101 protein-coding genes and 1 pseudogene (1 of these 102 running past the window's edge) are annotated in these 115,343 nt (G+C 71.7%); 45 read left to right on the top strand and 57 right to left on the bottom strand.

Features of this window, described 5'->3' with window-relative positions:
- A protein-coding gene (locus ASD62_RS16800) for a biotin-dependent carboxyltransferase family protein (RefSeq protein WP_056916947.1) crosses the window boundary here: on the top strand, positions 1-244 show its 3' portion. The gene continues 665 nt to the left of window position 1, outside the view; only the last 244 of its 909 coding nucleotides appear in the window; the start codon falls outside the window, past its left edge; the stop codon is at positions 242-244.
- 64 nt (positions 245-308) lie between these two features.
- On the top strand, positions 309-800 hold the full coding sequence (locus ASD62_RS16795; protein ID WP_056916946.1) for a DUF2505 domain-containing protein: 492 nt from the start codon (positions 309-311) through the stop codon (positions 798-800).
- An 84-nt stretch (positions 801-884) separates the two neighbouring features.
- Here the strand turns inward: ASD62_RS16795 and pruA are convergent, their stop codons facing one another.
- Positions 885-2,513: an L-glutamate gamma-semialdehyde dehydrogenase gene (gene pruA / locus ASD62_RS16790; RefSeq protein WP_056916945.1), complete on the bottom strand. Its 1,629-nt coding sequence runs from the start codon at positions 2,511-2,513 to the stop codon at positions 885-887.
- 71 nt (positions 2,514-2,584) lie between these two features.
- On the opposite strand from pruA, the gene ASD62_RS16785 reads away from it, so the two are divergent.
- Positions 2,585-3,415 (top strand): alpha/beta fold hydrolase, encoded by an 831-nt coding sequence (locus tag ASD62_RS16785; RefSeq protein WP_056916944.1) that lies wholly within the window; start codon positions 2,585-2,587, stop codon positions 3,413-3,415.
- 32 nt (positions 3,416-3,447) lie between these two features.
- On the opposite strand, the gene ASD62_RS16780 is transcribed toward ASD62_RS16785, so the two are convergent.
- From ASD62_RS16780 to ASD62_RS16770, 3 genes are read right to left on the bottom strand one after another with little or no spacing between them, the layout of a single operon-like run.
- Positions 3,448-3,867, bottom strand: a complete 420-nt coding sequence (locus tag ASD62_RS16780; RefSeq protein WP_056916943.1) for a hypothetical protein — start codon at positions 3,865-3,867, stop codon at positions 3,448-3,450.
- A 17-nt stretch (positions 3,868-3,884) separates the two neighbouring features.
- Positions 3,885-4,883, bottom strand: coding sequence for a patatin-like phospholipase family protein (locus tag ASD62_RS16775; protein ID WP_082580902.1), 999 nt, complete (start codon positions 4,881-4,883; stop codon positions 3,885-3,887).
- The gene (locus tag ASD62_RS16770) at positions 4,880-6,304 is read right to left on the bottom strand and encodes a wax ester/triacylglycerol synthase family O-acyltransferase (protein ID WP_056916941.1); all 1,425 of its coding nucleotides are present in this window, start codon (positions 6,302-6,304) and stop codon (positions 4,880-4,882) included. The genes ASD62_RS16775 and ASD62_RS16770 overlap by 4 nt, the downstream gene beginning before the upstream one ends.
- 49 nt (positions 6,305-6,353) lie before the next feature.
- Here ASD62_RS16770 and ASD62_RS16765 point away from each other — a divergent pair, with 49 nt between their 5' ends.
- Positions 6,354-6,836: a cupredoxin domain-containing protein gene (locus ASD62_RS16765; RefSeq protein ID WP_082581033.1), complete on the top strand. Its 483-nt coding sequence runs from the start codon at positions 6,354-6,356 to the stop codon at positions 6,834-6,836.
- The gene (locus ASD62_RS16760; protein ID WP_056916939.1) at positions 6,833-8,152 is read left to right on the top strand and encodes a hypothetical protein; all 1,320 of its coding nucleotides are present in this window, start codon (positions 6,833-6,835) and stop codon (positions 8,150-8,152) included. Before ASD62_RS16765 ends, ASD62_RS16760 begins: the two co-directional genes overlap by 4 nt.
- A 6-nt stretch (positions 8,153-8,158) precedes the next feature.
- On the opposite strand, the gene ASD62_RS16755 is transcribed toward ASD62_RS16760, so the two are convergent.
- A complete protein-coding gene (locus tag ASD62_RS16755) occupies positions 8,159-9,451 on the bottom strand; it encodes a hypothetical protein (RefSeq protein ID WP_056916938.1) in 1,293 nt (430 codons plus the stop codon).
- A complete protein-coding gene (locus tag ASD62_RS16750; RefSeq protein WP_056916937.1) occupies positions 9,448-10,053 on the bottom strand; it encodes a hypothetical protein in 606 nt (201 codons plus the stop codon). The genes ASD62_RS16755 and ASD62_RS16750 overlap by 4 nt, the downstream gene beginning before the upstream one ends.
- 321 nt (positions 10,054-10,374) lie before the next feature.
- On the opposite strand from ASD62_RS16750, the gene ASD62_RS16745 reads away from it, so the two are divergent.
- Entirely contained in the window at positions 10,375-10,599 is a 225-nt protein-coding gene (locus ASD62_RS16745) for a helix-turn-helix domain-containing protein (protein WP_056916936.1), read from the top strand.
- A gap of 179 nt (positions 10,600-10,778) precedes the next feature.
- Here ASD62_RS16745 and ASD62_RS16740 read toward each other — a convergent pair whose 3' ends face one another.
- Positions 10,779-11,321, bottom strand: coding sequence for a hypothetical protein (locus ASD62_RS16740; protein WP_056916935.1), 543 nt, complete (start codon positions 11,319-11,321; stop codon positions 10,779-10,781).
- A 138-nt stretch (positions 11,322-11,459) separates the two neighbouring features.
- On the opposite strand from ASD62_RS16740, the gene ASD62_RS20510 reads away from it, so the two are divergent.
- Both ASD62_RS20510 and ASD62_RS16730 read left to right on the top strand, forming a co-directional pair.
- On the top strand, positions 11,460-12,281 hold the full coding sequence (locus ASD62_RS20510; RefSeq protein ID WP_056916934.1) for a LysM peptidoglycan-binding domain-containing protein: 822 nt from the start codon (positions 11,460-11,462) through the stop codon (positions 12,279-12,281).
- Positions 12,278-12,829 (top strand): Rv3235 family protein, encoded by a 552-nt coding sequence (locus tag ASD62_RS16730; RefSeq protein WP_056916933.1) that lies wholly within the window; start codon positions 12,278-12,280, stop codon positions 12,827-12,829. Before ASD62_RS20510 ends, ASD62_RS16730 begins: the two co-directional genes overlap by 4 nt.
- A gap of 103 nt (positions 12,830-12,932) precedes the next feature.
- Here ASD62_RS16730 and secA read toward each other — a convergent pair whose 3' ends face one another.
- Together secA and ASD62_RS16720 are read right to left on the bottom strand one after the other, a co-directional pair.
- The gene (secA, locus tag ASD62_RS16725; RefSeq protein ID WP_056916932.1) at positions 12,933-15,914 is read right to left on the bottom strand and encodes a preprotein translocase subunit SecA; all 2,982 of its coding nucleotides are present in this window, start codon (positions 15,912-15,914) and stop codon (positions 12,933-12,935) included.
- 191 nt (positions 15,915-16,105) lie between these two features.
- Positions 16,106-16,393, bottom strand: coding sequence for a GNAT family N-acetyltransferase (locus tag ASD62_RS16720; protein ID WP_056916931.1), 288 nt, complete (start codon positions 16,391-16,393; stop codon positions 16,106-16,108).
- A gap of 133 nt (positions 16,394-16,526) precedes the next feature.
- Here ASD62_RS16720 and ASD62_RS20200 point away from each other — a divergent pair, with 133 nt between their 5' ends.
- The 4 genes from ASD62_RS20200 (at position 16,527) to ASD62_RS16705 (ending at position 19,859) form a co-directional block, all read left to right on the top strand.
- Positions 16,527-16,700 carry a hypothetical protein gene (locus ASD62_RS20200; RefSeq protein ID WP_157581522.1) on the top strand — a complete coding sequence of 58 codons (174 nt, stop codon included), beginning with the start codon at positions 16,527-16,529 and terminating at the stop codon, positions 16,698-16,700.
- On the top strand, positions 16,697-17,335 hold the full coding sequence (locus ASD62_RS16715; protein WP_200956903.1) for a cytochrome b N-terminal domain-containing protein: 639 nt from the start codon (positions 16,697-16,699) through the stop codon (positions 17,333-17,335). The genes ASD62_RS20200 and ASD62_RS16715 overlap by 4 nt, the downstream gene beginning before the upstream one ends.
- Before the next feature lie 67 nt (positions 17,336-17,402).
- On the top strand, positions 17,403-18,323 hold the full coding sequence (locus tag ASD62_RS16710; RefSeq protein WP_056916930.1) for a hypothetical protein: 921 nt from the start codon (positions 17,403-17,405) through the stop codon (positions 18,321-18,323).
- 123 nt (positions 18,324-18,446) lie between these two features.
- On the top strand, positions 18,447-19,859 hold the full coding sequence (locus tag ASD62_RS16705) for a hypothetical protein (protein WP_056916929.1): 1,413 nt from the start codon (positions 18,447-18,449) through the stop codon (positions 19,857-19,859).
- Positions 19,860-19,912: 53 nt separating this feature from the next.
- Here ASD62_RS16705 and ASD62_RS16700 read toward each other — a convergent pair whose 3' ends face one another.
- The 5 genes from ASD62_RS16700 to ASD62_RS16680 form a co-directional block, all read right to left on the bottom strand.
- A complete protein-coding gene (locus tag ASD62_RS16700; protein WP_082580899.1) occupies positions 19,913-21,265 on the bottom strand; it encodes an MFS transporter in 1,353 nt (450 codons plus the stop codon).
- 72 nt (positions 21,266-21,337) lie between these two features.
- Entirely contained in the window at positions 21,338-22,576 is a 1,239-nt protein-coding gene (locus tag ASD62_RS16695; protein WP_056916928.1) for a winged helix-turn-helix domain-containing protein, read from the bottom strand.
- 28 nt (positions 22,577-22,604) lie between these two features.
- On the bottom strand, positions 22,605-23,318 hold the full coding sequence (locus ASD62_RS16690; RefSeq protein ID WP_056916927.1) for a response regulator transcription factor: 714 nt from the start codon (positions 23,316-23,318) through the stop codon (positions 22,605-22,607).
- Positions 23,319-23,400: 82 nt separating this feature from the next.
- On the bottom strand, positions 23,401-24,069 hold the full coding sequence (gene hpf / locus ASD62_RS16685) for a ribosome hibernation-promoting factor, HPF/YfiA family (RefSeq protein ID WP_056916926.1): 669 nt from the start codon (positions 24,067-24,069) through the stop codon (positions 23,401-23,403).
- Between the two features lie 325 nt (positions 24,070-24,394).
- Positions 24,395-25,156: a ComF family protein gene (locus ASD62_RS16680; protein ID WP_056916925.1), complete on the bottom strand. Its 762-nt coding sequence runs from the start codon at positions 25,154-25,156 to the stop codon at positions 24,395-24,397.
- Positions 25,157-25,281: 125 nt separating this feature from the next.
- Between ASD62_RS16680 and ASD62_RS16675 the strand changes: the two genes are divergently transcribed.
- Positions 25,282-26,901, top strand: a complete 1,620-nt coding sequence (locus ASD62_RS16675) for a sensor histidine kinase (RefSeq protein WP_056916924.1) — start codon at positions 25,282-25,284, stop codon at positions 26,899-26,901.
- Complete coding sequence (locus ASD62_RS16670) at positions 26,898-27,548, top strand: response regulator transcription factor (protein ID WP_056916923.1); 651 nt, start codon at positions 26,898-26,900, stop codon at positions 27,546-27,548. The genes ASD62_RS16675 and ASD62_RS16670 overlap by 4 nt, the downstream gene beginning before the upstream one ends.
- 129 nt (positions 27,549-27,677) lie before the next feature.
- Here ASD62_RS16670 and ASD62_RS16665 read toward each other — a convergent pair whose 3' ends face one another.
- Genes ASD62_RS16665 through ASD62_RS16635 form a run of 7 tightly spaced genes read right to left on the bottom strand, consistent with a single transcriptional unit; the run spans position 27,678 to position 34,470 of the window.
- Entirely contained in the window at positions 27,678-28,592 is a 915-nt protein-coding gene (locus tag ASD62_RS16665; protein ID WP_235530736.1) for a type II secretion system F family protein, read from the bottom strand.
- Positions 28,593-28,602: 10 nt separating this feature from the next.
- Positions 28,603-30,576: a VWA domain-containing protein gene (locus tag ASD62_RS16660; protein WP_056916921.1), complete on the bottom strand. Its 1,974-nt coding sequence runs from the start codon at positions 30,574-30,576 to the stop codon at positions 28,603-28,605.
- Positions 30,577-30,587: 11 nt separating this feature from the next.
- Positions 30,588-31,964: a CpaF family protein gene (locus ASD62_RS16655; RefSeq protein ID WP_056916920.1), complete on the bottom strand. Its 1,377-nt coding sequence runs from the start codon at positions 31,962-31,964 to the stop codon at positions 30,588-30,590.
- The gene (locus ASD62_RS16650) at positions 31,964-33,166 is read right to left on the bottom strand and encodes an AAA family ATPase (protein WP_056916919.1); all 1,203 of its coding nucleotides are present in this window, start codon (positions 33,164-33,166) and stop codon (positions 31,964-31,966) included. Before ASD62_RS16650 ends, ASD62_RS16655 begins: the two co-directional genes overlap by 1 nt.
- Before the next feature lie 9 nt (positions 33,167-33,175).
- The gene (locus ASD62_RS16645; protein ID WP_056916918.1) at positions 33,176-33,949 is read right to left on the bottom strand and encodes a Flp pilus assembly protein CpaB; all 774 of its coding nucleotides are present in this window, start codon (positions 33,947-33,949) and stop codon (positions 33,176-33,178) included.
- 49 nt (positions 33,950-33,998) lie between these two features.
- Positions 33,999-34,244: a Flp family type IVb pilin gene (locus tag ASD62_RS16640; protein ID WP_056916917.1), complete on the bottom strand. Its 246-nt coding sequence runs from the start codon at positions 34,242-34,244 to the stop codon at positions 33,999-34,001.
- A gap of 52 nt (positions 34,245-34,296) precedes the next feature.
- Positions 34,297-34,470: a Flp family type IVb pilin gene (locus ASD62_RS16635; RefSeq protein WP_056916916.1), complete on the bottom strand. Its 174-nt coding sequence runs from the start codon at positions 34,468-34,470 to the stop codon at positions 34,297-34,299.
- A gap of 194 nt (positions 34,471-34,664) precedes the next feature.
- Between ASD62_RS16635 and ASD62_RS16630 the strand changes: the two genes are divergently transcribed.
- A complete protein-coding gene (locus tag ASD62_RS16630) occupies positions 34,665-36,134 on the top strand; it encodes a hypothetical protein (protein WP_056916915.1) in 1,470 nt (489 codons plus the stop codon).
- Positions 36,131-37,534 (top strand): hypothetical protein, encoded by a 1,404-nt coding sequence (locus ASD62_RS16625; RefSeq protein WP_056916914.1) that lies wholly within the window; start codon positions 36,131-36,133, stop codon positions 37,532-37,534. The genes ASD62_RS16630 and ASD62_RS16625 overlap by 4 nt, the downstream gene beginning before the upstream one ends.
- Before the next feature lie 9 nt (positions 37,535-37,543).
- On the opposite strand, the gene ASD62_RS16620 is transcribed toward ASD62_RS16625, so the two are convergent.
- From ASD62_RS16620 to mtrA, 4 genes are all read right to left on the bottom strand, one after another.
- On the bottom strand, positions 37,544-38,797 hold the full coding sequence (locus ASD62_RS16620) for a hypothetical protein (RefSeq protein WP_056916913.1): 1,254 nt from the start codon (positions 38,795-38,797) through the stop codon (positions 37,544-37,546).
- 236 nt (positions 38,798-39,033) lie between these two features.
- Entirely contained in the window at positions 39,034-40,803 is a 1,770-nt protein-coding gene (locus ASD62_RS16615; RefSeq protein ID WP_082580896.1) for an LpqB family beta-propeller domain-containing protein, read from the bottom strand.
- Positions 40,800-42,521, bottom strand: a complete 1,722-nt coding sequence (mtrB, locus tag ASD62_RS16610; protein ID WP_235530735.1) for an MtrAB system histidine kinase MtrB — start codon at positions 42,519-42,521, stop codon at positions 40,800-40,802. Before mtrB ends, ASD62_RS16615 begins: the two co-directional genes overlap by 4 nt.
- Positions 42,522-42,604: 83 nt before the next feature.
- On the bottom strand, positions 42,605-43,282 hold the full coding sequence (mtrA, locus tag ASD62_RS16605) for an MtrAB system response regulator MtrA (RefSeq protein WP_056916911.1): 678 nt from the start codon (positions 43,280-43,282) through the stop codon (positions 42,605-42,607).
- Positions 43,283-43,515: 233 nt separating this feature from the next.
- On the opposite strand from mtrA, the gene ASD62_RS16600 reads away from it, so the two are divergent.
- The 4 genes from ASD62_RS16600 to ASD62_RS16585 all read left to right on the top strand — a co-directional run bounded on the left by ASD62_RS16600 (position 43,516) and on the right by ASD62_RS16585 (position 47,121).
- Positions 43,516-43,965 (top strand): TadE/TadG family type IV pilus assembly protein, encoded by a 450-nt coding sequence (locus ASD62_RS16600; RefSeq protein ID WP_056916910.1) that lies wholly within the window; start codon positions 43,516-43,518, stop codon positions 43,963-43,965.
- On the top strand, positions 43,947-45,158 hold the full coding sequence (locus ASD62_RS16595) for a pilus assembly protein TadG-related protein (RefSeq protein WP_082580893.1): 1,212 nt from the start codon (positions 43,947-43,949) through the stop codon (positions 45,156-45,158). Before ASD62_RS16600 ends, ASD62_RS16595 begins: the two co-directional genes overlap by 19 nt.
- Before the next feature lie 164 nt (positions 45,159-45,322).
- Positions 45,323-45,829: a TadE/TadG family type IV pilus assembly protein gene (locus ASD62_RS16590; protein WP_157581521.1), complete on the top strand. Its 507-nt coding sequence runs from the start codon at positions 45,323-45,325 to the stop codon at positions 45,827-45,829.
- Positions 45,826-47,121, top strand: a complete 1,296-nt coding sequence (locus tag ASD62_RS16585) for a TadE/TadG family type IV pilus assembly protein (protein WP_157581520.1) — start codon at positions 45,826-45,828, stop codon at positions 47,119-47,121. The genes ASD62_RS16590 and ASD62_RS16585 overlap by 4 nt, the downstream gene beginning before the upstream one ends.
- Before the next feature lie 172 nt (positions 47,122-47,293).
- On the opposite strand, the gene ASD62_RS16580 is transcribed toward ASD62_RS16585, so the two are convergent.
- The 11 genes from ASD62_RS16580 to ASD62_RS16530 all read right to left on the bottom strand — a co-directional run bounded on the left by ASD62_RS16580 (position 47,294) and on the right by ASD62_RS16530 (position 67,479).
- Complete coding sequence (locus ASD62_RS16580; RefSeq protein WP_056916906.1) at positions 47,294-48,889, bottom strand: pilus assembly protein TadG-related protein; 1,596 nt, start codon at positions 48,887-48,889, stop codon at positions 47,294-47,296.
- Entirely contained in the window at positions 48,886-49,467 is a 582-nt protein-coding gene (locus ASD62_RS16575) for a TadE/TadG family type IV pilus assembly protein (protein WP_056916905.1), read from the bottom strand. Before ASD62_RS16575 ends, ASD62_RS16580 begins: the two co-directional genes overlap by 4 nt.
- Positions 49,464-49,973 (bottom strand): TadE/TadG family type IV pilus assembly protein, encoded by a 510-nt coding sequence (locus ASD62_RS20365; protein ID WP_056916904.1) that lies wholly within the window; start codon positions 49,971-49,973, stop codon positions 49,464-49,466. Before ASD62_RS20365 ends, ASD62_RS16575 begins: the two co-directional genes overlap by 4 nt.
- Positions 49,974-50,160: 187 nt before the next feature.
- On the bottom strand, positions 50,161-51,942 hold the full coding sequence (locus ASD62_RS20360; RefSeq protein ID WP_162254783.1) for a hypothetical protein: 1,782 nt from the start codon (positions 51,940-51,942) through the stop codon (positions 50,161-50,163).
- A gap of 151 nt (positions 51,943-52,093) precedes the next feature.
- Positions 52,094-53,524, bottom strand: a complete 1,431-nt coding sequence (gene ahcY, locus ASD62_RS16560) for an adenosylhomocysteinase (RefSeq protein WP_056916902.1) — start codon at positions 53,522-53,524, stop codon at positions 52,094-52,096.
- Between the two features lie 103 nt (positions 53,525-53,627).
- Positions 53,628-55,637, bottom strand: coding sequence for a copper resistance CopC family protein (locus ASD62_RS16555; protein ID WP_056916901.1), 2,010 nt, complete (start codon positions 55,635-55,637; stop codon positions 53,628-53,630).
- Positions 55,634-56,146: a hypothetical protein gene (locus ASD62_RS16550; RefSeq protein ID WP_157581519.1), complete on the bottom strand. Its 513-nt coding sequence runs from the start codon at positions 56,144-56,146 to the stop codon at positions 55,634-55,636. The genes ASD62_RS16555 and ASD62_RS16550 overlap by 4 nt, the downstream gene beginning before the upstream one ends.
- 14 nt (positions 56,147-56,160) lie before the next feature.
- On the bottom strand, positions 56,161-59,382 hold the full coding sequence (locus ASD62_RS16545; protein ID WP_056916899.1) for a multicopper oxidase domain-containing protein: 3,222 nt from the start codon (positions 59,380-59,382) through the stop codon (positions 56,161-56,163).
- Positions 59,383-59,390: 8 nt separating this feature from the next.
- Positions 59,391-60,704 (bottom strand): multicopper oxidase domain-containing protein, encoded by a 1,314-nt coding sequence (locus ASD62_RS16540; protein ID WP_056916898.1) that lies wholly within the window; start codon positions 60,702-60,704, stop codon positions 59,391-59,393.
- 14 nt (positions 60,705-60,718) lie between these two features.
- Positions 60,719-61,996 carry a multicopper oxidase domain-containing protein gene (locus ASD62_RS16535; protein WP_056916897.1) on the bottom strand — a complete coding sequence of 426 codons (1,278 nt, stop codon included), beginning with the start codon at positions 61,994-61,996 and terminating at the stop codon, positions 60,719-60,721.
- A 98-nt stretch (positions 61,997-62,094) separates the two neighbouring features.
- Positions 62,095-67,479: an IPT/TIG domain-containing protein gene (locus ASD62_RS16530; protein ID WP_056916896.1), complete on the bottom strand. Its 5,385-nt coding sequence runs from the start codon at positions 67,477-67,479 to the stop codon at positions 62,095-62,097.
- Positions 67,480-67,873: 394 nt separating this feature from the next.
- On the opposite strand from ASD62_RS16530, the gene ASD62_RS20355 reads away from it, so the two are divergent.
- The 3 genes from ASD62_RS20355 to ASD62_RS16515 are packed head-to-tail and all read left to right on the top strand — an operon-like array spanning position 67,874 to position 70,034.
- Positions 67,874-68,548: a response regulator transcription factor gene (locus ASD62_RS20355; RefSeq protein ID WP_056916895.1), complete on the top strand. Its 675-nt coding sequence runs from the start codon at positions 67,874-67,876 to the stop codon at positions 68,546-68,548.
- A gap of 22 nt (positions 68,549-68,570) precedes the next feature.
- Positions 68,571-69,728 carry a sensor histidine kinase KdpD gene (locus ASD62_RS16520; protein WP_056916894.1) on the top strand — a complete coding sequence of 386 codons (1,158 nt, stop codon included), beginning with the start codon at positions 68,571-68,573 and terminating at the stop codon, positions 69,726-69,728.
- 36 nt (positions 69,729-69,764) lie between these two features.
- Positions 69,765-70,034, top strand: a complete 270-nt coding sequence (locus ASD62_RS16515) for a hypothetical protein (RefSeq protein WP_056916893.1) — start codon at positions 69,765-69,767, stop codon at positions 70,032-70,034.
- 14 nt (positions 70,035-70,048) lie between these two features.
- Here ASD62_RS16515 and ASD62_RS16510 read toward each other — a convergent pair whose 3' ends face one another.
- Entirely contained in the window at positions 70,049-71,056 is a 1,008-nt protein-coding gene (locus ASD62_RS16510; RefSeq protein WP_056916892.1) for a cation diffusion facilitator family transporter, read from the bottom strand.
- A 280-nt stretch (positions 71,057-71,336) separates the two neighbouring features.
- Here ASD62_RS16510 and ASD62_RS16505 point away from each other — a divergent pair, with 280 nt between their 5' ends.
- From ASD62_RS16505 to ASD62_RS19880, 14 genes are all read left to right on the top strand, one after another.
- Entirely contained in the window at positions 71,337-72,047 is a 711-nt protein-coding gene (locus ASD62_RS16505; RefSeq protein ID WP_235530734.1) for a glycosyltransferase family 2 protein, read from the top strand.
- Complete coding sequence (locus ASD62_RS16500; protein WP_056916890.1) at positions 72,044-72,448, top strand: DUF2304 domain-containing protein; 405 nt, start codon at positions 72,044-72,046, stop codon at positions 72,446-72,448. The genes ASD62_RS16505 and ASD62_RS16500 overlap by 4 nt, the downstream gene beginning before the upstream one ends.
- A complete protein-coding gene (locus tag ASD62_RS16495; protein WP_056916889.1) occupies positions 72,445-73,443 on the top strand; it encodes a glycosyltransferase family 2 protein in 999 nt (332 codons plus the stop codon). The genes ASD62_RS16500 and ASD62_RS16495 overlap by 4 nt, the downstream gene beginning before the upstream one ends.
- 29 nt (positions 73,444-73,472) lie before the next feature.
- Positions 73,473-74,492, top strand: coding sequence for a glycosyltransferase (locus ASD62_RS16490; RefSeq protein WP_056916888.1), 1,020 nt, complete (start codon positions 73,473-73,475; stop codon positions 74,490-74,492).
- Positions 74,492-75,655 (top strand): DegT/DnrJ/EryC1/StrS aminotransferase family protein, encoded by a 1,164-nt coding sequence (locus ASD62_RS16485; protein WP_056916887.1) that lies wholly within the window; start codon positions 74,492-74,494, stop codon positions 75,653-75,655. The genes ASD62_RS16490 and ASD62_RS16485 overlap by 1 nt, the downstream gene beginning before the upstream one ends.
- A gap of 180 nt (positions 75,656-75,835) precedes the next feature.
- Positions 75,836-76,381 carry a methyltransferase domain-containing protein gene (locus ASD62_RS16480; RefSeq protein ID WP_162254781.1) on the top strand — a complete coding sequence of 182 codons (546 nt, stop codon included), beginning with the start codon at positions 75,836-75,838 and terminating at the stop codon, positions 76,379-76,381.
- Positions 76,382-76,394: 13 nt separating this feature from the next.
- Complete coding sequence (locus ASD62_RS16475) at positions 76,395-77,834, top strand: lipopolysaccharide biosynthesis protein (RefSeq protein WP_056916885.1); 1,440 nt, start codon at positions 76,395-76,397, stop codon at positions 77,832-77,834.
- 32 nt (positions 77,835-77,866) lie between these two features.
- Positions 77,867-78,856: a glycosyltransferase gene (locus ASD62_RS16470; RefSeq protein WP_157581518.1), complete on the top strand. Its 990-nt coding sequence runs from the start codon at positions 77,867-77,869 to the stop codon at positions 78,854-78,856.
- Complete coding sequence (locus tag ASD62_RS16465; protein WP_056916883.1) at positions 78,853-79,938, top strand: WbqC family protein; 1,086 nt, start codon at positions 78,853-78,855, stop codon at positions 79,936-79,938. Before ASD62_RS16470 ends, ASD62_RS16465 begins: the two co-directional genes overlap by 4 nt.
- 137 nt (positions 79,939-80,075) lie before the next feature.
- Positions 80,076-81,023 carry a DUF808 domain-containing protein gene (locus ASD62_RS16460; RefSeq protein WP_056916882.1) on the top strand — a complete coding sequence of 316 codons (948 nt, stop codon included), beginning with the start codon at positions 80,076-80,078 and terminating at the stop codon, positions 81,021-81,023.
- Between the two features lie 131 nt (positions 81,024-81,154).
- Positions 81,155-82,045 (top strand): glycosyltransferase family 87 protein, encoded by an 891-nt coding sequence (locus tag ASD62_RS16455; protein WP_162254780.1) that lies wholly within the window; start codon positions 81,155-81,157, stop codon positions 82,043-82,045.
- Positions 82,042-83,478 carry a hypothetical protein gene (locus ASD62_RS16450; protein WP_157581517.1) on the top strand — a complete coding sequence of 479 codons (1,437 nt, stop codon included), beginning with the start codon at positions 82,042-82,044 and terminating at the stop codon, positions 83,476-83,478. Before ASD62_RS16455 ends, ASD62_RS16450 begins: the two co-directional genes overlap by 4 nt.
- A gap of 138 nt (positions 83,479-83,616) precedes the next feature.
- Positions 83,617-84,555, top strand: a complete 939-nt coding sequence (locus ASD62_RS16445; protein WP_056916879.1) for a glycosyltransferase family 2 protein — start codon at positions 83,617-83,619, stop codon at positions 84,553-84,555.
- 41 nt (positions 84,556-84,596) lie between these two features.
- Entirely contained in the window at positions 84,597-85,139 is a 543-nt protein-coding gene (locus tag ASD62_RS19880) for a YbaK/EbsC family protein (protein ID WP_082580887.1), read from the top strand.
- A gap of 237 nt (positions 85,140-85,376) precedes the next feature.
- Here the strand turns inward: ASD62_RS19880 and ASD62_RS20835 are convergent.
- Positions 85,377-86,327 (bottom strand): annotated as a pseudogene (locus ASD62_RS20835) (glycosyltransferase family 87 protein); the annotation flags it as partial.
- Between the two features lie 34 nt (positions 86,328-86,361).
- On the opposite strand from ASD62_RS20835, the gene ASD62_RS20955 reads away from it, so the two are divergent.
- The gene (locus tag ASD62_RS20955; protein ID WP_056916876.1) at positions 86,362-89,523 is read left to right on the top strand and encodes a BTAD domain-containing putative transcriptional regulator; all 3,162 of its coding nucleotides are present in this window, start codon (positions 86,362-86,364) and stop codon (positions 89,521-89,523) included.
- Between the two features lie 72 nt (positions 89,524-89,595).
- Here the strand turns inward: ASD62_RS20955 and ASD62_RS16425 are convergent, their stop codons facing one another.
- Entirely contained in the window at positions 89,596-90,273 is a 678-nt protein-coding gene (locus tag ASD62_RS16425; protein WP_056916875.1) for a CHAP domain-containing protein, read from the bottom strand.
- Positions 90,274-90,477: 204 nt separating this feature from the next.
- On the opposite strand from ASD62_RS16425, the gene ASD62_RS16420 reads away from it, so the two are divergent.
- Together ASD62_RS16420 and ASD62_RS16415 are read left to right on the top strand one after the other, a co-directional pair.
- Positions 90,478-91,125 carry a glycoside hydrolase family 19 protein gene (locus ASD62_RS16420; protein ID WP_056916874.1) on the top strand — a complete coding sequence of 216 codons (648 nt, stop codon included), beginning with the start codon at positions 90,478-90,480 and terminating at the stop codon, positions 91,123-91,125.
- An 83-nt stretch (positions 91,126-91,208) separates the two neighbouring features.
- On the top strand, positions 91,209-91,742 hold the full coding sequence (locus tag ASD62_RS16415) for a hypothetical protein (RefSeq protein ID WP_056916873.1): 534 nt from the start codon (positions 91,209-91,211) through the stop codon (positions 91,740-91,742).
- A gap of 63 nt (positions 91,743-91,805) precedes the next feature.
- Here the strand turns inward: ASD62_RS16415 and ASD62_RS16410 are convergent, their stop codons facing one another.
- The 4 genes from ASD62_RS16410 to ASD62_RS16395 are packed head-to-tail and all read right to left on the bottom strand — an operon-like array spanning position 91,806 to position 95,110.
- On the bottom strand, positions 91,806-93,011 hold the full coding sequence (locus ASD62_RS16410) for an SIS domain-containing protein (protein WP_056916872.1): 1,206 nt from the start codon (positions 93,009-93,011) through the stop codon (positions 91,806-91,808).
- 17 nt (positions 93,012-93,028) lie between these two features.
- The gene (locus ASD62_RS16405) at positions 93,029-93,232 is read right to left on the bottom strand and encodes a Trm112 family protein (protein ID WP_056916871.1); all 204 of its coding nucleotides are present in this window, start codon (positions 93,230-93,232) and stop codon (positions 93,029-93,031) included.
- Positions 93,232-94,680: a phosphomannomutase/phosphoglucomutase gene (locus tag ASD62_RS16400; RefSeq protein ID WP_056916870.1), complete on the bottom strand. Its 1,449-nt coding sequence runs from the start codon at positions 94,678-94,680 to the stop codon at positions 93,232-93,234. Before ASD62_RS16400 ends, ASD62_RS16405 begins: the two co-directional genes overlap by 1 nt.
- Before the next feature lie 19 nt (positions 94,681-94,699).
- On the bottom strand, positions 94,700-95,110 hold the full coding sequence (locus ASD62_RS16395) for a DUF3499 domain-containing protein (RefSeq protein ID WP_056916869.1): 411 nt from the start codon (positions 95,108-95,110) through the stop codon (positions 94,700-94,702).
- A gap of 59 nt (positions 95,111-95,169) precedes the next feature.
- Between ASD62_RS16395 and ASD62_RS16390 the strand changes: the two genes are divergently transcribed.
- Entirely contained in the window at positions 95,170-95,622 is a 453-nt protein-coding gene (locus tag ASD62_RS16390) for a metallopeptidase family protein (RefSeq protein ID WP_235529122.1), read from the top strand.
- A 49-nt stretch (positions 95,623-95,671) separates the two neighbouring features.
- Here the strand turns inward: ASD62_RS16390 and ASD62_RS16385 are convergent, their stop codons facing one another.
- From ASD62_RS16385 to ASD62_RS16350, 8 genes are all read right to left on the bottom strand, one after another.
- A complete protein-coding gene (locus ASD62_RS16385; protein WP_056916867.1) occupies positions 95,672-97,162 on the bottom strand; it encodes a DUF5719 family protein in 1,491 nt (496 codons plus the stop codon).
- Complete coding sequence (locus ASD62_RS16380) at positions 97,159-100,551, bottom strand: glycosyltransferase (RefSeq protein WP_082580885.1); 3,393 nt, start codon at positions 100,549-100,551, stop codon at positions 97,159-97,161. Before ASD62_RS16380 ends, ASD62_RS16385 begins: the two co-directional genes overlap by 4 nt.
- A gap of 33 nt (positions 100,552-100,584) precedes the next feature.
- Positions 100,585-100,800, bottom strand: a complete 216-nt coding sequence (locus ASD62_RS16375) for a WhiB family transcriptional regulator (protein ID WP_200947759.1) — start codon at positions 100,798-100,800, stop codon at positions 100,585-100,587.
- A gap of 262 nt (positions 100,801-101,062) precedes the next feature.
- Complete coding sequence (locus ASD62_RS16370) at positions 101,063-101,296, bottom strand: ferredoxin (protein WP_056916864.1); 234 nt, start codon at positions 101,294-101,296, stop codon at positions 101,063-101,065.
- The gene (locus ASD62_RS16365) at positions 101,274-102,404 is read right to left on the bottom strand and encodes an NADH-ubiquinone oxidoreductase-F iron-sulfur binding region domain-containing protein (protein ID WP_056916863.1); all 1,131 of its coding nucleotides are present in this window, start codon (positions 102,402-102,404) and stop codon (positions 101,274-101,276) included. Before ASD62_RS16365 ends, ASD62_RS16370 begins: the two co-directional genes overlap by 23 nt.
- On the bottom strand, positions 102,401-102,961 hold the full coding sequence (locus ASD62_RS16360; protein WP_056916862.1) for a ferric reductase-like transmembrane domain-containing protein: 561 nt from the start codon (positions 102,959-102,961) through the stop codon (positions 102,401-102,403). The genes ASD62_RS16365 and ASD62_RS16360 overlap by 4 nt, the downstream gene beginning before the upstream one ends.
- Complete coding sequence (locus tag ASD62_RS16355) at positions 102,958-103,959, bottom strand: FAD:protein FMN transferase (RefSeq protein WP_056916861.1); 1,002 nt, start codon at positions 103,957-103,959, stop codon at positions 102,958-102,960. The genes ASD62_RS16360 and ASD62_RS16355 overlap by 4 nt, the downstream gene beginning before the upstream one ends.
- Complete coding sequence (locus ASD62_RS16350) at positions 103,959-104,273, bottom strand: hypothetical protein (protein WP_056916860.1); 315 nt, start codon at positions 104,271-104,273, stop codon at positions 103,959-103,961. The genes ASD62_RS16355 and ASD62_RS16350 overlap by 1 nt, the downstream gene beginning before the upstream one ends.
- Before the next feature lie 284 nt (positions 104,274-104,557).
- Here ASD62_RS16350 and cofD point away from each other — a divergent pair, with 284 nt between their 5' ends.
- From cofD to ASD62_RS16335, 3 genes are all read left to right on the top strand, one after another.
- Positions 104,558-105,532, top strand: a complete 975-nt coding sequence (gene cofD, locus ASD62_RS16345; RefSeq protein ID WP_056916859.1) for a 2-phospho-L-lactate transferase — start codon at positions 104,558-104,560, stop codon at positions 105,530-105,532.
- A 2-nt stretch (positions 105,533-105,534) separates the two neighbouring features.
- Positions 105,535-106,614: a coenzyme F420-0:L-glutamate ligase gene (cofE, locus tag ASD62_RS16340; protein ID WP_056917474.1), complete on the top strand. Its 1,080-nt coding sequence runs from the start codon at positions 105,535-105,537 to the stop codon at positions 106,612-106,614.
- Between the two features lie 104 nt (positions 106,615-106,718).
- Positions 106,719-107,252 carry a hypothetical protein gene (locus ASD62_RS16335; protein WP_157581515.1) on the top strand — a complete coding sequence of 178 codons (534 nt, stop codon included), beginning with the start codon at positions 106,719-106,721 and terminating at the stop codon, positions 107,250-107,252.
- 6 nt (positions 107,253-107,258) lie between these two features.
- On the opposite strand, the gene ASD62_RS16330 is transcribed toward ASD62_RS16335, so the two are convergent.
- Entirely contained in the window at positions 107,259-108,194 is a 936-nt protein-coding gene (locus ASD62_RS16330; protein WP_056916857.1) for a DNA-3-methyladenine glycosylase, read from the bottom strand.
- Between the two features lie 88 nt (positions 108,195-108,282).
- On the opposite strand from ASD62_RS16330, the gene ASD62_RS16325 reads away from it, so the two are divergent.
- A complete protein-coding gene (locus tag ASD62_RS16325; protein ID WP_056916856.1) occupies positions 108,283-108,984 on the top strand; it encodes a DUF3105 domain-containing protein in 702 nt (233 codons plus the stop codon).
- A gap of 84 nt (positions 108,985-109,068) precedes the next feature.
- Here ASD62_RS16325 and ASD62_RS16320 read toward each other — a convergent pair whose 3' ends face one another.
- The 5 genes from ASD62_RS16320 to ASD62_RS16300 form a co-directional block, all read right to left on the bottom strand.
- On the bottom strand, positions 109,069-109,932 hold the full coding sequence (locus ASD62_RS16320) for a class I SAM-dependent methyltransferase (RefSeq protein WP_082580884.1): 864 nt from the start codon (positions 109,930-109,932) through the stop codon (positions 109,069-109,071).
- Positions 109,933-109,941: 9 nt separating this feature from the next.
- The gene (locus tag ASD62_RS16315) at positions 109,942-110,922 is read right to left on the bottom strand and encodes a lysylphosphatidylglycerol synthase transmembrane domain-containing protein (RefSeq protein ID WP_056916854.1); all 981 of its coding nucleotides are present in this window, start codon (positions 110,920-110,922) and stop codon (positions 109,942-109,944) included.
- On the bottom strand, positions 110,922-112,928 hold the full coding sequence (locus ASD62_RS16310) for a glycosyltransferase family 4 protein (protein WP_235530733.1): 2,007 nt from the start codon (positions 112,926-112,928) through the stop codon (positions 110,922-110,924). Before ASD62_RS16310 ends, ASD62_RS16315 begins: the two co-directional genes overlap by 1 nt.
- Positions 112,929-112,947: 19 nt before the next feature.
- Positions 112,948-114,093: a glycosyltransferase family 2 protein gene (locus tag ASD62_RS16305; RefSeq protein WP_235530732.1), complete on the bottom strand. Its 1,146-nt coding sequence runs from the start codon at positions 114,091-114,093 to the stop codon at positions 112,948-112,950.
- A 159-nt stretch (positions 114,094-114,252) separates the two neighbouring features.
- Positions 114,253-115,230 carry a type IV toxin-antitoxin system AbiEi family antitoxin domain-containing protein gene (locus tag ASD62_RS16300; RefSeq protein ID WP_056916853.1) on the bottom strand — a complete coding sequence of 326 codons (978 nt, stop codon included), beginning with the start codon at positions 115,228-115,230 and terminating at the stop codon, positions 114,253-114,255.
- Positions 115,231-115,343: the final 113 nt, after the last annotated feature.

Below are 115,343 nucleotides of genomic sequence, written 5' to 3'. Positions count from 1 at the left end.
CGGTCCTGCGCTCGAGCGCTCGTCCACCCGGGGAGGCACGGAGGTGCCCAGCGAGGGCCTGGTCCGCGGGGCGGTGCAGGTGCCGCCCACCGGGGTCCCCGTGGTGTTCCTCGCCGACCACCCCGTCACCGGCGGCTACCCCGTCGTCGCCGTCCTCACCGAGCACGCCTGCGACCTCGCCGCCCAGCTCGTCCCGGGGCAACCCGTGCGCCTGCGCCTGCGCAGCACGCAGCGTGGGATCTGACGTCGCTACGCTGGCGCGAGCCTGCACGGGACGTCCGTCCCCCGCGCACCCAGAGGAGAGCCGCATGAAGATCGCCACGACGATGGAGTACGCCGCCACCCCCGAGGAGGTCTTCGCGGTCCTGACCGACCAGGCCTTCCAGGAGGCCAAGTGCGCGGCCACCGCAGCGATCAGGTACACCGCGACGATCAAGGAGTCCGGTGGCGGCGCGGTCATCACCACCGAGCGCATCCTGCCCGCCGACGACCTGCCCGACTTCGCCAAGAACATGGTGGGCGAGACCCTCAAGGTCGTCGAGACCCAGACCTGGGGTGCAGCCTCCGCCGACGGCAGCCGCACCGGCACCGTGGAGATGGCCGTCTCCGGTGTCCCGGTCGCCCTCAACGGCAAGCTCGCCCTCGCCCCCGGCGGCCCGGGCAGCATCGAGCACCTCGACTCCGAGCTCAGGGCCAAGATCCCGCTCATCGGCGGCAAGATCGAGAAGGCGGCGGCCAAGCCGATCGAGGAGGCCATCGCCATCGAGGCGAGCACGGTGAAGGAGTGGCTCGCGCGCTGACGCGCGGCGCCCACCCGGCCACGCGGCATACGCGAAAGGCCCAGAACCGCAACGGTTCTGGGCCTTCCGACGTATGGCGCGTGGTCACCCCATGTGCGGGTAGCCGTGCGACTTCGGCGGGTCGAACGTCTCCTTGATGGAGCGGGCGCTGGTCCAGCGCAAGAGGTTCTGCGCGGCACCGGCCTTGTCGTTGGTGCCCGATGCGCGGCCACCACCGAACGGCTGCTGGCCCACGACGGCGCCGGTGGGCTTGTCGTTGACGTAGAAGTTGCCGGCGGCGAACCGCAGGCGCTTCGTGGCATCGGCGATGGCGACCCGGTCCTGGGCGATGATCGAGCCGGTCAGCCCGAACGGCGCGAAGCTCTCCATCTGGTCGAGCACCTTGTCGTACTGACGGTCCGGGTAGACGTGGACCGACAGGATCGGGCCGAAGTACTCGGTCCGGAACGACTCGTCGGCGGGGTCGTCGATCTCGAGGACGGTCGGGCGGACGAACCAGCCCTCGCTGTCGTCGTAGGTGCCACCGGCGACGACGTCGACCCCGGCCTTGGCGTGCGCCCGGTCGATGGCGTCCTTGTGCTTCGCGAACGCGCGGTCGTCGATGACCGCGCCCATGAAGTTGGACAGGTCGGTGACGTCGCCCTGGGTCAGGCTGTCGGTGATCGAGACCAGGTCGGCCTTGATCTTCTTCCACAGCGAACGCGGCACGTACGCCCGCGAGGCGGCCGAGCACTTCTGGCCCTGGAACTCGAACGCACCGCGGATCATGGCCGTGCGCAGCACGTCCGGGTCGGCCGACGGGTGCGCGAGGATGAAGTCCTTGCCACCGGTCTCGCCGACCAGGCGCGGGTAGCTGCGGTACTTCGGCAGGTTGGCACCGACCTCCTGCCACAGGTGCTGGAAGGTCGGGGTGGACCCGGTGAAGTGGATGCCGGCGAGGTCGCGGTCGGCGAGCGCGACCTTCGAGACGTTGAGGCCGTCACCGGTCACCATGTTGATGACGCCCGGCGGCATGCCGGCCTCCTCGAGCAGCGCCATGGTGAGGTGCGCGGCGAACTGCTGCGTGGGGCTCGGCTTCCAGACGACCGTGTTGCCCATGAGCGCGGGAGCCGTCGGGAGGTTGCCGGCGATCGCGGTGAAGTTGAACGGTGTGATCGCGTAGACGAAGCCCTCGAGCGGACGGTGGTCGGTGCGGTTCCAGATGCCCTTGGAGTTGAGCGGCGGCTGCTGCTCGAGGATCTGCCGCGCGAAGTGCACGTTGATCCGCCAGAAGTCGATCAGCTCGCAGGCCGCGTCGATCTCGGCCTGGTAGGCCGTCTTGCTCTGGCCGAGCATGGTCGCCGCGTTGAGGTGCGCACGCCAGGGACCGGAGAGCAGCTCTGCGGCCTTGAGGAGGATGGCGGCGCGGTCGTCGAACGACAGCTCGCGCCAGCCCGGCGCGGCGGCCTTGGCCGCGTCGACGGCCGCCTGTGCGTCACCGACCGTGGCGTTGCGCATCGTGCCGAGCACCTTGCGGCGCGCGTGCGGTTGGCGCACCTCGATCTTGCGGCCGGTGCCGGCGACCCGCTGCCCCGCGATGGTGTGCGGGAGGTCGATGCTGGTGCTGCCCAGCTCGGCGAGCGCGACCTCGAGCTTCGCGCGCTCGGGGCTGCCGGGCGCGTAGTCGAGGACGGTCTCGTTGACGGGGGCGGGCACCTGGGTGACGGCATCCATGGCGGTGGGGGCTCCTCTGGTTGCTTCGACTGTGGTCGTTCGGCTGAAAGGGCCCACCTATGGTGTCACGTATGCCGAGCAGCGCTCACCACACCGAGCTCGCCCACCGCTGGGCCGGACCGGTCGACCCCGCAGCCCCCACCGTCGTGCTCCTGCACGGGCTGGGCGACTCCGGCGACTGCTGGCCCGACGCCGTCCGCAGCTGGTCGCCCACCTACCGCGTCATCGGGGTCGACCTCCTCGGGCACGGCCGCTCACCGCGCTTCACGGCGGAGCAGCTCGGGTCCGTCGACCCCATGGAGGCGATGTATGCGGCCGCGGAGCGGACGCTCGTGACGGTCGTCACCGCCCACGGCGGACCGGTCGCCGTCGTCGGCCACTCGATGGGCGGAGGCCTCGCCGGCGCGCTGGCGGCCCGCCGCCCCGACCTGGTCGCCGCCACGGTGCTCGAGGACCCCGCGTGGCGCGACGCCGAGTTCCGCGTGCAGCCCCGCCAGATCGTCCGCGAGCGGGTCGCCGAGTGCCGCGCCTTCGCCGACGACCCCACCGGTCAGCTCGAGAAGGGCCGCGCCGACAACCCGACCTGGCCCGATGCCGAGCTCGCACCCTGGGTCGAGTCGAAGTCGCAGGTCGACCTCGACTTCCTCGAGCTGGGCATCGCCAACCTGCTCCAGCCGTGGGACGCCGTGGTCGCCGCGATCGGTGTGCCCACCCTGGTGCTGCTGGCGGGGCGGGGCGGCCCGGTCACGCCGGAAGCCAGGGCCAGGGCGGCACAGATCGGCAACCCCGCGGTCGACCTGCGGGTCGTCCAGGGTGCGGGCCACTGCATCCGCCGCGACGACGCCGAGGCCTTCCATGCCCTCGTCGACCCCTTCCTCGAAGGGCACCTCACCCGCGGCTGAGCGTGTCGACCCGCCGGCGCGGCCCCGGGACCTCAGAGCAGGCGCAGGACCTCGTCGAGCTCGGTGACGTCGTACCAGAGCAGGTCGTCGGTGCCCTCGTCGCCGGCCGTCTCGTCGACGTGCAGCGACACCACCCTCGACAGGGGCAGGGGCTGCGACAGCTGCACCGCGGACAACGCGGTCCCGGCTCGCGACGTGACCCACGTCGGGTCGACGTCCGCGGCGAGGACGACCCGCTTGGCGACCGTGGTGCCGCGGCGTTCGTCAGCGGCCTCGAAGGCCTCGGTCAGCGCGGCGTACTCCCACTCCTCCTCGTCGCCGGAGGGGAGCATGCGCTCGAGGCGCTCGGTGACGGCGAAGGCCTCGACCGGCGTCCCCGCCACCTCACGGTCGGCGGCGAGTCGGCGGACGCCGTCGGCGTCCAGGGGCACGTAGATCCTGGTCTGGGTCATCCCACGTCCTCGCTGGGTCATCCAACATCTTCAAAGGCGGAGCGGTCGGGCAGCGGCGCCGGGTCGTGCAGGGCGACCGCCGACGTCCGCAGGGACGTCTCGATCACCCTAGGGCGTCGGCTGACGTCCATGAGGTTGGACCCGAAGGCCTCGAGGTCCTCCTCACCCGGGCCGAGGACCGTCACCTCGGCGCCGTCGCCGTGCACCCGCCCGAGCTCGCGCAGCACACGGAGGGTGACGCGGTTGCGCCACTGGCGTTCCACCCGTGTGCGCCACTGGGTGGGTGCGTCCTTGACGAAGCTCACCTGCGGGGCCAGGACGAAGACCTCGACGAGGCCGCGGCCCACCATGAGGTCGAGGTTGGTCGAGGACCACGCGCCGCCGTCGATGCAGCGGTGGGCGCCGATGCGGACCGGCTGGTACCACCCGGGGATCGCGCAGGACGCCATCACCGCGGACGGCAGATCGACCGGGTCGACGCCGTCACGGCCGAACGCCACCCGCTCCCCCGTGTCGTAGTCCAGTGCGACGACGGTCAGCCCACTGCGCGGGACCCACCCCGTGGGGACGACGTGGCCGACGAGCGCCCCCACCGCCTCGATGCTGCCCCGGCCTTCGGGCAGGATCGCCGAGAGCACCGCGGTCGGTGGCAGCGAACGCAGGTGGAGGGCGTTGCGGCGCAACAGCTCTCGTGAACCGAAGCCGACCTTGGGCAGCCCCGGGCGGTCGCCCCCGGTGTCCCGGTCGTAGTCCCAGACGTACCCGGCGAGCGGTCCGTCCACGAGCGACCCCCCGAGCTGGTGGGTGAGCAGGTCCTCGACCGACACCCCCGCCGCGAGGAGCCCTGCGAGCACCGAGCCCGCCGACGTCCCGACGAACTCGTCGAACTCGCGCACGTCCACGCCGAGCTCGTCCTGCAGCGCCTTGAGCGCCCCCACCATCCAGGCAGCGCCGAGCACCCCACCGCCGCCGAGGACCAGGCCCCGACGCCTCGCAGGAGGGCGCGCCGGGCTCATCGCTTCGGCGACCGGTGGCTGTCGAGGAGCTCGGCGAGGGAGTCGACGACGCTCTGCCCGAGGACGTCGATGTCGGGCATCGAGTCACGGTCGCCGTTGAGGCCGTAGTAGACGCCACCGTCGTAGGACGTGAGCCCGATCGACAGTGCCTGGCCGCGGGCCAGCGGCATGACGGGGTAGGTGGACAGCATCCTGGCGTCCCCGGCATACAGGGTGTGCTGGGGGCCGGGGACGTTGGTGATGACCACGTTGAACAGGCGTCGTGAGACGGCGGACCCGAGGCGGGCCCCGAGGGAGTGCAGGGTGGGCGGCGCGAACCCGGCCAGCCCCGCGAGCGACTCCGCCCCGACCGCCTGGCCACCTTCCATCTGCTGGCGCATCGCGAAGGCGATCTGGTGCAGCCGCATCGACGGGCCCGGCTCACCCACGGGGAGGTCGACGAAGCAGGCGGTGAGCCGGCTGCCGACGTGCCGGGCGTCGGCGTCGTAGACGCTGACCGGCACCATCGCCCGCACCGTGGTGCCGGAGTGGACGGACTCGCCGCGGGTCAGCAGCCAGGTCCGGAACGCCCCCGAGATCGTGGCGAGGACGACGTCGTTGATGCTCACGTCGTCCGCGTAGTTGCCGCGGGCCAGGCGGCTGCGGACCTTGCGGTAGTCCTCGAGGTCGGTGCCGATCATGACGTAGCGCCGGGCCTCGCCGACGTGGGCGTTGAGCGGCGAGTGCGGGGCCGGGCGGGCCGCGGTGCGCGCCAGGGTCGCCACCACGTCGCCCGCGGCGGTCAGGGCGCGGGTGCCGACGGCCTTGACGTCCACGATCCCGCCGCGGATGTTCTCCACGACCTCGCTCGGCCGCCGGACCGCGTCGACCAGCGCCCCGGTCAGCAGCTCGACGTCGCTGGGTTCGCGGGAGGGGCGCCAGGTGTCGGTGACCAGGCCCTCGGCCGCCGGGTCGCCGTCCACGATCACGTGGGCGATGTCGACGGCGTTGATGCCGTCCACGAGGGCCTGGTGCGACTTGGTGACGATCGCGAAGCGGCCCTCCTGCAGCCCCTCGACGAGGTAGACCTCCCACAGGGGGCGCTTGCGGTCCAGGGCCCGCGGCTGGATCCGCGCCACGAACTCCTCGAGCTGCTCGTCGGTCCCCGGCTTCGGCAGGGCCGAGCGGCGCACGTGGTACGTCACGTCGAAGTTCTCGTCGTCGACCCAGACCGGGTTGGCCAGGCGACCCGGGATCTGCCGGACCCGCTGGCGGTACCGCGGCACGAAGGCGATCCGCGTCGCGATGAGCTGCACCAGGCGGTCGTAGTCGAAGCCGTCGCTCGGGGGGTCGAACACCATGACCGACCCCACGTGCATCGGCGTCGTCGCCTCCTCGAGGTAGAGGAACGACGCATCGAGGGAGTTCAGGCGGTCCGGCACCCCCACATCGTGGCAGAACCCATTGCCTAGACTTCCATTCGTGACGAAGATGACGCCGCGCGTGGCCGCTCCTCACTCCACCCGCCTCGTGGGAGGAGCCGTGGCCTTCGTGGTCGTCGGCGCCCTCGCGGGGTGCACCGGCTCGGGTGACGAGCCCACGGTGACGACCACCGGGACGAGCACCTCCCCGTCGGTGTCAGCCAGCCAGACCCCCGGCGCGTCCACCACGACCTCCGGCAGCTCGACCAGCTCCTCGAGCAGCACGTCGGCGGGCCGCACCCTGACGATCACCGTCCAGGGCAAGAAGGTCACCCCGGCCCCGGCGACCGTCGACCTGGCCGTGGGCACCACGCTCACCCTCGTCGTCACGAGTGACCACGACGACGAGCTGCACATCCACGGGTTCGAGGTGGAGAAGGCCCTCAAGGCCGGCCAGGCCACCAGCGTCACCCTCACCGGGAAGGAGCCCGGGGTGTACGAGGTCGAGACGCACGAGCCCGAGCTGCGACTGCTCAAGATCGCCGTCCGGTGACCTTGGCGCTGGCCCTGCCGGCCCACGGCGTCGGCTCACGCGAGGACCTGCCGCTGCCGTTCCACCTGCTGCTCATCGGCGCAGGCCTGGCCCTCGTCGTGTCGTTCGTGGCCCTCGGGGCCCTCTGGAAGCAGCCGCGCCTGCGCGGGGAGGACGGCAGGCTCCTGCCGATCACCGTGTCGCTGGCCCTGGACTCGGCGCCGGTGCGTGGGCTGTTCGTCGCCCTGTCCCTGGCCATCACGGGCTGGACCCTCGTCGCCCTGCTGTTCGGCAAGGACGACGCCAACAACCCGGTCCCCAGCGTCGTCTACGTCTGGCTGTGGGTCGGCCTGGCCTTCACGTCGATGCTGTTCGGCGGGGTGTGGCGGCTGGTCAACCCGGTCCGCTGGATCCGGCGGGGACTGCTGGCCCTCGGCCGGATCGAGGAGGAGTTCAGCCTCAGCGAGTACCGGCTCGGCTACTGGCCTGCCGCAGTCGGGCTGCTCGCCTTCGCCTGGCTGGAGCTGGTCGCGCCCGACAACGCCGACCTGTTCACGCTGCGCGTCGCGATCCTCGGGTACCTGGTGCTGAGCCTCGTCCTCAGCCTGCTCTTCGGGCCCGCCTACCTGCGGACGGGCGACCCGTTCACCGCCTGGTCCTCGCTCTACGGCACGCTCAGCCCGCTCGGGCGGCGCACCGACGGCCGGTGGGTGTGGCGCACCCCCCTGCACGGGCCGTTGCAGGTCGAGGCCCGGCCGGGGCTGCTCGCCGTCACCTCCGTGATGCTCGGCAGCACCGCGTACGACGGGTTCTCCGGCGAGACCCGGTGGTACTCCTTCGTCCAGTCCTCCGACCTGCCCTCCGAGGTGTGGGGCACCGCCGCGCTGGTCACCTTCTCCCTCGTGGTCGCCGGGTCCCTGTATGCCGCCGCGTCCCTGTCCGCGCGGCTCGCCGGCGTCTCGGTGCGCGGAGTGGCCACGGCGTTCGCCTCGTCCCTCGTGCCGATCGCAGCCGGCTACCTCATCGCGCACTACTGGTCGCTGTGGGTGTGGGAGGGCACGAACGGCCTTGCGAAGATGTCGGACCCCCTCGGGACCGGAGCCAACCTGCTCGGCACCGCCGGGCTCAACCCGCCCGCGGCGCTCATCGCGCCGGGGTTCGTCGCCGGGGTACAGGTCGTCGCGATCATCAGCGGCCACGTGCTGGGCGTGGTCCTGGCCCACGAACGCGCCATCACGCTGTTCCCCCGACGAGCGGCGGTCGTGGGCCAGCTGCCCCTGCTGGCCGTGATGGTCGTCTACACCGTCGGCGGTCTGACCCTGCTCTTCAGCTCCTGACGCGGGCTAGCGCCGGCGGCGACGCCGGTGCTGCGGCGCCACCGCGACATACGGCTCGGTGAGCCCCACCAGGGCCCGGCGCAGCTCGCTGGCCGGTGCGGACTCGGCCAACGACTTCCCTGCGAACATGGCGCCGTCCACGGTGGCCTGGTCGTGCGGGAGGAAGGCGAGGTCGTCCATGCCGGCGAACCTGCCGAGCGCCTCGGCGATCCGGCGCTCCGGCCGGGCGCCGACCGCGGAAGCACGGACCTTGTTGACGACCACCCTCGGCGTGGGGCTCGGCAGGCCGGCCAGGTCCTGGACGGCGCGGACCAACCGCTGCAGGCCGATCGGGTCGCCGGCCCCGACCACGACGAGCTCGTCGGCACACTCCAGCGTCACGAGGGTCGCGGCGTTGCGCCGCGGTGCGAGGGTGTCGTAGGACAGCTCCTCGTCGTCCTCGACGCAGAACCCGCAGTCGACCACCACGAAGGTGGCGAGCCGGCGCGCCGTGGTGAGGACGTGCTCCACCGACGCGGCCCGCAGCTCGGTCCACCTGTCCGCACGCGGGACACCGGTGAGGACGCGCAGCCGGGGGGAGACCTCGGGGGCCAGGCGGGCGAGCGCCGGCAGGTCGAGGGTGCCCTGGTCGGAGGCCCGGCAGGCCGCCGCCATGCCCGGCGCCTCGTCGAGCAGGCCGAGCGCCTGGGCCACCGACGAACCGTAGGTGTCGCAGTCGACCAGGAGCGTGGGTGCGTGGACCGCGAGCTCGGCCGCGAGGTTCAGGGCGACCGTGCTGCGGCCCGGTGCCCCGGTCGGACCCCACACCGCGATGACTCGGCAGGGGACATCCGTCGGGCCCGGGAGGTCGTCGTCAGCCCGGCGTGGCAGGCCCCGGCGCGAGCCGGGCAGCGCCCCGGGGTCGGGGTCGTCCTCCGCACCGGGCTCCACCCCCGTGGCCCCGGCCTGCGCCACGAGGCCGTCGAGCAGGTCCTGCAGCTCGTGGCTGGCGATGTCGGTGCGGACGACCACCGCGAGGCCCAGCTGGCGCAACCTCCGCTCGCCGAGGTCGTCCCCGGGTTCGGTCACGCCTGCGACGACCAGCCCGTGCGTGGAGAGCTCGTGCAGCGCGCTGCGGTCGAGGGCCCTCAGGTCGGGCGAGACGAGGGCGACCTGGCCCAGGCCCGCCGCCGCGGCAGCGAGCAGGTCGGGGAGGTCGGCACAGCGTCGGGCCACGACGTAGTCGGACGTGGCCCCGAGTGAAGCGACGAGCTCCGACTCCCCCGCGCCCGTCAGCGCGGTGATGACCGTCCGGCTCACGAGCCGCCCCCACCGCTGCCGGGAGCCGGCACGAGGGTCACCCTGGCCCCGTCGTCGACCTTGCCGATGATGTCCTTGATCCGGTCCTTCGGCGCCATGACCTGGACGGGGCGATCTCCCCCGGCGCCCCCGGACAGGCCGCCCGACGTCTTCGGCAGGCTGGCGACCGACACCCCCTCCAGCGCGAGGACCGGTCCGGTGAAGGCGTCGTTCCCCGTGGCTCGCGGGTCGGCCGGGTTGACGTAGACGTCCACCCGGCTGCCGACCGTGAGGGCGGCGACGCTCCCGGCGTCGACGGACAACGTCAGGGCCTGCACGGCGACCTGGTCCAGGCTCCCGACGGCCACGGCCGGCACCAGCTCGCCGGCAGCCACTTCACGCAGCACGTAGCGGTCGGGAGCCAGCCCGGACCCGGCCGACAGGTAACGGTCCCGCTGCGAGCCCAGCTGGACGTCCACACGCACCAGGTCGTCCTCGGTGAGCGGGCGTCCGGGGACGAGGGCCTCGCGGGCGGCATACATCGCCGTGCGGTCGTCAGCAGCCGCCACCACCGTCGAACCCACGACGACGGAGGTCAGCACGAGCACCAGGCCGATCAGCAAGCGGGCGTCTCGCCACGCAGGTCGTTGCAACCGGGCGGCCCTGGGCACTGGAAGGTCCGACACGTCGTTGTCCCCCTTGGCATGGTTTGGCTGGTTTCCCCGTCAGCGGAGTCATCATGGCCCACCGAGGCGCAGGCTCGCCCCCCACATCCACAAAGCGCCGCAAATCATCCACAACCGCCGCAGGCCAACTCCTCCAAACGGTTGACGATGAGACAATTTCGCGATCCACCGGACGCAGCCGCACGAAGATGGTAAAAATTTAGTCAAGAGACACCAAGATCGGGTCAAGGGACCACCGCAGGGAAAGGACGGCACATCGTGGCCAAGCGATTCATCCAGTTGTCGGAGGTGTCCGAGGTCCTCGACATCTCCTCGGCCCAGGCGTACGCCCTCGTGCGTTCCGGCGAGCTCCCCGCCATCAAGGTCGGCGGCCGCGGGCAGTGGCGCGTCGAGGTGGCCGAGCTCGAGAGCTACATCCAGCGGATGTACTCCGAGACCAAGACCTTCGTGGCCGCCCACCCGTTCGGGCAGGGCACCGAGTAGGACGTCGTCGCGGGCCGTGGGGGTCCCGCGACGTTCCCGAGGAAGGGCCCGGAGCACACGCTCCGGGTCCTTCCTGGTGTCGGGGTGGCCGCCCCCGGCACGGCCCACGCGAGCCTCGACGACCCCGTCGCCGACCCGGCCCGTCGAGCCCCTCGCACACCACCGACCGAGCAGCCCGGTCAGGCCGGTCGCACGAGGACGAGCGCGTCGAACGGGACCAGCCGCCGCCCCGTGACGTTCTCGGGGCGACGAGGCAGGTCGGGGGCGTGCTCGGTGAGCTCGAGCACGTCCCGCCCCACCCCGTCGATGGTCCCGGTCGCCTGACCGCCGCCGGCGTCGATCAGCGCGACGACCGCCCGGTCCCGGCTCAGCCCGCGCAGGGCGTAGCCCAGCCCGAAGCGCCGTCCCACCGACTCCCCCGCCGCCCTGGACGACAGGCCGGTCACCGCAGTCACGCCTGCGAACGGGACAAGTGAGACGGCGCCGCCGGGCGCCCCCACGAGCACCCAGCCGTCGCCGACGTCGGCCACCTGCCCGGAGACCACGAGACCGGTCCGCAGGGTCAGCCCGACGGGCGACGGGCCGGCGGCGGCGAGCCGCTCGTAGAGACCGAGCACCCCTCGTTCGCGTCGGGTGCGGTCGGCCACCTCTGCATCGAGCTCGCGGCGCTCCTCCGCCTCCCACTGGGCCGCGAGGTCGTCGAACAAGCTGTCCCAACGCATCCCTACCTCCCCCGGACCGCGGTCGCGGCATCTGCGGGGGAGCCTAGTCACGGCCACCCTTGCGCAGAGGGCAAACGACAAGTACCTTCGATCGAAGGCAAACGCATGCAAACGCATGCATTGAGGAGAGGAGCACCCATGGGCGGACGGCTGAGGGTCTGGGTCACGACAGGGGTCGCGGTGGGAGCACTCGCCGCCCTCGAGCTCCTGCTCGTGGCCGCGGCGCGCGACCGCGCCCACCAGGTGCTGCTGCCCGGACCGGCCTCCGTGGACGAGGTGACGGGCGCCCTCGCCGCCTCCCTGGCCGTGGCGCTCGGCGGCTGGCTCCTGGTGACGAGCTCCGCAGCGGTCCTCGCCCATGCACCGGGTCGACTCGGCCACCGCGCGGACCGCGTCGCCGCCCGATGGACTCCCCTCCTGACGCGTCGGGTCGCCGCCGTCCTCGTCGGCGCCACCGTCGGGAGCGCGTTCGGGCCCGCGACGGCCCTGGCCCAGGTCCAGGTCCCGTCCCCGTCCCAGTCCCCGGCCCGGATCCAGGCCCGGGTCGAGGCCCGGGTCGAGGCCCGGGTCGAGGCCCGGGTCCGGTCCCAGGACCAGTCCCGGGCAGCGACACCCTTCCCGGGGTTCAGCGCCACCTCCCCTGTCGGAGACCCCGCGCCCGACGTACCGCCCGCCGGATGGGTACCGAGCAGACCGGTGCAGCGCCCCGTCGTGACGCCTGACCTCGTCACGTCCGGAGGGAGCACCCCAGCCCCGCCCGAGGTCGTGGTCCAGCGCGGCGACACGCTCTGGAGCCTCGCCGCCACCCACCTGGGCCCCGACGCGACGGACGCCGAGGTGGCCGCGGCCTGGCCGCGGTGGCACCGGGCCAACCTCTCCGTGATCGGTGACGACCCCGACCTGCTGCGGCCCGGACAGGTCCTGACCGTCCCCACGACGAGCGCGGTGGCGACGCGATGAGGGCCGCCCAGACCCTGGCCCGGCACGCGGCTCGGCCGTCGTTGCGGCCGCTCACGATCGTGCCGGCTCCCCGCATCCGCCCCCCGGTCATCGCCGAGACCGAGGACGACTGGACCCCCGAGCGGTCCGCGGAGTCCCCCTACGTGCAGGACGCCCTCGCGGTCGACTTCTCCCTGCGCACCGACGAGGAGGTCTTCGGGGAGCAGCCCACGCGTCGCGACGACCTCCCCGACCCGCGCGACTGGGCGGCCCACATCGCCCAGGCGCTCGTCGAGGTGATGGCCGGGGTCCGCCCCGCCCCTCAGCTGCTGCGGTGGACCACCCCCGAGGTCTACGCCGTGGTCGCCCGCCGCGCGGCGGTCTCCGCCCGACGCGGTATGCCGCCCACGCGTCGCACGGTCGTGCGGAGCCTTCGCGTGTGCGAACCCGCCGACGGGGTGGCCGAGGCGAGTGCGGTGGTCGTCGACGGGGGCCGGGTCCGCGCCCTGGCGATGCGGCTGGTGGGTCTCGACGGTCGCTGGCGGGTGGAGGCCCTTCAGGTCGGTTGAGAGCCCGGGTCCCGCGCCGCGGCTGGGCGGGATCCTCCGTCGGACAGGCGAACGGCGCCGCCCACCGGGGGGGTGGACGGCGCCGTTCGACGGTTCGGCTCGGTCAGGCCTTGCCGTGGCACATCTTGAACTTCTTGCCCGAGCCACACGGGCAGGGGCCGTTGCGCGACGCCCCGGCGACCTGCTCGGCGGAGAGGTCGTCGTCGATCGAGCCACCGCGCTGCTCGACCTCACCGGTCTCCGTGGGAGCGGAGTACTGCAGGTCCTGAGTGCGGCGGACGGGCTGCTCGAGGCCCTTGGCCCGGAAGGACACGGCAGCGCGCTCGGCGGCCTGCTCCGTGGCTTCGGACTCGTCGTCTCCGGCGGCGGGGCCGCCCACCTCGGCGTGCACGACCTCGTGGTCGTGGTCGTCGTGGCCGTCGTGGTCATGACCTTCGTGGTCGTGACCGTCGTGGTCGTGACCGTCGTGGCTGTGGTCGTGACCGGCGTGGTCGTCACCGGCGAGGTTCGCGCCGCCGAGCATGTCGGAGACGCTCATCGGCTGCACGGCGGGGGCCTGCTCGCCGGGCTGGTCGACGTCGACCTGGACGTTGAACAGGTAGCCGACGGACTCCTCCTTGATGGACTCGTTCATCGCCTCGAAGAGCTGGAAGCCCTCGCGCTGGTACTCCACGAGCGGGTCGCGCTGGGCCATGGCCCGCAGACCGATGCCCTCCTGGAGGTAGTCCATCTCGTAGAGGTGTTCGCGCCACTTGCGGTCCAGCACCGACAGGACGACCCGGCGCTCCACCTCGCGCATGACCTCCTCGCCGAGCTGCTCCTCGCGCGAGTCGTAGGCGTGGTGCGCATCGGACGTGATCTGCTCGCGCAGGAAGTCCGCGCTCAGCGCACCCCGGCCACCGGCGGCCTCGACGACCTCGTCCGGCGTGACCGACACGGGGTAGAGGGTCTTGAGCGCGGTCCAGAGGCGGTCGAGGTCCCAGTCGTCCGAGAAGCCCTCGGCCGTCTCGGCGTCGACGTACCCACCCACGACGTCGTTGATGAAGTGGCGGATCTGCTCCTGCAGGTCCTCCCCCTCGAGGACGCGGCGGCGCTCGTCGTAGATGACCGTGCGCTGGCGGTTGAGGACGTCGTCGTACTTGAGGACGTTCTTGCGGATCTCGAAGTTGCGACCCTCGACCTGGCCCTGCGCGCTCTGGATGGAGCGGCTGACCATCTTCGACTCGATCGGCACCTCGTCGTCCATCTTGGCCGTCGTCATGAACCTGTCGACCATGGCCGCGTTGAACAGGCGCATCAGGTCGTCCTGCAGGGACAGGTAGAACCGGGACTCGCCCGGGTCGCCCTGGCGACCGGAACGGCCACGCAGCTGGTTGTCGATGCGGCGCGACTCGTGGCGCTCGGTGCCCAGCACGTAGAGCCCACCGAGCTCGGTGACCTCGTCGTGCTCGGCCTGCACGGCGGCCTCGGCCTTGGCCAGCGCCTCGTCCCAGGCTGCCTCGTACTCCTCCGGCGTCTCCTCCGGGTCCAGGCCCCGCTGCTTGAGGGTGGCGACGGCCATGAACTCGGGGTTGCCACCGAGCATGATGTCGGTGCCTCGACCGGCCATGTTGGTGGCGACGGTCACGGCGCCCTTGCGACCGGCCTGGGCGACGATGGCCGCCTCACGCTCGTGCTGCTTGGCGTTGAGGACCTCGTGCGGCACACCGCGGCGGCGCAGCTGGTCGGAGAGGTACTCGCTCTTCTCCACCGAGACCGTGCCGACGAGGACGGGCTGGCCGTGCTCGTACCGCTCGACCAGGTCGTCGACGACGGCGTTGTACTTGGCCTCCTCGGTGCGGTAGACGAGGTCGGCCTGGTCCTTGCGGACCATGGGGCGGTTGGTCGGGATCGGGACCACACCGAGCTTGTAGATCGAGTTGAGCTCGGCGGCCTCGGTCTGGGCCGTACCCGTCATGCCGGAGAGCTTGTCGTACATGCGGAAGTAGTTCTGCAGGGTGATCGTGGCGAGCGTCTGGTTCTCGTTCTGGATCTCGACACCCTCCTTCGCCTCGATCGCCTGGTGCATGCCCTCGTTGTAGCGACGCCCGGCGAGCATGCGGCCGGTGTGCTCGTCGACGATGAGGATCTCGCCGTTCAGGTTGACGTAGTCCTTGTCCCGCTTGAACAGCTCCTTCGCCTTGATGGCGTTGTTGAGGTAGCCGATGAGCGGGGTGTTGACGGACTCGTAGAGGTTGTCGATGCCGAGGTAGTCCTCGACCTTCGCGATACCGGCCTCGAGGACGCCGACGGTCTTCTTCTTCTCGTCGACCTCGTAGTCGCCCTCACCGGACTCGAACTCGCCGCGCGTCAGGCGCTGCGCGATCTTCGAGAACTCGGTGTACCACTTGGTCGCGGCGTCGGCCGGACCGCTGATGATCAGTGGGGTGCGGGCCTCGTCGATGAGGATGCTGTCCACCTCGTCGACGATGGCGAAGTTGTGGCCACGCTGCACGAGCTCGTCCATGGACCAGGCCATGTTGTCGCGCAGGTAGTCGAAGCCGAACTCGTTGTTGGTGCCGTAGGTGATGTCCTTGGCGTACTCGACGCGGCGCTCGGCCGGCGTCATCGACGCGAGGATGACCCCGGTCTCGAGGCCGAGCATGCGGTGCACGCGGCCCATCAGCTCGGACTGGTACTCCGCGAGGTAGTCGTTGACCGTGATGACGTGCACGCCCTTGCCCTCGAGGGCGTTGAGGTAGGACGGGAGGGTCGCGACGAGGGTCTTGCCCTCACCGGTCTTCATCTCGGCGACGTTGCCGAGGTGCAGAGCCGCGCCACCCATGAGCTGCACGTCGAAGTGACGCTTGCCGAGGGTGCGGCGGGACGCCTCACGCACCGCGGCGAACGCCTCGGGAAGGATGTCGTCCAGCGTCTCGCCGTCGGCGAGGCGCTTGCGGAACACGTCGGTCTCGGCGCGGAGCTCGGCGTCGCTGAGCTTGGTGAAGTCCTCCTCGATGGAGTTCACCTGGGCAGCGATGCCGTGCAGCTTCTTGACGATGCGGCCTTCACCGGCACGGAGCAGTCGTTCGACGATCTTGGACACGCAATATCTCCTGAGGTTTCTGATCTCCCGCTACGCCCGGACGATCGCAGCCGCCGACCTCCGGGTGGCAACGGCCCGACCTAGGCTAGTCGAGTCGGTCCGCGCCCGTGGACGCACGGCACGGGGAATGCTCCCCGGTCGCCGAACGCGCCGGGTGCCGCCGCGGTTCCAGCGCACGGCGGCCACCCCGGTCAGGGGGCGACGAGGTCCTGGTAGTCGGGGTGCCGGTCGATCCAGGCGGCGATGAACGGGCACATCGCCACCACGTCGTGCTCACCCTTCGCGCGGACGTCGTCGAGGGCGCCCCGGGCGAGGGCTCCCCCGACGCCCTGGCCCTCGAACGCGTCGTCGACCTCGGTGTGGGTGAAGACCTGGTGGCCGCGGGCGATCCGGTATGCCGCGAAGCCCGCGAGTGCTCCATCCACGTGCGCCTCGTAGCGGCTCAGCTCCGGGTGGTCGGTCACGACGACGTCTGCCATGGCCGACAGCCAAGCACAGGTGTCAACGACGGCCCCGGCTCGGGACCTTCTCCCCTGTGGCCGGGGGCTCGGCCGAGCGCAGCATCGTCCTACGGGTGGAACGGGTTCACCCGCTCGAGGAGTCGAGGTCGACATGGTCGGAGCAGCGGTGGGCCTGGCATCTGCACCACACGTCCTGCACTGGGGCTGGTTCAGCATCGAGCTGGCCAACCTCCTCATCATCCTGGCGATGGTCGTCGTCTTCGTCCTCGCCCTCGTCATCCCCTTCGGCCGTGGTCGTGCCGACGACGTCAAGGACTCGTCGTGAGCCAGCTGCGGGAGGCGCGCACGTCCCGCTCCCGGGACAGCTGGACGGTGGCCCTGCGCGACCGGATCGAGCACACCGTGCCCCCCGGGCAGGCGCTCCCCGACCGGCAACCGGAGTACGTCTCGTCGTGGATCTACGTGTTCGGCGTGCTGACGCTGGCCGCCCTGGCCGTCATCGTCGCCACGGGGTGCGTGCTGGCGGTGGGCGGCTCCGCCTGGTGGCACGTCTCGTCGCTGGGGCACTTCGTGAACTCGCTCCACCTCTGGAGCGTGGAGCTGTTCTTCGCCTTCATGGTCGTCCACCTCTGGGGCAAGTTCTGGATGGCGGCCTGGCGCGGCAACCGGTTGCTCACGTGGGTGACCGGGGTCGTCGCCTTCGTGACCTCCATCGGCACCGCGTTCACCGGCTACCTCTCCCAGTCGAACTTCGACTCCCAGTGGATCAGTGCAGAGGCCAAGGACGGCATCAACTCGATCGGCGTCGGTGCGTGGTTCAACGTGCTCAACCCCGGACAGATGCTCCTGTGGCACGTCGTGCTGCTGCCCCTCGCTGTCGGTGCCATCACCGCGCTGCACGTGGTCCTGGTGCGTCGCCACGGCGTGGTTCCCCCCATCGACGCACGGGACGGTGAGTGAGATGGCCACGGCAACGCCTGCCCGGACCAGGGCACACGGACCTCATCGGCCGCACCGGGAGGGTGGCGTGCCCGACTCGCACTCGTTCGCCACCCGGCCCTACGACCTGGTCAAGGAGTTCGTCGTCGCACTCGTCGCGGTGAGCCTCTTGACCGTCGGTCTGGCGGCGGTGTTCTCCTCCCCCGACGAGCCCGCGATCACCTTGTCCGGGTGGGCCAAGGCTGCTCCGGCCGACGTGGTGGCGACCGCCACCGCAGAGCTGGCCGGCACCAGCGTGAGCGCCACGTACGGTGCGCCGTACAACTCCGCCGCCGAGGGCCAGAAGGTCCTTGGGCTGCCGCTGCAGAAGTGGGGTGGCGTCCGGATCCCCGTCGACTCCGCGGACCTGGTCCTGGGCCCGCTCGCCACGCGGACCGACGCGGCCACGAAGGGGGCGGTGGCCGGGTGGCGGGCGGCCCCGGAGGCCACGCGCACCGCCTGGGCCACGGCATACGGGGAAGCGTTGGCCAAGGTCACCGACGGCGACCCTGCCGCGGTCGCGGCCGGCGACTACGGGACGGTTCCGGTCCTCGCCGCGTCCTTCCTCGACACGGCCCGCAGCGGGGGGCTGGAGGGCCAGCTGGTCTCGAACGGCACCTTCTACGGCGGTGACCAGACGCGGACCATCCTGCTCCTCAGCGACGGCGCCTACCTCGAGGACACCGCGCGCGCCCAGCAGCTGGGTGGCGACCAGTGGGGGATGATGAACGAGACGGGCGACTACCCCGGCCAGCCGTGGATGTGGCTCTACACCTTCTGGTACCAGGTGCCGCCGTTCTCGACGTCCGACAACGCCGATGCGCAGGTCTGGGCCCTGATGATGGTGCTGACCCTGGGGCTGATGTTCCTGCCCCTGGTCCCCGGCCTGCGTGACCTCCCGCGCCTCGTGCCCGTGCACCGGATCATCTGGCGCGACCACTACCGCACCCACCCACGCACGAAGGGCTAGGCGCCGAGCCACCTCGCGAGAACGGTTCGAATGCTCCCGGGATCGCGCCGCGGGCCCTGTCCGGCAGGTACCTTCCACCACGGTGGCCACAGGGGTCACCCCGGACGGCGGGAGGCGGGCGACGTGAGCACGGTCCACGACGGTGACCCGCCCAAGGGTTCGAACCGCGACCGGTGGCTGCCCCTCGTCCTGCTCGCGCTGGTCCCGTTCGTGCTGCTGCGCCTGGGCCTGCACCCCGTCGGGGACCCCGACACCTTCTGGCACCTGCGGGCCGGCGACCACCTCTGGGGCACGTGGCAGTTCTCGGGCCCGGACCCGTTCTCCCGGTTCAGCACGCGGACGTGGGTGCTCCACGAGTGGCTCCCCGAGCTGGCCCTCGCCGCCGCGGCTGCGGTGGGCGGCCTCCCGGGGGTCGCCTGGCTCGCCTGTGCGCTGATCGCCCTCCTGTTCGTCACCGTGTATGCCGTGTGCCGCACCTGGGTTCCGGTGCTCCCGGCCGCGATCCTCGCCACCGCGGCGGTCTTCGGGTCCGCCGCGAGCCTGACGCCGCGCCCGCAGCTCGCCACGTTCCTCCTGCTCCCGGTCGTCGTGTGGGCCTGGCTGCGCACCGCCCAGGACCTCCGGGCGCGGTGGTGGCTGGTGCCGCTCAGCTGGGTGTGGGCCTGCTCCCACGGCCTGTGGGTGGCCGGGCTCGCCACGGGAGCCGCCGTCACGGCGGGCCTGCTGCTCGACCGGCGGGTGTCCGTGCGCGGAGCCGCCCGACTGGTCGCCGTCGTGGTCCTGTCGTTCGCTGCCGGCGCCGTCACCCCCGTGGGCCCCGAGCTCCTGCTGGCACCGTTCCGGGTGGGCGAGTCGACCAGCCTGATCAGCGAGTGGAACCCGCCGTCCCTGACGTCGCCTCCGGTCGCCGTGACCCTCGCCCTCGTCGCGGCCGTCGTCGTCCTGTGGGCCCGACGGACCCGACCGGTCCCGTGGACGCACGTGCTCCTGTTCGCGACCGCCGTCGGCTGGACCCTCCTCTACTCGCGGACGGTGGCGCTCGGGGCCCTCACGGCGGCTCCCCTGCTCGCCACGCTGTGGCCCGTGCAGCGCGAGGACGTGCAGCCGTCACGGCGTGCCGAACTGGTCAGCCTCGGTGCCGCCGTCGTGGCCAGCCTGACCCTGGCCGGGCTGGTCCTGCCGTCCGTCGCGGCCCAGCCCCTGCAGCCCCATGGCCTCGACCAGCAGCTCGACCGCCTCCCCCGCGGGACCGTCGTGTACGACGAGTACAGCCTCGGCGGGTGGCTGCTGTGGCGGCACCCGCAGCTGGCGCCGGTCATCGACCCGCGCGTGGAGGTCTTCGACCTCGCCTACGTCCAGCGGCACGTCGCGACGCTGGCTGCCGGACCGGGGTGGGACACGGCGATCGCCGACAGCGGAGCCACCTACGCCCTGGTCCCGGACGCCGCGCCGCTGTCGGCGGCGCTGCTCCGCAGCGGCGAGTGGACGGCGTTGGGCACCGACGCCGGGTACGTCCTGCTCGCCCGCAACGGCTGAGCCGAGCCGCTCGTCGGCCCTGACCACTCGCCGCTGACCGCACCCCGCACGCCTCAGGTCACCGAGGCGACCTCCGCCTGCTCGCCCTCGGTGTTCCAGGACCCGCGCTCGGGGGACCGCGAGATCGCCAGGCACGCCATCGCGGCGAAGAGGCACAGGCCGCCCGCCGTGAGCCACGCGGTGTAGTAGTCGCCCGTGCTCTGCCGCACCCAGCCGGCATACGAGGCGGCGACGCCGGCCCCGACCATGTGCGAGGCGAACACCCACCCGAACACCATGCTCGACCGCTGCACGCCGAAGTGCCTGCGGCACAGCGCGATCGTGGGCGGCACCGTGGCCACCCAGTCGAGGCCGTAGAACACGATGAACACGAAGAGGCTGGGCGCGATGTCGGGCCCGAGCAGGGCGGGCACGAACAGCAGCGACAGCCCGCGCAGGCCGTAGTAGCCGAACAGGAGGAACCGCGGGTCCACCCGGTCGGTGAGCCAGCCCGAGGCGATGGTGCCCACCAGGTCGAAGACGCCGACCAGGGCCAGCAGTCCGGCGGCCGTGGTCTCGGGCATCCCGTGGTCGTGGGCCGCGGGGATGAAGTGGGTGCCGATCAGCCCGTTGGTGGACCAGCCGCAGATCCAGAACGTCCCGAACAGGATCCAGAACGTCCTCGAGCGCACGCTCTCGCGCAACGTGCGGATCGCCTGCGTCGCCGGCCCCACCTGCGTCCCGGTATGCCGCGTGGGCGCCTCGTCGAGCGCCTCACCCGGCGCCGCGCCGTACGGACGCAGGCCGAGGTCGGCAGGGCGGTCGCGCACGACCAGCAGGACCAGCGGCACGAGCAGGACCGCGGCGCCGGAGACGACCAGCGCCGCCCACCGCCACCCGGGGCCGGTCGCGAGCGCGGCGATCCCGGGGAGGAAGACGAGCTGTCCCGCCGCCCCGGCTGCGGAGAACACGCCGGTGACGAGGCCGCGACGGGACTCGACGAACCACCGGTTCGCGACGACCGAGCCCAGGACGAGCGCCATCGCCCCCGTGCCCACCCCGACCGCGACGCCCCACAGCAGCCACAGCTGCCAGGGCGCGGTCATGACGACGGTGAGGCCGCTGCCGACCGCGACCAGCAGGAGGGCGAGGGTGACCACCCGGCGGATGCCGAAGCGGTCCATCAGGGCGGCGGCGAAGGGCGCGGTGAGGCCGTAGATGACGAGGTTGGCGGTGACGGCGCCCGAGGTCGTCGCGCGCGACCAGCCGAACTCGGACTCGAGCGGCTCGAGCAGGGCCCCGGTGGAGGAGCGGAAGCCCGCGGCGGACACGAGGGCGGCCAGGACGACCGCGGTGACCCACCAGGCCCGGTGGACGCGGCGGGTGCGGGTGGGGGCCGGCGACCGGTCCGTGGCAGGAATCGTCACCGTCGCAGACTATGTGCCAGCCGGGTGGGCGACCAGCACGATCTCGTCAACCCTCGACGGGATCCCGCCAGCTCAGCCACCGACACCGACGACACCGCCGACGACGACTCCACCGACGCTGACGGTGTCGAGGCCCAGCCACCGCGCCATCAGGCCCAGCTCCTCGGAGAGCGCCGGCCTCGCGGCCGCGGGGGCGCCCGGCTCCCAGTGCACCGACTGCACCCGCAGGACCCCGGCGGACCGGTCGGCCTTGAGGTCGCACCGGGCGACCAGCTCGTCGCCGAACAGGAAGGGCAGGACGTAGTAGCCGTGCACCCGCTCCGGGGCGGGGACGTAGATCTCCAGCCGGTAGTCGAAACCGAAGATGGCCGCCGTGCGGTCCCGCTGCCAGATGAGCGAGTCGAAGGGGCTGAGCAGCGCGCGGGCCTGCACGCGCCGGGGACGCCGCGCCTCGGGGTGGAGGTAGGCCGGGCGCTTCCACCCCTCGATGGTGGCGGGGACGAGCCGCCCCTCGGCGACGAGCGACACCAGGGCCGGACGGGCCTGCTCCGGCTTGAGCCGGAAGTAGTCGCGCAGGCACTGCTCGCTGCCGACCCCGTGGGCACGCGCCGCGATCATCATCAGCTCACGGAAGGCCTGCTCGTGGCTGGGTCGGCTGGAGGGGTCGACGGCGACCGACGCGACCTCGCCCGGCAGCACGCGCTCGAGCGAGGCGTAGCGGCGCTCGAACTGCGAGGTCCGCCCGGCCGAGGTGATCTCCCCCGCCCAGAAGAGGTGCTCCAGGGCGTTCTTGACCAGCGACCAGTTCCAGCCCCAGTGCTCGCGGTCGCGGGGCAGGTCGTGCTCGAGGGCGGCCTCCACCTGGCGCGACGTCAGCGGTCCCCCGGCGACGACCTCGGCCTTGACCGCAGCCACCAGCCCCGGGTGCTCCTGGGCCACCCGCTGCATCCCGCCCCACGCGTCGGCGTGCGCCCGTTGCATCCGGAAGTCGAGCAGGGGCCACGTCGTCGGCGGGATGAGGCTCGCCTCGTGCGCCCAGTACTCCACGAGCCGGCGCGGGGCACGGTCACGGGCCCGGTCGAGCAACGCCGTGTCGTAGTCACCCAACCGGGAGAAGAACGGCAGGTACTGGCTTCGGGCGACGACGTTGACGCTGTCGATCTGCACGATCTGCACGCGGTCGACCACACGTTGCACGTGCCGCATCGTGGCCGTCCCCGGGTCGGGCCGGGGGTCGAGGAACCCTTGCGCCGCCAGGGCGATCCGCCTGGCCTGGGGCCGGGTGAGCCGCACCGGCTCGGGCAGGGTCACGCCAGCACCACCGAGGAGGAGCCCGCGCTCACTCGCCGGGTTCGAGCAGGTTCTCCCGCACGGCATACATCGCGGCTTCCATGCGCGAGTGCAGCTGGAGCTTCTCGAGGATGTTGCGGACGTGGTTCTTCACGGTGTTCTCGGAGATGAACAGCTGGTGCGCGATCTCCTTGTTGGCCAGTCCCCGGGCCACGAGGCGCAGCACCTCGAGCTCGCGGTCGGTCAGCCGTGGGGCGCCGACGGCGCTGGGACGCTCACCCTGGCGCCGGCTCATCTGGGCGAACTCGGCCAGCAGCTTGGACGCCATGGACGGGGAGATGAGCGAGTCACCGTGGTGGACCGCCCGGACCCCCTCGGCGATCTCCTCGCCCGGCACGTCCTTGAGGAGGTAGCCGTTGGCGCCGGCCTTGACCGCCTCGTAGAGGTCGGACTCCTCGTCGGACATGGTCAGCATGATGATCTTGGTGGACGGGACCAGGGCCTTGATGGTCTTGCAGGCCTCGATGCCCGAGGTGTGCGGCATCCGCACGTCCATGAGCACGACGTCGGGCAGCAGCTCGACGGTGCGGTCCACCGCCTCCTTGCCGTCGCCCGCCTCGCCCACGATGTCGATGTCGTCGTCCTGCGAGACGACCATCTGCAGGCCGCGGCGGTAGAGGACGTGGTCGTCCGCGATGACGACCCTGATGGGGTCGTGCACCACGGGTGTCACGTCGTCGAAACCGCTGCTCACGAGCCACATCCTTGCACGACGCACGGACGGCGCCGAGCAACCTGGGAGTCCAGATTGTCCGGCGCCGTCCGCAGCGCTGGGATCGGGGTGGTCAGGAGACCTTCTGGACGGGCACCGGCGCGTCGCTGCCGTTGCTCGCGCCGGGCTCGGCGACGTCGAGGTGGATCACTCCGTAGGACCAGCCGCGGCGGCGGTAGACGACGCTCGGCTGGTCGGTGTCCTCGTCGTGGTAGAGGTAGAAGTCGTGCCCGACGAGCTCCATCTCGGCCACCGCCTGGTCGAGGGGCATCGGCACGGTGGCGTGGATCTTCTCGCGGATCTCCACGGGGCTGTTGCCCTGGGTGCCGAACCGGTCACCCTCCTCCTCCGGGTGCGCGTGGTCCTCGGAGGAGCCGGCCGACGGCTCCTGGATCCGCGCCGTGGCGGCGGACACCGACTCCGGGGCGTGGCGTCCCCGGTGGACGCGCTTGCGGTCGTGGGCGCGGCGCAACCGCTCCATGAGCTTGTCCATGGCCACGTCGAGGGCCGCGTACTTGTCGTCGAGGCAGGCTTCGGCCCGCACGACGGGGCCCTTCACGTGACAGGTGATCTCGACCCGCTCGCAGGACTTCGCCTGCCGCTTGTTGGGCTCGTGACTGACGACGACGTCGACGCGTTGCACGCGGGGGGCGAGCTGCGCGATCTTGGTCAGCTTCTCGTCGAGGTGGTCACGAAATCGGTCTGAGACCTGCATGTGGCGTCCAGTGACGACAATCTCCACGGTGTCCTCCAAAAGGTGTGGTGGAAGGTGAGAGTCGGGCGCGACAGCCCCGATCAACCGCGGCACCACCGCCCTGTCCCCGAGGGGGGCGCGTGCGTGGACGAGCGGGTCCCGAGGGGACCGCTGATGGGCGGTCGGGCGACCGCGCCGGTGAGCCTGACGAAGGTCTCCGTCGGCTGCGTGATCGGCTCCGCTCCCTGCGCCAGGGCGCCCGCCGGACCGTGTCCGCGGCGCCCTGTTCTCGTGTGCTGCACGGGGGCCAGGGGGGCCATGTACCGACGGTAGTCCACCGCCGACCGTTGCGACAGCGGGACTGCCAGAACGTTCACCGTGAGCTTCCTGGGGAACGGCTGGGAGGTCGCGAGCGGCGTTGCGTGGCGCAGATGGCGGCTGCGACCACCGGCCCAGCACCGGCTGCCCGCAGGGCACGTGCGGCCTCGACGAGGGTGGCACCGGTGGTGAGGACGTCGTCCACGACCACGCAGGAGGCCCGGTCCAGCGGGGCGTGCCACGGCTCCCTCACGGCCATCGAGTGCTCCACGTTGAGGTGGCGGCCGACGGCGCCCAAGCCGGCCTGGTCGGCCACCCGTCGCCGCATGCGCAGCGCCTCGGCGACGACGGCCTCGTGCGGACCGAAACCCTCCACCGCTGCGCGCGCGAGCGCCTCGAGGGGCGCGTCACCACGTCGGCGCCGCGAGGCGGCCGACGACGGGACCGGCACGACGAGCACGGGGCCGTCCCCGGCGGCCAGAGCGCGGCGGACGTGCGGGTCCTGCCGGACGGCGGCATCGACCACCTCGGCCAGCAGCGCCGACAGCACGGGCGCCACGTCGCGCCGCCCGTCGTCCTTGTACGCCGTCACGAGCGCGGCGAGCGCACCCTCGAACCGGCCCGAGGTCAGGACCGGGGGCAACCCGCCCGGTTCGGGGTCCGGTCTCGAGCGACGGGGTCCGTCCAGCCAGCGGCTCGCGTCGACCTGCGCCCGGCAGCCGAGGCAGAGCGCGGCGTCGGCGGCCCGGCAGACCGCGCAGGTCCGAGGGAGGGCCAGGGACGCTACCGCGGCGAGGGAGGAGAGCCCGGCGAACACCCCCCGATGGTCTCGACACGGTGTGTTCGTGCTCGTTCGCCCCACGTAACGCTGTGGAGCGGTCTAGTCTGAGGCACAACCTGTGGACAAATCGCCGGGATCCAGTACGAGAGGGGAGGCCGCGGATGCGTTGGGTGTCGGTCCTGTCCGTCAGTACGCGGTTGCGTCTGGGTCTCGCGATGCTCGCCGTGCTGTTCGCCGCCCTCGACGACGCGATCCTGACCGGCCTGCCGTGGATCCTGCTCATCATCACCCTGGACCTCGCCGCCTCGGGCTTCGAGTACCTCAGCTCCAGCGGCCGGGCCATCGGCCGGGTGCAGCTGATGGTGCTGTTCGGCGTCAACGCCGCGGCTGCCGGGATCGCGATGGGGTATGCCGGGCCGTGGTCCAAGGTGCTCATCCTCATCCCCGCGTACCACGCCGGAGCACGGTTCTCGCGGCGCGGCGCCCTCATGGTCTTCCTCGTCGGCCTCTTCGCCGGTGGCGGGACGGTGCTGCTGCTCGACCGCTACTCCGAGGGCGAGGCCCAGCGCATCCTGCTGGCCTCGGTCTTCTCCCTCGTCTTCGGCCTGCTCGGTGCCTGGTCGCACCGGATGCAGGAGGAGGAGGACGAGGCGGTCGTCGACCCCAACATCGCGGCGGAGGCCGGCCTGCTGCTGCGGCGCCTGCACGAGCTCGCCGAGACCCTCGACACCGGGTTCGACGCCCCCGCCTCGGCGGAGATGGCGCTGCAGGACCTGGCCACCCAGATGCGCGCAGCCCGCAGCGCGATCCTCGTGGGCTACGGCGACGACCCGGCGGTGCCGCTGGCCATCCGCGGCGCCGACCGCACACCGTGGCCGGACCCGATGGAGCCCAGCTCCGTGCTCTCCCGCACCTGGCGCGACGGGGTGCCGACCCTGTCGGAGTGGGCCGACGACCTCGTCGCCCGCTCGGTGATCGTCGTGCCCCTGAACGACAACAACGGCGACCGGCTCGGACTGCTCGTGGCCGACCGCCCCCTGGTCACCCCCTTCACCGAGGACGACCTCGCCGCAGCCGGCGAGGTCGCGTCACGTCACGCGGCCAACATCGACCTCTCCGTGCTCTTCGCCGGGCTGCGCGAACGCGCCGGGCTGGAGGAGCGCGAGCGCCTCGCCCGCGAGATGCACGACGGCATCGCCCAGGAGATGGTGGCGCTCGCGTTCGGCATCGACTCCCTGCGGCGCACCGCCCGCAACACCGACTCCCCGCTGGCCGACGACCTCGACGGGCTGCGCGTGGAGGTCTCCCGCGTGCTGGCCGACCTGCGCCTGCACATCGCCGACCTGCGGATCGCCGTGCGCCCCGACACCGGGCTCGGCGCCCTCATCGGTGCCCGGCTCCAGAACTTCGGCTCCACCTCCGGGGTGACCACCCGCATGCACCTCAGCGAGAACGGCTTCCGCCTCCCCGCCCACACCGAGGTGCTCATCTACCGCCTGTTCCTGCAGGTCCTCGCCGACGCACGCCACTCGCTCAACGCCGACACCGTCGAGGTCCGCCTCAACGTCGCTGCGCCGCGGGTGGAGCTGTGGGTCGCCCACAACGGCACGAGCTCGCTGGGCATCCGTGACTTCAGCCAGCACCCCCTCTCCTCCCTGGGGGGCGAGATCGTCGTCGAGCCCTACGCCGGTGACGGTGTCGCCATCCGGATGCGCATGCGCGCCCGCGGCGCCTCGCCGTCAGCCACGCTTTCCAACGAAAGGATCCCCCAGCCGTCATGACCATCAACGTCGTCGTGATCGACGATCACACCCTTGTCCGTGAGGCCGTGTGCCGCATGATCGACAGCGAGCCCGATCTCGCCGTCGTGGGCCAGGCCGGCGGCATCGCCGAGGGCCGCAACGTGCTGGCACAGAGCCTCATCCACGTGCTCGTCGTCGACGTGTCCATGCCCGACGGTTCGGGACTGGTGCTGGCGCGAGCAGCCCGGGAGGCCTCCCCCCGGCTGGGCATCGTCGTCCTCACCATGCACAACGACGACGAGACCCTGCTCGAGGCGCTCGACCTCGGTGCCTCGGCACTGGTCCTGAAGTCGGCGCCGTCCGACGAGGTCATCGCCGCCGTGCGTCGCGCCGCCGTCGCGCCGGACGCCTTCATGGCGACCGGTCTCGCCGAGGCGCTGCGTCGCCGCGACTCCAGCGACAAGCCGAAGCTCACGCCCCGCGAGGCGGAGGTGCTCGACCGGCTCGTCGCCGGCGACTCCATCGCCGCCGTGGCCAAGCGCCTGTACATGAGCGAGTCGACCGTCAAGACGCACGTCTCGAAGGTCTACGAGAAGCTCGGCGCCCACAACCGTGCGTCGGCCGTCATGTCGGCCCTGCGACTGGGCCTGGTCCGCGCCGAGGCGGTCGGACAGACCCGCCGCTGAGCCGGTCGTCGAGGGGTCTGTCCGGCCCGCTCGACGACATCGACCCCGGACACCAGCCCCGAACACAGTGAAACGGCCAGCCCCCTCGGGTCCTGGCCGTTTCACTGTGCTGGGGCTGAGCGACTGGGCTCAGAGGCCGCCACCGCTGAAGGTGTCGACGATGCGGATGGCACCGGGGCCGATGATGACGATGAACAGCGCCGGGAAGATGAACAGGAGCATCGGGAAGAGGATCTTCACCGGCACCTTCTGGGCCTTCTCCTCGGCCCGCTGGCGCCGGACGAGACGCATCTGGTTGGACTGCTCGCGCAGCACCGCACCGATGGGCAGGCCGAGGCGGTCCGCCTGAACCAGGGCGCTGACGAAGGTCTTCGCCTCCGTGACGCTGGTGCGCCTGGCGAGCGAGCTGAACGCCTCACCACGGGACTTGCCGATCTGGATCTCGGAGAGCACGCGGGCGAACTCCCCCGCGATCGGCCCGGTGGTGGACTTGGCCACCTGCATCAGCGCCGCGTCGAAGCCTTGACCGGCCTCGACACAGACGGTGAGCATGTCGAGGGCGTCCGCGAGGCCGAGCCGCAGCTCCTCCTGGCGCTTCTGGCCGGCGTTCATGAGCAGCAGGTCCGGCAGGAAGAACCCGAGGGCCGCGCCGATCACCGCGAAGAGCAGTCCGCGCACGCTCAGCCCACCGAGGACGAACCCGATGAGGGCGAACACGATCAGGGCCGCGCCCTTGGCGCCCATGATGCGCTCGGCGGTCCAGGTACCGGGGTTGCCGGCGAGGTCGAGGCGCTTGGTGAGGCCGTCCTGGGTGCCGTTGGGCGAGAGCTTCGCGGCGAGGGACCGGGTCCTGGCCAGGGCCGGCAGGACGATGCGGTCCATCAACGGCAGGTCGGACTTGCTGACCTCCTGGTGGTTGACGGACTTCTCGATCAGCTCGAGCGACCGGGCGACACCGGTCGTCTGACCGGCACCCGCCGACAGGGCGACGACCAGCGTGACGAGCGCGCCTCCGATGGCGACGACTCCGACGATCAGCAGCATGCTTCCCATGTCAGACCTTCACATCCACGACTTTGTTCATCCAGAACATCCCGATCCCGAGGGAGACGACGCCGCCGGCCAGCATGACCAGGCCCAGGGGGCGCGTCCAGAGGAGCTCGACGTAGTCCCGGTTGGTCTGCATCGTGTAGAGGAAGATGCCGATCGGCAGCGCGATGAGGATGTATGCCGACAGCCGGCCTTCCGCGGACAGGGCCCGGACGTGCCGCCCGAGCTCCTCGCGCTCACGGAGCGTCTTCGCCGTGGTGCGCATCGTCTCGGCCAGGTTGCCACCGACCTCGCGCTGGATGCGGATGGCCATGGCGGTCCAGCGCATGTTGCCGCTGTCCATCCGGTCGGACATCCGCTCCAGGGACTCGGCGATGTCCGCGCCGATGCGCGTCTCGGCCAGGGCCCGGGAGAACTCCTTGGCCGACGGCTCGGCGGCGTCCTTGGCGACGGCGTCGAGGGCCTGCGGCAGGGAGAAGCCGGTCGACAGGCTGCTCGCGATGAGCGTCAGCACGTCGGGCAGCTGGTGGTCGAACTTGTTCGCCCGGCGCTTGGCCAGGAAGCGCAGCACGAACGCGGGGGCGAACCACCCCAGCAGGAAGCCGATGAGGATGGCGACCAAGGTCATCCCGAGCCCCCCGCGCAGCAGCAGGGTGGAGACGGCGATGCCGACGAACAGGCTGACGATCCGCATCACCCACCACTCACCGGCGCGCAGCGGAAGGTCGGCGCGCTCGATCAGGGCCATCGTCTTGCTGGTGGAGTCGCGGCCCTCCATGATCTTGTCGCCGAGGAAGACCAGGCTCTCCGACACCGCCGCCTGGCGGTTCTTCGGGGCCTTGGCGGGCCTGCCGCCGTGGGCGACGTACTGGTCGATGCTGTCGACGCGGGTCTGGCGGCCGGACTTCATGGTGCCGCTGGACAGGGCCACGCCGATGGCGATGATCCCGAGGAACACGGCACCGAGGCCGATGCCCAGCATCGGGGACACCCCGAGGATCGGCAGCGTGCTCTCGGTCCCGGAGGCCTTGATGACGTCCTCGGTGGGCCCGACGATCGGGTCGGTGGACGCCGCGGGCGGGGTGGTCGGCGCCGAGACGCCGTCACCGAAGTCGACCAGCGCGGAGGTGCTGAAGGCCTTGCCGGCCGCGAGACCGGAGATCTTGATGTCCTGTACCGCGGTCACCCCGGGCGGCAGCGGCATGGAGAAGGTCAGCTGGGACGCGAGGGTCTTGGCCGCGGTCGTGAAGGCGCTGGCGACCGCCCCCGCGTTGGCGGCCGAGACGACCGACCCACCGCTGGCGGAGGCGAACCCCTTGAGGACCGAGACGTTGCCCTCGGTGGACTTGAAGGACACGGCCTCGGCGCGGACCTTGGCACTCTTCAGGGCGGTGACCGCCTGCGCCTGGGTCGCCTTGCTGGCGGTGTCGCCACCGTCGGAGAGCACGAGGATGCTGCGCTCCCCCTTGGCGCCCAGCGTCTTCACGGCGAGCGTGACACCGTCGTAGAGGGCGGTCTCACCGTCGGACTTGAGGTCGTTGACGGCGGACTGCACCTTGCCCTGGTCGGCGGTGGGTGCCAGCTTGACGACGGCCTTGCCGGAGAACGAGACGAGTCCGACCCGGACGTCGTCCGGGACGCTCTTGAGGAAGGCGGCGACGGCGGAACGCACGGTTGCCATGCCGGCCTCGCCCATCGACCCGCTCGTGTCGACCACCAGCACGGTCGAGCGCGCGACCGGCGTGCCCTGGCCCGAGGTGATCGCGTCGACGGGGTAGTCCTTGCCCGACACGGTGACCTTCAGGCCCGGGTCGATGGAGGCACCGCCGCCTGCGGAGATCAGGCCGATGAGGTTGCCGTTCTTCGCCTCGATGCCGGTGATGTTCACCACCGGCGCGGAGGCGGCCCCCGCGGAGGCCGTGCCCGTGAGCAGGGCGGCAGAGGTGAGGGCCAGGACGGCACCCCACCTGCGCGGCATACGAACGAGCATCAAATCCCCCGGACGAAGATGTCTGCAGCGAGCTCGATGCCCTGGTCCTGGAGCTCGGCGGCGAACTTGGGACGCAGTCCGGTGCTCTTGAGGGTGCCCTTGAAGCGGCCCTGCTCGTCGCGCCCGGCGCTGTAGTCGAAGGTGAACAGGTCCTGCATGGTGATGACGTCGCTCTCCATGCCGACGACCTCGCTGATCGCCGTCACGCGACGGGAACCGTCCTTGAGGCGGGCCTGCTGGATGACCATGTCCACGGCACCGGCGACCTGCTCGCGGATGGCGCGCACCGGCAGGTCGACACCAGCCATGAGGACCATGGTCTCCAGACGGGAGAGGCTGTCACGTGGGGTGTTGGCGTGGACGGTGGTGAGCGAGCCGTCGTGGCCGGTGTTCATGGCCTGGAGCATGTCGAGGGCGGCGCCGTCGCGGCACTCACCGACGACGATGCGGTCGGGCCGCATACGCAGCGAGTTCTTGACCAGCTCGCGGATGGGGATCGAGCCCCGTCCCTCGATGTTGGCCGGGCGGGACTCCAGGCGCAGGACATGGTCCTGGTGGAGCTGGAGCTCGGCGGCGTCCTCGATGGTGACGATGCGCTCGTCGTCGGGGATGAACGACGAGACCACGTTGAGCAGCGTCGTCTTGCCCGAACCGGTACCACCGGAGATGACGATGTTGCGGCGGCCGCGGACACAGGCGGACAGGAAGTCGCGCACCTGCGGCGTGAACGTGCCGAAGGCGATGAGGTCCTTGTCGGTGAACGGGTCGGTCGCGAACTTTCGGATGGTGAGCAGCGAACCGTCGAGGGCGATCGGCGGGATCACCGCGTTGACGCGGGAGCCGTCGGGCAGGCGGGCGTCCACGAGCGGGCTGGCCTCGTCGACACGACGTCCGACGCGACCCACGATCTTGTCGATGGTGCGGCGCAGGTGGGCGTCGGAGCTGAACCGCGCCTCGACGGGGTAGAGCTTGCCGGCGCGCTCGACGTAGATGGAGTCCGGGCCGTTGACCATGATCTCGGAGATCTCCGAGTCACGCAGCAGGGGCTCGAGGGGGCCGTGGCCGAGGATCTCGTCCGCGACCTCCTGGGAGATCCGGGTGCGGTCCGCGAGGGACAGCGGGGTCTCCTCGTGGTCGATGACCTCCTGCAGCGTGTGCCGCACCTTGGTCTCGAGCTCGGACTGGTCCAGGTGCGGGTCGTACAGCTGCGGCCCGAGGGAGTCCAGCAGCGCCTGGTGGACGCTGGCCTTGACCGTGGAGAAGGGGTCGACGACACGCTGGCGCTCCTGCGCGGCCGCCGTGGCGGTCGCGCCGGTCTCGCCGGACGCGGCCTGCTGGCCCCGTCGGACGTTCTCGAGCCGTTCGGCGAGGCTCATCACTTACCTCCGCGAGAGAACGACCAGCGGCCGGAACGGCCACCCTGGCCGTCGGTGGACTTGCCGCTCGCGTCGGTCGACGAAGCAGGTTCGGGGGCGCGCAGGAAACGCTCCGCGAGGTCGCGCAGGGCGACGCTCACCGGGTGCTTCGGCTCGTCCAGGATGATCGGCACGCCGCGGTTGACCGAGGCCGGCACGGCCGCGCTGTTGGGCACCATGACCGCGATGTCCTGCTTGAGCGCCGCGACCACGTCCTCGGCGCGCAGGCCCACCTTGGCGTCGGAACGGTTGAGGACGATGAGGCGGGTGTCCTTGTCGTTGCCGAGCAGGTCCAGCGTGTCCAGGGTGAGCCGGAGGTTCTTGACGGCCGGGATGTCGAGGGTGGCGATCAGGACGAGGACGTCGCTGTCGTCGAACGCCGCCAGCACGTGGGACGTGAAGGCCGGCGGGGTGTCGAGCAGGACGTAGTCGTAGTGCCGCTTCGCGACGCGGATCAGCTCCGCGACGATCGAACCGGGGATCCGGTCTGCGTCGCTGGGCTCCGAGGGGGCGCTGACGGTGTCGAGGCCGCTCTCGTGCCGGGTGACGACGGACTTGATGGCCTGCTCGTCGATGTGGCCGGCCATGCTCACCAGGTCGATGATCGAGTTCTGGGGCAGCATCTGCAGGCTGATCCCGACGTCGCCGAACGCGAGGTCGAGGTCGATGAGCAGGACCTTGGAGCCGGTGGAGGCCAGGTAGGTGGAGAGGTTGGTCGCGAACGTCGTCTTGCCCACGCCACCCTTGGCGGAGAACACCGTGACCACGCGCGCCGACCGGGTCCCCGCGCTGCTGTCGACCGTGTGGCCGGAGACGCGGCTGGTCAGCTCGCGGCTGCGGCGGGCCGCGTCGGCGAGCCCGGTGAGGTCGTCAGCCGTGACGACCTCGCGCACGCCGGAGCGCAGCGCCTGTCCGAGGACGTTGACGTCCAGACGCCGGCGCAGCAGCAGGACACCCACCTCGGGTCGCTCGACCCGGGCGAACTCCGTGAACTGGCAGGCACTCTCCATGTCGACCTCGGGGCCGATCAGGACGAGCTGCTCCTGGGGTGCGTCCTCGAGGGCTCGCACCATGGCGGCTTGCGTGTCGACCCGGGTGACCTGACCGACAGCGAAGTCGTAGCGATCCGTGGCCGAGGGGTCCGCATCCCACAACAGGGTCATAGCGTGCTCCTACTTGGAGAAGAGTGATGCTTCGGAAACAACCTTGCCGAGGTCGATCTTCGCATCAGTTCCGCGCAGGGCGGCGTAGAGCGTGCCGGTCTGGATGCCGTGCACCAGCCGGGTTGCGTCGGCCGGGGTGACGGCGACGGTCATGAGGGCGCCGAGGACCGGAGCCGGAGCGGCGTCCTGACCGTCGGCCGGAGCGGCGGCGGGGGTGAGCGACGCCTGGCCCATGGCGATGATGAGCACGTCGTCGAGGAGCACGCGGGTGCTCTGCCCCGTCGCGGCGGCCTGGGTCCCGCTGTTGCCGGAACCCGTGGCGGCCGGGGAGTAGGTGTCGTAGAGGACGACCTTGGACCCGGGGGTGAGGAACGTGCCCACACGGGCCGGGTCGGAGAGCTGCACCGACACGGCGACCATGCCGGCGGGGACCGTGATGGCCTTCTCCCCCACGGGCTTGACACCGAAGCGGTCCGACAGCACGTACTCGCCGGGCTGGATGTCGGTGGTGGCGTAGAGACCGCCGTTGCTGCCGTCGACGCCGGCGAGCGCGCCGACCGGCACACCGGCCGCGGCGACGGAGGTCTTGATGATGAGCCCGTTCTGGACCGCGTCCTTGAGGGTGGTCCCCGACGGGACGAGCGACTTCACGACGTAGACGCTCGTGGGCTGCTGGGCAGCCACCGCACGTGCATCCGCTCCGCGCGCATAGAGAAGGACCGCCGTGACGCCCACCAGGGCGACAAGAGCGGCGGCGAAGATGGCGACGAGTCTGCGTCCCATGGTGAGTTCTGTCCTCGTGGTTGTCGTGCTGAGCTGGCGATGGAGCGCCTCAGAGCGCGCTGCTCGGGACGTTGAAGAGCTGGATCAGGTTCTGTCCGAACAGGGTGACCGCGGCGATGATCACCACGGCGATGAACGTGACCATCAGCGCGTACTCGACGGAGGTGGCTCCGCGGTCGCCCCGGTGTGCACCGGGGCGACCACGGTCCAGCTCGCCGACGAAGGAAGTGGAGCGCGCGAGAATCGTCCAACCGGCGCCGCGCACGGCGTTCCGGGATGTGGAGCGAGCGTTCACCAAGTCCTCCTTGGTCCGCGGGCTGAGTGCGCCCGTCGGTCCTGGTAGTTCGTCAGACGCTGGAAGCAGCCTTGTTGAACAGGCCGGAGAGGTTGTTGCCGAGGAGGACCACGGCCGCGATGATGACGATCGCGATGAGGGCGACCATGAGGCCGTACTCCACCGCGGTGGCGCCCTCCTCGCGGTTGGCGAAGCGGGTCTGGATCTTGGCGACGAACTTGAGCATGGGTTGTGTCCTTTCGAGACCTACGGGCCGGGGCGGGCGCCCCTGCAGGCAAAAGATTGTCAGCAGACACGAACAGCGGTAATCGGCTGTCACGTCACTACCCCGTGGGCCCTTCGAGGAATGGGCATCAACCGTTCGGTTGATGCGGTGAGTCACTTCACCGAACCAGCACGCGTGCGTCGAGAATGGCTGGCATGCCCGACTCCGCCACCTTCGCGCTGCGCCGGCGGTGGGGTCCGTGGGCGCAGGGTGCGGTGCTGGCACTCCTCCCCCTGCTCACGGTGCGCTCGGTCGCGGACCCGAGCCCGTGGCTCCACCTGAAGGTCGGCGAGTTCCTCCGGGACGGTGGGCGGTTCGGGTCGCCGGACCCCTGGGCTCCGTTCGCCGCGCACCGCTACGTACCGACCCAGTGGCTGCCGTCCGTGGTGGTGGCGCAGGGGTACGACCTGTTCGGGCTGCCGACCGTCCTGTGGGCCCGCGGGGTGGCCGTGGTGGCCCTCGTGGTGGCCCTGCTGTGGCTCACCCGGACGGTGAGCCGCCCGGAGGTCGCGGTCCCGGTGACGGTGGCCGCTGTGGCCGCTGCGTGGGGAGGGCTCGCCGAGCGCCCGCAGCTCGCGGGGTTCGTGCTGCTCGTCCTGGCGATCGGCGCCTGGTGGCGCACGGGGGTCGACCACCGGGCCCGCTGGTGGCTGGTCCCTCTCACCTGGGTCAGCGCCTGCACGCACGGCGTGTGGGTGCTGGGCCTCGTCGTCGGCGGCCTGGTCGTCCTGGGGCTGGGCGTGGACCGTGCCGTGCCGGCACGCACGTGGGGCCGGCTCGTCGCCGTCCTCGTCGTGTCCTTCCTGGCCGCGGGGCTCACGCCGATCGGCCCGCGCCTCCTGCTGACCCCCTTCCAGGTGGGCTCGAACGGGCGCGAGTTCGTGTCCGAGTGGTTCCCCTCCTCCGTGCGCAGCCCCGACGTGATGCTCGCCCTGGCCATGCTGGCCCTCGCGTATGCCGCGTGGCTGCGGCTGCGCGAACGTCCGGCCACGTGGCAGCTCCTGCCCTTCCTCGCCGCCATCGGGTTCATCCTGACGATGCAGCGCACCGTCGCCGTCGGCGCGTTCCTCGCCGCTCCCCTGCTGGCCGGCCAGGTCGAGCGGTTGCTCGCCGCCCGCGCCCGCGCCCGGGAGGTCCGGGCCGGCACGGGCCACGGCTCGCCCGCGGCACCGAGGCCCGACCGCACCTCCTTCGCCCTGCGGCGTCGCGAGCTCGGGTGCTGGGCCGCTGGGCTGGTGCTCGCCTGCCTGGTCGCGATCCCCCTCGCGGACAGCCGGGCCGGCACGGTCCACGCGGTCCCCACCGCCCTCCAGCAGCAGCTGCGAGTGCTGCCACCGCACACCCGCCTCGTGGCCGACGGGGACGTCACGGGCTGGGTGCTCTTCACCGCACCCCAGGTCGAGCCGGTGTTCGACCTGCGCATCGAGTCCTACGACGCGGCCTACGTGAAGCGTTACATCGCGGCCATGGAGGCCGCTCCCGGGTGGGAGCAGTTCGTCGCCGACGGCAGCACCCGGGCCGCGTTGCTTCCCGCGTCCTCCCCCCTGGCCCTGGCGCTCGTGGAGCAGCTCGGGTGGTCGGTCGTCGGCCGCGGCGACGGCTACCAGCTCCTGGAGGCGTCGTGAGCCGGATCTCGACGAGGCTGGGCCAGGTCGCCTTCGTCGGCGGGCTCCTCGTGGCCGTCGCCTGGGGCACCTCCCCGTTCAGCGAGGTCGACACCTGGTGGCACCTGCGCGAGGGCGACCACATCCTGAAGACCTGGTCGCTGGTCGGCACCGACCCGTGGGCGTCCTTCGCCGACCGCCCCTACGTCGCCACCCAGTGGCTGCCCGAGGCGGTGGCGGCCTGGACCGTGAACGGCGTGGGCGCCTGGGGTGTCGTGTGGCTGCGAGCCGTGGCCGTCATCGCCCTGTACCTCACCCTCTACGTGCTCTGCCGGCAGGTCGCCGGCCGGCTGCCCGCGAGCCTCGCCGCCGTGGTGGCGCTCCTCGGCGCCGGGGCCAGTCTCAACCCCCGGCCCCAGCTCGTGAGCTTCGTCCTCTTCGCCGTGGTCTACCTCGCCTGGTGGCGCACCCTGCACGACCGGCGGCTGCGGTGGTGGCTCGTGCCGGTCTTCTGGCTGTGGGGGTGCTGCCACCCGCTGTGGATGTTCGGGCTCCTCCTCGGGGTCGTCCTGTCCGTCTTCCTCGCCCTCCGGCCGGCCGGGGAGCGACCGGGGCGTCGTGGCCTGCTCCTGCTGAACCTCGCCTGCGCCGCCGTCCTGGCCCTCACCCCGCTGGGCCCACGGCTGCTCACCGTGCCGTTCGACGTGGCGGGCAACGCGGCGTGGATCGCCGAGGAGTGGCGGGCCACTCCCCTCAACAACGTGTTCGCCTACGCCACGCTCGGGATGCTCATGGTCACCGCGGTCCTGTGGATCCGTCGACCGCGGGCCCGGCCGCCGTGGCAGTACGGGGTCCTGGTCCTCGCCCTGGCCATGGCCCTGTGGATGTGGCGGCTCGTGCCGCTGGCATGCGTCCTCGCGGCGCCCCTGTTCGCCGAGGCCCTGCAAGGAGCCCTGGGGCGCCCTGCCGAGCGTCGCGGCAGGACGGAGTGGCGCGCGGTCGTGGCCGCCGGTGTCCTGGCCGTGCTGTTCGCCGCCGGCACCGCAGCCGGACCCAAGGGTTCGGTCGCCCAGACCTACCCCGGGCGGCTCGACGCGGTCTCCGCACGCCTCGACGGCCTCCCCGCCGGCACGGTGGTGCTCAACGACTTCGCGGTCAGCGGCTGGCTGCTCTGGGCGCACCCCGACCTGCGTCCGGTCGTCGACCTCCGGGTGGAGATCTACTCGGCCGACTACCTGCACCGCTACATCCGTGCCGAGAAGGTCCGCCCCGGGTGGGAGGACTACGTCCGCAGCACGGGCGCCGGCATGGCCCTGGTGCAGGCCACGTCGCCGCTCGGCGACGCCCTGCAGGGGCGGGCCGGCTGGACCGTGGTCACCAGGGAGGGCGACTTCGTCCTGCTGAAGGCGCCCGGGTCCTGACCGCCCGGCTCAGGGCATGATGAAGTCGCGCGTCACCACGAAGGACTGGCTGATCCACCAGACCTGGAGGCCGAGGCTGACGAGGCAGACCACCGCCAGGCTCGCGACGTGGTGCGGCCGGACCCGGCCGGTCAGCGGCCGCAGGACGAAGAGCATCGGCAGGGGCAGGCACAGGAGCAGGTAGCGCAGGATGCCGGTGTGGATCTCGGTCACCCCGAAGATGTAGAGCGGGTAGCACCACAGCCACGTCGACAGCTCGACCCCCAGACCGGCGATCCGCGGGGTGCGGCTCACGAGCACGAGCACGAGGATGATCCCCGCCAGCACCACGGGGCCACCGATCCCGAACTCCGCGCCGAGTCGGGAGAACCAGCCGAGCTTGGACAGCATCCCCGGCCGTGTGGTGGCTCCCGTCTGCTCTCCGACGGCCAGCCCCACGACGAAGGCCCAGAGGAACGCGCCGGCCACGCTCGCGAGGCCGAGGGCCGCCATACCGGACCACTCCCGTCGGGACGGACGGGAGTCGGCGGGTCCGCGGAAGCGTGACCAGGCATGGGCCGCCACCACCACGGCGAGCGGCGCGGTGATGACCCGCGTCAGGGCGAGGGCGACGACGGCGACCAGGGCCCACCAGTAGCGGCGGCGGTGGACGAGCAGCAGCACTGCGCACAGGAGCGCCAGGGCGAGCGACTCGCTGTAGGCCACCTGGAAGAGCAGTGCGGTCGGGGCGAAGCAGGTGAGCGCGACGAGGCTCGTCGCAGCGAACGCCCCGGCGGTGCGGTCCACGAGGCGGTACAGCAACGTCATGCCCACGGCTCCGGCGACGAGGTTGACGAGGGTGACGGCGACCGGGAAGGGCACGCCGGTGGTCTCGAGGAGCACGCGCACGGTCATCGGGAACCCTGGCGGGAACGCCCACGACCACAGGACGTCCGCGGTGTTCGTCGCCCCGGGCGCCGGCAGGTGGTACCCCTGCGTGGCGAGGAACTGGTACCACTGGCCGTCCCAGTTCGAGACGAGCTCGAGGTAGCCCGGGTCCGCCGGGGTGGCGTGGTCGACGGCCGCGAGCCGCTGCAGCGCCGGGTCGGGGAGGGCGATCTGGCGGTGCCCGGCGACGGCCAGGACGATGCCGTCGACGATCCTGGAGACGAGGAAGACAAGCACCGGCACCCAGGTGGCACGGGTGGGCCGCCACCGGGAGCGCACGACGGGCGCCGCCGGCTCGAGACGAGCCGCCGGGGTCGCGGTGCTGGCCGTGGTCATGTCACCTCTCCGGTGGGTCGCTGCACAGGCGCGCGTCACGCTGCCACCCCCGCGGCGCAGCAGACAAGGCCGGGCGAACCGGGCAGGACGCCCGCACGCACGGGGCGGGCACGGCGCCCCGGGAATTCGGTCCGTTCGGGTGACCCCGCAGCAGCGCGGGGTCACCCGGGCTCAGCGAGGGCTCGACGGTCGGCAAGGGTCCTCCTCAAGGAGGGTCCCCCTCGGCGTGGTCCCCCTCAGCGAGCGGCGACCAGCAGGTCGGTGCCCTCGCCGACCCGCTGCCACCGGCTGCCGGCCCGCAGCAGCACCTGGCGGGCGTCGGTGGTGACGACCAGGCCGCGCTCGCCGTTGATGGTCGTGATGGTCTGCGCGCCGGAGATCTCGGGGCCGGCCGTGATCTGGCCGCCGAGCGGCACGGTCCACGGGCGCAGCACCTGCCCGGGGTTCCTGCGCCCGAGGACGACGACGGTGGCGTCGTCGACCCAGACGAGGTCCCGCATCAGGGTCAGGGTGGGGGCCAGGGTCAAGGGGATCGCCAGCGAGGTCGGCACGTGGTCGGCGCCGCGGACGACTCCGGCGACGTCGAGGCGCGGAACCTTGCCGGACGCGTCGGTGCTCACCACCGCGACCCGCTGGCCGTCCGGTGACAGCCGTAGGCTGACGACCCGACGCTGCGCGAGCCAGGAGGCGGTGACCACGTGCGGTGCGGCCTTCGCGGCGTCCGCCGGGTCCGTCGTGGTGTCGATGACCCAGACCCTGGCCTCGTCGTCGTCCCGCCCGGCGAGCCAGAGCATGTCCTGGTTGTCGTACGTCGGCCGGGTGAGGTTCGACCCGAACGTCAGCAGCTGGACCTGGGTCTTCCCGCGCCACCGGGCCAGCTGGGCCCGGTCGCCGCCGACGGCCGCGACCTCACCGCCGGAGCGCGACACCGCGGGGTAGGCCCACCCGGGCTGGAGCGCGGGCAGGGCGGCGGTCGGCGGGGGGCTCGGCCGCGCCACCGGGTCACCGACCTGGTCGGGGCTGACCGGTACCAGCGTGGTGCCGATCCGCAGCAGGGGCTTGATCTCGGGGTCTGCCGGCGTGCCCAGCCCGAGGGCCGCGAGCGAGTCGAGCGCTCCGTCGAACCCGGGGACCCGCAGGTCGGCCCCCTCCAGCTGGAGGGCGACCCGGTCGACGCCGGGCGCCTGGCTCACCGTCGCGAGGAACTGGGCGCCGAGGTTCTGTCGCTGAGCGGGGTCGGCCGCCAAGCGGGTCGCGGTCAGGTCGATCGTGGCGGTGCCCGAGTCGATGGTCACCGCGTCGACCGCCAGGCGGGTGCCGGGTGGGACGTCGCTGCGCACCGCCCCACGCAGGTAGTCCGGGGCCCCGGCGAGCAGCGACCTCGCGAGCCGCGTGGCCAGGCCCGTGCCGAGCGGGAGCCACCGGACGTCGGGGACGAGGCGCCGCTGGCTGGCCGACAGGAAGTAGATGCGGAAGGGGTCGTAGAGGCGCAGGAAGTCGGAGTTGCTCAGCCAGGTGCCGAAGTTCTGGGGCAGCGACGAGATCCGCCACTCCCCCGACCGCTGGACGACGCGGAAGTCCGCCTCCACCGTGCTCGTGGTCGGCAGCTCCTCGTAGCGACCCGTGCCGTCGACCCGTGCTGTTGCGGTCGCCTTGGCCACGACCTGGCCCGCGCCGGACGCCTTGGTGTCGAGGACCGACTCGTTGCCGAACACCACGACCGAGGTGTCGGGGCGCCAGCTCCCGGCTGCATCGGGCGTGAGGTACGACCGCGCCACCTGGTACTGGTCATCGCTCGCCGCCGCGGCCCGGATGAACCCCTCGACGACCTCCTCGGGCGAGGCTCCGGGGCGGATGGGGTTGGCCTCGACCCGGATCTCGTTCTCCTGCACCGACCCCACCTCGAGGCCGGGCTGGACCGCGGACTTCGTCGACAGGCCTCCCCCGCAGGCCGACAGCAAGGTCACCGCCACCGCTGCCAGCGCGACGGCCGCGCGGCGCCTCACCGTGGTGCCCCCGGTGCCGTCGGCGTATGGCGCAGGGTCACCGCCGTGCTCGCGCCCGGCCCGGTCGTCGAGGGCGTCTGCGCCTGGGCGTCGCTGGCCTCGCGGGCGGTGCGACGGCGTGACGTGGGGACGTCGTCCGGCCGCAGCGACAGGGGCGCCTCGGTGATCGACTCGCCGTACGTCCGCGGCAGGGTGAGGCGGAAGCATGAGCCCCCGCCCGGCTCACCCCAGGCCTGCAGCCACCCGTCGTGCAGCCGGGCGTCCTCGAGGGAGATGGCCAGTCCCAGGCCGGTGCCGCCGGTGGTGCGGGCGCGGGCGGGGTCGGCGCGCCAGAAGCGGTTGAAGACCAGGGCGGCCTCACCCGGGCGCAGCCCGACCCCGTGGTCACGCACGGCCACGGCGACGGCGCTGTCGTTGCCACCGATCGCGATCTCGACCGGGCGGCCCTCACCGTGCTCGACGGCGTTGACGACGAGGTTGCGCAGGATCCGCTCCACCCGCCGCGGGTCGACCTCGGCCTGGCAGGACCCCTCCGCGGTGACGGTGATCGTGCTCCCCCACCGCTCGGCGAGGGGCAGGGCGGACTGCACGGCCCGGGCGACGGTGTCGCGCAGGTCGACCAGGTCGACGTCGAGGGCCGCGGCGCCCGCGTCGAACCTGCTGATCTCGAGCAGGTCGGCGAGCAGCTCCTCGAACCTGTCGAGCTCGTTGTGCAGCAGCTCCGCCGACCGGGCGACCGTCGGGTCGAAGTCGCGGCGCGAGTCGTGGATCAGGTCTCCGGCCATGCGGATCGTGGTCAGCGGCGTGCGCAGCTCGTGCGAGACGTCGGACACGAACCGCTGCTGGACGCGGGACAACCCCTCGAGCTGGCGAATCTGCGTCTGGAGGCTGTCGGCCATCTCGTTGAAGGAGGCGGCAAGCCGCGCCAGGTCGTCCTCGCCCCGGGCGCGCATCCGCTCGTTGAGCCGGCCCGAGGAGAGCCGTTCGGCGACCATGGCCGCCCGGCGCACCGGGTTGACGACCTGCCGTGTCACGACCCACGCGATGGCGCCGACGAGGGCCACGAGCGCGAACCCGCCGATCGCGAAGGTGCGGGTGATCAGGTCGAGGGTGGCCTGCTCGCGCTGCATGGGGAAGATGACGTACAGGTCGTACTTGCCGGCGACGGGCACCTGGACCTGGGACCCGACGAGGACCGCCGGGACGGCCTGGCCGGTCTGCGGGTCGTCGATGCCGACCAGCGTCACCTGCTGGTGGGTCGGGTCCAGCCGGATGGCCTCGCGCAGGTCACGCGGGATGCTCGACAGGCCGATCCGTCCGCTGAGGACGGTCTGGACCGTGGTGTCGGAGGTGTTCCCGAGGCTGCGCGCGAAGACGAGGTAGCGCTCGTTGTCGCCCCCCGGTGCGGCGGCGGCCTTGATGATGTCCTGCGACTGGAGGTTGATGTCACCCGAGCTGGCGCGGCCGCTGCCGTCGAAGTTGTCCTGCACCACCTTGGTCAGCCGCGACGTCTCGAGCTGGGCCGTCTTCATCCGGTCCTGCTCCAGGCCGTCGGAGATCGAGGAGTAGAGGTAGGAGCCGAGGCCGAGGACGACGAGCAGGCCGAGCAGCATGGTCGTGCTGACCACGCGGAACTGCAGCGAACGGCGCCAGGCGTGGACGAGCCAGCTGAGCGCCGTACCGATCCCCCGGCGGGCGCGCACTGCGAAGGTGCGCAAGGCACGCGGACCTTGCGCCCCGTGGGCCGTGGGCCGCTCCGGCGGCGTCCGGTCGGGGCCGGGTCCGGCCGAGTCCGACATCGTCAGCTCGGACCGGCCTTGTAGCCGACGCCGCGGACGGTGACGACGATCTCGGGGTGCTCGGGGTCGTGCTCGATCTTGGAGCGCAGCCGCTGCACGTGGACGTTGACCAGGCGGGTGTCACCCGCGTGGCGATAGCCCCAGACCTGCTCGAGCAGGACCTCACGGGTGAACACCTGCCACGGCTTGCGGGCCAGGGCGACGAGCAGGTCGAACTCCAGCGGGGTCAGCGACAGCGGCTCGCTGGCCCGCTTGACCGAGTGACCCGCGACGTCGATGACGAGGTCGCCGATCTCCAGGCTCTCGGGCTCCGGCTCGTCACCACGGCGCAGCCGCGCCCGGACGCGGGCGATGAGCTCCTGGGGCTTGAAGGGCTTCACGACGTAGTCGTCGGCGCCGGACTCCAGGCCCACCACGACGTCGACGGTGTCGGTGCGCGCGGTCAGCATGACGATGGGGACGCCCGACTCGGCACGGATGCGGCGGCAGACCTCCATGCCGTCGAGGCCGGGCAGCATGACGTCGAGGAGGACGAGGTCGGGCTTGCTGTCGCGGAAGGCCGCCACGGCGTTGCCGCCGTCGGCGACGTGCGACACGTCGAGCCCCTCGTTGCGCAGGACGATGCCGAGCATCTCCGCCAGCGCAAGATCGTCATCGACGATGAGCACGCGACCCTTCACTGCGTCAACCCTCTCCCTACATCGAGTAAAGATTCCCTCCCGAATCATCACACACGGGCCACCCCGCGGTCTCAGGACCGCGCACAACGTGCTCATCCCTTTGCGGGATCCGACTTCTCCTCGTCGCCCACACACTGGGCAGGGCCGGTCCCCGGCGCGAGCCAGCAGGAGCAGTCATGCGCGCATCTCCCCCCACCACACCCGTGCGACGTCGCGAATCAGGAGCGGCAGCCATGGAGTTCGCGCTCATCATGCCGGTCTTCGTCCTGCTGGTCAGCGGCATCATGACCTTCGGGATCGTGTTCGCCCAACAGCTGTCACTCGGCAACGCAGCCCGGCAGGCAGCCCGCCAGTCCGTGGTTCCGTCGAGTCCGGCCTGCGGCACCGGACAGGCTGCCGGCAACGCCGGGACGGACCTCACCGGCCAGGCGAAGTCCGACTCCACGACGATCTGGCTCAACCCCAACGACGTCGTCGTCACGATCAAGCGCGCCACGACGACGCCTTCGTCGTGGTCGACGGGAACGTGCACCGGTGCCACGACCAAGGCCTGCGACGGCAGCACCCCGGGCGACAACGTGTACGTGCGACTGCAGTACACCAGCCAGCTCAACCTGCCGTTCGTGCAACCGACGTTCAACCTCGAGTCGACCGGAGTGTTCCGATGCGAGTTCACCTCGTGAGCCGTCCGGGCCACCTCCGGCGACCAGCCCTCGGGCGAGCCGAGGGTGAGCGGGGAGCGATCGCCGTCGTGGCCGGCCTGCTCATGCTGGCGTTCCTGGGGCTCGGCGCCTTCAGCGTCGACCTGGGCATGTCCTTCGCGGACACCCGACGGCTGCAGACGTCCGCCGACGCAGCGGCCCTGGCTGCAGCGAACGTCCTGCGGGGAACGGCAGGGACCTGCGCGACGATCCTCGGCGCCGGTCAGACCGCCGCCGGCGCCACCGCCGACCTGATCCGTGAGCAGAACCGCACGTCGAGCACCCGCGCGGCCTACACGGCCTCCTGCACGGCCGACGGTTCGCTGCAGGTGACGTATGCGTCGCAAGGCTCGACCCCGAGCTTCTTCGGAGGCGCCTTCGGTCGCTCCGGGGACTACACCACCACCCGGACGGCCACGGCCCGCCTCTCGACCCTGGGCAGCGGCAAGATCCGACCGTATGCGGTGTGCGGCGCCCAGCTGTCCGAGGCAGCGTTCGGGACGGTCCTGCAGATGGACCTGCCGAGCTCGGGCAACACCCAGTGCCCGGGGGTGGCCAACCCGGGGAACTGGTGGTCCGTCGACTGCCCCGAGGTCGCGTCCAACAGCAACGCCTACATGGCGACCGCCACGCTGGACGGCTGCACCGCCGACGTCGTCCCGGTCTCCGGCCAGCTGACAACGCCAGCGAGGACGCCGTCCGACCTGCGTTCCTACCTCATCTCCTCGTGCGCCGTCCGCTCGACGTCGTGCCTCAGCGCCAACACGGGGCAGATCAGCGGTGTGGTCCTCACGTCGTGGAACGTCCTGGTGGCCGAGCAGCGCCGCGTCATCTTCCCCGTCTTCTGTGGGGGGACACCTCCCGGACCGTGCGACACGGGCGCCGTCGTCAACGCCGGTGGCAACAACGCGATCTACCCCGTCCAGGCGCTGGTCGGTGTGCAGGTCTGCGGCTATCACTTCGGCAACCAGAAGAGCCCCGACGGAACCGGCATCCTGACCGGGGAGTGCGCGACCCACAACCCGGCTGGCCTGACGACGGCCACCGGCGGGTCCCAGGACAACTACATCCTGATGCGGCTCGTCGACATCCCCACGCTACCCAAGGGCGGAGCCTCCACCTGCCCGCTCGGCGCTCCCTGCGACCTGCAGCGCACGGTCTCCCTGATCCAGTAGGACGCCGGGCTCCAGGACGCGCAGTCCGAGCCGCGCCACATCAGCCTTACGCCGGAGTCCACTGACCGTTCGGAGGATGGGGTCCGCGGCCGCCACCAAGGACACTGAGGTGCTTGGGGGGCCACCTGGGCGATACACGACGCGAACTGCAGGAGTCACAAGTGATGATCAGGCCGACCACTCGACGTCGCAGCACGTCGGAGTCAGGCGCCTCTGCTGTCGAGTTCGCGCTCGTCGTCCCCGTCCTGCTCCTGTTCATCTACGGGATCATCGCCTTCGGCTTCGTCTTCTCGCAGCAGATCTCGTTGAACAGCTCCGCCCGGGACGCCGCCCGCGCCGGGATCGTCAGACCGCTGGGCGGCAACCCGATGCCCTGCTCCGACGTCGCCAGCCAGGTTCGCACGGTGGTCGCCGGGAGCACCATCGGCGTCGGCGCGACGAACAGCGACACCATCGACGTGACCGTGACCGGACCCGGCGGCGTGACCTGCCAGCTGCCGAGCGGCGCCTCGAGCGCCACTGGCTCCACGACGAGCTATCCCTGCACCAACACGTCCTACGGCAACCTGACGGTGCTCGTCGCCTTCCAGTCCAGGCCCCCGGTTCCGCTGCCCGTGTTCAACAACATCAACCTCCAGTCCACAGGGGTGTTCGCGTGCGAGTACAAGTGAGCCGACGTCGCCGCTCCGCCGGTGAGCGTGGAGCCGTCGCGATGATGGTGGCCCTGCTGGCCATCCCCGTCTCCATCCTGGCGGGCCTGACGATCGACTTCGGCATGACCTTCGCCAAGCGACAGGCGCTCGCGTCCGGAGCAGACAGCGGGGCCCTGGCCATCACCAACCAGCTGCGCCAGATGGTGCTCGCCAACCTGAGCACGTACCCGACCTGCGCCTCGGTGCTCGCCACGGACCCGACGTCCACCACAGCCAAGTCCACCGCCGTCAACTTCATCAACCGCAACTCGCAGTACGGCGAGAGCGTTCCGGCGTCCCAGGTCTCGGCGAACCTCTCCTGCCAGGGCAACTACCTCGTCGCCGACGTCACGGTCGACACCTCGGTGCCGACCGCCCTGGGCGGCCTCGTGGGGGTGAACAGCCTGCGGGCGAACCGCTCCGCACAGTCCGTGCTCAAGCTGAGCACCAAGGCCGACTGCGGCCTGTGCATCCTCGGCAACAACAACCACGACATCCAGAACGGCAACGTCGTCATCAACGCCGGCAACGTCGCCTTCAACGGCAACGCGGGGTCTGGTCCCAACGGCGAGGTCAACGTGACCACGTCGGGTGGGACCACGAGCATCGAGGGCACGTGGCTCTACCCCAGCAAGGGTGACTGGACCCCGCAGCCGCTGCAGGGGCAGCCCACCATGGACGATCCCCTGGCCGACCTGCCCATGCCTCCCAGCATGGCCGGACTGACCAAGAAGACCAACATCTGCAGCGACGGGCCCGGCATCTACACGAGCCTCGCCCCCAACACCAGCCCGTGCAACATCGGCGGTGGGATGTACGTCATCACCGGTGGCACCCACTACTCAGGCCAGACCGACCTCGTGGCGACCGGCGCAACGCTCTACTTCACCTGCGCGGACGCCTCGGGCATGCCCCGCGAGTGCGCTGCCGGGGAGGGCGCCGGCGCGGACTTCACCGGTCAGGCCACGCTGGGTGTTTCGGCTCCCACGACCACCGTGAACAGTGGCGTACCCAAGATCGCCATCCTCGCCGACCGCAACTACTCGGGCACGTTGTCCTTCCGCGGCAACCCGGTCGGCGGGATCACGGGCACCATCTACACGGTCGGTGCCACGCTCGACATCCGCGGCAACGGGGACACGACCACCCTGACCTCGCTGCTGGTCGTCAAGGACCTCACCTTCTCCGGGAACAACGCCACCCTGAACATCACCTACGACGGTGTGTTCAACCAGCCCCCCACGCCGGTCTCCACCCGACTCACGAGGTAGGCCGGGAGAAGGCGCACACATTTCAGGGCTGCAGCCACCGTCACCGGTGGCTGCAGCCCTGAAATGTGTGAGGCGCGAGCTCGTCTCCCACAGCCCACGGTGCACGGGGCCCGGATGCCAGTCCTGAGGGTGACGGGCAGAGCATCCAGCGGGTCGCCCGGACCGCCTGTGCCTACTCGACCAGGCGAACCGGGTCGCCGGCCACGTTGGCCGTCCACGACGTCGTGTCCGCGGGACTGGACCCGGCGCCGTAGTAGAACTCGAGGCGCAGCCAGCACCCGACGGCTGAGGAGTCGTTGCAGGAGTAGTCCGTCGGGATGGGCACGGACACCTGCTGCCACTGGCCGTTGTAGGCAGAGCTGACGTTGATCGTGCAGTCGGTCAGGGCGCCGTTCTGCACTCCCGAACCGGTGCAGCCGCTGAAGGACGAGCCGACCTCGGAGGGCGGTAGGACCTTGACCGTGCTGCCGAGCGTCGCACCGTCACCGATGTCGAACAGGCGGACGGTGAAGAGCTGGCCGCGCGCGCCGCTCGGGACCTTGGCGAGGTAGAACTTCGAGGTGCCGGCCGGGGTGTTGCCGTACATCGCCATCTTGGCGTAGCCGGCGACCGCGACCCCGTCGTCACCACTGCTGCTCTCGGTGTAGGCACGCAGGCTGAACCGGTTGTGGCCGCTGGCCGCGTCGTTGCCGACACCATTGGTCTTGACCTGGATGAGGTAGGTCCCCGGGGTCACTCCCCCGGTGATCTTGCACAGCTGCTTCCACTGCCGGAAGTTGTCGGCGACGGTCGCGTTGAACGACCCGCTCGTCTTGTCGAGGGCGTTGCCGAGGTTGCCGTTGAAACCCGCGTACGTCGTCTGGCACCCCGTGATGGTCGGGTAGCTGAGCGGGTCCCACTGGTTGACGCTGGGCGAGCGGACCGTGAACTGGGTCGCCACCTCGCCGGTGCCGCCGAACCGAACGTCACCGGTGCACACGCCCGACGTCGCCCCGGCCTTGTAGCGCGTCGCAGGGTCGGGGACCACGGTCCGCGCGGCGGGGAGGGAGTCCGCGCCCGACAGGTTCGTGTCGCACTTGTCGCCCACGGCGATGAGGGCCGGGTCGAACGCCTCGATCGTGAGCGAGGCCACCGGCTTGGTGACGGTGACGCTGTAGAAGTACCCGTTGACGTCGAAGTCGGTGTTGCTGCTCATGCTGTTCTGGTAGGCGTCACCGTTCGACTTGGGCGCCTGGGGTGAGCCGACGTTGGCCCAGAACTGGCCGGTGCCGTTGCAGTTGGAGCTGCGGTGCCCGTCGGGGTACGGGTCGTCGCCGTAGCCGTTGCAGGGACTGCCCATCGGGACCGGCCCGGCATAGTCGGCCACCGAGGACCGGGTGATCGTCGTCTGGTCCAGCCCGAGCATCCACCCGAACTGGTTCTTGACCGTCCGCGAGACGGTGACCCGGAGCCTGGTCGGTCGTCCGTCGACCTTCGGGGTCACCGTGGTGTCCGTGCCGATCGCGAACTCGTTGCGGGCAGCGAGGTCCCGTGCCGTCGTGTAGGCGGACGCGGTGTCACCGGGAAGGTACGGAACGCCGCCGAGGGCGGCCGCGTCGGCAGCACGCTGCGCACGCTGACCGGTGAAGTACCAGTTGCCCACGTCGACCGCGAACGCGCAGAAGCTCAGCAGGACGGTGAGGAGCAGGCCGACCATGATCGCGACATACCCTCGCTCGCCCGAGCCGGCCGCGCGACGGCGGCGCACCGCCCACGCCCAGGGGGTCACGGCTTGCACCCGGACAGGGCGGGGAAGGGCTCGAGGTTCATGCTGGTTCCCTCTGCGATGGTCGTGGTCGGGATGACGCCGGTGAACGCGCCGTGGCGCACCTTGGCGTAGACCCCGATCCGGTCGGGGGGACCGCCGGCCGCGGTCGTGCAGGCGTTCTGGGCCGAGGCCGCCCAGGTGTCGCTGCTCGGCCGGAAGGTGCCGGTGCCGGTGTCCCACGTGAACTTCACGCAGACGGTGCAGTTGCCGAAGTCGGTACGGCCGCTCGGGAAGTCGTTGGCGGCGTTGGCCTTGTAGACCCAGAGCTCCTGGAAGTCCGTGGGGTTGACCACCGAGCTCTTGGCCTGGACCTCGTTGGCCGCGAGCTGGGCGAAGGTCGAGTTCCGCGGTGACGCCGAGGCGATCCGGACCCCGGCCCGGATCGCTGCCTGGGTGCCGAGGTAGTCCTTGAAGAGCATCCCGAGCTCCATGATGCCGAAGAGCATGGCGAAGACGACGGGCGTCACGACCGCGGCCTCGACCATCGAGGCGCCGCGTTCGCCACGCGCATCTCGGGTGCGACCGTGCAGGGACCTCATGGCTTGCACGCCCCGACGCGGTCGTACGGCTCGAGCCGCATCACGGTGGACTCGGTCATCACCGTGTTCTTGAAGAACATCCCCAGCCGGCTCGGGTAGCGGTACTGGACGTAGACCCCCAGGGTGTCCACCGTTCCCGCACACGCGTTCTGTGAGGCCGCCGTCCAGCCCGGGGTCCCGCTGACCACCAGGCTCGACCCGTAGGGGACGAACTTCACGCAGGTCGTGCAGGTGGTGAAGCTGCCCGAGTCGGGCAGCCCGGTGGCGGGGTTGGCCTTGAAGACCCAGACCGTGTTGACGCGTGACAGGTCCATCGACCCGAGCGCGCTGGTGACCTGGGCCGCGGCACTGGTCGCGAACGACGCATCCCGGGGCAGCCCGGCCGCCGTGCGGGCGCCGGCTCGTGAGGCGGACGACACGACGAGGGCGTCGCGGTAGGCGAAGGACGTCTCCACGATGCCGTAGAGCATGGTGATGAGCAGCAGGGAGACCAGAGCCGTCTCCACGGCTACTGCTCCCCGCTCCCCCTCATGGCGTCGACTGTGTCGCCGTCCCACCCGGATCCCCCCGTTGCTTGGCACGTCCGCACATCGTCCGGTCAACGATGCGTGGGCGGCACACAGTCGCGGGGCTGGAGCAACGAACGGGCCAGCGGCCCCGACCATTCGGACGAGGACATTTCGGACGGTTCGCTCAGTGCGTGACCTGCACCACACGGACGGCAGGGACGCAGGCGAAGCGGTCCCTGGCGACCTGCGGGTCGAGGGTCGTGAGCACGGTCGGCGTTCGCGAGACGGTGAGCACCGCGCACTGTTCTGCCACGGATCCGGTCGGCAGGTCGCCATACCGGGATCCTGCGTGGAAGAACCGGATCATGATCTGGACCGTGTGCTCGAACGGACCCGGCTCCTGCGTGAGGAAGACGTCGGCCTGGCCGGCCCCCGGCGAGCGCAGGGCGTGGACCACCTCGTCGCCGTCCACCGTGGACCAGGAGCCGAGCGGCGCGGAGAGCATCGACAGGCCGGCGACCACGACCACGAGCGCGGAGGCCAGCCCGACCGGGACCAGCCCGACCCGGCGCCAGCCGCCCACACCGTCGAGCCGCACGAGCAGGACGGCGAGCGCGATCCCCACGAACGCGAGCAGGACGTCCGCGCCGACCCACAGGATCTTGTTCGGGTAGTAGCTGGAGATGGCGACCCCCACCGAGCGGGCCAGGACGAAGGCGAGACCCACCGTGACGCCCCCCATGAGCAGGACCACCACGACCGGCGCCGGCCGACGGCGCGACCACGCGAGGTAGCCGACCGCCGCGACGACCACGGCCAGCGGCACCAGCACCGGCGTCGGGACGTCTCCCCCGGACGCGGCATGGCTGACGGGCACCCCGCCCACGGGCTTGAGGAGGGCCAGGACGCCGGGGAGCGCAATGATTGCCCCCGCCACGGTCACGACCCCGGCGGACCAGCGCTGCCGCGCCGAACCCCCTCGCACCGCACCCCAGAGCAGCACGAGGTAGCCGACGCCGGCGCCGGGCAGGACGAGCTGCCAGGTGTGGGACAGGACGGCCAGGGCGGACGCAGCCACAACGAGGGAACGTCGGTCCCAGGGCCTGAGCACCTCGACCGCGATCGCCAGGAGGCACGCGACCGCGACCAGCGAGCTCTCGAACCCCCGCGCCATGTAGTCCGCCGCGAACATCGGCAGCAGGACGAGCCACCCGGCGAGGAACCCCGCCAGCCCTGCCGCCCGGGGCGGTGCGTCGAGGGCGCGGGCCGCGGAGCGGGCGACCAGCGAGGCACCGAGCACCACCATGACGAGGACCAGCCAGAGCACGCAGGCCATGACGCGGCTCAGCGAGACGAGCCCTGCCTGGTCGACGCGTCCACCGCTGGCGGTCCAGCAGAGCACCTGCAGCGTGACGATCGCGCGGGGGTACGGGTTGGTGGCGTAGGTCAGGCCGCCGGCCTCCCACTCGTCGGCGGCCATGAGCATCAGCCGCAGGTGGTCGCCGGCGAAGATCCACCCGTACCGCGACGCCGGGCCCAGCACCGGGGCGGCCCCCAGCGCGACAGTGACGAGCGTCGGGGCCAGCCAGCCGCGTCGCAGCACGGAGGCACGGGACGGCAGCGCCAGCCGCACCGGGTCGTCGCCGGCCGCACGCCACGCGAGCACGCCCAGGGCGAGGGACAAGAGTGCGAGCACGGCCCGGCTCGCGGCGACGGAGCCGAGGAGGTTCACCCCGAATGCGCTCGCCAGGAGGCCGGCGACGAGGGCGCTCACGGTGACGACGACGAAGGCACCGGGCAGGGCGGCCGGCAGCCCGCGGGCACCACGGCGGCGGCAGAGCCCGGCCAGCAGGACCGCGGTGACGAGCCAGGCGATGGACCACCCGGTCGCCGCGACGGCGACCGACACCAGCCCGAGGGCGCCGACGAGGTGGCGCAGCGGCACCGACCTCTCCCCCACCGTCATGGCAGCGAGCCTAGACATCGGGGCGGGGCGGGGGTGGCCGACGGGCGGAGAGTCGCCCGTTCGGCCGTGGCCGGCACCCACAGACAGGTATGCCGCCCGCTCGGGTGAGCGGGCGGCATACCGGGTGGTGCTGGTGCCGTGAGGCGGTGCCTCAGTAGCGGTAGTGCTCCGACTTGTAGGGGCCGGCGACGTCGACACCGATGTAGGCGGCCTGCTCCTTGGTCAGCTCGGTGAGCTTGGCGCCGAGGGCGTCGAGGTGCAGACGGGCGACCTTCTCGTCGAGGTGCTTGGGCAGCACGTAGACCTGCTTGTCGTACTCGTCGTTCTTCGTGAACAGCTCGATCTGGGCGATCGTCTGGTTCGCGAAGGAGTTCGACATGACGAAGCTGGGGTGACCCGTCGCGTTGCCGAGGTTCATCAGGCGACCCTCGGAGAGCACGATGATCGAGTTCCCGTTGTCGAACGTCCACTCGTGGACCTGCGGCTTGATCTGGGTCTTGGTGACACCGGGGACCTTGGCCAGGCCGGCCATGTCGATCTCGTTGTCGAAGTGGCCGATGTTGGACACGATCGCCTTGTTCTTCATCTGCGTCATGTGCTCGGCGGTGATGATGTTGAAGTTGCCGGTCGTGGTGACGAAAATGTCGGCGGTCTCGAGGACGTCCTCGAGGCGGGCGACCTGGTAGCCCTCCATCGCGGCCTGGAGCGCGCAGATCGGGTCGATCTCGGTGACGATGACGCGGGCGCCCTGGCCGGCGAGGGCCGCTGCGCAGCCCTTGCCCACGTCGCCGAAGCCGGCGACGACGGCGACCTTGCCGCCGATGAGGACGTCGGTCGCACGGTTGAGGCCGTCGATGACCGAGTGGCGCACGCCGTACTTGTTGTCGAACTTGGACTTGGTGACCGAGTCGTTGACGTTGATCGCCGGGAAGAGCAGGTCGCCGGAGGCGGCGAGCTCGTAGAGGCGCAGGACACCGGTGGTGGTCTCCTCGGTGACGCCCTTGATCTGCTCGGCGACCTTGGTCCACTTGGTGGGGTCGGCCTTGAGGGTCTTGCGGACGAGCTGCTTGAAGACGCCGACCTCCTCGGAGTCCTGCTCGTCGGTGGCGGGGACCGCGCCGGCGGCCTCCCAGTCGCGACCCTTGTGGACGAGCATCGTCGCGTCGCCACCGTCGTCGAGGATCATGTTGGCGCCCTCACCGGGCCAGGTGAGGATCTGCTCGGTGCACTCCCAGTACTCCTCGAGCGTCTCGCCCTTCCAAGCGAAGACCGGGACACCCTGGGGGTCCTCGGGCGTGCCCTTGCCGACGACGACCGCAGCGGCCGCCTCGTCCTGGGTGGAGTAGATGTTGCAGGAAGCCCAACGGACCTCGGCACCGAGCGCGGTCAGCGTCTCGATGAGCACGGCGGTCTGCACGGTCATGTGCAGCGAGCCGGCGACGCGGGCGCCCTTGAGCGGCTGGGCCGCCCCGAACTCCTCGCGCAAGGACATCAGGCCGGGCATCTCGTGCTCGGCAAGACGGATCTGGTGACGGCCGGCCTCGGCGAGGCTCAGGTCGGCAACCTTGTAGTCAAAGGACATGGAAGTACTCCTGAAGTTGACTTGCTGGTTTGCGGACCCGGCGCAGCCCATCTGGGCGAACATCGAAGGAGCGGGTTATCACCCACGCCGGCAGTCCCCCAGTCTACCGGCTGGGTACCGGGAGTCCACTTCGGTCGGGCTGGGCCCCCGGGTCCTGGTCGGGCGCGAGCGCCGTCGCCGCAGCCCACGTGGGCGTGGCGCGGGCTCCAGCGGGCACCTCGGACCACTCCACCGCAGGGCCCGTGCGCCGCCAAGAGCGGCCGCGCCAGCGGCGCAGTCCTGCGACGGACCACGCAGAGGCGAGGAGCGCAGCGAGCACGCAGGCGACAGCGAGCAGCCATCCGCGGAGCGGGGCCAGCGAGAGCACCGCACGCGGTGGGACGGCTTGGGCGACCACCCAGTCCACCGCGAGCTCGGTGGGCGGCACGCCGACGCGGGTCACGGTGACGACGGCGTCGGCGGCGCCGGCCTCCGTCATGGTCACCGGCACGCTCCACTGCCCGAGGGCCGAGCGTTCACCGGTGCCGGCGGACCGCAGGCCACCGTTCTTGGAGTACACCGCCACCGTCACCCCGGTCACCGGTGCAGGGTCCGGCCGACGGGTGCTGGAGACCGTGATGACGGCGACGTTGGGTCCCGGACGGTTCGGCTGGATCGAGAGCTGTTCCTGCAGGTCGTCGGCGAACGCGGACACCGTGGGGTCGAAGGGCGCGGCCGGGTCGGCGACGAGCGCGGGTCCGACCGCGGGCTGACCGGCCGCGAGCAGCGCCGCCAGCGCGAGGGCTGCCCCCGCCGCGACGCCCTCGACGACCAGGGAGCGGCCCGGAGTGACGGCCGCGGTGGCCGCGCGACGACGGCCGACCAGCAGCCTCGGATGCAGGCTGCGGGTGTGGGCCAGCCCGAGCGCCAGGGCGACTGCGGTGGCCGCCACCTTGAGGAGCAGCACCCGCCCGTAGTCGGTGACCAGCAGGGCATCGACGGAGGCAACCACGCTGCTGGCCAGGACCACCCCGGTAACGACCATGACCGAGACGCAGGCGGCGGCCGGCACACCGAAGCGTCGGAGCAGGGCCCGCGCGAGCGCCCGACCGGGCACCCCCTCGCGACGCAGGACCAGCGCGCACCCCGTGAGGAGGACCGCGGCACCCGCCCACGTCGCGGCTGCTCCGACGTGGAGTGCCGTGGCGGCGACCCTGGCCCACGAGGTGGTCACCCCCGCACCCGCGTGGCCGAGCAGGGCCTCCCCCGTCGTCGCCAGCACCGCCCCGGAGACCACGGTCAGGCGGGCCGTTCTGGGTGCGAGCCGCCGCCAGCGGAGGACCGCGGCGGCGCCGATGAGCAGGAGGCCGGTCTCCCGGGTCAGCCAGCGGGCACCGTAGGCACCCCACAGGGTGTCGAGGCCGGCAGACCCCTCCCCTGACAGCTGCACGGCGAGCAGTCCGACGGCGGTCAGGGCGGCCACCGCGCACGCCGCGGCTGCGACCTGGTCGCAGGCGCGGGCGACCCGGACCACGCTGCCGTGCCGCGCCGGCGTCGCGAGCCGGCGCACGAGTGCGGCCCCGAGGCCGAGGCACAGGCCGGCGAGCACGACCCAGCGCAGCAGGGCCTCGTCGACGCGAGGGGCGGCCTCCTGCCGACCCGCGGCCGAGACCTGCTGCTGGATGCCGAACACCAGGACGGCCGCGGTGCGGTGCAGGTCGTCGGCCGAGACGGTCTCCAGGGAGACGCGGTAGGAGCCGCGCCCGAGTGCGGGCAACGGGGCGACCAGCTCGACCGGGGCCTCGTCCGAGGAGGCAGCCGCCCGAGGGCGCGTGAGCGGGTCGGCCCCGTCCTTCGCCGCCGCGCCGCCGTCGGCGGTCTCCACGAGGCGCAGGCCGGTCAGCTCGTGCCGGACCGACCCGCCGACCACGGTCACCGACGTGGAGCCGAGCAGCACCGACTCGCTCAGCCGCATCCGCAGGACCGTCGGCGAGGAGTCGAGGACCTGCCCGTCGGCCGGGTTGCTCGAGACGAGGAACGCGTGGGCGGACGCCGGTCCGGCCCCCGCGAACACCGTCATCGCCAACGCGGCGACCACGGCCGGGACGACCGCGCGACGGAGCAGCGGGATCATCCGATCACCGGCACGTGCTCGAGGACGAACCCGTTGTAGACGATCCGGGCCGTCTCGCCGGAGCGGACCACGCCGCCACTGTTGTTGTACACGAGGTAGTAGGACTGGCCGGCGCGCATCTGGTGGCCCTGCTTCATCAGTGCGACCCGCTCGGTGCTCTCGGCGCGTTCCTCGCTCTCGATCGCCGGCGGGTGCTCGCGGTCGGACTGGAACCGCGTCGCCTTCTCCGGGTCCAGGACGACGTAGCTCGCCTCGAGGAGGCCGCCGTCGGCGACCACGGCCACCCGGGTGAAGCGGATCCCCGCCGACTGCTCGAGGTCCACGTTGAGCGGCATACCGGCCTGGGCGGGGTCGTGCCACAGCATCCGGGAGGTCACCGCGCCCCCGACCACGAGGGCGAGGACGACTGCCGCCACGACCCAGCCCCTGCGCCCGAGCCGGGCGACCGCCCGGCCCGGGCGGGCGACCCACTCCCCTGAACGGGCCGCCCGCGTCGTTCCCCGGCTCACCGTCGCTCCCCTGTTCACGGCCCGACCCGCGTGGAGGCGAAGGTGTCGAACGAGGCCGTGCCGATCATCGGGGAGTTGTTGCCGGCCGTGACCCCGCCGGTGATGCCGAGCCAGGCGTCGTCGACGGCCAGGCCTGTGGTGAGGCCGTTCACCGTGGTGACCACGGCGCCGTCCCGACTGAGGACGAGGGTGCCGCGCGCGGTACCCGTCGCGGGCCCTGCCCGCCACGCCGTCTTCAGGACGTGCGACCCGGCGCCGAGGGTCACCCAGCCACCGTTGACCGCCGCCAGACCACCGCTGCGGTCGAGCACGACCCGCACCTGGGCCGTGGCGCCGGACCCGCGGTACTGCAGGGCGTAGACCTGGCCGCCCGCCGCGGTCCTGGCCTCGAACAGGTTGACGATGGAGTTCGTGCCGGTGCCGGTCGTCAACGAGCCTGCGGAGAACGCGAACTGTGCGTCGTAGAGCGTCTCGCCGGCGGGGGTGGAGTCGACGACGTACCCGGGACGGTTGTTGGTCCGGCCCGCGAGCGTCACCGCGAGACCACGGTTGACCCCGTCGTTGGGGATCCCGGCCGAGGTCGTGACCGCGACCCCACCCGTGCTCCCCGACCAGGCCGTGAGGCCGCCCGAGTTGAAGTTGTCCGAGAAGATCGCCATCACCCTGGTCACCGAGACCGTGGTCGACTGGGCGTTGCTCCAGTTGCCCGCGGCGTCCTGGACCCGGATCCCGAAGCTCTGGGAGCCCACGGGCACCCCGGCGAGCGGCACCATGACCACGATCTTGCCGTTGACGTAGCTCACGGGGACGGTGGTCCCGCGACCGACGCCCGGGTCCGTGCCGCGCCAGTACTCGGCGGACCGGAAGGCCGTCTCGTTCGTCGGCGCGGTGAGGGTGAGGGTCGAGGCACTGTTGGTCGGGTTGGGCGAGGCCGTCAGCGCACTGAGCTGCGGTGCGGTCCTGTCCACCGTGAGGGTGGCCGGGAACAGCGTGCCCCAGTTGCCGGCGGCGTCCTTGCCACGGACCGACACGATGTGCTGGCCGTTGGCCAGGGACGTGACCTGCGAGATCGGGATGAGTCCGTACACCGTCTCCGTCACCGAGTCGAGCGCCCCGTCCGAGGCGACCATCTGCAGGCCGCTGTCACCGGGTGGGTTCGTCGTCGTCGGGTCGAGGAACGCCTCGGCGTCGACGATCGTGCTCTGCAGGCCCTGTGCCGCGTCGCGGTCGGTGATCGTCGCCGACACCACGAGGTAACCGGGGTTGGCCTGGTCGCTGAGGACGCCGTTGGTCGGGTTCGGCCCGACCGCGGCCCCGTCGACGGTGGGACCGGTGTGGTCCACGACGAGCGGGATGTCGAGCAGCGGACCCCAGAGGCCAAGCGAGTCGTGGCTGCGGACCAGGACGTGGTGGGTGCCCTCGGTGAGGGCCTGCACGCTGGTGGCGCTCAGCGACGTGCTCAGCGAGACCACGGTGGCGATGCGGTTCCTCGTCATCGTCGTGCCCGTTCCCGCAGCGCCGGCGGTGTCGAGGAAGTACTCGGCGGCATCGATGGTGCCTCCGGCCAGGGTGTCGTCACCCGTGGCCGTGACCTTGACGAGGGCAGCTCCTGCGGGGTTGGGCTTGGCCGAGCCGTTGGTCGTCGACGGGCCGGTCTTGGGCAGGTTGAGGACGACCGAACCGACCGCGCCCCAGTTGCCCGCGGCGTCGAGGGCGCGGACGAAGACCTGGTGCCGACCGGCATCGAGCGAGGCGAGCACCGTGGTGTCGATGGTGCCCGTCGCGCCGACGACCGTCGGGGTGCCCCAGGTGCCGGTCAGCGGCACGCCGAAGCCCGGTCCGGTGGTCGCTGCGTCGTCGATGACGTACTCCGCCTGGACGATGCCGGAGCCGCCCTGGGCGACGTCACTGAGGTCTGCGGTCACCGTCACCGGCGTGAGCCCGTTGGACGGGTTCGGGCTGGCGACCACGCGGGTCGTGACCGGCCCGACGACGTCGGTCGCCGGTGGCGGCGCGGCCGTGTCGAGGAACGTGAGCATGCCGCCCGTGGCCGTCTGGGTGGGGTCGGCCGCGGTCTGGCTGGCGTTGGCGAGCACGTCACCGGTCTCGGCCAGGGCCACCTTGGCCTCGGGGCCGCTGGGCATGGTCGTGATGGTGTCGAGGGTCTCCCCCGGTGGCACCGCGGCGACCGTGAGCCGCTGCGGGTATGGCGCCCGGTGGCCTTCGGAGCCGACGACCACCTGGTCGCCGCCGAGCAGGCCCATGGCGTGGGTCCGCGATCCGGCGTTGACCATGCGCAGGAGGACCTTGTGGCCCTGGTCGGTGGGGATGGCATCGGTCTCCGGGAAGGCCTTGCCGTTGATCAACCGGTACTGCGGGTGGAACGAGCGCAGGTCGTAGCCGAGCGGGTTGGCGTTGAGCCCCGGGTCGATCTCCGACAGCACCACGACGGCTTCGTCGTCGTAGGCCGTGGCGGGGGTGCCGTAGGCCGTCCCGTCCCCGGGCAGCACCACGAGGGCGCCGGCGAGACCCATGGCGACCTGGCGCGAACCGTTGGCCGTGTGGCCGGCCTCGTAGATGAAGGTGCCGGGACGCGTCGCCTGGAACGTGTAGCTGGCGGTGCCGCCGGTGGCGACGCCGCCCTCCTGGGCGGACGCGGACAACCCGGAGGTGAACGAGCTGCTGGGGATGCCGGGGAACGCCAGGGACATCGCGGTGCTGATCCCGTTGTGGAGGGTGACGGTCACCGTGTCGCCGGTGCGGACGACCAGCCGTGGACCGGGGGCCGTGGCCGAACCCGCGTCACCGGTCAGCGAGAAGCCCCAGATCGGGATGGAGCGGCCCAGGATGCTCGTCGTGCCGGGCAGCGACCACAGGTCGCACGCGACGGAGGTGCCGGTGGTCGTGCAGCCGCTGGGGCTCAGGGTGCCCGCCGCTGCGGCCCGCCCCGTGGCGGGCAGCAGCTGGGTGGTGGTCGACCCGGCGACGGCAGCCCTGTCGGCGGCGTCGAGGGTCGGCGCGACCGGCGCGGTGCGACGGGTCGGCGCCGTCGGCGAGACGCCGCTGCGCTGGACCGTCGAGCCGGCCGGCTTCGGCGCCGGGTTGTGCGCGGGGGCGTCGGCCACCGCGGCTCCTGCCGTCCCGAACACGGCCAGGGCGACCACGACGGGGCCGACCAACCAGCGCCCGCCGCGTGCGGACCACGGGACGTTCGTGCTTCGACCGTAGGTGCTCATCGCCGACCTCAGTTCGTCGTGCAGCCGGCGACGGGGTCGATGCGGAAGACCGTCATCATCCCGCCGAAGGCGGCGCCGTAGTTGGTGGCCTGCTGGAGCGCGTGGCTGTGGGCCACGTGGTAGTACTCGCCGCAGACGTTGTTGTCGGTGATGTTCGCCGGGAGCGGGTTCTTCACACCGAGGTAGGGGCTCTCGCTGAACCAGGTGTCCGTCCCGACCAGCAGCTGGTCGGTGATGGCCGGCAGGTTCGTCGGGACCGGGTTGGTCAGCTCGTTCCAGTGCTCGACGTCCCGCCAGTCCATGAGCACGTCGATGCTCTGTCCGGGCTGCACGTCGATGTCGTACTTGAGGTACGACAGGTCCTGCCCGCTGTCGCCCTGCACCGGCTGGCCGTCCTGGTTGACGACCCGTTCGTCACTGCCGTGCGGGTGGAACGGGTAGTCCACCGTTCCTGCGTTGAGGTAGCGGATCGTCGCGGGCAGCGGGTTGGTCGCCGCGTCGTACGCGCGGATGTGCACGAAGGCGCCATACGGCTGGTTGGGCAGCCACGAGGCGTTGTTGGGCGCCAACGTGTCCGGCATGCTCCGGCCGTTGATGAGGAAGTAGCGCGCCTTGAACGTCGTCCAGTCGATCGGGCCGCCGCGCTCCACGGCGAGGTGCGCCTCGGGGTCGAGCTCGGACAGGAGGAACAGGTACTCGTGCGTGGGGCTGAAGGCCGAGTCGACGCGGGAGTTGACCCGGTCCGGGTGGCCGTCGGGGCGGACCACGAGCGCGCCGTACATGCCCATCTGTACCTGCTTGGAGACGTCCGTGCCGCTCTTGTAGAGGTAGGTGCCGGGCGACCCGGCCGTGAAGGTGTAGGTGACCGTGCCGGTCCTGGCCGGGGCCGCCTGCACGAGCGAGGTCAGCGACCCGCCGCCGTCGAACTGCGGCTGGGCGGGGGCCCCGTTGGCCACCACCCCCTTCTGGCCCGGGAACACGATCGACGTGGCCTCGGGAAGGGTGTTGTGCAGGACGACGGTGACCTTCTGGCCGCTGGTCACGCACAGCGTCGGCCCGGGGAACTGGAAGTGTCCTCGGACCTCGTTCGCGTAGGACCACATGTAGATGCTGTTGCCGTCCGGGGTGGCGATGTAGTCGTCGTCGGCCTTGAGCGTGAACGTGTTCGTGGGCGAGGTGTCGCAGAGCAGGCCGTTGTCTGCAGCGGCCTGCGCAGGGGCGGGACCGCCGAGGAGGGCGGTCGCGACCGCGGCCGCCAGGGCCGTGGCGCCGACGGCCCAGCGGGCGGACCGCCGCGGCCTCGGGATGCGGGTGGGTGTCATCACGGTTCCCCTCGTCACGCGTTCGGGCTGGTCTGGGCGGGGTAGGTGCCGGGGGCGCCGACGCGGATCCGCGTCATGATGCCGCCGTAGCCGCCACCGCCCCCGTTGTTGAGGTAGCTGTAGCGCCGGTCGTACAGCAGGTACTCGCCGGGCCCGGGCGCCTGGAAGATCACGTCCCGGCTCTCACCCGGACCGACGTCGACCGACGTGGTCGACAGGTAGTTGGCGGTGCCGTCCCTGCCGCGCAGGAGGCTCCCGTCCTTGGCGACCACCGTCATGTCGATGTTGTCGGCGGTCATGGTGTGGCTCTGGTACCCGAGGTTCGACATCCGGAGCAGGACGCGCTCCCCCGCGTTGCAGGTGACCAGTGACGAGTTCGGTTGGTACTGGAGCCGACCCGCTGCCGTGCTGTTCGGGTCACCGTTCGGGGCGAGGGTGTCCGGGTAGGCGCGGCCGTTCATCAACCAGAAGGACGGGTCGTAGTCGGTCCAGTCGCTGACCTGGATGTGGGCGTCGCGGTAGTGGGCGGCCGACCACAGCTCGGTGAGCAGGAAGCCGAACTCGCGGTCGTACTTCGTCGACCCGTCGCCGTCGTTGTATGCGTACTTCGTGCCCAACGGGTCGTTGCCGATCGGGAGCGAGTTCTGCTTGGGCTTGACCCACAGCATCCCCGTCATGCCCATCTGCACGTGCTCCACGTCCTCGAAGTGGCAGTGGTACATGTACGTGCCGGCGTCGTGCGGACGGTAGAAGTAGTCGAGGTCGCGCCCGATCGGGACCGCCAGCGACAGCTCGGGCACGCCGTCGAACAACGGGATCGCGTTGACGAACCCGTGCCAGTGCAGGGTGTGCCCGTCGAAGAGGTCGGGGCGCAGGACCAGACCGAGGTTGGACAACGTGATGGTGATGTCCTCCTCCTCGTTGAACACCAGGGTCGGTGCACTGATCTGCGCCTTGCCGCGCTGAGCTGCCACCTGGGTGGGGGTCATCCCGGTCACGTCCCTGAACCCGAACGTGTAGGTGTTGAACCCGGGTGGGGCCAACGGGTCCGGGAAGAACGGGAGGTCGGCCGGGGCGCTGGCCGGCATGGCCGCCCAGCCGTCGGTGCCGACGAGGTGGAGCTTGCGGGTGACCCGCGCCGGCGAGGCCGCTGGCGCTGCTGCGGGCAGGCCCGCTCCCCGCGCGGGGCTGGGGGCGATGACGCGCGCCCCCACGACGAGGCTCGCTCCGACGCCGGCTGCGCCGAGCAGGAAGGACCGGCGGCTCGCGCCCGGTGCCGTTGTGTCGCTCACGGTGGTCTCCTCTGGTCCGTGTCCTGCGGTGGTGAGTGGTGCTGCTGGTGGTGGCCGGTGCGGGCCCCAAGTGAGGGGGTGAGGCCCGCACCGGTGTCTCAGGGGGCGAACTGCGCCGAACCGGCGTCGTACCTTCTGCCCGGGTTGGTCGGCCGGTTGCGACCGTCGATGTCCGTGCTCGGCGCCACGACGGTGGTGCCGGGCAAGGGCCCAGCGGTGCTGGCGACCCCGGCACCGATCGCCACCGAGCCGGTCGCCAGGTGGTAGTCACCCAGCAGCGTCAGCGGGAGCTTCGTCGTGACGATGGCTGCCTGCCGGAAGGCGGGGTAGGCCCGTGCGGCGAGCACGTCCACCGTGAGGTCGTACGGCGACCGCAGCTGCGGGTTGGCACTCACCTTGGTGCTGGCCCCGCCGTCGGTGCCCGTGATGGTCTGCAGGACCGAGTTCACCGGGTGGAGCTGAGCCCCCGGCAGGTCCATGACGCCCATGTCCCAGTTGTTGGTGTCGTTCGTCGTGCCGTCCGGGAGCGTGCCCCCGATGCCTCGGACCCAGCCGCCCACGTAGCTCCCGGCCCGGTTGTCCCAGAACAGGTCGTCGAGGAGGGTCGGCTTGGCGAACCCGGCTGCAGCCACTCCCGGTGCACTGGGGAACTGGTTCGTGTTCCGCAGCCGCTTGAGGAGCGGGTCGCTGAAGCTCGCCGTCGACAGACCGGCCGCGGCCGGGGTCCCGTCGCTCGTGATGGCCGTGGCGGTCGTCAGGTTCTTCACCACCGTGTTGTCGACCACCTCGACGAAGGCCGCGTCGTCGAGGGCGATGCCCCCACCCTCGTGGGCCGAGACGTTGTTGGCGATGGTGTTGTTGGTGATGGAGATGGTCTCCGGGGAGGACTGCGAGATGTGCGACCCCGAGGTCTGCAGCAGCCTGATCCCGCCGCCGTCGTCGTTGGCGAGGTTGGCCCGGATCTGGTTCGAGTCGATCTTCACCGGCCCCGTGCCCTCGGACAGCGTGTTCGGGTCCGCAGGGAGCTCGCCGGCGATCATCACGCCGCCGCCCTCGTCGTAGGAGCTGTTGAACCAGATGGTGTTGTGGTCCACCGATCCGCCCGGGCCGTAGCCCGCGCTGGTCGCCGCGGGGTGCGCCTGGTAGCCGTAGGCCGAGACCCCACCGCCGTACTCCGACGAGTGGTTGCCGCAGATGGCGTTGTGGTCGACCGAGTAGCCGTCGCTGCCCTCGAAGAGGCCGATGCCGCCGGCGAGATTGGTGCCGCCGTTGTCCCGGATCTGGTTGTGCGAGATGACCGGTCCGTAGTTGCGGCTGTTGCCCGCGTAGGGCGTCCCGATCCGGATGCCGCCGCCGTACGAACCGCCGTTGCCGACGATGACGTTGTTCGTCACCCTCAGGCCCATCACGGCGTTGTGGGCGTAGATGCCACCGCCCTGGGCGATGAGCGCCCCGGTGGCGCCGTACGGGGTGCTGACCCCGCCCGTGATGACGTTGACGTTCGTGGGCTGGTCCACCTGGATGCCCCCGGTGACCTGGAACCCGTCGATCATGAGCGGGTAGGCGGTGGGCACCGCGTTGCTGCTCGGCGAGAGCACCGTGAACACCGCGCCGTCAGGAACCGCTCGGGCACCTGCGTACGACAGGCTGTTGAGCAGGGCGATCCAGGCTGTACCGCTGTCCTGGTCGGCGCTGAAGCTCGAGCCGTCGACGATGGTGCCGGGCACCCAGCTGCCGTTGGCGGCGAAGCCACCGGGACCGAAGCCCTGGACCTGGACCCGGTTGTGCACGATGAGGTTCTCGGAGTACTCGCCGCGGGGGTTGACCGCGGTCGCGGCCCCGGGTCGGACGACGACGAGCCAGTAGGGCGTCGCGTTCGTCGGGCGGGCGGCCTCGAGCGCGGCTTGGATCGTGCGGTAGGTGTTGGCACCGCTGGGTGCGACCTCTGCGATGCGGGGGTTGTTCTGCGTCGTCCCCGCGGCGCCGACGGCGTCGAGGACGTGCAGGGTCAGGCTGTTGGTCGCGTGCTGGCCGTTGGACGCGGTGATGTCCAGCTGCTGCGCCCCCGCGGCGGCGTTGGCCGCGACGCGGATCGTGATCACCTCGTCGGACCACGAGATGACGTTCGCGTTGGCGGACCCGAGGCGCACCGAGCCTGCACCCTGGCTGGCACCGAACCCGCGTCCACGGATGGTGACCAGCCGCTGGGCGTTGCTGTCGGTGAGCCGGACGTACACCTTGTCGACCGCGAACAGCTGGGGGGTCACGGGGTCCACGTCGCAGACGGTGTTGTTGGCCACCGTCGTGTCGGGGGTCAGCACCGTCGCCGCCACCTGGGTCGGCGCCGTGTCGGTGACCGTGTAGAGGCCGGGCCAGCCCTGGAAGGTGGCGGCGATCGTCCTGAACCGCGGGTTGTAGTCCGTGTTGAGCGCGCCGGGCACACCCGGGTCGTTGCCGGTGAACCGGTACATGTTCGGGCACGGACCGGCCGGGACGGGGCAGTTGTAGGTGCCCGTCGAGGGCATGAGCGCCTCGTACATGCCGTTGAAGTCGGTGTGGGCCGTGTAGGCCAGCCGTCCCGCGTAGTCGTAGAGGCCGACGGGCACGTACGGAAGCCCCTGCGCCTCACCGTAGTTCGCGCTGCGCTTGTCGAGGGACAGCCCCAGGTCGTTGATCGTCAGGCCCCAGAAGTGGGTCGGGATCGGCACGTCGGTGAAGAGGCTGAACGTCGGTGCCGTGGTCTGTCCGGCCCGGACCGTGACGAGCTTGTCCTGGCAGGAGGGCCGGTCCTGTCCCTGGAACGGGCTGCCGCCCCCGGCGAGGAAGTCCTCGTCGGTCACGTTCACCTTGTGCAGGGGTCCGGCGCAGCCGGACACGATGCCGCCGGTCTGGGACGGGTCCTGGCTGGGAGGGGTGACCTCGGGTGCCGGCGGGTCGCCGGGGTCCGCGGCGATGGCCGGGGTGGCCGGGGGGTAGTTCTCCTGCGGCAGGTAGGTGTCGCCGGTGAAGACGTTGATGTCCTCCTCGGACGTGACCTTGTACATCGGCTTGCCGCCGACCGGGTTGTCGGGGATGTCGACGCCGACGATGTAGTCGCTGGCCGTCAGGGGCTGCGGGTCGTACCCGGCGTCCTTGAGGTTCGCGTACAGCGGAAGGTCGTGGTCGGGCGCCGGGTTGCGGTCGTCACCCACCGGGAAGAGGTTGAGGTTGGACTCGGAGAAGCCGTAGTTGCCGTTGACGGTCTGGGCCCCGTCGCCCTCGGTCGAGTCGCTCGGACCGGCCGTGAAACCCATCATCGGGGCCTCGACGCACATCCGGTTCGCGGCGGCACCCGACTCCGGCAGGGCCTGCTGGTCGGTCAGCTCGGCGCCGTTGTACTTGCGCGCCGTGCAGCCGCGCGGCGGGGCGTACTCCTCCGTGGTGGTCGAGTCCGCGAGCTCCGGCCCGCGGGCGAGGGCCCCGCGCTGCGGGTCGGGGTTGTCCACCAGGGTGCCGTCGGGACCGGTCACCTTGAGGGGGACGATCTCCTTGCCCTGGCGGCAGGTGTTCGCCTTGTCCTCGTCGGTGGTCGCCGTGCAGGGCTTGCTCGCGTAGAGGTGCACGTCGATGCCGGGGATGCCGGGCTGGTAGCCCTCGGTGGCGGCATCCGCGGGGTCGAGCTCGTTGCGGGTGACGTCGTAGGTGACCGTGCCGGCGATGCCGCCGTTCTCCGCGCCGGGGACCGGCTCCACACCCCAGTCGACGCGGCCACCGAGGCCGATGACGGGCAGGACGCTGAGGTCGACCAGGCCACCGAGCTGGGTGGTCGGCTCGGTCTCGTTCTCGGCCTGCCAGGTCACGCCGGTGGTGCGGTAGCGCGTGTTGAACGCCTCGAGGACCAGCCACTTGCTCAGGGGGTAGCCCTCGCGGATGTCGTAGCTGCCCTCGGTGTTGGTCGAGACCGTGTTGGTGTACTGGTCCATCAGGGAGTTGTCGCGCTCGCGCAGGGTCAGGCCGAAGCCCGGGACGCCCCGCTCCCCCGGGTCACGGACCCCGTCGCCGTTGCTGTCGATGAAGACCGTGCCGTAGATGTGGGTGAACCAGCCCACGAGCATCTTCTGCCCGACGTCGACGACGTTGCCGCCCACGACCGTGACGTTGAAGCTCCACAGGATGTAGTCCTGGTCGTCGTCCCAGAGGGTCAGCTGGTAGGCGCCGTCGGGCACGTTCTTGATGTCGAAGGAACCGTTCGTCGCGCCACGGCCGACGTAGACCGCGGCGTCGCCCGCACCGAGGTCGGACAGGGCCACCCACGGGCTCTTGATCGGGCCGCCCACCTTCGCCCCGGCGAACCCGGTCTCGGGGATGACCTGCCCTCCCTGGCCGCCGACGTAGGGCAGCCCGGCGACGACGCTGCCCTTGACCTCGCCCTTGGGTGCCCTGGTCCCGGAGGGGAGCGCCTTGGTCCGGACGAAGCCGAACTGCACCGCCGGCACGGGCTCGGCGCCCTTGACGATCTCGGTGTCCAGACCGGTGGAGCCCTCCTGGATCCAGATGTCGTGGTCGTGCGCGCCCTCGAGCGTGGTCGTCTGCACCCACTGGTACGTCTGTCCGGCGACCGGCGCCGGCGGGGTGACCAGCGCGGCATACCGGTTGGGTCCGAGGTTGGGGATGGTGATGACGCCGGAGGCGTCGCTCACGCACTTGCCCGTGCTGCGGGTGGTGTCGACGATCGGGCGGTCGTCCGCGTCGAAGAGGATCGGGCTGGCGGCGTTCGCGGTGCGGTGCTTGTAGACCGTGCAGAGGGCGTTGCCGTAGTAGTCGACCGAGACGGGACCGAACACGTCGGTGAGGTTGGCGGTGAAGCCGGCCCGGCCCTGCTCGGCGCCCACCTCGTAGGTGCCGTCGACGGGGGCGTTGTCCTCGAAGACCTGGATCTTGATGGTGCTGAGGGGCAGCGGGGTCGGGTTCATGGCCACCGAGACCTGCTGGGTCCCTCCCGGCGTGACGGTGAAGTGCGCGCCGTCGATCTTGAAGTCCTTGGCGGTCACCGAGATGAGGTACTTGCCCGGCGGCAGCCCCTCGAGGGCCTTGGTGCGGCTGAGGTCGGTCTCGTCGCCCTGGGCCACGATCGGCGCGAACCCGCTCGTCCTGCGCGTGCTCGGCCAGGGGCAGGTGTCGGCGTAGTTCGGGTTGGTCGACCCGCCGGTCGCCCTGCTGGGCAGGCACTGGTCGGTGAGCGGGGCGGTGGCGGTGCCGGGATTGCCCGTCGCGTCCTCGTTGACGATCCACTTGTACGCCGTGACGGCATCACCCTCGTGGACGAAGCCGGCCTGCGGCCGGACGGTCCGCGCGCTCGCCACCGCGAGCGTGATGCTTCCGGGCGTCGCCGCGGCAGGAACTGCAGCCGGCGCCGCGTGCGCGACGACGGGCAGTGCGGCTGCCGGGATGCCGGCCACCATCGCCAGCAGGGCGACCACGACGGTGCGGGTGCGTGTGCGCATGAGGACCTCCAACGAGCGAGCCGGTCGAGCTGGTCGCCCCACCGGTGGGGAACACCGCCCCCGAGGGACAGACTCCGCCGCCGCTGACCGTTTGCACCCGACGACCGGCGAACCCTCACGACTTCGTCACGACCGAAAGAGATTGCGGTCACTGGAGATTCAGCAGCGCGTCACATCCGCCTCAGGATGTCGTCATCGGGGACTCAAGCACCCGACACGTCGCCGTCATCGACCTGTCATGAAGTCGTCAGGAACCCGTCAGAGAGCGGCATCTGCTCCCTCAGGAGACGTTCAGATCTCATCCACACGCATGATTTCCAATGCCCCGACGTGCGTCATCCTCAGGCAGGAGTGCATTGCACGGCAGCGCACGACGAGGAAGCAGGGGACCTGGGTGAGCACGATCCTGGTGGTGGACGACGAGGAGAGGATCCGCGTCCTGCTGTCGCGCGCCCTGTCCGACGTCGGTCATCGGGTCGTGGGCGTGCCCGACGGTGACTCGGCGCTGACGCAGCTGCGGGCCCAGGACTTCGACCTCATGCTGCTCGACCTCGTCCTGCCGCGCACGAACGGGCTGGGGGTCCTCGACCGGCTCCCCGACCTCCACTCGCCGCCGCCGGTGATCGTCCTCACCGGGATGCACGACGTGTCGGCGCGGGTGCAGGCGCTCAACAAGGGTGCGGTCGACGTGGTCGGGAAGCCGTTCGTCCTCATCGAGCTGCTCGCCCGGATCAACCGACACCTGGGTGCCTCCGACGTCCGGACCGGCAGCGACCACCGGTTCCTGGGCACCCCGGGCCTGCGCCTGGACACCAACCGGCGCATCGTCGAGCGCGACGACCGCCGGGTCGTCCTCAGCGAGCGGGAGTCCGCGCTGCTCGCCCACCTCATGCGGCGGGCCGGCGACGTCTGCACCCGCGAGGAGCTCCTCAACGACGTCTGGGGGCTCGACTTCGATCCCGGCAGCAACCTCGTCGAGGTCTGCATCGGCCGGCTTCGTTCCAAGCTGTCCCCCCATCCCCCGATAGAGACGGTGCGTGGTGTCGGATACTGCATCCCCAACGTTTGAGCCTGCCCACCCGCGCCTGCTGATGGGCACCTGGCTGGCGACCGCGGTCGCCAGCATCTGCGCGATGCCGCTCTACCTCGGCTTCGAGACGCTCCCGTTCCACATCGCACTCGTCGTGTTCGTGACCCTGTACGGGCTGGGGCTAGGTGAGCAGCGCCTGACGCTGCCGACGCTGGGACTGTTCTGGCTGATCAGCACGGTGCAGTTCATCCTCAGCGCGATGCGCAGCGAGATCAACTGGATCGAGACCACCGAGCTGCCGTTGCTGGCGATCCTCATGTGGATGGTCATGCACAACATCCAGCGCAGGCAGCGGGCCCTGGTGCAGGTGTGGGAGATGGCCGAGAAGGAGCGCGCCCTCAGCGCGAGCCGCGAGCGCCTGACGCGGATCACCTCGCACGAGCTGCGGACCCCCTTGACCATCGCCCGGGGCTACCTCGGCCTGCTCAACGCCAGCGAGTACCGCTCCGACCGCCTGGCCGACCTCGTCGTCGTCGACGACGAGCTGCGTCGCCTGGAGCGGGTGTGCGACCGGCTGGTCCGGGCGATCTCGCTCGAGGGCGGAACCACCCGCGAGGTGGTGGACCTCGACGACGCGATGAGGGAGGTCCTCGTCCGGTGGTCGACCATCGCCGACCGCAACTGGCAGCTCGACAGCGACGTCGGCCAGCTGGTGCTCGCCCCCGAACGGCTGCGCGCCGTGCTGGACACCATGGTCGAGAACGCGTTGCGCTACACCGGGCCCGACGCCACGATCCGCCTCTTCGCCCGCCGCTCCGCCGGGCGGGTGCAGTTCGGGGTGGCCGACTCCGGCCCGGGCCTGAGCCCGGCGCAGATCGAGACCATCAACGGCTGGCGCGAACGACCCGCCACCGCCGTCGGGGCGGCCCTGCTCGACGACGAGTTCCGCGACGAGTACTCCCAGACCGGTCTGGGCCTGGCCATGGTGCACGCCCTGGCCCGCGTCCGCAGCGGGTGGCTCGTGGCCGGCACCTCCCGGGAGGGCGGTGCCGAGCTGAGCATCGACGTCCCCGACGCGCTGCGCCCGCACCACTCCCCCGCGAGCGCCGCCGCGCGAGCTGGGGCGGCCATGGCCTCGTGGCCGGCGCTGCCCCCTGTCCGGGGCGTGGAGCCCCTCCCGGCAGGTCGTGCGGGTGCGAGTCCGTATGGCGTGCAGTAGGAAGGACCCACACCCGACCCAGGCGAGAGGCACACCATGACCGAGCCGAGCACCCACGTCCCCGGAGAGGTCGCCGACGCCCAGGTGGACGAGACCGCCACGGATGGGACGACGACCGACGCAGCCGAGACCGGTTCCCCCACCTCGACGTCCGCCACCGAGGAGAAGGTCGAGCTCGACCTCGACGAGGACAAGCTCGAGGCCTGGGACGCGATCAAGAGCGACTACCAGGTCGACCCCGACGCCGAGGACGTGCCGGCCGGCACCGACGAGGACGGCATGCCTGAGGGCAACGCCCCGGGCTGAGGACCCTTGGCGGATCAGCCGGCGGCAGCCGGGGTGGCAGGGGTGGCGCCTTCGGGCGGCACCCCTGTGGCGCCCTCGGGCGGCACCGCTGACTCACCGAGGTCGATGTCCGGCTCGAGATAGATCACCAGGGTCATGTCGGGCTCGGTGGCCCGGACGGCTGCCTCGGCGCGGTTGATGGCGTCCGCGATGGCCGCCGCGTCCGACCCGGGAGAGACCGCCAGCTTCGCGGCGACGAGCAGCTCCTCGGGCCCGAGGTGCAGCGTCTTGGCGTGGATGACCCGCTCGATGCCGTCGGTCGACGCAAGCGCGTCCTCGATGCGTCGGCGTGCCCGGGGGCTCGCTGACTCCCCGATGAGCAGCGACTTCATCTCGATCGCCAGCACGATGGCCACGGTCACCAGCAGCAGGCCGATGGCACCGGTGCCGAAGGCGTCCCAGACGCCGCTGCCCGTGATGAGCGTGAGCGAGACACCGATGAGGGCGAAGACCAGACCGATGAGGGCCGCGAAGTCCTCGAGCAGCACCACCGGGAGCTCGGGAGCCTTGGCCGACCGGATGAACTCCCTCCACGACCGGCTGCCGCGCGACCGGTTGCTCTCCCGGACCGCGGTGCGGAACGAGAAGCCCTCCATGACGATCGAGGCCAGGAGCACCGCGATGGGCAGCCACTGCCAGCTGGTGATCGCCCCGCCGTGCAGCCGGCTCTCGTGGTACTTGTGGTACGCCTCGTACAGCGCGAACAACCCGCCGAGGCTGAAGAGCACGATGCTGACGATGAAGCCGTAGACGTAGCGCTCGCGCCCGAACCCGAACGGGTGCTCGGGGGTCGCATCCCGCTTGGACTTCTTCCCGCCGAGCAGCAGCAGGCCCTGGTTGCCGGAGTCGGCGAGGGAGTGCACGGACTCGGCGAGCATCGAGCTCGAACCCGAGAGCAGGAACGCGACGAACTTCGTGACGGCGATCCCCACGTTGGCGGCCAGGGCCGCAAGGATCGCTGTGGTTCCACCCTCGGCTGACATGGCCGTCAGCGTATCCGTGGGCCCGCGGTCCCGCTCGCCGCGTCCTGCCGCTCGGGCAGACCCACGACCGAGGCGTGATCCGTTCGCTCGCCGTGTCCGACTTGTCACGGTTGGTGCCGTTCGGCCGCAGTACCTCAGCCGTTCGGTCAGAACCACCGTCCGCCTCTCCCCCTGCACGGCCCCTGCTGGCACTGTGTCAAGCACGCCTCATACGCGGGCGCGGAAGTCAGCCACGGCGATGGGACCGGCGATGCACACGGGGACACCTCGAGGCACACGAGTGCTCGTCGTCGTCCCCGCGTACAACGAGGCCGCCGCCATCGCCGGTGTCGTGGCCGATGTCCGCCGGAACGCCCCCTTCGCCGACCTCCTCGTCGTCGACGACGGGTCCAGGGACGAGACTGCGGCGACGGCACGGGCTGCGGGTGCGATGGTCGCGAAGCTCCCCTTCAACCTGGGCGTCGGCGGGGCGATGAGGACCGGCTTCCGGTATGCCGCCCGCAACGGTTACGACGCGGTCGTCCAGGTGGATGGCGACGGACAGCACGACGCCGCCTACATCCCGGTCCTGCTGGACGGGCTGGCGACGTCCGACGTCGTCATCGGCGCGCGCTTCGCCGGCAGCGGCGACTACGTCGTCCGGGGTCCTCGCCAGTGGGCCATGCAGGTGCTCGCGCGGGTCATGACGTGGATCCTCGGCGTGCGCCTCAACGACTCGACCTCCGGGTTCCGCGCTGCGGGGCCGGCCGCCATCCGCGTGTACGCCCAGCACTACCCGGCGGAGTACCTCGGCGACACGCTCGAGACCCTCGTCATCGCGCACAAGGCGGGGCTCACGGTCTCGCAGGTGCCCGTGGCCATGCTCCCCCGCCTCGGCGGCCACCCGAGCCGCGGCATCCTCGGGTCGACGATCGACCTCGCGCGCGCCTTCGTCGTCGTGGTCCTCGGCCTCGTCCGCGACTGGTCCCTCGCCCCGGACGGCGCTCAGTGACCCACGACGCCTACTGGCTGGGAGTCGCCGGCGGCCTCCTCATCGTCCTCGTCATCGTCGAGATGGTGCGCCGCCGGTACCTGCGCGGCAGGTACGCCCTCGTGTGGGTCGTCCTCGGCACCGGCGCTGCAACCCTGGCGCTCTTCCCGAACCTCCTCGGTCGCGCCGCCACGGCGCTGGGCGTCACCGTCCCGTTCAACCTGCTGCTGTTCCTCGGCATGCTGGTGATGCTCGTGATGATCATGCAGCTGAGCTCCGAGGCGGGGCGGCTGCAGGAGCGCACCCGCGTCCTCGCCGAGGAGGTGGCCCTGCTCAAGACGGCTGTCGACCAGCTGTCCCGGCGCGACGCCTCGGCCGCTGCGTCTGACTCGCCGAAGGCGGAGTCGGTCCGCGCGACGTGAGCACCCTCAGCGTCGTCGTCGTCGGTTACGGCGACGAACCGGACCTGCCCGCCTGCCTGGCCGCCATCCGCAGGGAGCTGGCCGAAGGCGATGACGTGGTCCTCGTGGACAACGGCGTCACCGCCCTCCCCGACCTCACCGGCGTCCGGCTCGTGACCGCCCCGGGCAACGGCGGCTTCGCGGACGGGTGTCACCTCGGCGCGGACGCCACCGCCGGTGACGTGCTGGTCTTCGTCAACTCGGACGCCGTCATCGGTCCCGGAGCGCTCGACGCGATGAGGTCCGCGGTCCATGACCCAGGGGTGGGCCTCGCGACCGGCCTGGTCGTGATGGCCGACGACCCCGCCGTCGTCAACGCCGCCGGGAACCCGGTGCACTTCCTGGGTATCAGCTGGGCCGGAGGTTTCGGGGAGCCCTCGTCGCGCCACCAGGCGCCCCGCGACGTGGCCTCGATCAGCGGCGCGTTCTTCGCGGTCCGTCGCACGGTCTGGGAGGAGCTCGGCGGTCTCGACCGGTCCTACTTCCTCTACCACGAGGACGCGGACCTCAGCCTGCGGTGCTGGCTCGCGGGGCTCCGCGTCGTCTTCACCCCCACGGCGGTTGCCGAGCACGCCTACGCCTTTGCCAAGAACCCGCACAAGATGTTCCTGCTGGAACGGAACCGCCTGGTCACCGTTCTCACCTCCTACCCCACGCCCCTGCTGCGGCGGGTGCTGCCGGCGCTCCTGGTCACCGAGCCGCTGTTGCTCGTCATGGCGGTCGCGCAGGGGTGGGCTGGACCGAAGCTGCGGTCATGGGTCTGGTTGGTGCGCAACGCCACGGCGATCCGGGCCCGGCGCCAGCGGATCCAGGCGCAGGGAGGTTCGTGGGAGCTGGTGGCGAGCCACCTGGACTCACGCATCCACCAAGAGGTCACGTCCACCCCCGCCGCCATGGCATTCCTGAACGCCCTTCTGGCCCGCTACTGGTCGACCGTCAGGCAGGAGCGACCATGACGGATCCTCGCCCTTCGCAGGGACCCGGGGTGATCGTCCTCGCTGCCTACCGCCCGGATCCTGAGCTCTTCCGCCTCCAGCTCTCGTCGATCCGGGACCAGACGCGCACGGACTTCCGATGCCTGATCGGCGCTGACGGGGGCGCCGATGACATCCGACGACTGGTGCTCGAGATCGTCGGGGACGACCCGCGCTTCGAGGTCCTCGGCTGGGATGACAACCGGGGCTTCTACCTGAACTTCGAGCGCCTGCTGGAAGCGGTTCCTCCAGAGGTCACGTGGGTCGCCCTGAGCGACCAGGACGATCGTTGGTACCCAACCAAGTTGGAGACGCTCGTCCCCCACCTCGACACGCATGACCTGGTCACCGCCCAAGCCCGCGTCGTGGCCTGGCCGAGTGATCGCGTCCTTCGAGCGACAACCGGCCGCCGCGTCGTCCCTACCCGTGACCTGCTCTTCGAGAACCAGGTCACCGGTTCCCTGAGTGTCATCCGCACGTCCCTCTTGACCGCGGCGTTGCCCTTTCCGCGATTGAACACCGTGACGCAGCTGCACGATCACTGGCTGGCCATGTGCGCCGCCACCCACGGTGGTTGGACCGTTGTCGACCTGGTGGTCCAGGACTACGTCCAGCACGGAAAGAACCTTGTCGGTGAGGTCAGCGCGGTCAACCCCCCGTGGACCCCCTCGCGCAGTCTTCGGAGGTGGGCGGCCCTTGCGGACCAGTACGAGGGAGGGCATTCGCCCACGTCCATGCTTCGGGTCGGACGGACCCTCAGCTTTGGTTGGCGCAAGTTGATGCTCGATGCGTTGACTGTTCGCACGGGTCTCACCACGGATGTCATCGGTCCCCCCGCAGCAGCAATACAGCGCGCGCGACACCTCGACGACCTCCGGGTGATCCTGTACGGACTTCGTTCACCCAATATCGCGGCAGGTGTGGTGGCGACCTTCGTCGCAGGCTTGCCCGGTTCGTTCCTCCGCTCCCGGCGAGCGTCCACGACGACACCGCCCGGCGCAGGTACGGTCCGATTCGGAGAACCGAGGTGATGGACATCAACGAGCAGGGCCGAGCAGAACTGATCGCCGCGTCGCCCACCGAGCGACAGCTCCACGTCGGGCGACCGAACCTGGGACCGCGATCCGAGTTGGACAAGCTCATCGACGGGATCTACGAGCGGCGTTGGGTGACCAACGACGGCCCCCTCGTCCAAGAGCTCGAAGCCTCCATCGCGGAGAGGCTGGACGTCAAGCACTGCATCGCCATGTGCAACGGAACCATCGCTCTCGAGATCGCGATTCGCGCTCTCGGCCTCGAAGGCGAAGTGATCGTTCCCAGCTTCACCTTCGTGGCCACTGCCCATGCGCTCTCCTGGCAAGGTATCCGGCCAGTCTTCGCCGACATCGACCCGAGAACGCACAACCTCGATCCGCGGTCCGTCGAGGCCGCCATCACACCGCAGACGACGGGGATCATCGGCGTCCACCTGTGGGGACGCCCCGCCCCGGTGCAGGAGCTGACCGAGATTGCCGACCGGCACGGGCTCGCCCTGATGTTCGACGCGGCTCACGCTTTTGACTGCAGTGCAGGAGTTCAGCTGATCGGCGGCTTCGGCCGAGCCGAGACATTCAGCTTCCACGGCACGAAGTTCTTCAACACCTTCGAAGGCGGAGCCGTCACGACCAATGACGACGAGGTCGCGACGACGGCCCGGTTGATGCGCAACTTCGGTTTCTCCGGCTACGACAACGTCATCCATCCGGGCACGAACGGCAAGATGTCAGAGATCAGCGCTGCGATGGGCCTTGTCAACCTCCGCCATCTGGAGCACGTGGTCAATGAGAATCGACGCGCTCACTCCCTGTACAGCGCACTGCTGTCCGACGTCCCGGGCGTTTCGGTGCTCCAGCCCCCTGGTGGGGAACGGCAGAACTACCAGTACGTCGTCGCGGAGGTCGACCAAGATGTGGCCGATCGCGACGTGGTCCTGTCGGCCCTGCACTCGGAGAACGTGTTGGCCCGACGGTACTTCTGGCCAGGGACCCACCGCATGGAGCCGTACGCCTCGTGGACGCCACGGTCAGGGGAGCGGCTGCCCTCCACGGAGCTCGTTGCCTCCCGTGTGCTGGTTCTCCCTACGGGACCGTCCATGTCGGATGACGATGTCGAGCGGGTGGCGAGGATCATCCGCCGCTCGGTGATGGGGCCGTGACTAACCTGCTCCTGGCCGGCGCCAACCCGCACAGGGACTTCATGACCGCGGACGCCTGTGGTCGACAGCGAAAGGTCGAGGGTGATGCAACTTCCGATTGACGTCTCACGGATCGTCGAGGACTCGTGGGCGGTCAGGACGGCTCCGGCGCGTGTGGGTTCGCGTCTACGGCGCCCCCAGTTGCTGCGCCAGCTCGCGCACCATTCACGAGCCCACCTGGGGTGCGGCCCCCACGTCTTCGACGGATGGGCAAATCTGGATCTCGGCGGCGGCACGGGCGTGGTGTCCTACGACCTCACCGCTCGCCTGCCCTTTGGCGACTCCACTCTTTCGCGCGTCTACACAGAACATTTCATCGAGCACGTATCGCGAGCGAAGGGCGCCCGATTCCTGAGGGAGTGCGCCCGGGTGCTCGCCCCCGGGGGAATTCTGAGGGTGAGCACGCCGGACCTGCGCCGTCTGGCTGAGGAGTACCAGGCCGGACGTCTTGACGAATGGTCCGACCAAGGCTGGAATCCCGGTACTCCGGCACAGATGCTGAATGAGGGCATGCGCAAGTGGGGCCATCAGTTCGTCTACGACGAGCCGGAGCTGACCGAGGCAGTTCTCCAGGCTGGCTTTCGGGAGGTCCGCCGGGTTGACTGGCGGGAGAGCGAGCACCACGACCTGCGCGATCTCGAGCAGCGCAGCTTTCATGGGGACCTGATCATGGAGGCGGTCCGGTGACGATCGGCACTCCATGGTGAAGCCTCGCCACGTCGTCGCGACGTTGGGCAGTGGTGCAGACCTCGCTCTTCGCCAAGGAGTCCAGTTTGCTGCCCTTCTCGTCCTTGCGAGGATCTTGAGCCCGCGGGATTTCGGGACCGTGGCGCTCCTAGCGCTGTTCGTCTCCTTCGCCACGGTCATTGCTGACCTGGGACTCACCACTGCTCTGGTGCGGGCTCCTTCCTTGACGGCGCCCGAGGTATCAACGGCCTTCTGGATGAGCGCAGCCACCGGCGCATCGCTCACGGTCCTCGGACTCCTGCTTGCCCATCCGATCGCCACCGCTGTGGGAGCACCAGAACTAGGGAACCTTGCAGCGGTCATGTCGTGCGGCATCGTCGTCGCGGCACTTGGAGTCGCACCGACTGCGCTGCTGGTCAAGCAGCTGGCCTTCGCGCGCCTGCTGGTCATTGGGGCTACCGGCGCCACGATCTCCGGCGCAGTGGCAATTGCGATGGCCGTGGCCGGCCAAGGCGTGTGGGCTCTGGCCGCGCAGTCCTTGGTCATGTCTGTCGTCACAGCCCTCGGTGCATGGATCGCCGTGGGCTTCTGGCCGCATCGGGCTTGGAGTCCCGATGCAGCTCGAAGGCTTCTCGGAACGGGGAAGTTCGTCCTCGCTGCGAACATCTGCGACGTTTCGTACAGTCGGATCCAGAACCTGTTGGTGGGCTCACTGTTCGGACCAGCGCGCCTCGCGTACTACCTCAGGGCGGACTCCACGCAACAGCTGCCGGCAGACGCAGCCTCGAGCGTCATCTCTCGCGTTGCCCTGCCGGTGTTCTCCGAGTCGGGCGACAATGCGGTCGCGCTGCGCAACGGGCTACGCACCTCCATCCGGACTGCGGTTGCCCTGAACGCACCTGCCATGTCACTTCTGGCCGCGCTGTCCGCACCGGTCGTCGAAGCCCTGTACGGAGCCGCGTGGGCACCCGCCGCACCCCTGCTCACCATTCTCTGTCTGGGCGGTCTCCTCTGGCCCCTCCACGTGCTCAACATCAATCTGCTGTACGCGCTCGGCCGATCCCGGGAGGTCTTCCGGATCGACCTCCAGAAGAAGGCCTTTGCCCTGTGCGCCCTGGGTGTCGGCGCAACGTTCGGCCTAACTGGTGTGGCCTGGGCGCAGGTGGCCACGGGAGTGTTCGCCATCGTCGTCAACGGGCACGCAGTGGGTGGGCAGATCGGATTCGGAACCAAGGACCAACTCGGGTGTGCCTGGGCGCCCATCTCCCTTTCACTCGTCGTCGGGGTTGCCGTCTTCGGCGCCACTCGCCTACTGCACACCACGGCATTGACCGAGGTGGCGACCCTGGCACTGCTGGGAGGACTGGCGTACCTCGCCCTCTCACGAATCCTCGCCGTCTCCGCGGTGACAGAGGCCGTCGCCATGCTCCGAATTCGCGGAGCCCACTCGTGAGCACGTCTCCCCCCGAGGGCCCCGGCCCCGTCGTGACCGTGCTCGTCATGGCCTACAACCACCAGGAGTACCTGGCTGAGGCACTTGACAGCATTCTCGCTCAGGACTTCAGCGAACCCTTCGAGATCCTGATCGGCGAAGACTGCTCGACCGACGACACTCTGGCGATCGCGGAGTCCTACGCGCGGTCCCACCCGGACAAGGTCCGAGTCATCTCCTCGTCGACCAACGTGGGTATGCATGCGAACCACAGGCGACTACTGGTGCAGAGCCGTGGCGAGTACGTGGCGTACTGCGAAGGGGATGACTATTGGGCATCCCCTTCCAAGTTGTCGCGTCAGGTAGCCCAGCTCCGTTCGAATCCTGTGCTGAGCGGGGTGCACAGCGATGTTGACCACTTGGTGACGAGGGACGGGCGCCCCACCGTGTTCGAGGCGTTCTGGTCGACGAGCCTCCCCCAAATGGGCACCACCACGACCTTCGACGACCTGATCCGACGCAACACCATCCAGACGTGCTCGGTCATGCTGCGCGGCGAGGTGGCCCGAGCCTTTGCCGGTTCACCCCTGGACCTTGCCGAGTACTCCGTCGGCGACTGGCCGCTCTTCCTTCACGTATCCGCCCACGGCCCCTTTGGCTTCGACCCGAGCTCGTTGGCCGTCTACCGCAAGGTCGAAGGCTCAGCCACCAACCAAGGGGTGGCCGCCGCCGAGCGTCGGATCGCGGACCAGTTCCGACTCACGACCGACGCAGCACGCCTGCACCCGGCTGCGCCAGACGCGGTCGAGGCAGGAAAGAGCGAAACGCTGTGGAACCTCGTCGTCCTGGCATTGAGGTCTGGGGACCACGAGATGCTCAGCAGGTGGCTCGACAGGGATCCCCCGGTCGCGACGTTCACGATGCGGCTGCGGTGCCTCCAGCTGGCGACCAAGGCGCCACCCCTGTTCCGCCTGACCGGGCTGTACTTTCGCTCGGTCGAGGTGGTTTCGATGCGTCGGCGTTACAGGGACGTCCCCACATGATGGACGTCCCGACGGTCATTTCCACCCTCGCTCCGTTGAATGGCGTCTACTTCTCGATCGACGACTTGGAGCTGTACGCCACCAAGGTGCTTGATCAAGGACGACACCTATCGGTCTGGGGACCGGACGGTCCACGCTCGTACGTCCTTTACTACGAGAATGAGCGCGAATTCTTCGTCAGCATGGTCTGGACGCATCCGTCAGATCGAGGGCAGGGGCTCGCGACCGACCTCCTGAGGGAACTCGCCCGTATTGCCAAGCGTGCTCGCAAGCCGATCCGCTTGAGCACACGCGAGGACAACCCGGCCACCTCGCTGTACCGGGGTCTCGGCTTCCTGGATCGGAGCAGAACTGATGGTCAGCTGACGATGCAGCGACCACTTCGAGTCGCGGTGATGCAGCCTTATGCCTTCCCATACCTGGGCTACTTCCACCTCATCGAGGCGTCCGACACCTTCGTCTTCTACGACGACGTCAACTACATTCCCCGCGGATGGATCAATCGGAACAACGTCGTGAGCGATGGCGTCCCCCACCGCTTCACCATCCCGGTCTCGAAAGCAAGCCAGAACAGTCTGATTCGGGACGTCAGACCAGCAATCGACGAGCAGTGGCTGAGGAAGTTCTCGTCAACCCTCGAGCATTCCTACCGCAAGGCCAGCTACCGTCGCGAGGCGACCGACCTGGTGATGTCCGTCGTCTCGACGCCTCACGACAGCATCGGCGCCTTGGCCATCAGTTCGATCGTCAGGGTCTACGAGTACCTGAACCTGCCGATGCCCACGACCGTGACGTCGAGTGAACTCGGGATCCCGTCCGGGGATGGCGGACCGGGCCAACGCCTGTGCGACATCACCCACTCGCTCGAGCGTGACGCATACGTGAACGCGGCAGGCGGCCGCGTCCTCTACGACAAGGCCGATTTCGCGCGCCTCGGCGTCGACCTCAGCTTTGTCGAGAGCCGGTTCACGCCGTACTCGAACGGCTCCGACTTCCTCCCCGGGATGTCGATCATCGACATGCTGATGCACTGCAGTCCCGCGCAGGTGGCGGATCAGTTCGCCACGTTTCACTTTGACTGAGCCCTGCGCGCAGCGTTGGGCACGCTGGGATCCGGCCACCTTCGTGCGACTACCGAGCGGCGCAGAGTCGACAGGTAGTCTCCTCGCGTGGCCGCACCCATGCTCCTGTCCGCATCCCTCCCGACCGTGAGTCCCTGATGGCCGGCGGACTCTTCGCCCTCCTCGACGACGTCGCCGTCCTGGCCAAGGCCGCTGCCGCGTCGATCGACGACGTCGGTGCCGCCGCTGGTCGTGCCAGCGCCAAGGCGGCGGGCGTGATCGTCGACGACACGGCGGTCACTCCGCGCTACGTCGAGGGCATCGACCCGAAGCGGGAGCTGCCCGTCATCAGGACGATCGCGATCGGCTCCCTGCGGAACAAGCTCCTCTTCATCCTCCCCGCGGCCTTGCTGCTCAGCCAGTTCCTTCCCTGGGCTCTCACCCCGCTCCTCATGGTCGGTGGCACCTACCTCTGCTTCGAGGGCGTCGAGAAGATCTGGGAACGCCTCGCCCACCACGACGAGGCGGGCGTCCACTCCGGTGAGGAGCGGGTCGCGGACGAGAAGCAGATCACCAGCAGCGCGATCCGCACCGACTTCATCCTCTCCGGCGAGATCATGGTGATCTCGCTCAACGAGGTGAAGTCCGAGCCGTTCGTCAGTCGCGCGGTCATCCTCGTCGTGGTCGCCCTGGCCATCACCGTGCTCGTGTACGGCGTCGTCGCGCTGATCGTGAAGATGGACGACGTCGGGCTGCACCTGTCCCGGTCGGGGTCCAGCGCCGGTCGGAGCTTCGGGAACGGTCTCGTCCGCGCCATGCCACCGTTGCTGTCGACCCTGTCGGTGGTCGGTGTCGCCGCCATGATCTGGGTCGGTGGCCACATCCTCCTGGTCGGCCTCGACGAGCTCGGTCTCCACGCGCCATACGGGTGGGTGCACCATGCGGAGGAAGCGGTGCACGACGCCACCGGCGCCCTCGGGGGCGTCCTGGGCTGGCTCACCAACACGGTGGGGTCGGCGATCCTGGGCCTGGTCGTCGGAGCGGTCGTCGTCGCGGTCGTCCAGGCCGTCCACCGGAGTCGGGGCGGGTCGGCCGCCGGGCACTGAGCGCGACCGCGAGGCGACCCGCCAACCCCGACCCGCAAAACCGGACCCGCCGACCCGGACCCGGTGGTCCCTTCGGACAGATGTGGGGCCGTGGATCCCTCCTGCCACGCCTGTACCGCGATAATCCTGCGGTGACCTCGGACAGCACCCGACTGCGCGCCTTGCTCGTGAGGTGCCTGGTTGCCGTGCCCGTCTGGCTCGTCGCCGCCCTCACCGTGAACCTCTGCGTCGAGCTGGTGCGCCGCCTGGGGCTGGGCTGGGACTCCCACGCCTACTGGCTGGCCTGGCACGGACCGATGTACGACGCGGCACCGAACACCGTCGACGCCTACCTGTACAGCCCCGCCTTCGCCCAGGCCTTCTGGCCCCTGGCCCAGCTGCCGTGGCCGGTGGCCTGTGCCATCACGGTCGCGGCTCCCGCTGGCGCCCTGGCCTGGCTCCTGCGTCCGCTCGGGGCCTTCTGGGCCATCCCTCTCTGGCTGATCGGCCTGGCGGAGACGTTGTCGGGCAACATCTTCTGGCTCCTGGCCCTCTGCGCCCTCTGGGGCCTGAAGCACCCGTGGTTGTGGGCGGTCCCGGCCCTGACGAAAGTGACCCCGGCACTGGGGCCCGTGTGGTTCGCGGTTCGTCGTGAATGGCGCCAGCTGGGCGTCAGCGTCGGCGCCACGGCGCTCGTGGTGGCGGTGTCGTACGCCATCTCCCCCGAGCTCTGGTCGCAGTGGCTGACCTTCCTGACCGACAACGCCGGCGGAGCAGGCCACGGCCTGGGGTCGGCGTTCTCCCTGCCCCTCGTCGTCCGCCTCCCCCTGGCCCTCGCGCTCGTCGTCGCAGGAGCGCTGACCGGGCGCCGGTGGCTGCTGCCCGTCGCGATGGTCGTGGCCACACCGGTGACGAGCATCGCCTGCTGGGTCGTCCTGGCCGCCATCCCACGCATCCAGCGGGACCGGCTCCAGCGAGACCAGCCCGCTCCCCTGGCCGCGCGCGTGCGGGATCGCGTGCAGGGCGCGGCGAACCGACCGTGAGCGGCGCCGACCCGCAGACGGCAATTCATGACACCGAGCTCGACGTCCAGCGATCCTCCGGCATGGTGCGGTGGGCTCCCCTCGTGGCGTTCGGCGTCCTCCTGCTGGGCCTGGCCCGCCATGCCGGTTCGGGCATCTCCGACCCCGACACCCTGTGGCACGTCCTCGCCGGCGACCACCTGTGGGACTCCCACCAGTTCGCGGGCCCGGACCCGCTCTCACGCTTCACGGTCGAACCCTGGGTGCTCAACCAGTGGCTCCCCGAGCTCGGTATGGCGCTGGCGAACCACCTCGGCGGCCTCGCCGCCGTCAGCTGGGTCACCCACGTGGCCCGCGTCGGGGTCTGCCTCGTCATCTTCGTCGCGTGCCGCTCCGTCGCCGGGCCGCTGGCCGCCGCCTTCGTGGCCAGCGCCGCAGTGCTCGGCACGGCCGACAGCCTGAGCCCCAGGCCGCAGCTCGTCGGCTTCCTCCTGCTCGGAGTCGTCGTGCTCGCCTGGCTGCGCACCGCAGGGGACGGACGGACCCGCTGGTGGCTGGTGGCGGTCATGTGGCTGTGGGCGTGCTGCCACGGCACCTGGGTTGCCGGGGTCACCGTCGGGGCGGCGGTGGTCGTCGGACTGGCCCTGGACGGCAGGGTGTCGCGCCGACACCTGATCCGCTTGGGGTCCGTCGTCGCCGCCGGAGCTCTCGTCACCGCGGTCACTCCGCTCGGTCCGAGGTTGTACGAGAGCTTTGCGACGGTGCGGGCGGTCAGCCCGTACATCCTCGAGTGGCGGCTGCCCACGCTCACCAGCCCGTCGGTCGTCGTCACGCTCGGGCTGGCCCTCGCCGTGCCCCTCCTGTGGTGGGTCGCCCGCCGGCGCCCCGACCGGGTCCAGCTGCTGCTGTGGCTGGTCGGGGTCGGCTGGGGTGCCAGCTCGATGCGCACCGTGGCCATCGGCGCGATCATCCTCGCCCCGCTCGCCGCGCAGGCCCTCGACACCGCCCTACGCCGTCCACGCACCGTGACGACGCGGTCGGAGGCCGCGGTGGTGGCCGGCGCCGCCGTGCTCAGCATCGCGCTCGCCGCGATCCTCGCCGTCGGCGGTCCGTCCGACCCCCAGAAGGTTCCGGCCGCACTCGACACGACGCTCTCGTCGCTGCCGGCCGGCACCGTCGTGTGGAACAGCGACCTGCTCGGGGGTTGGCTGATGTGGAGCCACCCCGACCTCGCCCACACCTCCGACACCCGAGCCGAGCTCTACGGACCCGCGAAGGCCCGCGACTACCTCACCGTGATCGACGCGCGCCCGGGGTGGGAGGACCCGTTCGACTCCGTCCACCCGGCAGCAGCCCTGGTGGAGGAGCGCTCCGGGCTCGCGACGGCTCTGCAGTCACGTGGCTGGAGCGTCTCCGGTCGCGACGCCGGCTACGTCCTGCTGCTGCGCGGCTAGGGTTGCCGAGCAGCACGACCGCGCACCATCGTCCGTTTGGTCAGGGCCGAGCAGGGTGAACGTCTGCATGTGGTCTGCGGCTGTTCCACCCCGTCGACCCGGACCCTAGATTCGCAGTACTGCCAATCTGGAGGACCCATGTACCGAGGACTCACCGTCGCCGTGGTCGTACCGGCGCACAACGAGCACCTCCTCATCGGCCAGACGGTCCGCACCATGCCGGAGCTCGTCGACCACATCATCGTCGTCGACGACGCGAGCAGCGACGACACCGCCGAGGCCGCCAAAGCCGTCGGCGACTCCCGCTGCCAGGTCATCCGGCTCCTCGAGAACCAGGGCGTCGGCGGCGCCGTCCTCACCGGGCACGAGACGGCCCTCGCCCTCGACGCCGACGTCTCGGTGGTGATGGCCGGCGACGCGCAGATGGACCCCGACTACCTCCCCGCACTGCTGGACCCCATCGCCTCCGGGCAGGCGCAGTTCACCAAGGGCAACCGGTTCTACGGCCGCGGCTCCTTCGACGGCATGCCGCGTCACCGCGTCGTCGGGAACCTCGCCCTGTCGTTCCTCACCAAGGCCGCCTCCGGCTACTGGAACCTCTTCGACCCCCTCAACGGCTACACCGCCATCAGCCGCGAGGCGTTGCAGCGCCTCGACATGCGGCACGTGTCGCGGCGCTACGAGTTCGAGAACGACCTCCTGATCCACCTCAACATCCTGCGCGTGCCCGCGGTCGACGTCGCGATCCCCGCGAAGTACGGCACCGAGGTCTCGGGCATCAACCTGCGCAAGCAGGCGCCTCGGGCCCTCTCCCACCTCGCGAGGGGCTTCTGGACCCGGATCTGGTGGAAGTACGTCCTGCAGTCCTTCTCGGCGGTGGCCCTCATGCTCTTCGGCGGGCTGGCCCTGACCGGGTTCGGGCTTGCCGTGAGCGCCTGGACGGTCGCACACACGCTCGGCCCGGCGACGGCGAGCGCCGGCACCGTCGTCCTGGCGATCGCTCCCCTGCTCAGCGGGTTCCACATGCTGATCCACGCCATGGTCCTCGACATCCAGGACAACCAGAACGCGCGCTGAGCCCGCCGGCGGTGCCGGGTGACCGCGGGTAGCCTGCGACGGTGACCTCAGCGAGTGGGAACCTGACCTGGGAGCCGGCCGCGCGCCATACCGAGCTGTTGGCCCCCGCGGTCGTCGACGCGCTCGGGCACGCGCCCAGTGCGAAGGTCGCGCCGATCGACGCGACGCTGGCCGACACTGCCGCGTTCTGCGAGGCCTACGACGTGGGGTTGGAGCACTCCGCCAACTGCGTCGTCGTGGCCGGCAAGCGGGCCGGTGAGGTCCGGTATGCCGCGGTGATGGTCCTCGCGTCTGCGCGGGCCGACGTCAACGGAGCCGTTCGGCGCCACCTCGACGTGCGCAAGATCAGCTTCGCGCCGCACGACGACGCGGTGGCCCTGACGGGCATGGAGTTCGGGGGGATCACCCCGATCGGCCTGCCCTCGGACTGGCCGGTCCTCGTGGACTCAGCGGTGGTCGCGGCGGGCGAGGTGGTCATCGGGAGTGGGATCCGCGGCAGCAAGGTCCTGCTCGACGCCCGGGACCTGGCGTCCCTCCCCGGCGCGACGGTCCTCGACCTCGCGGTCCCGGCGCGCGAGGCCTGATCCCGGCCACCGGGCCAGGGCGGCCAGGTAGCCGATGCCGAGGATGGTCCAGGTCGCGTCGACCACGGGCTGGGCCGCGCCCACGTCGAGCTGCGCCTGCGCGACGAGCACCATCGGGGGCAGGTACATCACGGCGAAGGTGACGGCGAGTCCCAGCCACCAGCGCCGCACCAGCAGGACGACCATCACCGGAACCACCCACACCCAGTGGTGCGTCCAGGAGATCGGCGAGACGAGCAGGCCCCCGACGGCCAGTGCGGTGACGGCGGCGAGGTGGTCGTGGCAGCCGAGGGTCCGCCAGGTGGCGGCAGCGGCCAGGACGACCACCAGGGCCACGAGCACCAGCCAGAGGACGTCGGGCACACCGGGCGCGAAGCGGTCGAGCGCGGCACCGAGGGCCTGGTTGCCGTAGCCGGCCGCCTCGTCACCGAACCGCCCGAGGTCGCTCGCCCCACCGGACCAGAAGGTCGCGGACGCCGAGGGCGCGACGACGAACCCGACGACGATGGTCGCGACCACCGTTGCCGCGACCCGGGCCAGGACGGCCCACTCCCGCCGCAGGAGGAGGTAGCCGAGGAAGACGGCCGGGGTGAGCTTCACGGCGATGGCCAGGCCCAGCAGAACCCCTCGCCACCGTCGGGGGACGACGAGCAGGTCGACCGCGACCAGGGCCGCCAGCACCAGGTTGACCTGCCCGAGGATGAGGGTCCGTTGCACGGCTTCCGTGGTCAGCGCAGCCAGGAGGAGCAGACCCCCCACGAGCAGGGGCGGCGACGACACCCGGGGCCGCGGACCAGGACCGACCACGCCCACGCTCACGGCGACCACGACGAGGAGCGCGAGCAGCGAAAGCACGGACACGACCACGCCGGCGCCGCCCGTCCCGAGGAGGGCCAGGGGGACGAACAGGATCGCCGCGAACGGGGGGTAGGTGAAGGGCAGCACCTGGTCGCGCACGGCGTACAGGTCCGCGCCGTCGAGCAGCGCGTGCCCTCCTCGCACGTAGACGGCGACGTCGGCCAACGTCCACGTCGACGGGTCGACCCAGCGGACCCGCAGGAGACCGAGCAGGAGTACTGCACCCGCCGCGAAGGCGGCCACGCGAACGGGTGAGGGGCGCACGGGCACGACCCTAGGCGCTCGGGTCGGGTCTCCGCGGGACTTCGTCCGCGGACGCCGACAGGGCATGACAGGTGCCGGGGTCCGCACTACCCTCCAGCACGTGCCCACCCCGTCGACCGACCGCCAGGTGGTCGTCCGGGTGCTGGCCGAGGTGGAGCTGCTCGTGGACGGCGCCACCCAGAGCCTGTCGCAGCTCGAGCGCGGGCTCCTGGCCCGCGCGGCACTGAGCGCGAGCGTGTCGGCAGAGTCGTTGACCCCGTGGCTGTGGGGTGAGCGTCCACCGGCCTCCGCCCACAACCGGGTCCAGGCCCTGGTCTCCGGGCTGCGACGCAAGCTCGCCCCGCTGGGGGTCTCGCTCATCGACACCCACGGCTCGAGCTACCGGCTCGACCCGTCGGTGACGACGGACTTCGCCCTCTGGACGGCCTTGGTCGACGACGCCCGCGCGCACCGGCGAAACGACCCGGCGGCCAGCCTCCCGTCCTACCAGGCCGCGCTCGCGTCGTTCCGCCACGCACCGCTGGTCGGGCTCGCCTCCACGGACGCCGTCGAGGCCGAGCGAGAGCACTTCGAGCAGCTCCGCCTCACCGTCGTCGAGGAGCGCAACGCGGTGGCCCTGGCCCTCGGGGAGGTGCAGTCGCTACCCGTCGAGCTCGCGCCGCTCGTCGCAGCCCACCCGTACCGCGAGACCCTGGTCTCGCAGCTGATGCTCGCCCTGGCCGCCACCGGCCAGCAGGAGCAGGCGCTGCGCGTCTACCGGGACGTCTACACCCGTCTGGACGACGAGCTGGGGGTGCCTCCCTCGGCCCAGCTCCAGGAGGCCCACCGCCAAGTGCTGGCCGGTGAGGCCCCCAGCGCCGGCCCGGTCCTGGTGCGGGACGCCCAGCCAGAGGCTCGCCCAGACGCTCTCACAGCTCCCCCGGGCCCCGAGCCGGTGGCGCCTGGCAGCTCCCTTGGCGCACCTCCCGCTGCAATGCCGGTACCGCGCACCCTCCCCCGCAGGCCAGCCACCTTCCTGGGCCGCGAGCGCGAGCTCGGACTCCTCATGCAGGCAGGTCGGGACGCCGAGCACGAGGCGGTGGTCGTGTCCGTCACCGGACTCACCGGTGTGGGCAAGAGCGCGCTGGCCGTCCTGGCGGGCCAGCGCCTGCGCGACGCGTTCCCCGGGGGGACGCTCTACCTCGACGCCGCCACTGATCGCGGCCAGTCGACCCCGGACACCGTGCTGGGGGCGTTCCTGCGGCTCATGGGCGTCAGCCCGGACGCCGTTCCGGACCAACCGGACGCGCGGGCCGGGCTGTTCCGCTCGCTCATCGACGACCGCCGCGTCCTCATCGTCCTCGACAACGTGCTCAACGACCCCGGGGCGAGCTCGGCCCACATCGGCGACCTGCTGCCCGCCTCGCCCGGGTCGATGGCGATCGTGACCTCCCGGCTGCCGCTCGCCGACCTCGGGGACTGCCGACGCATCAGCCTGCGTTCGCTCGACCAGCCCGACGCGACCGCCTTGCTCGAGTCGCTCGTGGGCCGCGACCGCGTGGTCGAGGACCCCGAGGCGACCACGTCCCTCGTCGAGCTGACCGGCTCCCTCCCCCTCGCGCTGCGCCTCGTGGGGGCCCGCCTGGCCCAGCGCCCGGACCTGGCGATCCGTTCGATGGTGGACCGGCTGCGCGAGGTCAACGGCGGCGTGGTCGACCTCGACCCCGCGGGCGCCCTGCAGTCGAGCCTGGAAGCGGTGTGGAGCCGCATCCCCAAGGACGCCCGCGACGCCGCAGCCCTGCTCGCCCACCTGCCCACGCACAACTTCAGCAGCTGGGTACCGGGTTCGCTGCTCGGTGACCCGGCGCGCGGTGAGCGGGCGATGGACGGACTGATCGAGGCGAGCTTCGTCGAGCCGGTCCTGCGCGACCGCAGGCAGGCGCAGTACCGCCTCCACGACCTGGTGCGCCGCGCCACCGGGACGCACCGACCCGTGGGTGCCGGCGAGCGCAGCGCCGGACTGGCCCGGCTCGGCGAGACCCTGCTGGCCCTGGCCGCCGAGCAGCAGGGCCACATCCCGCTCCAGTTCCTGCCGCCGCCCCCGAGCCCGGAGGCCTCGTCGCCCCAGGTCACCGACGCCCAGGGCACCCCCAGCGCGGCGCAACGGACGAGGGCGACGACCTTCTTCGAGACCGAGTCCGAGATGATCCGTGCGCTCGCCCGGGCCGTGGCACCCACCAGGCCGGGGCTGGCGTGGCGGCTGCTCGCAGTGTCGGCCAACGCCCACCACTACTCGGTGGACCAGTCAGACTGGATGGCTGCGGCGAAGGAGGTCGCTGCCCACCTCGACGGCCCCGGGGACGACCTCCAGCTCGGGGCCGCGGTGCTCACCCTGTGCGAGGCCTGGCACCTCCAGGACAGCACCTCCCAGTCGCGAACGGCCTTGGCCCTGGCCGACCAGGCACGGCGCTCGCTGACCCTCCTGGGGGCGAGCCGGTATGCCGCCGCGGCGTCCGTCGTCGTGGCCTCCGCCGCGATCTCCATGGGCCTGCGCGCCCAGTCGGAGGAGGCGCTCGCCCGTGCGTCGGACCTGCTGGTCCGCAGTCCGGACGCCGTCCTCGCCGGCTGGGTCGGCATCATCCAGGGCACGATCCACAACGACTACGACGAGATGGTCGACGCCGAGCGCGAGTTCACCCGGGTGCGCGACGTGCTCGCCACCACGCCTTCCCTGCTCGCGTACGCCCTCGCCACCCTGGAGCTCTCGCGGGCCTGTTGGCGGCAGGGTCAGCTGGGTTCGGCGAACATCCTCATCAACGAGGCCCTCAAGCTCTGCGAGGACATCGGGGACGAGCACATGTACTCCTACGGGCTCGACGCCCGCGCCGAGGTGAGCATCGAGCTCGGCAACGGGGAGATGGCCCTCGACGAGGCCACGAGGTCGTTCCAACGTGCCGTCGCCGCCAAGGACGCGTTCCTGACTGCCCGCGTCCGACGCACCCGGGCAGGGGCGCTGGTGGTCCTCGGTCGCCTCGAGGAGGCCGAGGCGGAGCTGCGGGCCAGCGTGGAGGAGTGCACGGCCCTCAACCGGCCGCTCAGCGTCGCGGCCGCCCTCCACGAACTCTCGGTCGTGCTCGACCTGCGGGGCAACCCGGCCGCGGCCAGCGAGGCCCTGCGGCAGGAGCGGGCCGCTCGTGCGTCTGCCCACCTCGCCGCGCGGGAGAACTTCGAAGCGGCCTTCGGGCGCGGGCGGACGGTCGCACGCGGGAGCCGGCCGGTCTGACCGGACGGCTCCCGCTCCCCTTCGTGGTGTCCCCTCGAGCCGATGCCGCGGACCCTGCCCCGCGGCACCGCCTCACTCCCGCGGAGCAGCTCCGAGGAAGGTCTTGCCGGCCTTCACGTACCCGTTGGTCGAGCTCCACGAGTACGTGAACCGCCTCACCTCGTCACCGGCGACGTTGCCCTCGACCGTCGTGACCGACTTGGTGGAGTAGTTGGTCGAGACCACGACGCCGACGTGGCCGTGGACGGACCCGTCGTCGTCCTTCCAGACCAGAACGTCGCCGGGCGTGGGCGTTGTCTTGTTGCCCGGGAAGGAACGGAACCCCGACACGTTTCGCCAGTTCTGGCTGTACTCGTAGTTGTCGGGCAGCCGGGGGTAGGTGCTGGTCGACGGCATCATGTGCGCCGTCCACGTGTAGGCGGCGAAGTCGCCGCACCACGGGTTGCCGTCGTAGCCGTTGAAGACGACGTGGTTCTGGTTCGCGTCGTTCCACTGCGAGTTCTCGAGGACGTTGCGCGTCGCGGACTCGACGGTGCTGAGGTATGCCGTGCCGTTCAGGTGGAACTCCCACCGCTTCGAGAGAGCGGCGTCGGCCCGGTCGACCGTGGCCTGACGCAGGGCCGAGAGCCCGCCACCCTCGGGTGGGAGCGAGGCCGAGGCGGGGTTCGCTCCCGCCACGAGCAGTGGGCCGGCCACCAGGGCAGCCGCGGCGGCGACCGTGGCCACTCGCCTCTTCACGGGGTTCGACATGGGTGGCTCCTCATCGATCGATCGGTCCGTCGAACCGTCATCGGCTCGTCCGGGTTCCACCGTGCCGGGAGCCGCTGCGGACCCGCTGCGAACTCGCTGCGTCGCCGGGGGCACCGCGATCGCAGCGAGGTCGCAGCGCCCTGCCCGACGGTGGTGACAGCCGCTCCGGACGACGGGGCCGACACACGAGAGGGAGTGACGACGATGGACAAGCCCAGCACGTCACGGGTGACCAGGGCCGCGGTGGCCGCCGCGGTTGCCGGAGCTGCCAGCCTGGCCATGGCGGCCCCGAGCTCGGCGCTCGTCCCGCCACCCGACGGAGGTGGCGGCCAGTGGGCCAACTACCCACTGCTGCAGGACATGTACGGAACGCGGCTCGGCGATGCGTCGACCGTGAAGGCAGGGATGAGCAGCCTGAGCGACCAGATGACCGTCGGCAACATCACCTCGAGTCGTCGGCGCGCAGCCTTCTTCGCCACCCTCCTCAACGAGAGCCGCTTCGAGTACAGCTCCGAGCAGGTGGGGGCCACGAGCACCTACCGGGGACGCGGCTTCATCCAGCTCACCGGCTACACCAACTACAACAACGCCGGCAACCACTTCGGCGTGGACTTCGTGAACTACCCGGGCAGGGTCAACGACCTCGCCTGGAGCGCCAAGGTCGCCCGCTGGTACTGGGGCGTCAACGGCATCAACGCCGCGGCTGACGACCTGGACATGGGGCGCGTCTCCCGACTCGTCGGCTACGCACCCAGCGACGCCGAGGACCTTCAGCGCTGCGCCGACTTCAAGAGGGCCATGAAGGTCCTCACCGGATCCGTCCCCACCGGCGTCACCTGCCTCCGGCACTGACGCCACCTCATACCCCCCGCACCACCGCACGACCCGCACCCAACCACCCACCGGCCCCAGGCCGTCCCGAAAGGACCACCACCATGCGCATCACCAGCCACCTCGTCCGCGGCTTCGCCGCCCTCGCCCTCGTCGGCGGAACCACCTTCGCCGCCGTCGCCCCGTCGCAGGCGATGATCCCCGTCCCCGAGGGGACCGTGACCTGCGTCAACTCGTTCGGCAACCCGAACACCTGTGCTGAGGCCGTCACCTGGGCCAAGAACCACCGCACCGGCCCGGACAACCCCAACCCGGCCTACACCAACATGTGCGACCACATCGCGGGGCTGGAGTACGGCTGGGCGCACAGCGGCTCGACGACCGCCTACGTCCACTGGACGCAGATCCCCTCGACCCGGCGGTACCCCGGTGACCGCACCGTGCCCGCCGGCGGCCTTGCCTTCTTCAGCAACGGCGGCGCCGGTCACGTGATGATCTCCATCGGTGGCGGAACGTTCGTCTCGAACGACATCCACGGCAACGGGACCCTGACCAACACCACGATCGCCGAGATCGAGAACAAGTGGGGCGCCCACTACCTCGGTTGGGCCCAGCCCTGGTTCCAGGCCAACCACTGACCCACGCGCAGGACGAGGGGCCGGCACCCGCGAGGGGGTCGGCCCCCTCGGCGTGCCGGGCGGTCAGTGGCCGGTGCGGCGGCGCAGGTCGGTGACGTGGGGCGAGACGGCCGGGTCCAGGCCGAGGCCGAGGGCCAGGTAGGTCGCCGCGAAGTCGGTCGTCGCCAGCTGCCCGGCGAGCCGGGTGAGGGGGTGCCCCGGCTGGGCGGCGACCTCGCTGACACGGGCGCCGGCCTCACGGGCCGCCTCCGTGACCGCGTCGGCCAGGGCTGCCGACTCCGCAGCCTCCCGGGTCATGGGGTCGGGGTCGGCGTCGCGCAGCATGAGCAGGCCGAGCCGCGGGGAGGCGGGTCCGTCGAGGAACGGGTCGGTGAAGATGTCCGGCCCCCCGTCGCCGGCGAACCCCGACCCGCTGCGCGCCGCCGCGGAGGCGCCGTACGCCGTCGTGAAGGGTCCGTCGAAGCACGCCACGATCTGCGCGGCGTCGTCGGGGAGCTCGCCGTGGATGGCGGGGATCCGCGCCGTGCGGGCCAGCATCGACGCGGCGCGCTTGGCGGCCACGCCGTTGAGGGGACCGTCGCCCAGGACGACGGGCACACCCTCGGCGAGGTCGGTGGCGAGCACCTTCGCAGGGTTGACGAACGACTCCGACGACGGGCGGCACGCCTCGGCCACCTCGTCGAGCCGGTCGGCGACCTCGAGCAGCACCCGCTCCCCCACGTCGACGATCCCGAGCCGGCCCGCGGCGAGGAGGACCGGCGCCAGCAAGGACCAGAGGGCGGTCCGCGACGTCGCACGCCCGCGGCCGATGTCGATGTGCACCCCGCGTGCCTGCGCGGCCACGTCAGCCAGCGGCGAGTCCGAGGCCCCCACGGTGAGCAGCGACGCACCGCGGCGCGCCGCCTCGGCGGCCAGGGCCAGCGGTCCGGCGGCCCGACCCGACTGCGACACGGCGATGACGAGGTCCAGCGGCCCGACCCAGCCGGGCAGCGGCACGTTGCGCCGAACGCTCACCGGCACCGGCGAACCGGGCTCGGCCAGCAGGTCCAGGACGTCGCACACGACCGCCGAACCCCCGAGCGAGGCGACCAGGACCGATCGTGGCCGCTCCCCGCCGGCGACCCGGTCGATGCCGCCCTCGGCGGACAGGTCGATGGCCTCGCGCACCTGCGCGCCCGCCGTCGCGAGGCCCCGAAGCGTCTGGTGGCTGTCGAGGGCCGCGATGGCACCCTCGTCGTCGATGCGGGCCTCGTCGAGGTAGGGAGCCATCGGACGCCGCCTTCGGCTCAGGCCGGCTTGCGGGCTTCGTCGACCAGGAGCACCGGCACACCGTCGTCGATGCGGTACTGCAGCCCGCACTCGGCGTTGGTGCAGTGCAGCTCCTGGCCCGTCTCACCCGTGGCGTCCGCGAGTTCCGAGCGGCAGGCGGGGCAGCGCAGGATCTCGCGCAGCCACGGCTCGATCTGGGCTCCAGTGGTCTGCTCGGCCATCAGCCTTCTCCTCTCACCAGGGCGAGGACATCGTCCCGCACCCGTTCCATGGTGGCCACATCAGCCGCCTCGACGTTGAGCCGCAACAGCGGTTCGGTGTTGGACGCGCGCAGGTTCAACCACCACATGCGGTCGTCGGCGTCCCCGGTCCCGGCGTGCGTCACCGTCAGCCCGTCGAGCATGTCGACCTCCACGCCCTGCGTGGCCGCCCACGCGCGGACGACCTCGGTCGCCGCCGCCGCGTCGGTGACGGTCGAGTTGATCTCGCCCGAGGCGGCATACCGGCTGTATGCCGCGGTGAGCCGGCTCAGCGGCTCGTCCTGCTCGCCGAGGGCGGCCAGGACGTGCATCGCCGCGAGCATGCCGGTGTCGGCGAACCAGAAGTCGCGGAAGTAGTAGTGGGCGCTGTGCTCGCCGCCGAAGACCGCGTCCGCGCGCGCCATCTCGCCCTTGATGAAGGAGTGGCCGACGCGGGTGCGGACGCCGCGGGCTCCCTGCTCGGCGATGATCTCCGGGACCCCGGCCGAGGAGATGACGTTGTAGACGACGGCGACGTCGGAGGCCTTCGTCCCGGCGGCCACCTCGCGGGCGATCTCCCGGGTGGCGACCAGGGCGGTGACGGCGCTCGGGCTGACGGGTTCGCCGCGCTCGTCGACGACGAAGCAGCGGTCGGCGTCGCCGTCGAAGGCCAGCCCGATGTCGGCGCCGTGCTCGACGACCGCGGCCTGCAGGTCGCGCAGGTTCTCCGGCTCGAGGGGGTTCGCCTCGTGGTTGGGGAAGGTGCCGTCGAGCTCGAAGTAGAGCGGGACCACCTCGAGGGGCAGCTCAGGCAGGCCGGCACCGGTGCCCAGGACGGCCGGGACCGTGTGGCCGCCCATGCCGTTCCCCGCGTCGACGACGACCTTCAGCGGGCGTCCACCGGACAGGTCGACCAGGCCGCGCAGGAACGCGGCGTAGTCACCGAGCAGGTCGCGCTCGACGACCGTGCCGGGCGTCGCGCCGGACGGCCCCGCGCTGGTGCCCGTGTCGAGCAGCTCCTGCGCGAGGTCACGGACGTCGGCCAGGCCGGAGTCCTGCCCGACGGGGCGGGCCCCGGAGCGGCAGAGCTTGATCCCGTTGTACTGCGCCGGGTTGTGGCTCGCGGTGAACATCGCCCCGGGCAGGTCGAGGGCGCCGCTGGCGTAGTAGAGGCCGTCGGTGCTGCACAGCCCGATCAGGGTCGCGTCGAGGCCGTGCGCCGTCACCCCGGCGGCGAAGGCGCGCGACAGCTCCGGCGACGACGGGCGCATGTCGTGGCCGATGACGACCCCCGTCGCACCCTCCGCCTGGACGACCACTCGGGCGAAGGCCGCACCGAGGGCCCAGGCGACGTCGACGTTGAGCTGGTCGGGGACCAGACCCCGGACGTCGTAGGCCTTGACGAAGTCGGCGAGCTGCGGCGTGGGCACGCCCGAAACCCTAGCGGGGTCAGAGGTCGCGCAGGACGCGCAGGTGCCCTCGCCGACCGGTCTCGACGGCGCCGGAGGCGTCTTCGTCGGAGGCACGGACGGTGGGGTGGGCCGCGCCGTGACCGGCAGCGCGCGCCTGGGGCTGCTCCCCGAGGCGCGGTCGGCCCGCCTCGCGCACGGCGTTGGCCAGGGCCAGCAGGTCGTCGTGCGACGGCTCCGGCTCGACGTACTCCCCCGACAGCCGCACGATCTCCCAGCCACGGGGCGCGGTGAGCCCCTCGGCGTGGTCCCGGCACAGGTCGTAGGTGTGCGGCTCGGCATACGTCGCCAGGGGGCCGACCACGGCGGTCTGGTCGGCATAGACGTAGGTGAGTGTCGCGATGGCGGCCTTCGGGCACGCGGTGCGGGAACACCTTCTGGACAGACTCACGGGGGGACTCTATGTCAGCGCTCGACGGGTGCCTGCCCGGCACGCCGTAGGGTGGGCACGTGACTTCGTCCGGCTCCCCCGCGGCCCGTCCCGGGGGTCCTCGACGGGACCGCCACGGCCGGGGCGTGCGTGGGCCGCTCGCGTGGCCGTCGGTGCCGTCGATGGTGTCGCGGCGTGAGCGGTTCGACGACCTGGTCCTGGACAGCGCGGCCCGGCTCGAGGCGCGGCTCGGTCCGCGGTTCCACGAGGTCGAGTTCGCCGTCGAGGACGTCCCCACCACCGAGCCCGCACCGTGGGAGCGCGATGGCGTCGCCCTCGGCCGGGTCTTCCCGGCACACGGACGTCAACCGGCCCGCATCGTGATCTACCGCCGACCGGTCGAGGCCAGGGCGCAGGACCAGCGCGAGCTCACCGCGATCATCGGCGACGTCGTGGTGGAGCAGGTGGCCGCCCTCTTCGGCCTGCAGCCCGGTGACCTCGACCCCCGCTACGGCGACGGCGAGTCCGACTAGGCGGTTCCGACAGTGCGGGTGGACCGGCCGTCGGGATCCGTCACCGGGTCTAGCGCAGGACCTCGCGCAGCCCGACCGTCGTCGTGCGCAAAGCGGTGTCGCGCAGCGGCGTCGTCGTGACCAGGGTGCCGACGGCGTCGGTCAGGGTGGACACGACCCCGGCGCGCAGCTCGCCGGTGCCCGAGGTGCGGTGCACCCACACCGAACGCGCGCCGGTGACGGCGACGGCGGTGGTGGCGTCCTCGAGGACGTCGAGGCGCACCGACTTCTGGACGCCCTGCGGGTCCACCGTGACGACCTCGACGCCGGCCGAGGCACCGGTGGCGGTGAGGGCCAGCAGGCGGGCCAGGCGCTTGGTGCCGCCTGCCGGGTCGACCAGCGGCATCCCCGCCACGCCGGTCAGGGGCGGTGTCGAGGTCGACCACGCGAGGTCGGTGGGCGCCGGGGCCGTGCCACGGGTGACCATCGCCCCCGCGACCACCGGGACGTCGGCACGGACCTGGAGGGCGACGGCGCCCTTGGGCAGCTTGCTGAGGTCGATGTCCCGGACCTGTCCCCCGTCGATCCGGGTGACACCCCCGGTCGGCAGGGCACGGGGACCCTGCGGCGTGAGGACCCGCGCCTGGACGACGGCCTCGGAGTCGCCGGGCACCGCCACCCGCAGCACCGCCGACCCGTCGATGGAGACGGCCGGAATGACCTGGTCGCGCGAGGGTTCCGCGGCGGGGATTGCGTCGTCGGAGCCAGCGGAGCGCGTGCCGTCGAGCCAGAGGTCGTTGACCACGGCCGAGACCACGCCGCCGTCGGCGACGACGTGCACCACGGGGGTCGTGACGTCACCGGAGATGGAGTCGAGCAGGAACGCAGTGCGACCCCGGGCCGGGACGACGATGCCCTTGCCCTGTGAGGCCGCGACGACGCCGTCGGGACCGTGCAGGGTCACGTCGACCGTAACGGGGTTGCCGCCGGGGTTGGTGAGCACGAGGCGTTCCTGGCGGCCGGGGGCGGCGCCTCCCGCCAGCAGCCACGCCTCGGCGGTGGCCGGGGTGCACGCTGCCGAGACGAGGGCCCGGTGGTCGCCGGTCGGCAGCAGCCAGGACTGGGCTGCGGCCAGCCCCGGCGCCAGCGACTGGCTGCCCGAGACGAGGGCGCCGGTCGTGGCGGGGAGGTCTGCCGTGGCGTTCGTGGCGCGTGCCGTGACGGGACCGCCCAATCCGGCACCGGGCAGCCGGGTGAGGCCGACCGCGCCGGGGGTGGCGGAGGGGGTCGTCCCGGTCAGCGTCCGCAACGGTGCCGAGGCCGCGGCGACCCGCGGCGTCACGGGCACGTCGTCGAGACCGGGAACCCCCTCGAGCTCGGGGCCGGGGCACACCAGCGCGGAGCCCCGGACGGCATCGGTCGCCGTGCGGGCGGCGGCGGGGGTGCCCGGCGCCGGTCCGACGGCCAGGGCCCCCTGGACGTGCACGGCGCCGAGGACGATGCCCACCCCTGCCGCCGCGGCGAGGGTGGCGCGGGCGACGCCGCCGACGAGGGGGTTCACTTCCGCCTCCTCGAGGCGCGCGTGCCGAACGGGATGGCGAGGAACACGACGAGCAGCAGGGCCGCGCCCTGCGCCCAGCGCCAGAGCGGGGAGGCGGGCAGGACCTGCACCGCGATCGTGTGCGAGCCGGCCGGGAGCGGGTATGCCGCCGTGTCGCCCTTCGGTGCCACGGCGTCACCGTCCACGCTCACCCGCGCGTGGCGGAACCACTCGGTGGGCTCGGCGAGGACGAGGGTGGCCTTCGGCGGCACGACCGCCCGGGCCACGAGGCGACCGTGGTCGCCGTCGAGCGGCAGCGCCTGCTCGGCACCCGCCGTCACGATCCGGACCCGTGACGGTGCCACGGCGTCGTCGCGTGCGTCCCCGCCACCGGGCAGGACGCGCCAGAACAGCACGCCGTCGTGCTCGCCGAGGCGGCTGAGGCCGGCCGTGCCGTCGAGCACCCGGACCCTGGGGTCGTTGCCGTCGGTGCGCAGTCCCACGAAGCCGACGGCCAGGTCGGACAGGTCCCGCGAGGGGTCGAGCTCGTCGGGGCCGGCACCGGTCTCGAAGAGGTGGCTCACGGCCCCGGTCAGGGCTGCCGGGTCGGGCCGTCCCTGCGACGTGGCGGGCAGCACCCGGGCGACGGCACCGGGTTCGCGCCCGAGGAGGGAGTAGGCGAGTCCGGACGTCTCCGGCTCGAGCAGCAGCATGCGGTTGCCGATGCCGCTCTCCGCCTGGTCAATGGCCACAGCCGGTCGTGGGTCGGTCCAGGTGCCCAGGGTGTCGCCGAGGGTGTGCCACGTGGTCCAGCCCACCGCGGAGACGACGGCCACGATGACCAAGGCGGCGATCGGCCAGCGCAGGAGGGCGACCCAGCCACCGGTCGAGTGGCGCACCGCCAGTCCCTGGGTGCCGAGCAGCGCGGCCGCGAGGAGGGCCAGGGCGAGCAGCGACAGCCCGGTGCCAGACCAGGCGGTCACCACCCTCCCGGCACCGGGGTCACCGGCCGGGACGGTGCCGAGGACCAACCGCGGTGCGAGGACGGCATACGCGAGGCCCACCAGGCCCAGGGCGGCGAGGGCCGTCGCGGCCCAGCCGCGGCCGGCGCCACCGCGCACCAGCCCGAGGACACCAGCCAGGACGATGGGGGCCGAGACGAGGACGGGGTAGGAGGCAGGCCCACCCGGGTGCAGCAGTGCCAGCTGCCAGGGCAGCGCCTGACCCGCGCCCCAGATCGAGAGTCCGGGACCGGTGAGGAAGAGGTGGGGCTGGTCGACGAGGGTCTGGACCCACGGGCCGAGCAGCACGACGGGGCCGACCAGCAGCGCCAGGCCCCGGAGTCGGGCCAGTCCGTGGCCGAACACCACGACGAGGACGGCGACGAGGGCGGCGAGCGGCAGGTAGGCCGGCACGAAGGCACCGAGGACTGCGGTGGCGAGCACCGTGGCGGCCGTCACCGTGGCCGACCCACCTCGGCGGGCAGCCAGCACGAACCCGGCGACCACGAGCGGGAGGAGCACTGCGGCCACGACCGCACCCAGTCGCCCCGCCGCCACCGCGGTGGTGAGGACCGCGGTGCTGCCCCAGGCGAGCGCGGCCAGTCCCCGCGGCCAGGCTGACCGGTTGACGACGCGCCCGGCGAGGTAGGCCGTGAAGGTGGCCAGCGGCATGGCCAGCGTCACCAGGACGGCGACGGCCGAGCCGAGCGGGCTGTCGGGGGCGCCCAGGACGGGGACGTGGGTGACCAGCCAGGCCAGGGCGGCCAGGACCACGAGGTGGGGGCCCTGCTCGCCCGACGAGCCGAGCCCGGCGCCGTGCCAGCCGTCGAGCCACGCGTGCCAGGTGGCGCCGGCCGTGGCCCTGCCGCCGAGCAGCTCACCGCCGACGACGCCCTGGGACAGGCGGTCGACGACGCTCCCACCCATGCTGCGGGTCGCCGCGAGCGAGGTGACGGTGACGAGGAGGACTGCGAGCAGGCCGGGGTTGCGGGCGAACCGGGACGCCCACGTCGAGCCGAGGATGTTGAGGTCCTGCACCTCGTCGGCGACCGGGCCGGGCTCGACGAGCTCGGAGGCGGTCGGGACGAGGCGGCCGTCGTCGAAGGCGACCTGGTCGTGCACGAGGTCACCGGTGTGCCGCAGCACGGTCGACTGGGTGACGAACAGGCCCTTGAGGTCGCGGCGGCGCACGGTCCGGGTGCCGCGCGAGCGCCAGCGGGCGCCCAGGACGCGCCACGGCGTGAGCACCGCGCCGAGGTCGGACAGCTCGGCCCAGGCCGCTCGGGGCCGCTTGGCGACCAGGAGCGCCAGGGCCGCGACCAGGCTCGACACGGCGATCCACACCGTCAGCAGCGGCAGCGCCCACCAGGCGCAGCGGGCCAGGGCGACGCGGCGGGCCTGGCGGCGCTGCCGGTTCGGGCTGTCCGCAGCGGAGGCAGGGCCTGGCGTCCCTCGCTGGGCATCGGCGTCCGTAGCGGCGACCGACTCGTCACCGAGCAGCAGCGGGGCCCCGAAGATGCCCTCCGTCAGGCCGTGGGCGTCGACGCCGGCAGCCACACCGTCGTCGGCAGCGACCCGGTCGGGGGCACCGGTGCGCAGGGTGGCCCGGGGCACGACGACCACGCGCCGGCCGCTCTGGTGCGCGCGCCAGGAGAAGTCGATGTCGGCGCCGAAGCCGCCGAAGGCCCGGTCGGGGCCGGCGAGGCGCTCGTACAGCCCACGCTCGACGAGCATCCCGGTGGCCGGGACGGCCAGGACGTCGGTGCGCCGGTCGTACTGGCCCTGGTCGGGCTCGCCCACGACGGGCGACGGGATGATGCGCCCGCTACGGGTCAGCTGGAGCCCGACCGACCGCAGGGCGCCGGGCACGGTCCAGTCGAGGAGCTTGGGGCCGGCGATGCCCACGGACGGGGAGCGGCGCACGGCGTCGAGCAGCCGGGCCAGCGTCATCGGCGCGGCAGCGCTGTCGCAGGTCAGCACCCACAGGTGCTCGGTCGACGAGCTCTCCTGCACCGCAAGGGAATCAGCCTCCGACCCGGTGCCGGACCCGATGTGGGACTCGGCGTGGGACCCGGCGTCGGGCGTGGCCTCGGGCGGGGCCTGCGCAGCCAGGGCGACGTGGACGGCCCGGGCGACCGAAGAGCTCGCCGGGACCGTGACGAAGGTCGTGTCGGGGATCGCCGCCGCCAGCTCGGCGTGGCTGCGGACCGCCTCGACGATGCCACCGTCCACGCCGGGGTCGACCACGACCAACCGGTCCGGCCGGCGGGACTGGCGGGCGAGGGAGTCGAGGGTCTGCGGCAGGGCCGAGGCCGGGCCTCGGAGGACGAGCACCGCGGTGACGGTCGACACCGCCACCGCCTGACCGGCGTCGACCTCGGTCATGCGGTGCGGCGGGGCAAGCGTCATGAGTGCGTCACGGGGATGTCGCCACCGGGGCGACTAGACCGCACGCTTCTTGAGCTTGCGACGCTCACGCTCCGACAGTCCGCCCCAGATGCCGAAGCGCTCGTCGTTGGACAGGGCGTACTCGAGGCACTCCGAACGCACCTCGCACCCGACGCAGACCTTCTTGGCCTCGCGGGTGGAGCCGCCCTTCTCGGGGAAGAACGCCTCGGGATCCGTCTGGGCGCAGAGCGACCGCTCCTGCCAGGACATCTCTGTGTCGTCGCCGCCGTCCAGGGCGACCAACTGAAGTTCGTGCACGGCTTCCTCCTCGACCCGGTGCCGTTGCTGCCACCGACCCGATGACAACAATGGAATTACACGCGTGTCATACGTGGTTCGTCAAGCGGAAGTCTGATATTTGCCCGAACTGGTGAACCTTGATAGGGCGTGGTCGTCCCGGATTCGCCGACGGATCGTGACCGACGCCCGGCCCAGCACGAGCCTGGGTCCACTCTCCACCACGTGACGTAGGTCAGCTCGACCGGTCGGCGTAGAGCGCCAGGGCCGGGCACCACCGCACCGCGGCAGCCCTCGCCTCGTCCCCGTCGTCCACCCCGCCCTCGGCGGCGGTGACCACCACCACCGGGTACCCCCACTCGTCGAGCCGGATGCTGCCGGGCAGGAGGGTGGCGCAGACCCCGTGGCCGGTGCAGGCGACCCGGTCCACGCGCAGGGTCGGGCGGTCAGTGCGCGAGCGCGTGCTCATGGCTGCTCCTGGGGGTACGGCCCGGGACGCACTGGCCCCGGGCATGGTCGTCGAGGTGGTCGGACAGGGCTCGCAGGGCGGAGGAGGCCAGGCCGGCCACCCCGTCGGGGAAGCGGCAGGCCCCCCTCCCCCGCACCGACTCGGCGCGGCGGGCCAACCTGGCGCGGGCTCCACGGCTGCTGCCGCTGCCGCCCGCCCGGACTCCGTCGGCGAGGTCGTGCCAGTCCGAGGCGATGGCAGGGAGGCCGAACATGCACGGCCCGCACTGGCCCGCACTCTCACCCGCGGCGTGGTCGAACCACGCGGCGAGCGCGTCCACGGGGCAGGCCTGCGCGTCCAGCACGTGGACGACACCCGGGCCCGGCGCGCCGCCCAGGGGCGCGAGCTCGGCCCGTGACCACGTCACCCTTGCTGCCTCGTCGGGTCGCAGCACGGTGCCGCCGAGGCCGCCGACGATGACGGGACCGGTCCGGCCCGGATCGGCACCGGCCGCAGCGAGCAACGAGGCCAGCGGCACCCCGGCGGCGGTCTCGAGGACGCCCGGTCGCGGGACCGCGCCACCGATCGCGACCAGGCGCGGGCCGGGCTCGTCGGGCAACCCGTGACCGCGGAACCACTGCGCCCCGCCTGGCCGCTCGACGACCTGGGCGATCCGCCACACGGTCTCGGCGTTGAGCACGACCGTCGGGGCGATCCGTCGGCCCGCGCTGTCGGACCCCCCGCGGACGAACGGCTGTCGCTTGGTCATCGGTCGCGCCAGCCCACCCTGGGCCAGCGAGATCAACGACGTCTCCTCCGAGGACACGTACCGCGCTGGTGCAGCCAGCACGTCGAGCCCGGCGGCACGCAGCCGTGCCTCCGTCGCGGAGCCGCGGTGGGCGGCATACCGGACCCTGGTGCCGGCCACGAGCGTCGCGCCGCGGACGAGCTCGGGGAGGTGGTGCTCGACGACGAAGGCGTCCTTGACAGCACCGATCTCACCGTCGCAGGCGTTGACGAGGAGGCCGGCTCCGTGCTCGTGGGCGGCGCGCACCTTGGTGGCGGTGCTGAAAGCTGCGCCACCGCGGCCGGTGAGGCCGGACTGCTCGAGGACGTCGACGAGGTTCATGACCACTCCTGGGTGAGGACGGCTCGGCGGCGGGTCTGGTCGGCGTGGCCGGCCAGGGCCCGCCAGACGAGGGCGGCACCTCCGACGAGGGCGCATGCGACGGGGACGAGGCGCAGCAGGGGCTCGTTGGCGGTGCCCATGGCGTAGCCGTGGACGAGGGCCATCGGCCAGAGCGCGAACGCCGTGAGGTGCACGGCCCTCCACACCCGCCTGGACAGCCGGTGACGCAGCAGGGAGGTCGCGACCACCGCGAGGACGATGTCGAACGCGAGCGTCCCGAGCCCGACCCACAGGGGTTCGTACCCCGACGTGAACGGCACCACCGCGGAGATCCAGTCGATGCTGACGTAGGTCTCGACGATCGCGGTCGCGATGTGGGCCAGCAGGAACGCCGAGGTGCCCAGGGCCAGCGACCGGTGCAGGCCGACGACGACGGTCTGGCTGACCGCCCGGCTGCGCCGACCGGCGGTGAGGGCACCCAGGACGAGGACCGCGGTGAGCAGGACGATGCTCGCGGTGCCGGTCGCCCGGGAGACGAACCACAGGAGCTCGTTCATGCCGCGCTCCGGTGGCGGGTGCCCGGCTCGGGCCAGCCGGGGGTGGTGACGACCGGTCCGCCGTCGGCGGGGTCCAGCCGCGCCGGTATGCCGCGGGCCGCCAGCCACGCGGGCGCCTCGGCCCCGAGGACGATCGCCGCGGTGGAGGCGGCGTTGGCCTCGAGGGCACTGGCCCCGGCGCAGGTGACCTGCTCCCACACGACCGGTGCGGTGAACCCGGTCCTGGGGTCGACGATGTGGTGGCGCGGTTCGCCGTCCTGGGTCCAGGTGCGTCGACCGGTCGACGAGGTGGCCAGCGCCTGCCCGTGGCTGGCGACGACCTGGCGGACCTCGCCCCCGGTGCCCTCGACACCGACCTGCCAGCCGTCCTGCGGCAGCTCACCGGAGACGGCGAGGTCACCCCCGAGGTTGACGAGGAACCCTCCCTCGAGTCGCGCGGCCAGCAGCGTGGCGATGGTGTCGGCGGCCTGCGCCTTGGCGCTCGCCCCGAGGTCGAGGACGGTGCCGGCGGGAACGCGCACCCGGCGCATCCCCTGGTCGAGCTCCACGCTGCGCCACCCCGGGACGGCGACGGCCGCGCGGGCGTCGCGCGTGCGGGACCGCGCCCCACCGAGGCGGGGCGGACGCGAGGAGCGGGCGCGCACATCGGCGAGGTCGGCGTCGTACCCGGACGCGATCACGGCCGCCCCCACGGTCGGGTCGACCAGCCCGTCGGTGAGCCGCGCGGTGCGCAGGGCAGCGGCCAGGCTGGCCGCGAAGACGGGCGACACGTGGGCGTGCACCCCGTCGCGGCGACGGGCCAGGCTGCTGACCTCCGAGTCCGGCCGGAAGCGGGAGACCGCCGCGTCGAGGTCGCCCAGGTGGTCGCGGGCGATCGCGATGGCGGCACCGAGCGTCTCGGGCCGGGTCACGATGAGGTGGTGGTGGGTGCCGATCGCGTCGAAGGACGCGGAGGCGGTGAACACGTTCTGCCCGACGCGGCCGCTGTGGGTGTTCATCAGGACCCGCTCGTGCTGGTCTGCGGCGAACCCGAACCCGAGGCGACCCCGGCGACGGAGCCGAAGCTCGACGAGCCGGAGTCGGTGCTGGTCGAGCTGGACGAGCTGGACGAGCTTCCCGAGTCGGTGCTCGCACCGGTCGAGTCGGTGCTCGCACCGGTCGAGTCGGTGCTCGTGCCGGCCGAGCTGGCGGTGGTCGTCCCCCGGTCGGTCGCGAGGTGCACCCCGACCGCGCCGGCACCGAGCGTCGTGGCGAGGAGGGCGCCGGCCGTCCAGCGACGGGCCAGGCTCAGGGGGCTGCGGGGCTTGCTCATGGGGTGGGTCCCTTCTGGTGGGTGGTGGTTCCACCGTGGTGGCGCTCGCTGTGCCGTTGCTGTGCACCGCCTACGGGAGTGGTCCGGTGCAGATGTGCAGTTCCTGTGGGCCCCGTGTGCGTCGCCTGGAGGTCAGGAGCCGCTGGTCCCGGACTGGGCGGAACCGGTACCTCGTTGCGCCGGCGCCACCGGGGTGAAGGCCTGCATGTCGTCCGGTCCACCCCCACCGGCGACCGGACGGCCTGCCGCACGGGCGCGGACGACCTGCTGGAAGACTGCCGGGCATGCGCATCACGGCACTCGCCGGTGGCGTCGGAGGTGCCCGTTTCCTGCGCGGCCTCCGGACCCACCTTGACCGGACCCCCGACCTCGCCGACACGGAGCTGACCGTCATCGGCAACACCGGCGACGACATCACGCTGTTCGGCCTGAGGGTCTGCCCCGACCTCGACACGTTGCTCTACACCCTCGGCGGCGGCATCCACGAGGGCCAGGGCTGGGGACGGGCGGACGAGAGCCACCGTCTCCAGGGCGAGCTCGCGGCCTACGGGGTGGAGCCCCAGTGGTTCGCCCTCGGGGACCTGGACTTCGGCACCCACGTCGCGCGCTCGCAGTGGCTGGGACAGGGCGTGTCCCTCTCGGAGGTCACCACCCGGCTGGCCGAGCGGTGGGGCCTTCCCGACCAGCGGATCCGGCTGCTGCCCATGACCGACTCGCCCGTCGAGACCCACGTCGTCGTGGAGGACGAGGAGGGGCAGCGGGCGATCCACTTCCAGGAGTGGTGGGTGCGGCACCAGGCGTCGATCCCGGCGGAACGCTTCGTGGCAGTCGGCATGGACCGCGCCACGGCTGCTCCCGGTGTCCTCGACGCGATCCGCCAGGCGGACGTCGTGCTCCTGCCCCCGAGCAACCCGGTGGTGTCGATCGGCATCATCCTCGGTGTGCCGGGGGTGCGGGATGCGTTGCGTGGCAGCGCCGCTCCCGTCGTCGGGGTGTCGCCGCTGGTCGGCGGTGTGCCGGTGCGCGGCCACGCGGACGCCTGCCTCGCAGCCATCGGGGTGGAGTGCACTCCCTCGGCCGTGGCAGGCCTGTACGAGGACTTCCTCGACGGGTGGCTCGTCGCCTCCGAGGACGAGGCCGAGGTGCGACTTCGCCGGGCCGCGGTCCGGGGACGACCGCTGCTCATGACCGACCAGGACGCCGCCGCCGACCTCGCGGGCGCGGCCCTCGACCTCGCGCTCGAGCTCGCGAAGGCGTGACCGTGACGGCCCTGGTCATCCTGCCGCTGACCGGCCTCCCCGAGGTCGTGGCCGACGACGACCTCGCCACCCTCCTGCTCGGTGCGGCGCGGGCGAACGGCAGCGACCTGGTGGACGGTGACGTCCTGGTCGTCTCGAGCAAGATCGTGTCGAAGGCCCTGGGCCTCTGGGCCGACGGCCGCGACCGGTCCGTGGCGATCGCCGCCCAGACCGTGCGCACGGTGGCGGAGCGGCGCTCGGGCGACCGCCTCACCTCGGTGGTCGAGGCGGTGGCGGGCCCGGTCATGGCAGCGGCCGGCGTCGACGCCTCCAACACCGGCGACCGTGAGGACGTGCTGCTCCTGCCCGCAGACCCCGACGCCGAGGCGTTCCGGCTGCGCGAGGCCCTGCTGGCGGCGACCGGCCTCACCCGGCTCGGCGTGGTCCTCAGTGACACCGCCGGCCGTCCGTGGCGCAGCGGCCAGACCGACTTCGCCCTCGGCGCGAGCGGCGTCGCGGTGCTCGACGACCTCCGCGGCGGGGTCGACGCCGACGGCCGCCCGCTGTCCGTGACCGCCCGCGCCGTCGCCGACGAGCTTGCGGCGGCCGCCGACCTCGTCAAGGGAAAGGCCGACGCCGTCCCCGCAGCAGTCGTGCGCGGGACCCCCTGGGCGACCGCCGACGCCGGGCCCGGCGCCCGGACGCTCGTCCGCACCGGGGCCGGCGACTGGTTCGCGCTGGGGCAGGCGGAGTCCGTGCGCTCGGCCCTCGGCGTCCCTCCCGGTGGTCAGGTCGCGCAGGACGTCGGGATCCCCTCTGTCGCACCGGAACCCGTCACCGACAGGGTCGCCCGCGCAGTGGCCGTCGCCCTGCGGGAGTGCGAGACTGCGGGGGTGGATGTGGGTGGTGCGCACGAGGGCGGCGGTGGCACGCAGACGATCGAGCTGCGCGTCTCGGCCGCGACGCCGTACGAGCTCGGGGTCGTCACCTCGCGGCTCCAGGTCGCCCTGTGGGGCGAAGGCGTCGACGTGGTGGTCCCACCGGAGGCGACGGGCGACAGCGTGGTGCTGACCGCCCGGGACCGCCCTTCCGCACGCGGGTGAGGCGCGAGCGCCGCCCCGGCGGCGAGCTCCCTCCCCCGCCCGGCGTCGCAGCTCCCGGACCCGTCGGCACCGGGTCCGTCGTCCCCCCACCGTCGGGTCGCACCGTGAGCGTGGTCGCCGGCGCGGACCTGCCCCACCGCGAGGCCCGCGCCCTGGTCGAGTACGCCTCGCGCGACCCCCGGGTCTGGCGCAACATCGCCCTCACCTGGCTGACCGTCGTGGCGGCACTCGGGGTGGCGCTCGTCGTGTCCGTCCCGGGCCTCACCCCGGTGCAGCAGCACTCGACGCTGGCCGCGACGGGACTCGTCATCGTCATGGCCGCGCCGACGACGTGGGTGTCGTGGTACCTGACGTTGCGTCGCAAGGTGCGCCACACGGTTGCGACGCAGAGCCCGCCCGGCACCGTCATCGGGTCGCGGATCACCGCCGACACCGTGACCTTCGCCGTGGGCGAGGCGGCCTACTCCTACACGTACGAGGCACTCAGCCGCGTGGTGCAGGTGGGTGACGTCCTGGTCGTCAAGCCGCGACACCGCCTCGTCCTGGCGGTGCCGGTCGAGGCGGTGTCGCCCGACGACCTCGCCCACCTCCTCGCCCGGGTCGTCAACGAACCGATGTCGCTGGCTGCCCGCAGCTGACCGCCCTCAGCCGCGGCCGGTGGGCAGGTGGGTGCGGGGCGACATCCGTGGGCCGCGCCGGGGACGGAAGTGGCCGTCGAGCTCGAGCAGCCGCTGCACGCGGTAGCGGTGGCCGCGGTAGGGCTCGAGCAGCTCGGCCAGGACGTCGTCGTCCCTGGCCTCGCCGAGCAGCGCCCAGGTGATGTTCTTGGCCACGTGGTAGTCGCCGAAGCTCACCGCATCGGCGTCACCGAGGGCGCGCTGGGCCACCTCCGAGGAAGTCCAGACCCCGATGCCGGGTATGGCGCGCAGCCGTGCCCGCGCGTCCGCCGTCGTCATCGACGCGCACTCCTCGAGCCGCCCGGCGGCCTTCGCCGCCCGGACCGCCGTCCCGGACCTGGCCCCGTCGACCGAGGCCCGCAACCACTCCCACGAGGGCACCGCCGCCCACGTCGCGGCGTCCGGGGCGACCCACAGCTTGCGGGCCTCACCCGGCCCGGGCGCGCGCGACCCGAAGCGGTGCACGAGCGCGCGGTACCCGCCGAACGCCTCCTGCCCGGTGACCTTCTGCTCGATCACCGCGGGGACGAGCGCGTGCAGGACCAGGCCCGACCGCGGGACGTGCCACGCGGCATACCGGCGGTGCGCCCGGGCCACCTGCGGGTGGAGGGCCACGAAGCCGGTCTCGTCGTCCCCCGCGCCGAGCAGCGCCGGCACCTGGGCCAGCGCCCAGTCGGCGCCCGGGCCCCAGGCCGACGCCGTGACCTCACCGTCGTCGGTACGCTGCACCAGCCGCAGCGTCGCGGCCCCCTGGGGCGTGGGCAGGCCCAGCCACCAGCCCTGCCCGCGGTCGGGCTGGAACGTCGGGTCGCCCCCGCCGCGGCGCAGGATCGAGATGACCAGGCCCACGGAGACCGGACGGTCGGGACGCCACACACGGGTGCGTTCGACCGTCGGGGACATGCGGCAAGTGTCGCGCGTTGGGGTGACAACGACCGCAGGTGGGCCACGTAGACTCTGCGCGACCCGACCCCGAGCCACCGAGGAACCCGTGAGCAACAAGCGTGCGAGCCAGGACCGCAAGGCCCGACTGGCCGAGATCCAGAACCAGCAGAAGGCCAAGGAGCGCAAGGTCAAGGCAGGCATCGGGGCCGGCCTCGTGGTGCTGCTCGTGGGCCTGGGCGGCGTCGTCTTCTACGCGATCAACGACGCCAAGTCCAAGCAGCTCCCCAACCTGGGCGTCAGCGTCGCCGCGGCCAGCTGTGACGCCCCCACGACCGACTCCGGTGGTGGCACCGGCGAGCACGTCGGGCCCGGCACGAACAAGCCGGACGAGACCTCGGTGAAGTACGACACGATCCCCCCGAGCCACGGCCCGCACTTCGTGGCCCCGGACGTCAGCGGCCGCGACTTCTACACCGCCGCCGACCGTCCCGCGCTCGAGACCCTGGTCCACAACCTCGAGCACGGCTACACCGTGCTCTGGTACGACGGCAGCAAGGTGAAGGACACCACCCTGCTCAAGGACGTCGCCGACCAGGGCAACAAGCTCAGCGACTCCTCCGGGAAGTTCAAGGTCGTCGAGTGGGACGCCAGCCGTGGCGCGTTCCCCGCAGGCAAGCCGTACGCCCTCGTGCACTGGGCCAAGGACGCGGGTCACCGCCAGCTGTGCGGCGACCTCTCCGGCCAGGCCGTGGTCGACTTCGTCAAGAAGTACCCGGCCAGCGACACCCAGGAGCCGGGCGCCCAGTAGGACCGCCCCTCCCCCACGCGACGACAGGTGTGCCGCCCGCTTCCCGCGGGCGGCACACCTGTCTGTCGTCCGGGCGCGCGCCGGTCAGCGGCGGCGGAAGGTGAGCAGGATGAACGTGTAGTCGAGGCCGACGCGGTCCCAGTGCACCGGGCGCTCCTCGTGCGACAGGGCGTCCGACGTCGAGAGGTCGCCGACGAGGTCGAGGCCGACCTGTTCGGCCGCGGCGACCAGCTCACGGATGTCCTCCGGCGAGAAGATCTTCACCTCGCTGCCGTAGGCGATCCGCCCCGTGGTGTCCGGCGGCTCCTGGTCGTAGTCGGTGGAGACGCAGAGGACTCCGCCCGGGCGCAGCACCCGAGCGCTCTCGCGCAGGAACCCCTCGAGGGGGACCCCGTGCTCGATGACCGACATGCAGGTGATGGCGTCGAGCGAGCCGTCACCCAGGCCGGTCGCGGTCACGTCACCGTGCCGGAAGACCACGCCGTCGCGCCGGACCTCGTCGCCGAACTCGAGGTTGATGCCGATGAGCGACCCCTCGGCGGACCCCAGGCCGTAGAGCCGTAGCCACGGCAGGACGGGCGAGTAGCGCGCGCTCCCGGCATCCATGACGCGGGCCGTGCGGCTGCCGTCATCGGCCAGTGACAGCACGGCACCGACGGCGCCGAGCGCATCCCAGTTCTTCGGCTGGTCGCGGTGCAGCGGCAGGCGCAGGCGGCGCCCCTCGGCCACCGCGCGCTCCCAGTCCGCACGGGTGCGCAGGACGGCCGTGGGCGCGACCGAGGTGGGGACGGGCCGGTTCGCGGCATACCCGCGGCGTGCCTCAGCCCGGCGCTGGAGGGCGACCCGCCCCCAGAGCACGCGCTCCGCGCCGCGCTTGGCGACGGCGAGCAACGGTCCCCCGGGCGGAGCGGCAACCTGTCCCGGGCTCGCCTCGTCTGGAGTCGTCATTGCGGCAATCTATCCTCCGGTCGGACCGTCGACGGTGGCGTGGTCCGGCTCGCGCTCGTCGCGGGTGGTGATGAGGTGGTGGGAGCGGGCGTAGAGCCAACCACCCAGGGCGAACAGCACGTCGGCCATGACGGTGAGGAACCGCGACAGCACCACCACGGCCGTGGCGGCCGAGGTCGAGGTGATCGGCGCGAGCATGAGGACGAGCAGCCCTTCGCGCACGCCGACGCCTGCGGGCAGGACCACGCTGAACATCGCCAGCGAGGACGCGAGGGCGAAGCCCGAGATGGTCGCGAGCGCCAGCAGCGAGCCGTCGTACGTCACGCCCGTCGCCCGCGCCAGGACGAAGGCGTGCAGTCCCGAGCAGAGCCACGCAAGGATGAACAAGCCGCTCGAGACCAGGACCGCGCGACCCGAGAGCTCGTGCTCGAGGGGTTCGCGGCGCAGGACCCGCAGGACGGTCGCGATGAGCCAGTTGAGCAGGCGGGGCCACAGCACGAGGCTGAGCAGCGGCACCATGAGCAGGGCCACCCAGCCCGTGGTCGAGGCGTTGCCACCCGTGATGAGCAGCGGCACCGCGGGCATCCCGACGATGAGCCCGCAGATGGCGGCCAGCGCGACCGTGACGAAGGCGACGACCGCCGAGCGGCGGCGCGGGATGTGCAGCCTCACGCCCATCTCGGCCTGCACGACGATGCTCCAGACGGCGCCCGGCAGGTACTTGCCGAGCTGACCGACGAAGAACACGCCACCGGACGGGGCGACGTGCAGCTTCGTCCCGAGGTCGGCCAGCAGCACCCGCCAGCCCAGCATGGTCAGCACCGGTGGCAGGCAGACGAGGAACGCGGCCAGCGCGAAGGAGCCGGCGTCGATGTTGTCGATGTCCTCGGACACCTCGGCCCAGTTGCGCGCGACGGCGACACCGACCGCGACGAGGACGAGCAGGGCCAGCGCGATGCGCAGCCCGGTGAAGACCTTGGCGCGCGTCATCAGCGCCGCCGCAACGTCAGGCGCAGCAGCCCGTATGCCGTGTCGGTGCGCGTCGACGTGCCGGACGCCTCGCGCATCCGGCCGGTGATGTCGCCGTCGAGGTCACCGACGAGCACGAACCCGAGGTCGTGCGACCGCGCCAGCACGCCGCGCACGTCGGCCGGGCCGAGCGCGCCCTCCGCGCTGGACGGCCCGATGGGCAGCGTGACGCAGAGCAGGCCGCCGGACTTCAGCGCCCAGCTCGCCTGGCTCATCGCCTCGTCGATGTCGTCGGCGTCGCAGCCGCCGGGGTGCAGGCGCACGATGACGTCGAGCGAGGCGGTGTCGACGTCGAGCACCTCGACGCTCGACCGGTGGCCGGTGAGCTCGAGCTCGACGGGCGCGAACCCGATGGACCGGGCCCAGCGCGACAGCGGCGACCGGGTGCCCGACTCGTCGACGATCACCGCGCTGCGACGACCGTCGTCACGCACCCGCACGATCGCGGCGAGGGCGCCGAGCGCGGCCCAGGCGGCGATGGAGTCACCGCACCGCGGCAGGCCCAGCCGCTTGGCGAAGGCCTTGGCCTCGTCGGCGTCGTGGCCGTCGGCGAGGATGTCGGACGCCCGGATCCACTCCGGCAGGTCACCGCGGCCCAGCTCGACCTCGGGGCGGGAGGCCGCCACCAGGCCCCGGACCGCCGAGGTGACGCGGTGCCGCAGGTGGCCGACGACCGCAGCCGGGCCGCTGCCCGCCGGCGGGTTCGGGGCGGTGCCCACGTCGGGGACGACCTCGTCGGGTTCGTCGGGCAGCGTGGCCGGCTCGACGGCGGCGAGCGCCTCGAGCGTGCCGAGGTAGTTGGCCCACGGCCCGGAGAGGTCCGGCGGGCGGACCCGGGCGCGGAGCTCGTCGGCGTACCCGGGTTCGGACAGCCGCTCGAGGGCCTTGACGAGGGCGTCCTCGTCCCCGGGCGGCACGAGCAGCCCGTCGACGCCGTCGCGCACCTGCGACCCGAACGTCCCCACGTCGGAGGCGAGCACGGCGAGGCCGTGGTGGCGGCCGAGCAGGGCGTTCTGGGAGGCGGTGGCGCTGCGGTAGGTCAGCGCGAGGACGTCGTGGGACGCGAGCAGGGGGGCCAGCCGGTCGGCCGGCACGTAGCCGCCGTGGACCTCGACCCGGCCGCGCAGCCGCGGGTCGCGGGCGAGCTCCCTGACGCGTTCGCCGCTGCTGCCCCACATCTCACCGGCCACGGTGAGCGTCGGGCCGGGCACCTTGGCCAAGGCCTCCATGAGCAGGTCGACACCCTTGTAGTCGCGGACCATCCCCAGGGCCAGCAGGCGGGGCGCGCCCTCGTGGGCGGGCCGCTCGACCGGGGCGCCGCCCGGGAGGTGCGGGGGAAGGTCGGTCACCGAGACGCGGGGGGCGTGCAGCTCGTACGCGAGCCGGGCCTGCTCGTCGCTGTGCACGAGGACCGCGTCGACGCGCTCGAACAGCTGCTGCATGAGCTCGCGGTCGCCGAGGTGCGACTCGTGCGGCAGCACGTTGTGGGCGATGACCACGGTGCGCGGGCTTCCGGACCCCCGCCCGGCCCTCAGGGCGGCGCCGACGCCACGACGTCCGGCCCCTGCCGCACGCAGCAGGGCCAGGTGGGCGGGGACGACCGCGGGGATGACGTGCACCACGACGACCACGTCGAACCCGCGCAGCCGGCGGCCGGTCCGCACCCAGGTGTCCGGCCGGGCCCAGCTCAGGGCACGGACCGTCCGCGGGAACGGCTCGACGTCGGGCGCCCCACCCGGGACGGCCTGCTCACCGGGGTACAGCTTCGAGGGGTACAGGTGCGACCACGACACCAGCGTGACGTCGTGGCCGGCCTCGGCGAGCTCGTGCGCGAGGCTCGTCGTGTGGGCGGCGACGCCACCCTTGTAGGGGTGCGTGGGCCCGACGACGGCGACCTTGAGAGCGGCGATCGGCGTCACCGGAGCGGTCCCCCCGCGACGGTCGACCGGCTCACCCGAGCCGGCCACGCGGCATACCGCAGCGCGCTCACACGCCCGTGCGCGAGCGCACGACGAGGTCGGACAGCAGCGCCAGCGAACCGATCATGATCCCGCTGACGATGAGCAGCACCGTGCTGGCCGGGAAGTAGAACGGGTGGCGGACCATGTCGACCAGGGCCTTGACGACGCCGATGACGACCAGCCACAGGGCCGGGGGCATGAGCACCTTGAGCGGGTCGAAGTACATGACCATGCGCAGCACCTGGAGGATGTAGCGGTAGGCGTCGCGGACGAAGTGGAACTTGCTGACGCCGGCGCGCTTGGCGTAGCTCGTCGGGACGTACTTGATGTCGTGCTGGTTGGACAGGAACGCCAGCGTGATCGTCGTGACGCAGCTGAAGCCGGGCGGCAGCAGGCGCAGGTACGGCAGGGAGACCTCGCGGCGGAAGGCCCGCAGACCCGAGTTGAGGTCGGGGATGGTCTGGTTGGAGAGCTTCTCGGCGATCTTGCGGATCAGCCACTTCGCCGGGACGCGCGCCCACTTGTGGGTGCCCTCCTCGGTGGTGCGGGCGCCGACGACCTGGTCGTAGGACGGGTCGTCGCGCAGGATCCGGACCAGCTCGGGGATGCGCTCGTTCTCGTAGGTCATGTCGGCATCGGTCCACACGACGATCTCCCCGTGGGCCTGCTGGGTGCCGATCCGGCGGGCCGTGCCGCTGCCACCGTTGCGGCGGAACGGCATGACCCGGATGTTGGCGTAGTCGCGCGCCGCCTGGTGCAGCACCTCGAGGGTGTCGTCGGTGGAGGCGTCGTCGATGCAGAGCAGCTCGTAGGTGAACTCGCTGGAGTTCATCGCCACCGTGATCCGGTCGATCTCCTGCAGCACGTGCGCGGCCTCGTTGAAGCACGGCAGCACGATCGTGACGTAGGGCTTGTCCGCGTCGCGGGCGCTCTGCGGCGTGCCAGCCGTGCTCGGCAGGTAGGCCGCGTCGGCCGGGTGCACCGACAGCTGCCCGTCGGTCGTGGTCACGGGTCCCGCCACGTGGGGCGCCGGCTGGGCCGGGGCCGGGACCGCGGCTGGCTGGGCCGGGGCCTGCGCGGCCGGCGTCGGGGCCGGCTGGGAGGTCGGGATCATCTCGGTCTCGGGGGCTGCGACGGGGACTGCCGGACCGGTGCTGGTGTGCTCGCTCATCTCGGCGCCGAGCCTACCCGCCGGTCGCCGCCCGCACGCCCAGGTGCGCCGCGACGCCACCTCGCGCCGCGCCATACCCCTCGCCCGGCTCCGTCCCGCTCCGCCCCGCTCCCCTGCGCGAGTTTGAAGAGTCACCGCCGTCATGGCGGGGCCGGCGCTTCAAACTCGGCCGTGTCCGAGCCCGCACCCGGGGCGGCGGCACGGCCGGACCCGACCCGCCCACCCTCGTGCGGTGAGGATCGCCGCGATGTCGTGCGCGGTCCGGCACGGTGTCACGGCCACGTCCGCCCAGAACACCCGTGTGGTGGCCCGGTCCGACCCGAGCAGGAGCCGGTCGCGCCTCCCGTCCCGCACCCGGTCGGCCCACTGCTCGTGCCCGAGGCGGCCGTCCACCTCGACGATGAGCCGGTATGCCGTGTACTCGTGGTCGTGCCACCGTCGCCGCCCAGCGTCCGACGGTGACTGCGACACCGACCGAGGCAGTCCGTGGGCCCGCTCGACATCCCGCAGGTAGAGCAACTCGGCCCCGCTCTGTGCGCCGCCCGCGACATCCGCCAGGGCGGGCCTCAGAACGGCACCGTGCCTGTGCCCGGGTCGTCGAGCCAGCTCCTGGCGGAGCTCGGCGACAGAGACTCGCTGCTGCTGGACGGCGCGTGCCACGGTTGCCAGGCAGTCGGTCGGCGAACCGTCGGCAGCGACGTCGAGAACGGTCGCCGGGAGGGTCGTCCGCCACGGCCAGGCCCGGTCGTCGATGAGGTCAGCCCATCTCATCGACCGGCGCACGGCCACGTCCGCGATCGGTCGGGGACATCGGGTGTACGGCACCACGAGGTCGAGTCGCGCCGGCGCCTGGGGTTGCACGCCCCAGAGGTGGGCCGCCGAACGACCGCAGAAGGCGACGTCACCGACGACCGGGTCCCGCTGCAGGGACAGCAGGCGGGCCGAAGCGGTCACGATCCACTCCGAACGGCCCGGCCTGGTGAGGTAGACGCAGGGGTGCAGGCGCACCCAGCGTCCCGAGCGCACCCGCCACTGCACCGCGCGGTCACCGAGCCCGGCGGCCCGGCACTGGGCGAGGGTGAGGAGGTCGTGCTGGCGGTTCGCGCACCGCCGCAGCCCTGCCCAGTCGACCGCCACCGGCCCATGATGCGCGGGCTCGACCCCGGCTCCGGAGGTTTGTCCACAGGCCCGGTTCAGTGGCGGCGTGGTCGCGCGCCCCCCTCCCGGCGAGTTTGAAGCGCTGGTGACGC

The organism is Phycicoccus sp. Root563 (genome assembly GCF_001427915.1).
GTDB lineage: Bacteria > Actinomycetota > Actinomycetes > Actinomycetales > Dermatophilaceae > Pedococcus.
Note: the sequence above shows the minus strand (reverse complement) of the source record. Positions and strands in the feature narration are given on the sequence as shown.

Bases quoted from the DNA above. Each gene is read 5' to 3' on its own strand.
- ASD62_RS16795 (WP_056916946.1), top strand. From the start codon at position 309: ATGAAGATCGCCACGACGATGGAGTACGCCGCCACCCCCGAGGAGGTC.
- pruA (WP_056916945.1), bottom strand. From the start codon at position 2,513: ATGGATGCCGTCACCCAGGTGCCCGCCCCCGTCAACGAGACCGTCCTC.
- ASD62_RS16785 (WP_056916944.1), top strand. From the start codon at position 2,585: ATGCCGAGCAGCGCTCACCACACCGAGCTCGCCCACCGCTGGGCCGGA.
- ASD62_RS16780 (WP_056916943.1), bottom strand. From the start codon at position 3,867: ATGACCCAGACCAGGATCTACGTGCCCCTGGACGCCGACGGCGTCCGC.
- ASD62_RS16775 (WP_082580902.1), bottom strand. From the start codon at position 4,883: ATGAGCCCGGCGCGCCCTCCTGCGAGGCGTCGGGGCCTGGTCCTCGGC.
- ASD62_RS16765 (WP_082581033.1), top strand. From the start codon at position 6,354: ATGACGCCGCGCGTGGCCGCTCCTCACTCCACCCGCCTCGTGGGAGGA.
- ASD62_RS16740 (WP_056916935.1), bottom strand. From the start codon at position 11,321: ATGCGTTGGGACAGCTTGTTCGACGACCTCGCGGCCCAGTGGGAGGCG.
- ASD62_RS20510 (WP_056916934.1), top strand. From the start codon at position 11,460: ATGGGCGGACGGCTGAGGGTCTGGGTCACGACAGGGGTCGCGGTGGGA.
- ASD62_RS16730 (WP_056916933.1), top strand. From the start codon at position 12,278: ATGAGGGCCGCCCAGACCCTGGCCCGGCACGCGGCTCGGCCGTCGTTG.
- ASD62_RS16720 (WP_056916931.1), bottom strand. From the start codon at position 16,393: ATGGCAGACGTCGTCGTGACCGACCACCCGGAGCTGAGCCGCTACGAG.
- ASD62_RS20200 (WP_157581522.1), top strand. From the start codon at position 16,527: ATGGTCGGAGCAGCGGTGGGCCTGGCATCTGCACCACACGTCCTGCAC.
- ASD62_RS16690 (WP_056916927.1), bottom strand. From the start codon at position 23,318: ATGTGGCTCGTGAGCAGCGGTTTCGACGACGTGACACCCGTGGTGCAC.
- ASD62_RS16675 (WP_056916924.1), top strand. From the start codon at position 25,282: ATGCGTTGGGTGTCGGTCCTGTCCGTCAGTACGCGGTTGCGTCTGGGT.
- ASD62_RS16670 (WP_056916923.1), top strand. From the start codon at position 26,898: ATGACCATCAACGTCGTCGTGATCGACGATCACACCCTTGTCCGTGAG.
- ASD62_RS16665 (WP_235530736.1), bottom strand. From the start codon at position 28,592: ATGCTGCTGATCGTCGGAGTCGTCGCCATCGGAGGCGCGCTCGTCACG.
- ASD62_RS16660 (WP_056916921.1), bottom strand. From the start codon at position 30,576: ATGCCGCGCAGGTGGGGTGCCGTCCTGGCCCTCACCTCTGCCGCCCTG.
- ASD62_RS16655 (WP_056916920.1), bottom strand. From the start codon at position 31,964: ATGAGCCTCGCCGAACGGCTCGAGAACGTCCGACGGGGCCAGCAGGCC.
- ASD62_RS16650 (WP_056916919.1), bottom strand. From the start codon at position 33,166: ATGACCCTGTTGTGGGATGCGGACCCCTCGGCCACGGATCGCTACGAC.
- ASD62_RS16645 (WP_056916918.1), bottom strand. From the start codon at position 33,949: ATGGGACGCAGACTCGTCGCCATCTTCGCCGCCGCTCTTGTCGCCCTG.
- ASD62_RS16635 (WP_056916916.1), bottom strand. From the start codon at position 34,470: ATGCTCAAGTTCGTCGCCAAGATCCAGACCCGCTTCGCCAACCGCGAG.
- ASD62_RS16630 (WP_056916915.1), top strand. From the start codon at position 34,665: ATGCCCGACTCCGCCACCTTCGCGCTGCGCCGGCGGTGGGGTCCGTGG.
- ASD62_RS16620 (WP_056916913.1), bottom strand. From the start codon at position 38,797: ATGACCACGGCCAGCACCGCGACCCCGGCGGCTCGTCTCGAGCCGGCG.
- ASD62_RS16600 (WP_056916910.1), top strand. From the start codon at position 43,516: ATGGAGTTCGCGCTCATCATGCCGGTCTTCGTCCTGCTGGTCAGCGGC.
- ASD62_RS16595 (WP_082580893.1), top strand. From the start codon at position 43,947: ATGCGAGTTCACCTCGTGAGCCGTCCGGGCCACCTCCGGCGACCAGCC.
- ASD62_RS16590 (WP_157581521.1), top strand. From the start codon at position 45,323: ATGATCAGGCCGACCACTCGACGTCGCAGCACGTCGGAGTCAGGCGCC.
- ASD62_RS16575 (WP_056916905.1), bottom strand. From the start codon at position 49,467: ATGAGGTCCCTGCACGGTCGCACCCGAGATGCGCGTGGCGAACGCGGC.
- ASD62_RS20360 (WP_162254783.1), bottom strand. From the start codon at position 51,942: ATGACGGTGGGGGAGAGGTCGGTGCCGCTGCGCCACCTCGTCGGCGCC.
- ahcY (WP_056916902.1), bottom strand. From the start codon at position 53,524: ATGTCCTTTGACTACAAGGTTGCCGACCTGAGCCTCGCCGAGGCCGGC.
- ASD62_RS16555 (WP_056916901.1), bottom strand. From the start codon at position 55,637: ATGATCCCGCTGCTCCGTCGCGCGGTCGTCCCGGCCGTGGTCGCCGCG.
- ASD62_RS16545 (WP_056916899.1), bottom strand. From the start codon at position 59,382: ATGAGCACCTACGGTCGAAGCACGAACGTCCCGTGGTCCGCACGCGGC.
- ASD62_RS16540 (WP_056916898.1), bottom strand. From the start codon at position 60,704: ATGACACCCACCCGCATCCCGAGGCCGCGGCGGTCCGCCCGCTGGGCC.
- ASD62_RS16530 (WP_056916896.1), bottom strand. From the start codon at position 67,479: ATGCGCACACGCACCCGCACCGTCGTGGTCGCCCTGCTGGCGATGGTG.
- ASD62_RS16520 (WP_056916894.1), top strand. From the start codon at position 68,571: ATGGGCACCTGGCTGGCGACCGCGGTCGCCAGCATCTGCGCGATGCCG.
- ASD62_RS16515 (WP_056916893.1), top strand. From the start codon at position 69,765: ATGACCGAGCCGAGCACCCACGTCCCCGGAGAGGTCGCCGACGCCCAG.
- ASD62_RS16510 (WP_056916892.1), bottom strand. From the start codon at position 71,056: ATGTCAGCCGAGGGTGGAACCACAGCGATCCTTGCGGCCCTGGCCGCC.
- ASD62_RS16485 (WP_056916887.1), top strand. From the start codon at position 74,492: ATGGACATCAACGAGCAGGGCCGAGCAGAACTGATCGCCGCGTCGCCC.
- ASD62_RS16475 (WP_056916885.1), top strand. From the start codon at position 76,395: ATGGTGAAGCCTCGCCACGTCGTCGCGACGTTGGGCAGTGGTGCAGAC.
- ASD62_RS16465 (WP_056916883.1), top strand. From the start codon at position 78,853: ATGATGGACGTCCCGACGGTCATTTCCACCCTCGCTCCGTTGAATGGC.
- ASD62_RS16460 (WP_056916882.1), top strand. From the start codon at position 80,076: ATGGCCGGCGGACTCTTCGCCCTCCTCGACGACGTCGCCGTCCTGGCC.
- ASD62_RS16445 (WP_056916879.1), top strand. From the start codon at position 83,617: ATGTACCGAGGACTCACCGTCGCCGTGGTCGTACCGGCGCACAACGAG.
- ASD62_RS16425 (WP_056916875.1), bottom strand. From the start codon at position 90,273: ATGTCGAACCCCGTGAAGAGGCGAGTGGCCACGGTCGCCGCCGCGGCT.
- ASD62_RS16420 (WP_056916874.1), top strand. From the start codon at position 90,478: ATGGACAAGCCCAGCACGTCACGGGTGACCAGGGCCGCGGTGGCCGCC.
- ASD62_RS16415 (WP_056916873.1), top strand. From the start codon at position 91,209: ATGCGCATCACCAGCCACCTCGTCCGCGGCTTCGCCGCCCTCGCCCTC.
- ASD62_RS16410 (WP_056916872.1), bottom strand. From the start codon at position 93,011: ATGGCTCCCTACCTCGACGAGGCCCGCATCGACGACGAGGGTGCCATC.
- ASD62_RS16405 (WP_056916871.1), bottom strand. From the start codon at position 93,232: ATGGCCGAGCAGACCACTGGAGCCCAGATCGAGCCGTGGCTGCGCGAG.
- ASD62_RS16380 (WP_082580885.1), bottom strand. From the start codon at position 100,551: ATGACGCTTGCCCCGCCGCACCGCATGACCGAGGTCGACGCCGGTCAG.
- ASD62_RS16375 (WP_200947759.1), bottom strand. From the start codon at position 100,800: ATGTCCTGGCAGGAGCGGTCGCTCTGCGCCCAGACGGATCCCGAGGCG.
- ASD62_RS16370 (WP_056916864.1), bottom strand. From the start codon at position 101,296: ATGAGCACGCGCTCGCGCACTGACCGCCCGACCCTGCGCGTGGACCGG.
- ASD62_RS16365 (WP_056916863.1), bottom strand. From the start codon at position 102,404: ATGAACCTCGTCGACGTCCTCGAGCAGTCCGGCCTCACCGGCCGCGGT.
- ASD62_RS16360 (WP_056916862.1), bottom strand. From the start codon at position 102,961: ATGAACGAGCTCCTGTGGTTCGTCTCCCGGGCGACCGGCACCGCGAGC.
- ASD62_RS16355 (WP_056916861.1), bottom strand. From the start codon at position 103,959: ATGAACACCCACAGCGGCCGCGTCGGGCAGAACGTGTTCACCGCCTCC.
- ASD62_RS16350 (WP_056916860.1), bottom strand. From the start codon at position 104,273: ATGAGCAAGCCCCGCAGCCCCCTGAGCCTGGCCCGTCGCTGGACGGCC.
- cofD (WP_056916859.1), top strand. From the start codon at position 104,558: ATGCGCATCACGGCACTCGCCGGTGGCGTCGGAGGTGCCCGTTTCCTG.
- ASD62_RS16330 (WP_056916857.1), bottom strand. From the start codon at position 108,194: ATGTCCCCGACGGTCGAACGCACCCGTGTGTGGCGTCCCGACCGTCCG.
- ASD62_RS16320 (WP_082580884.1), bottom strand. From the start codon at position 109,932: ATGACGACTCCAGACGAGGCGAGCCCGGGACAGGTTGCCGCTCCGCCC.
- ASD62_RS16315 (WP_056916854.1), bottom strand. From the start codon at position 110,922: ATGACGCGCGCCAAGGTCTTCACCGGGCTGCGCATCGCGCTGGCCCTG.
- ASD62_RS16305 (WP_235530732.1), bottom strand. From the start codon at position 114,093: ATGAGCGAGCACACCAGCACCGGTCCGGCAGTCCCCGTCGCAGCCCCC.